The organism is Streptomyces sp. NBC_01537 (assembly GCF_045040445.1).
Lineage (GTDB): Bacteria > Actinomycetota > Actinomycetes > Streptomycetales > Streptomycetaceae > Actinacidiphila.
Genome location: NZ_CP109392.1, coordinates 2,098,468 through 2,211,885, shown reverse-complemented (window position 1 = coordinate 2,211,885; position 113,418 = coordinate 2,098,468). Strand labels below are relative to the sequence as shown.

Genomic DNA, 113,418 nt, shown 5'->3' with positions numbered 1-113,418 from the left:
TCCTTGTAGCAGAGGAAGGTACGGCTGCCGGGTGCCATGGGCGCGCCGTGTGCGGAGGCGGTGCCACCGGTGATCAGGACGAGGCAGAAGGCGGGCAGGGCGGCGAGGAGGGCGAGCAGCACGAGGCCGTGGGAACCCCGTAGGCGTAATCGTCTGGTCATGTGCGCTGTGTCCCTTCGACGAGAGTGGGGAAGTCCGTCGGGTGAGGGTGATGGGAGCGCTCCCATTCGGAAGCTAGCGCGAAGCGGAATCCCTGTAAATGGCTGATGTCACGCGGGTTTCGGCCGTCTCACAGGGTGAGCAGCGCCACCGGGCCGTGGTCGAGCAGCTCCGCCACCCCGACCTTGCCCGAGTACGTACGCCGGGTCAGCAGATCCGTCCAGCCGCCGTCGGGCAGCGCCAGCTCGGTACCGCGCCAGCCGCCGGCCCCGGCCAGCCGGTGGGAGAGCCGGGTGACCACGGTCAGGGCCCGGCCGCCGCGCAGGAAGGCCACGCAGTGCGGGGCCGCCGGGCCGGACGCGTACAGCGGCTCGTACGTGGCGTGCTCGCCGAACCAGTCCGGGTGCTCGCGGCGCAGCCGGAGCGCGGCGGCGGTGAGCCGGCCCTTCTCGGACGGCTCGGGCGCGGGGGCGTACGGGGCGCGGTTGGCCGGGTCGACGAGGAGGAGCTGGTGGTCCTCGTCGCCCTGGTACACGTCGGGGACGCCCGGCATGGTGAGGTGGACCAGCGCCGCGCCCAGGCTGTTGGCGCGGGCCGGTGCTTCGAGCCGCGGGGCGATCCGGCCGACGGCGTACTTGGCCGGGCCGGCGACCAGCTCGCGCACGAAGGCCTCCAGCTGCTCCTCGTACGCCGGATCCTGCTCGGTCCAGCTGGTGCGCAGGCCCGCCTCGCGCTCCGACTTGAGCATGACGGAGGCGATGAGGCCGGCTGCCGAGGGGTTGTGGAAGACCGCGGCGTACTGCCATACGGCGTACTCCACATGGCGGTCCGGCAGCTGGACGCCGTGGCTGTCCGCGTACAGGCGGAAGTGGGCCGAGGACTCCCGCAGCCAGTCCTCCCAGTCCCCGGGCAGCTCGGAGATCGCCGCCAGCCGGGCGCGTACGTCGGCGCTGCGCTTGGTGTCGTGGGTGGTGAGGACGGTGCCGGTGGCCGGCCAGTCGCGCTGGAGGCGGGCGCAGAAGGCGTGGAAGTCCTCGGGGGCGGTCGCGGGACGGGCGGGGTCGCGGCCGACCTCGTTGAGGGAGAGGAGGGGATACCAGCGGTAGAAGGCGGTGTCCTCGACGGACTTCGCGCGCAGCGCGGACGACACCTGCGCGAAGCGCGTCGCGAAGTCGTCCTGGTCCGCGCCCCGGCCGAGCCTGCCGAGCGCGAGGCCGGCGACGGTGCCCGCCTCGGGCACGGCGGCCTCGCTCGCCGCGTTTTCCAGCATGCGCACGGCGGATTCGGGAGCCGGCTCGCCCGGCACGACGTACGGCCGGTAGAGCGGCATGCGCACCAGCACCTCGCGGATCGCGGTGCGCAGGGCGCTCTCGTCGGCGCCTGTGGCCCGCCGGGCGGCACGCGCAAGGCGGTCGACCTCGGCGGCGAGGTCGTGCGTGACGATGCGGTACGCGGCGTGCCGGGCGGTGGGCGCCCATGCACCGCCCCGGTCGGCGGGGGCGGCGGTGAAGTCCGCGTAGAAGCCGGTGAGGACCCGGACCCCTTCCGGGTCGGTGAACAGGCCGTCGACGCGGTCCAGCGCGTCGTAGCCGGTGGTGCCGGCGCAGGCCCAGTCGGCGGGCAGCGGCTCGTCGCCGGTGAGGATCTTCTCGACGACCGTCCAGGGGCCCCTGGCCGCCTTGCGCAGGCGGCGCAGATAGCCGGACGGGTCGACGAGGCCGTCCGGGTGGTCGATGCGGAGGCCGTCGGCGACGCCGTCGCGCAGGAGGCGCAGCAGGGTGGCATGGGTGGCCTCGAAGACCTCTTCGTCCTCGACCCGGAGCCCGATCAGCTCGGAGATGGTGAAGAAGCGGCGGTAGTTGATCTCGGTGCGGGCCTGCCGCCACCAGGCGAGCCGGTAGTGCTGGGCGTCGAGCAGTTGGCGCAGCGGCAGCTGCTCGGTGCCTGCGCGGAGCGGGAAGGCGTGCTCGTAGTAGCGCAGGGTGCCCTTCGTCACCCTCAGCTCGTCCAGCACCTCTTCCACCGGGCCGCCGAGCACGGGAAGCAGCAGCCGGCCGCCCTGTGCGTCCCAGTCGATGTCGAACCAGCGGGCGTACGGGGAGGCCGGGCCCTCGCGCAGCACCTCCCACAGCGGGTGGGCCAGATGCTCGGGCGCGGGCACGGCCATGTGGTTCGGCACGATGTCGAGGATCAGACCGAGGCCGTGCGCCCGGGCGGTGTCCGCCAGTGCGCGCAGGCCCTGCTCGCCGCCCAGCTCGTCGCGGACCCGGGTGTGGTCCACGACGTCGTAGCCGTGCGTCGATCCGGGGACCGCCTGCAGCACGGGGGAGAGGTGCAGGTGGGACACGCCGAGGCCGGCCAGGCGGGGGACGACGGCTTCGGCGGCGGCGAAGGGGAAGTCCGGCTGGAGCTGGAGGCGGTACGTGGCCGTTGGCACGGCGGGCGGGGTCATAGGGGACTGCCTACCCCGTTGTGCGGTGTGCTCATCGCACCGGGTGCGGGCGGTTGGGCCAGCCCGCTCCGCCTCAGGCGGACGGCCTACCCCCAGCCGGGTGGGGAGGGGGGAGGGGGAGAGGGAGGGGCGTAGGACGGGCTGACGTCACGCCGGGCGCTGCAGTACCACCATGCTTCGGTCGGCCAGGGTCAGGTGGTCGCCCTGCTTGACCTTGCGGCCGCTGCCGGGGGTCACGCCCTCCGGGCGTTCCGTGTCGACGACGACCTGCCATTCCTTGCCGTGGTTGACGGGGACGACGAATTCGATGGGGTCGGGGGAGGCGTTGAACATGAGGAGGAAGGAGTCGTCGGAGATCCGTTCGCCGCGGTCGCCGGGCTCGGAGATGGCGCTGCCGTTGAGGAAGACGACGAGGGACTTGGCGCGGGAGTCGCGCCAGTCCTGCTGGGTCATCTCGTCACCCTCGGGGGTGAACCAGGCGATGTCGGAGAGCTCGTCGTGGGTGCCTTCCATGGGGCGGCCGTGGAAGAAGCGGCGGCGGCGGAAGACGGGGTGGTCGCGGCGGAGCCAGACCATCTGGCGGGTGAAGTCGTGGAGGCGCTCGGCCTCGGCGTCGCCTTCCTTGGGCCAGGGGACCCAGGCGAGCTCGCTGTCCTGGCAGTAGGCGTTGTTGTTGCCGTGCTGGGTGCGGCCGAACTCGTCGCCGTGGGCGAGCATGGGGACGCCTTGGGAGAGCATCAGTGTGGCGACGAAGTTGCGCATCTGGCGGCCGCGCAGCGCGAGCACGCCCTCGTCGGCGGTCTCGCCCTCCGCGCCGCAGTTCCAGGAGCGGTTGTGGCTCTCGCCGTCGCGGTTGTTCTCGCCGTTGGCCTCGTTGTGCTTGTCGTTGTACGAGACGAGGTCGTTGAGGGTGAAGCCGTCGTGGCAGGTCACGAAGTTGATGCTGGCCAGCGGCCGCCGGCCGTCGTCCTGGTAGAGGTCGGAGGAGCCGGTGAGCCGGGAGCCGAATTCGGCCAGCGTCGCGTTCTCGCCGCGCCACAGGTCGCGTACGGTGTCGCGGAACTTGCCGTTCCACTCGGTCCACAGGGGCGGGAAGTTGCCGACCTGGTAGCCGCCCTCGCCGACGTCCCAGGGCTCGGCGATCAGCTTGACCTGGCTGACCACCGGGTCCTGCTGGACGAGGTCGAAGAAGGAGGACAGCCGGTCGACCTCGTGGAACTGCCGGGCGAGGGTGGCGGCGAGGTCGAAGCGGAAGCCGTCGACGTGCATCTCGGTCACCCAGTAGCGCAGCGAGTCCATGATCATCTGGAGCACGTGCGGGCTGCGCATGAGGAGCGAGTTGCCGGTGCCGGTCGTGTCCATGTAGTAGCGCGGGTCGTCGGCAAGCCGGTAGTAGGAGGCGTTGTCGATGCCCCGGAAGGACAGGGTGGGCCCGAGGTGGCTGCCCTCGGCGGTGTGGTTGTAGACGACGTCCAGGATGACCTCGATGCCGGCCCGGTGCAGGGCGCGTACCGCCGTCTTGAACTCCAGCACCTGCTGACCCCGGTCGCCCATCGAGGCGTAGGCGTTGTGCGGGGCGAAGAAGCCGATGGTGTTGTAGCCCCAGTAGTTGTTGAGGCCGGCGTCCACCAGGCGGTGGTCGTTGACGAACTGATGGACCGGCATCAGCTCCAGCGTGGTGACGCCCAGCTCGGTGAGGTGCGAGATGACCGACGGGTGCGCGAGGGCGGCGTAGGTGCCGCGGATCTCCTCGGGGAGGTCGGGGTGGAGCATGGTGAGGCCCTTGACGTGGGCCTCGTAGAGCACGGTGCGGTGGTAGTCGATGCGCGGGGAGCGGTCCTCGGACCAGTCGAAGTAGGGGTTGACCACCACCGAGGTCATCGTGTGCGGCGCGGAGTCCATGTCGTTGCGGCTCTCCGGCTCGCCGAAGCGGTAGCCGTACACCGCCTCGTCCCAGTCGATCGAGCCGCTTATGGCCTTCGCGTACGGGTCGAGCAGCAGCTTCGCCGAGTTGCAGCGGTGCCCCCGGGTCGGCTCGTGGGGGCCGTGGATCCGGAAGCCGTAGCGCTGGCCGGGCATGATGCCGGGCAGATAGGCGTGGCGTACGAACGCGTCCGCCTCGCGCAGCTCCACGGCGGTCTCCGAGCCGTCGTCGTGCAGAAGGCACAGCTCGATCCGCTCCGCGACTTCGGAGAAAACGGCGAAGTTCGTTCCCGCACCGTCGTATGTGGCGCCAAGGGGGTACGCCTGACCCGGCCAGACCTGCATGATGTCGACTCTTCCACTTCCCGGTCGGGCGCCGGTAGGCCGCACCCCCGGCCGCAACCTTGCCGAAGGTGCATCTTCACGTACAAACAGGCACTGTGACACGGAATCGCCAAGATCTTCCTCAGTACGGGTGTCCCAATTCCCCTGGCTGAACCAAGAATCCGGAATCTGTGAGCAACCTGTGTAGTGCTGACGCCCTCTTTATGGGTGACAGTACGACACACGGGAGACCTAAGTGACAGATCAGGGGGAAAGCCGTCCACCGGGATCAACCGGAAAAACCTGGACGGCCGGGCGCGGCGTCAGGCGCGCTCTCATCGGCGGCGGCATAGCCGTCGTCGCCACGGTGGCGATGATCGCGATCACGCTGCCGCTCAGCGCCTCGGGCGACGACCACTCCGGCAGCGACGGCGTCAACGCCGCGGCCTCCGGAGCGCCCGGCGGCGCCGCCACACCGACCACGGCGGCCAGTGAGAACGCGGCGCCGACGGGCGAGGAACAGACCGGACGGGGGCCTCTGACCAAGGCCGAGGTCGACCGGGCCAAGTCCATCGCCCTCGCACGGGGCGCGCTGCGCAGCGCCGAATCCGTCGACGGGGACCGGGGTCCGGAGTATGTGGACACCGACCTCGCCGACTCGGCCGAACCGTCGGGCGACGACGCCCGCCGCGTCGAGGTGCTCTTCTACGACTACGGGCACGACCAGCTCGTCAAGAAGACCGTCAACCTCACCACCGGCAAGGTCGAGCAGACCGACACCGCGACCGGCATGCAGCCGCCGCCGTCGGCCGAGGAGACCGCCGAGGCCGCCGATCTGCTCATAGCCGACCCGCTCGGCCAGGGCCTGCGGACCGACTTCAAGGCCGCCACCAAGGGCACCGAACTGACCGGGGCATCCCAGCTCACGCTGCGCGGGATCGCCTTCAACACCGCCGAGCAGTCCGCCCCCGCCGATCTGGCCAAGTGCGGCCAGCACCGGTGCGTACGGATGTTCACGCAGGTGAAGAACGGGCCCTGGATCGATACGACCGATCTGGTCGTAGACCTCAGCGACCGCACCGTAGCCCGGATCCAGTAGAGCAGGAGACCTCAGCAATCATGCGCACCTCAACCGTGCGCCGGGCCCTCGGTACGGCCTCGGCGCTCCTGCTCATACCCGCTTTCCTCGGCAGTGCGGTGTCCTCGCAGGCGCAGGCCGCGCCCACGGCCACCGCCGCGGCAGCCGCCGCCACCGACTGCGGCACGGCCACCGCCATCAAGAAGAAGCTGCCCAACGGCACCACCTGGACCATGTGCTGGCGCATGAGCGGCACAAAGGGCCTGGTCCTGGAGAAGATCGCCTACCAGCCGAGGAAGGAGTCCCAGCCGATCAAGGTGCTGGCCTCGGCCTCGCTCGCCCAGGTCAATGTGCCCTACGACTCGGGCGCGGTCGAGTACAACGACCTGTCCGACATCGGCTTCGGCAACACCGCGATCGACATCGGCGCCCCCGAGTGCCCCGGCGGCACGATCAGCTCCGCGTACATCACGCAGCAGGAACGCAACGTGAAGGCGCTGTGCACCAGCGTCCTGCCGCACGGCTACGCCTACCGCAGCGACATCTACGACAACACGGGGCACCAGAAGAAGTACACCAAGCAGGGCAGCGACCTGGTGGTCTTCTCCCTGTCCCAGCTCGGCTGGTACGAGTACATCACCCAGTGGAACTTCTCCGACGACGGCACCATCACCGCCAAGGTCGGCGCCACCGGCGACCTCTCGCCCGGCGACTACAGCGGCGCCGGCACCGGCTGGCCGATCGGCAAGGGCAACCGCGACTACTCCACCGCCCACTACCACTCGGTCTTCTGGCGGCTGAACTTCGGCCTGGACGGCTCGGCCCGGGCCAAGGTCCAGCAGTTCGACACCAAGAAGGCCGGCCGGGGCACCGGGGCCGAGATCCTCAAGACCACCAAGACCGACGTCACCAAGGAGCTCGCCGGCACCTCGGCGCTGCGCCGCTGGTGGCGGGTGGTCAGCACGGCCGGCAAGAACGCCGACCAGCACCCCAGGTCATGGGAGCTCGTCCAGCAGCACTCCGACCACTACGACGCCCACGCCTACACCTCGAAGGACGTGTACTTCACCCAGTACCGCGCCTGCGAGCAGTTCGCCAGCGGCAACAGCGACCCCGCCTGCCCCGTCGCAAGGGGAACATCGGTCGACAAGTGGGTGAACGGCGAGAATCTCACCCACCCCGTGATGTGGGTCAACGTCGGCTTCCACCACATCCCGCGCGACGAGGACCAGACCCCCATGCCGGTCCACTGGCAGGGCTTCCAGCTGGCGCCCCGCGACGTCACGGCCATGAGCCCGCTCACCCCGGACGAACTGTCCGGTGGCAATGGACAGGGGCACTGACGGCACGGGAACAGGACGGAATACGCCACTGCGTGCCGTAAGCATGTAGTGAAGTAGCGTCGTTACGGCTGCACCGCCTCCCGCCCCGCAGTACCCTTCCTTGATCGTGGACGGGGGCGGGAAGGCGGGTGCAGTCGTGATGTCGGGAGGTCTGGTACTCCCCGGTGGCGGCGAACAGGGGGACCAGGGCAGCGGCATCAACGACGGGACGACCACCTCGGTCTCCCTGGCGCTGCCACTGGAGATCGGAGCCGAACTGGACTGGGGCTCCGAGGCCTGGGCCGAGGTGCGTACGCGCGCCCGGCGCGCCGCGCGGGCCTACGTCTGGCTCAATCTTGTCGAACAGCGGCTCCGCGCCGTCGTGAACGCGATCCTGCGCCCCATCTACGAACCCGTCCACGGCGAGGAATGGGTGGTCGCCGCGGCCGGCCCCACCGGGCACGAATGGGTCCAGCGGGCCGCCGCCGTACGCGAGGTCAGCCGCCGCAAGGGCTTCCTCCTCGACCCCGCCGACGACAACATCCTCAGCTTCCTCACCCTCCCGCAGCTGCGCGAACTCGTCGTCCAGCACTGGCCCTGCTTCGAGCCCTACCTCGACGAGCGCCGGGAAATGGAACTGGCGCTGGACGAGCTCGAGGTCGCCCGCCACGTCGTCTCCCGCAACCGCGCCCTGTCCCGGACCGTCCTGGACCAGGCCGAGAGGGCCGCCGCCCGCCTCCTCGACATCCTCGGCTCCGGCCCCGGCTACCCCTCCGCCGACCGGCTCCCGGTCGACGCCGTCGAAGAGTTGGTCGCCGACCGCTACGCCGACGTCATCGGCGTCTATCCGGACCGCGTACGGCTCCAGCGCCAGCTCCCGGCCGAGAACCTGTTCGGCGGAGCCCGGCGGCTCGACGCCGTGGGCATAGGCCTCAACCTCCTCGTACAGAACTACTCCGGGCGCAGGCTGGTCCGGCTCGCCGAATCCGGCTGCCGGGTGCGGCTGCTCTTCCTCAACCCCGCGAGCAGCGCCGTGCGCAGGCGCGAGCGCGAACTCGGCCTCGGGCGGGGCGAGCTGAGCCGCAGTGTCGAGATGAACATCATGCACATGCGGCGGGTCCGGGCCCGGCTGCGCGACCCCGCCGCCTTCGAGATCCGGGTCTTCGACGAGACCCCTCGCTTCACGGCCTATCTGGTGGACGGGGACGGCCCGGACGGGCTGGCCGTCGTGCAGTCATATCTGCGCAAGGCGCGGGGCATGGAGGCGCCGGTGATGATCCTGCGCGGCGGGTCGCGCGACCTCGTCCAGGGCAAGGAGGACGACTCCGACGGGCAGCACGGCCTCTTCGAGGTCTACCGCGAGGAGTTCGAAGGCGTCTGGGCCGACTCCCGGCCGGTGTCCTGACTGTCAGTGCCTCACGAGAGGATGGCAGAGCACACGGGGGAACCGCAGGAAGGACGCTCGCCATGGGATGGCACCGGGATCTGCTGGTCGGCTTCGACCTCGAAACGACGGGTACGGACCCACTGACGGCACGCATCGTCACCGCCGCCGTCACGGAAGTCCGGGACGGCGAGCCGGTACGGCACCGGGAATGGCTCGTCGATCCCGGCGTCCCGATTCCCGAGGAGGCCACGGCCGTTCACGGCATCAGCACCGACCGCGCAGCCGCGGACGGCCGCTCCGCCGTCGAGGCCGTCGCCGAGATCGCCGACGCGCTGGCCGCGCACTGGGCCGCCGGAGTGCCCGTCGTCGTCTACAATGCACCCTTCGATCTCACCCTCCTGGCCGCCGAGTTGCGCCGCCACGGCCTTCCCTCCCTCGACGAACGCCTCGGCAGCGACATCGGCCCCGTCGTCGACCCCCTGGTCATCGACCGCTCCCTGGACCGCTACCGCCGCGGCAAGCGCACGCTCGAAGCGGCCTGCCAGTTCTACGGAGTCGTCCTCGACGACGCCCACGAAGCGGCCGCCGACGCGCTCGCCGCGGTCCGGGTGGCCATCGCCCTGGCCGAGCGCTTCCCCGAGGCCGGTGCGGGCGAGCTCTGGGAGCTCCACCGCTCCCAGGTCGGCTGGTACGCGGACTGGGCCGCCGGCTTCCAGAAGTTCCTGGCCCGTCAGGGCGGCGCCCCCGCGGCCGAGATAGACACGGCGTGGCCGTTGCGGGCGCCGGCGTAGCGCCGCCTGCCCAGGGCCTGTCCGGCCGGCGGTCAGAAGGTGTGCCAGCGCACCGTCGGGTCACCGTCGCGCAACGACGCGACGCGGCGGCGGAATTCGGCGAGTGCCGCCGGATTCGCGGGGGCCTGCTGTGCGACCCAGGCGCAGCTGGCGGTCTCGCGCGCGCCGCGCAGGACGGCGCAGCCGTCCCAGTCCCGTACGTCCCAGCCGTAGGCGTCCGTGAAGGCGTCGTAGGCGTCCGGGCCGAGGCCGTAGCGGTCCCGGCTCAGGGCCATGACGACGAGGTCGTGCTCGCGCAGGTCGTCGGAGAAGGTCTCCAGGTCGACGAGGACCGGCCCGTCCGGCCCGATGTGGACGTTGCGGGGCAGGGCGTCGCCGTGGATGGGCCCGGAGGGCAGCCGGGGGGTCAGGGCCGCCGCGGCGGTGGCGAAGCCGTCGCGGCGGGCGCGGAGGTAGTCCGCGTCCGCCGGGTCGATGGCGTCGCCGGCAAGGCGGAGCCAGCGCTCGACGCCGCCCAGGAGATCGCGCCGGGGGAGCGGGAAGCCGGGCCGCGGAAGGGCGTGGACGACCCGGAGCAGCCCGGCGAGGTCGGCGGGCCCGGCGGAGCGCACGGGCTCGGGCAGCCGGTGCCAGTACGTCACCGGGTGCCCGTCCACGAGCCGGGCGCCGGGCTCGGCGGCCCGGACCGCCGGCACGCCCAGTCCGGCCAGCCAGACGGCGGTACGCGCCTCCCGCTCGGCCCGCGCCAGCAGCTCCGCGTCGCGGCCGACCTTGACCACGATGCCGCCGTCCAGCTCGAAGACCGCGTTCTCGCCGAGCGCGATGAGCTTCGCGGTGCCGCTGGGGTGCCCTTCGGCGCCGAGCACATCCCGGGCCAGCTCTTCGGTGAACGCCATGACCCGATGATCCCAGAAGGGCCCTGGGCGAACGCCTCAGAAGAGCAGCGTGCGGCTGACCGCTTCCCGTACGACCGCCGCCGGCCCCCGCTCCCCGTACACCGCCCGCTGCCACCGTGCGCCCGTGCCGGTGGCGAGCAGCCGGTCGATGCCGGCCCGTACGGTGTCGAGGTCGCCGGATTCCTTCAGCGCGGCCTCGGTGTGCTCCACGAGCGCCTCGACCACCTCGCGGGCGGTCGTGGGCCGCTGGGTGCGCGGGTGCAGGAGCGGGCCGTCCAGGCCGGAGCGGCAGGCGCGCCAGGCGGCGAGCTGGAGGAGGGGGACGCCGATGTCGGGGGCGGGGCGGCCGGCCGTCCAGTCGCGGGAGGCGGTGACGACGAGGGCGCGGACGAGGGCGGCGAGGAGGAGGGCGTCCTCGATGTCGGGGCAGACGTCGCAGACCCGGACCTCGACGGTCGGGTAGGCGGCCGAGAGCCGGGCGTCGAAGTACATCATCGCCTCGTCGAGCATCACGCCCGAGGCCAGCAGCTCGGAGACGGTCCGCCGGTAGCCCTCGGCGGACCCGAAGGCCTGCGGCGGCCCGGCGGTGGGCCACCGCCCGAAGACCTGGTAGCGGTAACCGGCGAAGCCGGTGTCCTGGCCCTGCCAGAATGGCGAATTCGCGCTCAGGGCGAGCAGCGGGGCCAGCCACGGCTGGATCCGGTCGATGACGGCGACGCCCTCCTCGTCCGAGCCGACCTCGACGTGGATGTGGCAACCGCAGGTCAGATGCTCACGCGCGGTGATCCCGAAGGCCTCCGCCATCCAGCGGTAGCGCTCGTCCGAGGTCAGCCGCGGCGACACCGCGACCGGCGAGGTGGCCAGCGCGGCGACCTCCACGCCCTGCGTTCTGGCCAGCGCCGATGCCCGTCCCCGCCAGCCGCGCAGCTCGTCGCGCAGCCCGTCGAGGCTCTCGCAGGGGGAGGTGTTGGTCTCCAGCTGTTCCTGCTGCAGTTCGGCCACCAGTTCGCCACCCGGGCCGTCCTTGACGACCGGGCCGAGGCCGTCCAGAACGGCTCCGGCGACCGCGCGGGGCTCACAGCTGCCCGCGTCCACCAGCAGAAGTTCTTCTTCCACCCCCAGGCTTCGCACCACAGCTAACGGATACCCCTTCCCGGCCGGGGATACCCGTTCGGGGGTCACCGGGTGGGATCCGCGAAGGTGGCGGTGGCCATGATTGAGCCGTCGTCGGCGAGGAGACGGGCGTGGGTGACGGGCGAGGAGCCCCCGGAGTAGGGGCCGCCCCACTGGGCGTAACCGTCGGTGAGGGCGAAGGAACCGACCGTGGCGGTGGAGCCGTCGGCGCGCTGGATCTGGCAGCGGACGGTGCCGTCGACCGTCAGGCCCTCGGCGTCCACGGACATGTAGACCCAGGGGGAGGGGCCGGTGAAGGCGAAGGCCTGGCCGATGTACTGCCCCGAGGAGGTGAGGTCGGCGGCGAGCAGGGTGTTGGCCGGATCCGGGACCGGCGCCGGAACCGTCGGGGCGGTGGGGGCGCGGTCGGCGCTGAGGTCACCGAGGGCCCAGCCGCCCAGCCCCACGGCGAAGGCGGCAGCGGCGGCGGCCGTGGCGAGCACCAGCCGCCGCCACCGTGGCCACTGGGGCCACCTCGGCGGCCGCTCGCCGGTCCGGGTGGCCCGGGTGGCCCGGGGCCGCACCCCCATCCGCTCCAGCACGCGGCCCTCGAACCCCACGGGCGGCTCGGCGCCCGGGATGAGGTCCGTCAGCCCGTCGGCCGCATGGGCCAGCTCGCGGACGTGGCCGCGGCACGCGGGGCAGTGCTGAAGGTGCGCCACCGCGGCGGCGCGCTCCCGGGCGGGGAGGATGCCGAGCGCGAGTTCCGCGCCCGTCTCCCGGAGCCGCGCACAGGCGAGCCGGCCGTCGTCAGTCATGGCCCGTCCTGCCGTCCTGCGCTGCGGTGGCGGCCATCAGCTCGCGGAGCTTTCCCATGGCCGTCCTGATCCGGGTCTTCGCGGTGCCCAGCGGTATGTGCTCGAAGTCCGCCACCTGCTGGGCGGTCATGGCGTAGATCCCGGCCATGACCAGGGCCCGTGCCTGCTCGCGCGGCAGTTCCGCGAGGGCGTCGCGGAGCTCGGCGGAGGTCTCCTCCGCGATGGCCTGCCGTTCCGGGGTCCGGGTGATGGTGTCGAGCAGCATCGCCAGCTCGCCGGGGTCGACCGGGACGGCCCTGCGGGTACGGATGGCGTCGATCGCCAGATTGTGGGCGATGGCCGTCAGCCAGCCGCGGACCGAGCCACGGCGGGAGTCGTAGACCTGGGCATGCCGCCAGGCCCGCTCGAAGGTCTGCTGGGCGATGTCCTCGGCGAGCTGGGCATCGCCGGTCACCGTGATGGCCACGCCGAAGATCCGGTGCTGGAATCTCCGCACGAACGCCACGGCGATCTCGGGATCCCCGGTGCTCAGACCCGCCAGCAGTGCGTCGTCGGGCATGCGCTCCAGGGGAAGGCCCATCTGGTGCATATCTCTACTACGTAACACCTCGGCGGAGGGATTGCGCTGTCCGTGCGGCAGCAGCCCGTCCAGGATCCCGGCGAGCTCGTCCACCGTCGGCCGCGCACCCGGGTCCGGCTCCAGGCAGCGGTCGATCGCGTCGGCGAGCGGGTGCGGCAGGCGTCTGCGGCGGGTCCTGACGGACGGTGCACGCCCCTCCAGCTGCGGATACCAGCCGCCCCCGCCGGACGTGTACGACGTGTACGACGACCCGGAGGCCGTCTCGCCGCAGTCGAAGGGCACCTCGCCCGTGGCGGCCTCGTACAGCGTCACCCCCACCCCCCACACGTCGGCCGCCGCCGTGAGCGTTCCACCGCGCGCCTGCTCGGGAGCGAGATAGCCGAATGTGCCCATGCCCGCCGGGGCGGGCCCGGGGGCGCGGGCCACACTGAGGTCGAGGACCTTCGCACGGCGGCTCTCCACCACGATGTTGGACGGCTTGATGTCCAGGTGCAGCAGGCCCCGCCCGTGCAGGAAGTGCAGCGCGGAGCACACGTGCAGTCCGAGGAAGGCCAGGTCGTTGGCTGCCGGCCGGTGCCGGAGGCGGCGGATCAGATACGACAGGGTCTCGCCGGTGAGCGTCTCCAGGACGACGACCGGCTCCGGCGCCTCGATCGTCTCGTACGCGCGGACCAGGTTGGGGTGGGTGAGGTCCTGCAGCCAGCGGCCCTCCCGCAGCAGCCGGTCCCGCAGCCGCTCCTCGTCGCGCCGGTCCGGGCGAAGCAGCTTCACGACGCAGCGGCACTCCCGTTCCCGGCTCCAGGCGTCGTAGACGTCCAGCCAGCCGGTGCGGGACAGGTGGGCCAGGATCTCGTACCCGGGGGCGGGCGCCGGTCCGGGCTCCAGGGGCGGCGGGGCGGGCCTCGCGTCGGCGCGGCTCATGAGACCACCCGCACGGCGGAGCCGCTCTGCGGGAGCGGCCGGAGCGGCCGGTGGAGCCGGTGCAGCCGGGCGTACGCCGCGCCGCGCAGGAGCAGGTCCTCGTGGGTGCCGTACTCCACGACCCGGCCGTGGTCCAGCACCAGGATCCGGGTGGCATCGCGGACGGTGAGCAGGTTGTGCGAGATGACGATCGTGGCGCGTCCGGCCATCAGCGTGCGCAGCGGCTCCAGGATCCGCTCTCCCGATTCGGCGTCCAGGCCGGTGGTCGGCTCGTCGAGGATCAGCACGGGTGCGTCCCGGATCATCGCGCGGGCGATCGCGATGCGCTGCCGCTGCCCGCCGGAGAGCAGCCGGCCGCGCTGGCCCACCAGGGTGTCGTAGCCATCCGGGAGCAGCGTGATGAACTCATGCGCGTCGGCGGCGCGCGCGGCCGCCACGATCTCCTCCTCTGCCGCCTCAGGGCGGCCGTAGGCGATGTTCTCGGCCACCGTGCCGTGCAGGACCAGGGTCTCCTGGAGGACCACCGCGATGCTGTCCCGCAGGTCGGACAGGCTCAGCTCCCGCAGGTCGGTGCCGTCGAGCCGGACGGCTCCCCGGCCGGGGTCGTAGAAGCGCAGCAGCAGTTTGGCGGCGGTCGACTTCCCGGCGCCGCTCGCCCCGACCAGCGCCAGGGTCTCGCCCGGCGAGACCTGGAAGGAGACCTCCGAGAGCGCGGGCCGGGAGGTCTGCGGATAGCTGAAGCAAACCCCGTCGAACTCCACATCGCCGCGTGCCGGCCGCAGCGGCCGGGGACGGGCGGCCTCGGTGACCTGCGGGCGCTGGTCGAGGAGCTCGATGATGCGCTCGGCGGAGGCGGACGCCGAGTAGAAGGTGTTGCTGAGCCGGGAAAGATCGCGGATCGGGCTGTACAGCTGGCTCAGCAGCGCCAGGAAGACCAGCAGCCCGCCCAGCGTGAGCTGCCCCCGCGCCAGCTCCCATGTGCCCAGGCCCATGACGGCCAGCGCGCCGGCCAGCTCGATCAGATCGATCAGCGGGCCGAACAGGGCGCGGATCCGCGTCGAGGTCATGGCCGCGTGGAACCTGCCGACGTTCTCCCGCTCGAACCGGCCGTGCTCCCACTCCTGCCGGTTGTAGGCCTGTACGAGGGCGATGTTGCCGAGCACCTCCTCGGTGATCGCGCTGATCGATCCGCTGCGCCGCCTGCGCTCCCGCGACGCGGCCTTGATCAGCCCGGAGAAGCGGCGCGCCGCGAACCAGAACAGCGGCCCGATGACGAGCGCCAGCAGCGTCAGATCCCACCGCAGGTAGAACAGCAGGCCGAGGAAGACGCCCAGCCGCATCACGTACCAGACGGCGTTCGCCACCCCCGAGAGCAGAAAGGTCTCGACGGCGTCGACGTCACCGGTCACGCGGGACAGCACGTCGCCGAGCCGCCGCCGCTCGAAGAAGCCGAGCGAGAGGCCCTGGACATGCCGGAAGACATCCGACCGCAGGGACAGCAGAAACCGCTCGCTGACCCACGTCGATGTCACGTCATCGGTGAAGGCGAGGACGCCCGAGACGGTGAACAGCCCCCCGTACGCGAGGGCGATCGGGGGGAAGGCGCTCAGGTCGCGGGGCACGAGCACGTCGTCCACGACGAGCTTGAACAACCAGATCTCGGCAGCGTCGACGACCGGCCCGGCCATGCTGAAGACGAGGATCAGCACGAGCCAGCGCCGGCCGCCGTGGGTATAGGGCCAGAAGCGCCGGAACACCTCCCGCAGCGGGACGGGCGGTGCGGCGGCGACGACGGCGTCGGGGTCCTGAGCCACCGACAGCAGTCGTCGCAGCGCGCTCCACCGGCCCGGTCGGACCGGCATGCGGGGTCAGTGGTTCCTGTGGTGACTGGTACGACGGTGACGACGGTGGCGGCGACGGCCGGTGCTGTCGTTGGACGTCGCGGTGGTCTTGCCCTTCTTGCCGTCGTGCCGGTGTTTGGCGGGAATCATGTGGCTGAAGATCGCCATGGTCTTCCCCTTCCTCGGGTGTGACTACCTGGGATACGAACGAGGAAGGGGATGGGATTGCGCTCAGGCCTGGTACTCGGTGAGGTCGATGGCGTGGACGCGCAGCGGATGGCCGTACACCGGGTGCTTCGTGACCCGGTCCGGGACCATGCCGAGCTTGCGCATGACGTTCTCGGAGGCGTCATTGCCGATCCGGGCGATGCTGATGACGCGGTCGAGGCCGCGGTCCGTGAGCGCGAACTCCAGCACGGCCTGGGCGGCCTCGGAGGCGTATCCCTGGCCCCAGAACGGTGTGCCGAGCCGCCAGCCGATCTCGACGGCGGGCAGCACCTCCGGGAGGAAGTCGGGCACGGACAGTCCCACGAAGCCGGCCAGCTCGCCGGAGGCCAGGAGCTCGACGGCGAAGAGGCCGAAGCCCTCGTCGTCCCACTCCTCCTCCCAGCGCTCGATGTTCTCGGCGGTCTGCTCCAGGTCGCGGACCGAGCCGTCGCCGATCCAGCGCATGACCTCCGGGTCCGCGTTGATTTCCGCCATGGGGACGAGGTCGTCGTCCTCGTCCCAGCGGCGCAGGAGCAGTCGGGGGGTGTGGATCTCGGTCATGGCCCCATCCTGTCACCCGACAGGATGGGGCCGGTGCCGCAGGACAGGCCCTAGCCGCGTACGGCCGCTTCCGGGCGGGTCGGCTCCGGGGCCGGCGGGGCGGTGAGCGCCTCGTCGTGTGTCATGTCCGGCAGCCAGCCGAGCCACTTCGGCAGGTACCAGTTGCGCTCGCCGAGCAGGGCCATGACGGCCGGCAGGAGTACGCCGCGGATCACGGTGGCGTCGATGAGGACGGCGGCGGCCAGGCCGACGCCCATCTGCTTCATGCTCTGCATGGACAGCGTCCCGAAGATCGCGAAGACCGCGACCATGATCACGGCGGCGCTGGTGACGACCCCCGCCGTGGTCACGATGCCGTGCTCGATCGCGCCGCGCGTGGTGAGCCCGCGCATGCGCGCCTCACGGATCCGTGACACCACGAACACGTGGTAGTCCATGCTCAGCCCGAAGAGGATCACGAACAGGAACAGCGGCAGCCAGGACTCCACCGCGCCCACGCCCGTCGCGCCGACCAGCCCGGCGCCCCAGCCGTGCTGGAAGACGACGGTGAGGATCCCGTACGCGGCGCCCACCGACAGCAGGTTCAGCGCGATGGACGTCAGCGCGATCGTCAGCGAGCGGAACGACATCAGCATCAGCAGGAAGGCGAACACGACCACGAAGGCGAAGACCGGGGGCACACTGCTGCTGATCTTCTCGTTGAAGTCCATGGACGCTGCCGTGTCACCGCCGATCGGCGCGCTGAACCCGGCCACCGTCACCTTGCCCAGGGTGTCCGGCCGTACGGTGTCGCGCAGCAGTCGCAGCGACTTCTCCGCCCTGTCCTGGTCAGAGCCTCCGACCAGCGGGATGCCGACCTCCGCCACGTTCTCCTTGTTGTGCCAGGTCACCTCGACCGGGCCCTTGGTGGCGCCCTTGGCGAGGGCCTCGGCGCGGAAGGCGTCGACCGCCTTGTGCACGGCGGGCGAGGTGATGTCGTCGGCCTTCACGACCATCCGCGCGGGCGCCGGACCACCCGGGAAGGCCTCGTTGATGTGGTCGTACGCCCTTACGATCGGGAAACTGTCGCCGAGATCCTGATCGAGCGACAGGTTCGCGGTGTGCAGCCCGGCGGCCGGGATCGTGATGGCGATCAGCACGCCGCCCGCGAGCGCCGCCGACAGACCCGGCCTGCGCAGGACGCGTCCGAGCACGGCCCGCCAGAAGCGGCTCTCGACCTGCGCATGCTGCGTACGCTGCGCGTGCGGCGTGCGCTTGCGGCGGTTGAGGAACGGGATGCGGCCCTTCTCGACCCGGTCGCCCAGCAGCGACAGCACCGCGGGCAGCACGGTCACGGAGCCGAACATCGCGACGGCCACCACCATCATCGTGGCCAGGCCCATCGCCTGGAAGTCGGCGAGCCCGGTGAACAGCATGCCCGCCATCGCCACGATCACCGTCACCCCGGAGACCAGGATGGCCCGCCCGGAGGTCGCGGCCGCGATGCGCAGCGCGGTCTGCGGATCACGCCCGGCGGCGCGCTCCTCGCGCTCGCGGCGCACGTAGAACAGGCAGTAGTCGACGCCGACGGCCAGACCCACCAGCAGCATCACGGAGTTGGCGGTGTCGTTCATCGGCATCAGGTGGCTGACCACGGCCACCAGCCCGGTCGTCGCAAGGAACGCAGTCATCGCCAGTGCCACCGGCAGCAGCGCGGCGACCAGCGCGCCGAAGGCGATCAGCAGGATGCCCAACGCGACCGGCACCGCCGAGTACTCGGCCCGCTTGAAGTCGCTGCCGAAGGCGTCGTCGAAGACCTTCTGCGAGCTCGCGTCGCCGAACTGCTCGACCCGCAGGTCCTTGTGCTGCTCCTGCACGCCCCGCACCGCGGCGAGGACCGGCTCGACCCGGTCCGACGCGGTGTCCGGGTGGCCGAGCATGTCGAACCTGACGAGGGCGGACCTGCCGTCCGCCGAGATCGTGTCGATGTCGTACGGCGACTGGACGTTGGTGACCTTGCCGGTGTCCTTCACCGCGGTGATCAACCCGCCGACCGCCGTGCGGAACGCCGGGTCGGTCGCCTTGACCGTCCCGCCCGTCGACTGGACCAGCACGATCTCCCCGGCCGGGCCGTCGTTCAGCCCCGCCTCGTCCAGGATCTTCACCGCCTGCCCGAACTCGCCCGGCACCTCCTGGCTGTCCGTCGTGTCCACCCGCCCGGCCACCGACCCGATGGCCAGCGCCAGGACCACGAACAGCAGCCAGCCGCCGACCGCCAGCCAGCGGTGCCGGGCGCTCCACCCGCCCATCGCGGCGGCGATGCCCGCCCTTTCGTGTGTGCGTGCAGTGCGTGCCACGTCGTCCCCCTCATACCGGCTCGTACCGGCTCATGCCCGGCGACGGTCTCTTACCGCCGCCTTACGCACTCGACGCTATGGCCGTCGGCGCGGCCAATGAATCGGGCTGCCCGGTGAGTTGGGGGTGGGCTTCTCCTCCCCGGGGAGTGGGGGTAACCCCACCCCCGGGAGGCCGATGTCCCTTACAGGTTCCCCGCCGCGTGAGCGGGGCCCCATGGCAGGCTGAGACGACGGACCGGGCTCAGCGGAAGCGGGAAGCAACAGAAAAGGGGACGAGGATGGCAGACCAGCCGGCGGCGCTCGAAGGCGTGCTGCGGATTCTGCAGATCAACGAGGCTCACATCTGCGGGCACATGCTCCAGTTATCCGCCGAACTCGGCATCGCCGACCTCCTGGCCGCCGGCCCGCGCGACGCCGCCGGCCTGGCCACCGACACCGGCACCGACCCCGACGCCCTCCACCGGCTGCTGCGCTTCCTCGCCGGCCAGGGCATCTTCACCGAGGACGAGGCGGGCCGCTTCTCCCTCACCCCCACCGGGGACTGCCTGCGCTCCGACCACCCCCAGTCGCTGCTGGACCTGCTGAGGTGGTCCACGGTGGTCTCCCGCACCTTCCAGGACGCCAGACACAGCCTGCGCACCGGCCTGCCCGCCTTCCCCGAGGCCTTCGGGCAGCCCCTGTTCGAGTACCTCCGCGACCACCCGGAGGTGGGCGGCCACTTCAACGGCGCCATGGCCGGGTTCAGCCGGCTGGAGAGCGCGGCCGTGACCGGCGCGTACGACTTCTCCGGCGCCCGCGTCGTGGTCGACGTCGCGGGCGGGGACGGCACCCTGCTCGCCGACCTGCTGAAGGCCCACCCCGCGGCGGAGGGCGTGCTGCTGGAGCAGCCGCACGTCGTGGAGGACGCGGCCAGACGCTTCGAGGCCGAGGGGCTGGCCGCGCGCTGCCGGGTGACCAGCGGCGACTTCTTCGAGGAGATACCCGCCTCAGGCGACCTCTACATCCTCAAGTCGATCATCCATGACTGGGCCGACGACGACGCCCTGCGCATCCTCACCGCCTGCCGCCGCGCCATGGCCCCCGGCAGCCGCCTCCTCCTCATCGAGGCCGTCGTCCCGCCCGGCAACACCCCCGGCGAGGCCAAGCTCCGCGACGTCGTGATGCTCACCCTCCTCGGCGGCCGCGAGCGCACCCAGGAGGAGTACGCGCAGCTGCTCGGCAAGGCCGGACTGCGGCTCGCCCGGGTCATCGGCACCCGCTCGCCCCTGCAGATCCTGGAGGCGGTGCCGGCGGCCTAGTGCGGTGACCGGAATGATTTGCCGGGTCCGTCCGGCTTCCGGTTCCGTCCTCAATCGCCGGACGGGCTGAATTCAGCCCGTCCGGCGATTGAGGACAAAGCGCAGCCGGCGGGCTGCGCAACCCGGCGATCGTTCCCGGCCACAGCACTAGGCCCTAGGCGGACTAGGCGGACTGTCCGGGTTCAGGCCAGGACGGCCGGCTTGAGCACCTCTTCGCACCACTGGCGGAAGCCGGTCGGGGTGGTGGACTGCGGGGTGCGCGGCTCGGCGTTGTCGAGACCGTTGTCCTTGGCGGTCATCATGTCGACCATGCCCTGGGCCATGGCCTCGGACATCCCGCGTTCCCTCAGCGTGGCCCGGAAGGCCTCGGTGGGGATCTGCTGGAAGCGCACCGGTTTCCCCAGCACCTCGGACATGATCCGCGCCATGTCGTTGTGGGAGAGGTCCTCGGGCCCGAGCACCGGGACGTCGGCCCGTCCGCTCCAGGACCGGTCGAGCAGCAACCCGGCGGCGACGGCCGCGATGTCGCGGGTGGCGCAGGCCGGAGCCTTGAGGTCCCCGGAGACCGGCGAGAAGAACATGCCCGTGTCCCTGATCGGGGCCACTTGGCGGAGCATGTTGTCCATGAACGAGGGCATCGTCAGCGCCCGGTAGCTCACGCCCGTGCTCGCGATCAGGTCGTCCATCGCCAGCGCCGCCGAGACGTGCCCGGCATTGCCGGTCACCCCGCGGCCCAGGGCGGAGATCCCGACGACGCGACTGACCTCCTGGCTCTTGAAGGCCTCGCACGCCGCCCGGCTGAAGTCCAGATAGGCGTCCATGACGCTCTCGGCGTGATGGATCGGCGGCACCAGCCAGAAGACGCAGTCGGCGCCTGCGAACGCCTCGTCGACGACGCCGAAGTCGTCGTGCGATCCGGCAACGACCTCGACACGCTCACGTATTCGTGGGGAGAGCCGGGACGGATCGCGTGCGATCACCCGGATCTGCTCACCGCTGCCGAGCACGTTCTCGATGACCTGGCGGCCGATCTGGCCGGTGGGGGTGGTGATGACGATCATGGAAAGGAAACCTCCGGACAAGCGGCGAGCGGACTCCCCGGACGCCGTGTCAGGTAACCCTCCGCTCGGGCGGCGTTGCTCGTCCAATACCTCTTCGCGCACATTGATACCCTGTGGGTATGGATCTGGACCTTCGCAAACTGCGGTATTTCACGGCCGTCGCGGAGCACGGGCACTTCGGCCGGGCCGCCGAGCAACTGCACATCGCGCAGCCCGTCCTCAGCCGGCAGATCCGCGCACTGGAGCAGGAGCTCGGCTGCGCGCTGCTGGAGCGCACGACCCGCACGGTCCGGCTGACCCCGGCCGGCGAGCAGTTGCACAAGGACGCGCCCGGCGTGCTCGCCGCGGCGCTCACCGCCACGCTGCGCGTGCACGGCGCCGCACGCGGCCCGCACCGCCTGGCCGTCGGTTTCGCACCCGGGCTGAGCGTCTCGGCCGCGGTCCGTGCGTTCGCGCAGGCCCACCCAGGAGTCGAGGTCGAACTGCTCCGCCTGAACTGGTACGAGCAGGCCGAGGCGCTGCGGAACGGCCGGGCCGACATCGGCTACCTCCGCCGGCCGTTCGACGGCGCAGGGATCCGCACCATCCCCACCGGCAGCGAGCCGAAGGTCGCCTGCCTGCCCGCCACCCACCCCCTCGCCTCCCGGCGCCGGCTCGTCCTGGCCGACCTCGACGGCGAGACGGTCCTGGACGCCGCCGCGCGCCGCACCGCGACCATCGAGGAGAAGTTCGAACTCGTCGCGGTCGGGTGCGGCATCGCCCTCGTGCCGCGCAGCGTCGCCCGCTATTACTCGCGCCCCGACCTCGTGCACCGGCCGGTGAGCGACGCCGAACCGTTCGAGATCTGCCTCGCCGTGGCCGAGGACCGTCACCGGCAGCAGCACCTGCGGGACTTCCTGACCGTCGCGGCGCCGGTCCTGACCGACCGGCGCCCGTAGGGTCCTACCCACCCACCCGCAGGAGCAGTTTGCCGGTGCTGCCGCCCGACTCCAGGGCCATGTGCGCCCGGGCGGCGTCGTCGAGCGGGAGGACGCCGGTGATGCCGAGGCGGATCTCGCCCTTCGCCAGCAGCCTCAGCGCCTCGCGGGTGTACTGGGCGAGCAACTCCGGTGCGCGGCGCGCGAGGTCGCCGATGTTGAAGCCGGTGACGGACCGGTTGTGCTTCCACAGATCCCAGACCGAGGTGTCCCAGTCGTCGTGCCGCCCGGCGTCGCCGTAGACCGCGACGCGGCCGAAGGGGGCAAGGACCCTGAGGCTCGCCTCGCGTACCGGGCCGCCGACGGGGTCGAGGACGAGGTCGACGCCGCTCACCGCGTCGGCGAACTCCTCGCGCAGCAGTACGCGGTCGTAGCCGAGCCCGGACGCGTACTCGGCCTTGTCCGGCGAGCCCACGGTGCCGATGACGGTGCGGGCACCCAGAGCGCGGGCGAGCTGCGCGGCGGCGGTGCCGACTCCGCCGGCGGCGGCGTGGATGAGGACGGTCTCGCCCGCGCGGAGCCGCCCGGCGCCGGCCAGAAGCCCGTAGGCGGTCGGCAGTACGCAGGAGACGCCGCCGGCGACGTCCAGGCCGATGTCGCCGGCGTGCGTGCGCAGGGGCTGGACGAACACGGCCGGGGCGAGGGCGTACTCGGCGTAGCCGCCGAAGGCGGGGAGGTACGCGGCGACGGCCTCGCCGTCGGTGAGGCCGCTCACGCCCTCGCCGACGGCGGCGATGTGGCCGGAGACCTCCAGACCGGGTATGTCGAGCCCACCGGGCCCGTCCGGCTCGCCGAACTCCCCGCGGCGGTGCTGGACCTCGGCGAAGTTGACCCCCGCGTAGGCCACCCGGACCAGCACCTGGCCGGGGCCCGGCACAGGCACGGGGATCTCCAGGGCCCTGAGTACTTCCGGCCCGCCGTTGACGTCGAATCCGATCGCGCGCATGCGTTTGTCTCCCCGGTGCAAGATCCTCTGGACGCAGACGGCAACCGGTCGCGCGCGGGCGGTATTTCCTGCCGGGGGCAGGCTTCACACGGCGTTAATGGCGTGGCGGACCGTGACGGGTCCCGGCTATGTTGAGGACGCGGGGGCGGCTCCGCGGCGTGCTTCCTTCTCATTGCCTTTCCTGCAAAGAAACCGTAGTGCGCCCACTCTCCGCCCCCGCTTCTCGTACCGCCGGGGGGACCGATCCGATGACTGCCGAAGATCTCGCGAGCCTGCTGCTGCGCCGCCGCCAGACCATCTGCGTGACCGGGCGGCGGGAGCCCGGGGCGCCGTCGGCGGTCACCGCCGCCGGAGTCGTCGTCCTGGAGGCCGAACTGGCCGACCGGGGGCATGTGCTGACGGCCGAGCTGCGCAAGGCGCTGTGCGGGCTGCGCCCCGAGGCGCTGGCCGAGGCGGGGAAGCGGCTGCTGGCGGATGTGGACGCCCTGATGGGTTCCGACCGCTCGCTCACGCCGCTGTTCGGCCGGTTCCCGGATGCGGTGCCGTACGAGGACGCGCACAGCCTGTACACGACCATTGTGCTGGCCCGCCTGGAGGCCCAGCCGCACCAGCCCTGCATGGCCTGCGGGCTGCCCGGCCCGCGCCCCGGCACGGTCAGGGCGGTCCGCTCGTGCGGCCACCTGGTGTGCGAGCGGTGCCGCCGCGCCTCCGGGGACCGGTGGTGCTGCGAGGACTGCTGCCAGTGGTACGACTGCCCGGTCTGCGAGCGGCGTTACGAGACGGGGGAGCCGACCACGCCCTGGCTGGAGCCGGTGCGGGGCAAGGCCTCGCGCGGTGGCGAGGTGCTGCGCGTGCTGCGTCCGGGCGCGGACCTCGCGCAGGACGCGGCCGCCGAGCTGAGCGCGCTGCTGGCCCGGCGTACGCCGCTGCCGCCGCAGGACCACGACGACCTTTTCCTTCTGCTCGCGCACACGGACGCGGCGGGGGCGCCCGGCTGGCTGCCCGACGACATCCCGCTGCGCGAGAGCAAGGCCCTGGTGCTGGGCACGCTGCTGCGCGATCCGGACGGCCTGGCGGCCCTGCGGCCGTTGCTCGCGCGGTATCTGACGACGGCCACCGATGTGCTCCGCCTGCTCGCGGTGTGGTCCGGCGGCGACCCGGACCTGCTCAAGCCGCCGCCCCGCATGCGCAACCTGCCGCGCCCTCTTCGGCGGGAGCTGCTGGGAGTCCTGGACGGCCTGCCGTTCGCCTACCTGGCCGAGGACCTGACCCGGCACCGCGCCGCCTGGAAGCGCGCCGGTGAGATCCTGCACCCCTTCGAGCCCGCCCACGCCCGGCGGCATCCCCGGACCGCGCTCGCGTTCGCGGCCCTGCGCGGGAGCGCGGTCACCGAAACGCTGCTTGCGCAGGCCGCCCTTCACGAGGACCACGTGCGCCTGGTAGGTGACCGGCTGCGGCTGACCACCTGGGCCGGACAGGTCGAGGCGGCCTTTCGTGCGCATGACGCGGCCCGGGCGGCCGTACTGCTTCGCGCGCGCCCCGGGGAACTGCTGCGGCGCCTGGACCAGTTGCTGACCGCGACCGGGGCCAGCGCCCTGGAGGACGTGGTCGCCGACGCCCTGCGCGAGACCCTGCCGCGCACCGGACCCGGTCCGCTGCTCGGCGCGCTCGGCCGCATGCGCGTGCGCACCGCGCCGGGCGTCCGCCGGGTCTTCTTCCCGCGCGGCCGCATCGCCAAGGCCTACGCCGTCCCGGACGACCGCGCGCCGCTGCCCGCGCGCACCGCCCGCCGCGCGGCCGAGCTGCTCGAGGCCGAGGCGGTCCGCCGGCTGGCCGCGGACCCCGGCGAGCGGTACGGGACGGCCGTGCTGGACGCGGGGCTGCGCGATCTGCCGGTGCCGTTCGCCGAGCGGGCGTCGGCCGCCTCGCTGGTGGCGGTGCCGCGCGGGAGCCTGCTGCCGATGCCGGAGGAGGCGGGGGAGACCGTACGGCTGTTCCTGCACTGGATGCAGCCGCCGAAGGTGCGGGTGGACCTGGACCTGTCGGTCGCGATGTACGACGAGCACTGGCGGTTCGTCGGGCTGTGCGACTACACCCGCCTCGAGTACGGCGGCGGTGCCGCGCTGCACTCCGGTGACCTGACCTCGGCGCCCGCACCGGGCGGCGCGACGGAGTACGTCGACCTGGATCTGCCGCGCCTGGCCAAGGCCGGAGTGCGGCATGTCGCGGCGGTGGTGCTGTCGTACAACGATGTGCCGTTCGACGAACTGCCCGACGCGTTCGCCGGTTTCATGGCGGTCAAGGACGAGGGCCGGCGCGAGGGCGGCGGTGCGAAGCGCCGGACCCGTGGCCGGACCCCGTACGACCCGCGTGCCGTCCGGCAGCGGTTCGACCTGGCCGGGGCCGCCAGAATCTGCGTGCCGATGGTCGTGGACCTGGTGGCCCGCCGGGCGCTGTGGACGGATGTCACGCTCGGCACGACCGGCACCAGCCACAATGTGTGGCGCTACCGTGCCGGCATCGCCCGGGCCGGGCGGGACCTGACCGACGTGTTCGTGCCGCCCGATGAGTACACCCCGGCGGGGCGCGCCACGATCTGGGATCTCGCCTGCTGGACCGCCGCCGCGCGCACCGACGGCGAGGTGTGCGTACGTGGCCGGGCCGACGGTGAGCTGTGGGCGTACCGCCGGGCCGAGGGCGAGCCGGCCCCCGACTTCGCGATCCGGGTACGGGACGGCTGGCGGCCGGACTCCGTACGGAAGGATGCCCCGCTCGACGGCGGCCGGGCCTTTCTGGCGCTGCTGCACGCCGACCTGCCGGGCATCCCGGAGGCGGCCACCGGCACGATGTACCGCCTCTACCCGGGACCGTCCGACGCGGCTGCGGGCTTCACGCGCGTGACGGCGGGCGACCTGGTCGCCGGGCTCGCCGCCGGGTCCACTGCCGGGCTCACTGCCGGTAGCCCGCCAGGAAGCGGCCGATCCGGCTGATCGCGGCGTCCAGATCGTCGGCGCGGGGGAGGGTGAGGATGCGGAAGTGGTCGGGGCGGGGCCAGCTGAAGCCGGTGCCCTGGACGACCTGGATCTTCTCGCGGAGGAGAAGGTCCAGGACGAACTTCTCGTCGTCGTGGATGGGATGGACCTTGGGGTCCAGGCGCGGGAAGGCGTAGAGCGCGCCCTTGGGCTTGACGCAGGAGACGCCGGGGATCTCGTTGAGCTTCTCCCAGACCACGTCGCGCTGCTCGTGGAGGCGGCCGCCCGGCAGGACGAGGTCCTTGATGCTCTGGCGGCCGCTCAGCGCCGCCTGGATGGCGTGCTGGGCGGGGACGTTGGGGCACAGCCGCATCGAGGCGAGGGTGACCAGGCCCTCCAGGTAGCTCTTGGCGTGCTGCCTGGGGCCGGTGACGACCAGCCAGCCGGAGCGGAAGCCGGCGACGCGGTAGGCCTTGGACAGGCCGCTGAAGGTGAGGCAGAGGACGTCCGGGGCGAGGGCGGCGGCGTGGTGGTGGACGGCGTCGTCGTAGAGGATCTTGTCGTAGACCTCGTCGGCGAAGACCATCAGGCCGTGGCGGCGGGCGAGATCGAGCATGCCGTCGAGCAGCTCGCGCGGATAGACGGCGCCCGTGGGGTTGTTGGGGTTGATGATCACCATGGCCTTGGTGCGGTCGGTGATCTTCGCGGCGATGTCGTCGAGGTCCGGGTACCAGTCGGCGTTCTCGTCGCAGATGTAGTGCACCGCCTTGCCGCCCGCGAGGTTGGTGACGGCGGTCCACAGCGGGAAGTCCGGCGCCGGGATGAGCACCTCGTCCCCGTCGTCGATGAGCGCCTGGACGGCCATCTGGACCAGCTCGGAGACGCCGTTGCCCAGGAAGACGTCGTCCACGCCGACATCCGGTACGCCGCGCTCCTGGTAGTGGGCGGCCACCGCGCGCCGGGCGGGCAGGATGCCGCGCGAGTCGCTGTAGCCGTGGGCCTGGGGGAGCATGCGGATGATGTCCTGAAGGATCTCCTCGGGTGCCTCGAAGCCGAAGAGCGCGGGATTTCCCGTGTTCAGGCGCAGCACACTGTGGCCGGCCTCCTCGAGCGCGTTCGCGTGCTCGATCACCGGTCCCCGGATCTCGTACAGGACGTTGGCCAGCTTGCCCGACTGCTTGAACTCCATGCTTGGTTTTACCAAGTACTCGCTTGGAAAGTCCAACCTTTTCGCTAGGGTGATCTCATGCCGCGCCGAAGTTACGACCAGTACTGCCCCATCGCCCGGGCCCTCGACACCGTCGGCGAGCGCTGGGCCCTCCTGATCGTCCGCGAACTCCTCGAAGGCCCCCGCCGCTACACCGACCTCCACGCCGACCTCCCCGGGGTCAGCACGGATGTCCTGGCCGGACGGCTGAAGGACATGGAACGCGACGGCCTGGTGACCCGGCGCCGGCTCCCGCCGCCGGGGGCCGCGTACGTCTACGAACTCACCGCCCGCGGGCGCGAGTTGCGGCCCGTGCTCGACGCCCTCGGGATGTGGGGAGCCCCGCTGCTCGGCGAGCCCCGGCCGACCGATGCCATCCGGGAGCACTGGGGCGCGTCCGCGCCGGCGTCATAGCCCGTACAGCCCGTCCGGCTCCGGGAAGACCCGGGCGACGGCCGCGAGCCGGCTGGAGACCCCGAGCCGATGGAAGATGTTCTCCAGGTGCTTGCGCACGTGCTCGGCGACACGACCAGCTGCTCGGCGATCTGTCGGGTGCCCAGCCCCTGCGCCACACAGCGCATGACATCCAGTTCACGGACCGTCAGCCGGACCGGAGTCCGGCGCCGGGCGGACGCCTCCCGGTAGATGGCGTACAGATGCGGGGCCAGCAGCCGCAACGTGGTGATGTCCTGGTCGGAGAAGGGCTTCGCGTCCTCACGGAACAGCTGGAAGACGCGGGTGCGATCGGGCGCCGTCGGAAGCGCGACGGCCAGAATGCTCCTGAACGGCCGGAGGAAGTCGGAGTAGATGGGCAGCCGGAGCAGCTCACGGTCGGACATGAAGTCCCCGAGCTGTGTGACCTCGGGAGCGCTGTGCGTCTGCGACACCCGCAGGGGCACCGCAGATGCTGATGGCGCCACAGCCAGTAGCCCGCCATCCGCTCCTCGCAGGAGACCGCTGGTCGTGCTGCGGCACTGGCCCCGGCGCGAGTCCACGGCAGGGGCGGCGCCGGTCGAAAGCGGCTATCCGGTCGACACGGCGGGCTGGCTGCGGGCCGAGCTGGACGGGCACCCGCTGGAGTGGGTCCGCAGCGGCACCGTGCGTGTCGACGCGACATACGGCAAGGTCGGGCACACCACCCGGCTCACCCTCCACACCCGGGGCAGGCCCCGGCCGGGCGGCGGGGCGACGTGCACGCCCGATCCGCACAGGCCCCGGAGGATCGTGCTGCCCCACATCGCGGCCGGTGCTCCGGTGGCGGAGGTGGCGCGGCGGCTGCGGGCGAAGTGCCTCGACGTGCAGTACGCGTCCCGCTCCGCGGATGCCCCGCCGGGCACGGTGAGCAGTGTCGTGATCCCCACGACCGCCCGGGCGGGCGATGTGGCCATTCTGCCGTCGGACGGCAGCCCGGCGCGCCGTACGGTGTGGGTGCATCCGCTGAGTCCGGCCACGATGATCGTCGCCAGGTGACGGCGTAGATCCTGCTCCATTCGGCCCAACTCCGGCCAGGCGGAATGGATATCCGGGGTGTATCGGGCACAACTGGCGGGGTGAACCTCATCAAGCGAACCGGTGCGACGACCAGGTGGCTGGCTGCGGCGATGCTGCTGGCCGCCGTCGGCACCGGCTGTTCCAGCTCCAGTGACAACACCCCGTCCCCGTCCGGAACCACGCCGGACTACGGCGCCAGCACACCGGCCTCGGCACCGGCCTCAGCCGAGGCGTCCGCCTCCGCCTCAGCGGGAGTGGCCTCGGTGTCGGTGGCCGACAGCGCCCTCGGGAAGATCCTGGTCGGCGCCGGCGGCCGGACGCTGTATCTCTTCGAGGCCGACAAGTCGTCCACGTCCACCTGCTCCGGCAGCTGTGCGGCGGCCTGGCCGCCGCTGGTCACCACGAAGGCACCCGTGGCGGGGGAGGGGGCCAAGGCGGCCCTGGTCGGCACGTCCAAGCGCGCGGACGGCACGACGATGGTCACGTACAACGGCCACCCGCTCTACTACTACGTGGGCGACAGCAAGGCCGGTGACACGACGGGCCAGGAGCTGAACCAGTTCGGGGCCGAGTGGTACGTGCTCAACGCCTCGGGCAACAAGGTCGAGGGCGGCTGACCCAGGGCCTGTCCGGCCCGGACGCGGGCTCTCAGGCCGACAGGGACATCCGGCTGGGGACGAGCGCCGCGTCGTAGCGCCGCAGGAGCAGCGAGGCCAGCTCGGGGGCGTCGCCCAGGACGTCCGCGAGGAGGTCGGCACCGGCGGCGCCGCGTGCGATGCGGTCCGGGAGGAAGCCGGGGGCGACGACGTACGGGGCGACGGCGATCCGGGCGCAGCCCTCGGCGCGCAACTGCCGTACGGCGTCCTCGGTACGGGGGAACCCTGCGGGAATCGCGGCGGAGGCGAACGCGGGTCGCACGGCGCGCCAGCCGGTGTGCCGCCACTCCCGCGCGATGCCGTCGATCACCGCGATCGCCTCCGGGTCGGTGGAGCCCGCCGAGGCGAGGACGATGCCGGTGGACCGGCGGTCGCCGGGGCGCAGACCGGCCTCGCGGAGCCGCCGCTCCAGGGCGGACACCAGGAGCGGGGAGGGGCCGAGGACATCGGCCTGGTGGACGGTCAGGCGCGGGACGGTCAGGCGCCGGTGGCCGGGGCCGGCAAGGCGGGGCAGCCGGGCGGTCGCCTCGCGCAGGACGGCCGGGATGTCGGCCTTGGCGTGGAAGGCGCGGGTGAGCAGAAGGGGGAGGGCGACCACGTCGCGCACTCCCTCCGCCGCCAGGCGGCCGATCACCTGGGGGACGGAGGGGGCGCAGTGGTCGAGGTAGCCGGTGACGACGCGCAGGCCCGGACGGGCGGCCCGGACGCGCTGGGTGAGCGCGTGGACCGTCGCGGCGTGCCGCGGGTCGCGGCTGCCGTGGGCGATGACGAGGAGCACCGGCTGGGACAAGGTCGGATCAGCTCCGGACGAGCAGGCCGCGGCTGCGCAGGATGCGCCGCTCCAGGGGAGCGAAGACCAGCAGTTCGATGCCGATGCCGACGATCAGGATGAGCGTGATCGCGGCGAGGACCCAGGCCATGTCGGACTGCTCGCGGCCCTGCTCCAGGAACTGGCCGAGGCCGGTGCCCAGGTCGGGGGAGTTCACGATCAGTTCGGCGGCCATCAGCGAGCGCCAGGAGAAGGCCCAGCCCTGCTTCAGGCCGGCCAGGTAGCCGGGCAGCGCGGCGGGCAGCAGCACATGGCGCACGCTGTGCAGCCCGGTCGCGCCGATCACGCGGCCCGCGCGCAGATAGAGCGGCGGGATCTGGTCGACGCCCGCCACCAGGCCGTTGGCGATCGACGGAACGGCGCCCAGCAGCACGACCGCGTAGATCGTGGCGTCGGAGAGCCCGAACCAGATGATCGCGGCCGGCACCCAGGCCACCGACGGCAGCGACTGCAGCCCGGACAGGATCGGGCCGATGGCCGCGCGCACCGGCTTGACCCGGGCGACGATCAGCCCGAGCGGGGTGCCGATGGCGACCGAGGCGAGGAAGCCGAGGACGCCGCGCGAGACGCTGGTCCAGACGAGTTCGAGCAGGGTGCCCTTCAGCCACTGGTCCTTCAGCGACTGCGCCACGTCGGCCGGGCTCGGCAGGACGTAGTGCGGCTTGACCTGGAAGTGGTAGGCCAACTGCCACCCGATCAGGACGAGCGCGATCGCGACGACCGGCGGCAGCGCCTTCTCGCGCAGCTTGGCGGCCAGCGGTGCCCGGTGGGCGACCGTGGTCTCCAGTGCGTCGAGCCCGGCTTCCAGCCCGGCCAGTTCCGTCTTGCCGGTGGCCTTGTCGGCAACGGCGGTCTTCGTGCCGCTCTCGGTCTCGGTGCCGGCGGTCGTGGTTTCGGTGTCAGTGCTGGCCATGGCGTCGGATCTCCCCCCGAAGCTGTTCGGTGATCTCTACGGACAGTTCGGCGACCGCGGCGTCCTCGATACGGCGGGGCTGAGGTATGTCCACCGTCCACTCGCGGGCGATCCGGCCCGGACGCGACGACAGCAGAATCACGCGCTGCGCGAGACGCACGGCCTCGCGCACGTTGTGCGTCACGAAGAGCACCGACAGGTCGGTCTGCGACCAGATGCGGGTCAGCTCCTCGTGCAGCACGTCGCGCGTGATGGCGTCCAGGGCCGCGAACGGCTCGTCCATCAGCAGCAGTTGGCTGTCCTGGGCGAGCGCGCGGGCCAGCGCCACACGCTGCCGCATGCCGCCGGACAGCTCGTGCACCCGCTTGCCGTAGGCGCCGCGCAGCCGGACGAGTTCGAGCAGCCGCTCGGCCTCGTCGCGGCGCTCGGCGCCGGGGACGCCCCGCATGCGCAGGGCGAGTTCGATGTTCTTGCCCGCGGTGAGCCACGGGAAGAGGGCGTGCTCCTGGAACATCAGGGCCGGGCGGCCGCCGGGGGTCTCGATGCCCCCGGCGGACGGCCGGTCGAGCCCGGCGACCAGGTTGAGCAGGGTGGACTTTCCGCAGCCCGAGGCCCCCAGGAGGCAGACGAATTCGCCGGGGGCGACATCGATGGTGATGTCGTCCAGCACGTGCTGCTGCGCGCCGGGGCGGCCGAAGGACTTCGAGACGTGCTCGATGCGGGCGGCATAGGGGACCGCGTCGCTGCCGGGCTCGGCGTCGGCGGGCTGTTTGCTGAGTGCGGTGGCCATGGGTGTCACCTCCTGGGGATCGGGCGTGCGGGGACGGGCTAGCTGCCGAGACCGGCGTCGGAGATCGCCGTCTTGCCGTCCGCCTTCAGGACCGAGTTGAGGATCGACAGGTCGTAGATGCCGCTGAGGTCGGGCTTCTTCAGCAGGCCGGCCTTGACCGCGTGGTCGGCCTCGGTCTGCAGGGTGGAGGCCAGCGGGTCGTCGGTGAAGCTGATGCTCTTCCAGGCCGGGTCGATGACCTCGTCCTTCAGGGCCTTGCCGGAGAGCGTGGCCAGCTCCTGGTTGGCGATGGCCTTGGCCTTGTCGGAGTTGGCGTTGATCCAGACGTTGGTGTTCACCGAGCCCTGGAGCACGGCCTTGACGACGTCGGGGTGCGCCTTGAGGAAGGACTGCGAGACGATCACGTTGGTGATGACGAACTTGCCGCCGTCCCACAGGCTGCTCTCGTCGAGCAGGACCTTCGCACCCTCGGCCACCAGCTTGGAGGCCGTGGGCTCGGGCACCCAGGCGCCGTCGATGGAGCCGGCCTTGTAGGCGTCCGGGGTGATCTTGTTGTCCGTACGGACGACGGAGACATCGCCCTTGCCGGTCGTGGCGTCGACCTTCCAGCCCTGGTCGGCGATCCAGTTGAGGAAGGCCACGTCCTGGGTGTTGCCCAGCTGCGGGGTGGCGATCTTCTTGCCCTTGACGTCCGCGAGGGTCTTGATCTTCTTCGGGTTGACGACGAGCTTGACGCCGCCGGAGGCCGAACCGGAGATGATCTTCAGGCTCTTGCCGCCGGACTTCACAAAGCCGTTGATGGAGGGCGAGGGGCCGATCCAGCCGATGTCGATGGAACCGGCGTTCAGCGCCTCGATCTCGGCCGGACCGGCGTTGAAGACCGAGGTCTTCACGGTGGTGCTGCCCAGCGCCTGCCGGATCGGGCCGTTCTTGGCCAGGCCGACCAGGGCGGTGCCGTGCGTGAGGTTGGCGAAGTAGCCGATCTTCACCTCGCTGGCCGACAGCTTCTTGCTGCTGGTGCTGCCGGTCGCGGCCGTGTCGGTGGTGGTGTCCTTCTTGTCCGAGCCGTAGCCGCAGGCGGCGAGGGCCAGGAGGGGCAGAAGGGCAGCGCCGGCGATCAGACGGCGGCGGGTCGTGGTTCTCGGGGTGATGGAGCGATCGGCAGTCACGGGGGTTCCTCTCAGGGGCCCCGGCGCACGCACGCTGTTGGTTATGGCGCGGCCGGGAGGTGGCTGTCAAACATTTCGGTGATGCGGCTGGACATGCACGGGACGATGCGGTGCTCGCGCGCTAGCGCACACATCGGCCCACGCCGCCCTGGCCGCTGCCGAGACAGCCACTGCCGATACGGCCGCCTTCTTTGGCGAAGGTGGCGAAGACGTCGATGCTCATCAGAAGTCCCACCCTTCGTCGTCGGCCTCGTTCCGGACGGGCTCCGGAGAGGCGAACGATTCGCCGACCATGCCCGCGGTGAGCGTGGTGCCGTCGTTCGGGTCGATGAGGATGAACGAGCCGGTGCGCCGGGAGTCGGCGTACGAGTCGACCGGGAGCGGCTCGGCGGTACGGATCTTCACACGGCCGATGTCGTTGGCGACGAGCTGTCCCGGGTGCGGGTGCAGCGACAGGTCGTCGAGCGTGAGACGGGACGGGATGTCCTTGACGAGCGCCTTCACCGTCCGGGTGCCGTGCTTGAGCAGCACGCGGTGGCCGATGGTGAGCGGCTGGTCTGCCACGTGGCACACGGTGGCCTCGATGTCCTGCGTGGTGGCCGGCGCGTCCTGGGTCGGCACGATCAGGTCGCCCCGGGAGATGTCGATGTCGTCCTCCAGCAGGAGGGTCACCGACTGCGTGGTCCAGGCGGCGTCGACCGGCGTGCCCAGCAGATCGATGCCGGAGATCTTCGATGTGCGGCCCGACGGCAGCACGGTGATCTCCTCGCCGACGTGGAACGTCCCGGCCGCGATCTGGCCCGCGTACCCCCGGTAGTCCGGGAGCTCGGCGGTCTGCGGCCGGATGACGTACTGCACGGGCAGACGGGCGTGGCAGTGCGCCAGGTCATGGCTGACCGGCACTGTCTCCAGGTGCTCCAGCACCGTGGGGCCGCCGTACCAGTCCATGTTCGCGCTCGGCTCCACGACGTTGTCGCCGGCCAGGGCCGAGATCGGGATCGCCGTCACCTCCGGCACGCCCAGCTCGATGGCGTACGCCGTGAACTCCTCGGCGATCGCGGCGAAGACCGGCTCCGCGTACTCGACCAGGTCCATCTTGTTGACGGCCAGCACGACATGCGGGACGCGCAGCAGCGCGGCGACGGCGGCGTGCCGGCGGGTCTGCTCGACGACGCCGTTGCGGGCGTCGACCAGGACCACGGCCAGCTCGGCGGTGGAGGCGCCGGTGACCATGTTGCGGGTGTACTGCACATGCCCCGGGGTGTCGGCGAGGATGAACCGGCGCCGGGCGGTGGCGAAGTAGCGGTACGCCACGTCGATGGTGATGCCCTGCTCGCGCTCGGCCCGCAGGCCGTCGGTGAGCAGTGCCAGGTCGGGGGCCTCCTGGCCGCGCCGGGCCGAGGCCAGCTCGACGGCTTCCAGTTGGTCGGTGAGGACCGACTTGGAGTCGTGCAGCAGCCGGCCGACGAGGGTGGACTTGCCGTCGTCCACGGATCCGGCGGTGGCGAAACGGAGCAGCGAGGCCGCGGGGGCGGCGGTTGCGGTGCTGGTCATGCGTCGTCCCTTCGCGTACTCGGGGTGCGGCCGCCGAGGCGGCTGATGGCGGTTGTGCTGGTCGTGCTGGCTGTGCCGGCGATGGTGCTCACGGCTAGAAGTACCCCTCGCGCTTGCGGTCTTCCATCGCGGCCTCGGACATCTTGTCGTCGGCCCGCGTGGCCCCGCGCTCGGTCAGCCGGGACGCGGCGATCTCGGCGATGACCTGCTCGATCGTCGCGGCGTCGGAGTCCACGGCGCCGGTGCAGGACATGTCGCCCACCGTGCGGTAGCGGATCAGCCGGGTCTCGACGGTCTCGCCGTCCTTGGGGCCGCCCCAGTTGCCCGCGGTGAGCCACATGCCGTCGCGGGCGAAGACCTCGCGCTCGTGGGCGTAGTAGATCTCCGGAAGCTCGATGCCCTCGCGGGCGATGTACTGCCACACGTCCAGCTCGGTCCAGTTGGAGAGCGGGAAGACCCGGACGTGCTCGCCGGCGGCGTGCCGGCCGTTGTAGAGCGACCACAGCTCGGGGCGCTGGCGGCGCGGGTCCCAGGCGCCGAACTCGTCGCGCAGGGAGAACACGCGCTCCTTGGCGCGGGCCTTCTCCTCGTCGCGGCGGCCGCCGCCGAAGACGGCGTCGTACTTGCCCTCGGCGATGCCGTCGAGCAGCGGGACGGTCTGCAGCGGGTTGCGGGTGCCGTCGGGGCGCTCGCGGAGCCGGCCGTCGTCGATGTAGTCCTGCACGTTCGCGACGTGCAGGCGCAGGGAGTGCCGGGCGGCGGCGCGGTCGCGGTAGTCGATGACCTCGGGGAAGTTGTGGCCGGTGTCGACATGCAGCAGGGCGAAGGGCACCGGCGCCGGGGCGAAGGCCTTCAGCGCCAGGTGCAGCATGACGATGGAGTCCTTGCCGCCGGAGAAGAGGATCACCGGCCGCTCGAACTCGCCCGCGACCTCGCGGAAGATGTGCACGGCCTCGGACTCCAGGGCGTCCAGGTGGCTGAGCGCGTAGGGATTCTCGGTGGCTCCGGCCGGTGCTGCGACGGTGGTCGTCATGCCAGTCCCCTCTCGACGAGCAGTGCGGTGAGCACCGCGGCGGAGTCCTCGACGGTGTGGTCCTGGGTCTGCAGGCGCAGGTCGGGGGTCTCGGGTGCCTCGTACGGGTCGTCGACACCGGTCAGCCCGGATATCTCGCCGGCCGCCTGCTTGGCGTACAGGCCCTTGACGTCCCGTACGGAGCAGACCTCGACCGGCGTGGCGACGTGGACCTCCAGGAAGACCGTGCCCTCGGCCTGGTGGCGCTTGCGGACGGCCTCGCGGCTGTCGGCGTACGGCGCGATGACCGGGACCAGGACCTTGACGCCGTTGCTGGCCAGCAGCTCGGCGACGAAGCCGATCCGCTGGACGTTGGTGTGGCGGTCCTCACGGGTGAAGCCGAGGCCCGAGGACAGGAACTCGCGGATCTCGTCGCCGTCCAGCACCTCGACCCGGTGGCCGTCGGCGCGCAGCCGGTCCGCCAGCGCGTAGGCGATCGTGGTCTTGCCCGCGCTCGGCAGACCCGTGAGCCAGATCGTGGCTCCGGTGCCTGTCACGCTCATCTGCTTCTCCTGTGAGGTCTGTTCCGTACGTTCCGGGTACACATCAGCCGTGCAGTCCGCACTCGGTCTTCGCCCGGCCCGCCCAGCGGCCCGCGCGGGCGTCCTCGCCCTCCAGCACCCGTCGGGTGCACGGGGCGCAGCCGACGGAGGCATAGCCGTCCATCAGCAATGGATTCGTAAGGACTCCGTGCGTGGCAACGTAGGCTGCCACGTCTTCCTGTGACCACCGTGCGATAGGTGAGATTTTCACCTTTTGTCGCTTTTCGTCCCAGCTGACGACCGGAGTGTTGGCGCGGGTCGGGGACTCGTCGCGGCGCAGCCCCGTCGCCCACGCGTCGTACCTGGTCAGGCCCTCTTCCAGCGGCTTCACCTTGCGCAGGGCGCAGCACAGGTCCGGATCGCGGTCGTGCAGCTTCGGCCCGTACTGGGCGTCCTGCTCGGCCACGCTCTGGCGCGGGGTGAGTGTGATGACGTTCACGTCCATGACGGCGGCGACCGCGTCCCGGGTGCCGATGGTCTCCGGGAAGTGATAGCCGGTGTCGAGGAACACCACGTCGACGCCCGGGGCGACCCGGGAGGCGAGGTGTGCCACGACGGCGTCCTCCATGGAGGAGGTCACGCAGAAGCGCGGCCCGAAGTTCTCCACGGCCCAGCGCAGGATGGCCTCGGCGGACGCGTCCTCCAGGTCGCGGCCCGCCTGCTCGGCGAGGGTCTTGAGGTCTTCGTGCTTGAGGTCTTCGGCCTGTGCGGTGCTCACGTGGTGTCGCCTCCGTCGAGGGGAGCGGTGCTGAGTCCCCTGGCCAGGAGGCCGAGGAACTTCAACTGGAAGGCGCGGTTGCACGCCCTGCATTCCCACGCCCCGTGGGCTTCCCCGGGGTGCAGGTCCTCGTCGCCGCAGTACGGGCAGTAGAAAGGCGCCGCTCGCTCACTCACGACAGGGCCTCCTCGCTCGCGCGCGCCGCCCATGTCGCGAAGCGCTCGCCGTCCTCGCGCTCCGCCTGGAAGCGCTTGAGCACCCGCTCCACGTACTCCGGCAGTTCCTCCGAGGTGACCTTCAGACCTCGCACCTTGCGGCCGAAGCCGGCCTCCAGGCCCAGGGCGCCGCCCAGGTGCACCTGGAAGCCCTCGACCTGGTTGCCGTCCTTGTCCAGGACCAGCTGGCCCTTGAGACCGATGTCCGCCACCTGGATACGGGCGCAGGCGTTCGGGCAGCCGTTGACGTTGATGGTGATCGGCTCGTCGAACTCCGGCAGGCGGCGCTCCAGTTCGTCGATGAGCGAGACGCTGCGCGCCTTGGTCTCGACGATCGCGAGCTTGCAGAACTCGATACCGGTACAGGCCATCGTCCCGCGCCGGAAGGGGGAGGGGGTGACCTTCAGGCCCAGCGCCTCCAGGCCCGCGACCAGCGACTCGATGCGGGGCTCCTCGACATCGAGCACGATCATCTTCTGCTCGGCGGTGGTGCGGAGCCGGCCAGAGCCGTGCTCCTCCGCCAGCTCGGCGATCTTGCTGAGCGTCGCGCCGTCGACCCGGCCCACGTACGGGGCGAAGCCCACGTAGAAGCGGCCGTCCTTCTGGCGGTGGACGCCGACGTGGTCGCGCCACTGCTCGACCGGCTGGGCCGGGGCCGGGCCGTCGACCAGCTTGCGCTTGAGGTAGTCGTCCTCCAGGACCTGGCGGAACTTCGCCGGGCCCCAGTCGGCGACCAGGAACTTCAGGCGGGCACGGGTGCGCAGCCGGCGGTAGCCGAAGTCGCGGAAGATCGAGATGACGCCCTCGTAGACATCCGCGACCTCCTCCAGCGGCACCCAGGCGCCGAGCCGGACGCCGATCTTGGGGTTGGTGGACAGCCCGCCGCCGACCCACAGGTCGAAGCCGGGGCCCCGGTCGGGGTGCTCCACACCGACGAACGCGATGTCGTTGATCTCGTGCGCGACATCGAGCAACGGCGAGCCGGAGACAGCCGACTTGAACTTGCGGGGGAGGTTGGAGAAGTCCTTGTTGCCCACAATGCGGGCATGGATCTCATCAACGGCCGGTGTGCCGTCGATGATCTCGTCCTCCGCGATCCCCGCCACCGGTGAGCCGAGGATCACACGAGGTGTGTCGCCGCAGGCCTCGGTGGTCGACAGCCCGACGGCCTCCAGGCGGCGCCAGATCTCCGGCACGTCCTCGATCCGGATCCAGTGCAGCTGGATGTTCTGCCGGTCGGTGATGTCCGCGGTGCCCCGGGCGAACTCCTGCGAGATCTCGCCGATGACGCGCAGCTGCTCGGTGCTCAGCCGGCCGCCGTCGATCCGGACCCGCAGCATGAAGTACTTGTCGTCCAGCTCCTCCGGCTCCAGGATCGCGGTCTTGCCACCGTCGATCCCGGGCTTGCGCTGGGTGTACAGGCCCCACCAGCGCATACGTCCGCGCAGGTCGGCGCCGTCGATCGAGTCGAATCCGCGGTGCGCGTAGATGTTCTCGATGCGCGCCCGGACATTGAGACCGTCGTCGTCCTTCTTGAACTGCTCATTGGCGTTGAGAGGCGTGAGGTGCCCAACGCCCCACTGGCCCTCACCGCGGTGACGGCTCGCCTTGCGGCGGGCAGCGGTGGCTGCGGGCTTCTCAGGGGTGGTGGCCATGGCGATGCAGTCCTTACGGGCGGGCTGGGATAGGTCGGTACAGCGCTGAGCACCCTACGGCCCGCAAAACCTGCATGGCCTGCGAAGAACACCGTGGGCACGCACGCATCCGCGGCGCCGCTCAACGGGCGAGCCGGTGCGGTCAGATCGCCGGACAGATGGAACTGGACATGCGGCCGAGGTCGACGTGCAGTCGACCTACCAAGGCGATTCCAGTGCGAGACATGACGAAAGCGTGTCATGGGGATCTCGGGGCAGTCCACCGCCTTCCAGAATGTGGACGCTGAGATCCCACATTGTGGGACGGTGTGGTTCTCGTCACTTCATGGCGTGCCCGGAGGGCTTCTGCTCCTCCTCCGTCTTCACGTCGAAGACCCGGAAACCGCGCTTCTCGTAGTTCGCCAGCGCGTGCGGCCCGTCCAGGCTGCACGTATGCACCCACACCCGTTTCGTCCCCGCCAGCTCCCACGCCCGCCCGATCCCGTACGACAGCAGATGTCCCCCGATCCGCCGCCCCCGGAACGCCGGCAGCAGCCCGAAATACGCGATCTCGACCTGCCCCTCGCTCTGCGCCTCCAGCTCGATGTACCCGGCCGGCGTCCCCCGGTCGTACGCGACCCAGGTCTCGACCGCCCCCGGCCGTGAGAGGTACGTCACCCACTGCTCGCGCGTCCACGTCAGCCGGTCCGTCCACGCGCAGTCCGCGCCCACGGACGCGTAGAGGAATCTGCTGAACTCCGGCGACGGCACCTCCGACCGCACGATCCGGATGTCCGGCCCCGGCGGGTTCGCCGACGGCACGAGATCGCTCGGCGAGGTCTGCTCCAGCGACCAGGTGGTCACGGTCACGGTGTCACTCATTCCTCCAGCCAATCACGAGCCCGGCGGCAGACCGCACCCGGACCGCACCCGGACCGCTCCGGGCGTTCTAGCCGCGCGCGCGGCGGACGGCCGGCGCGCTGGAGTGCGGCAGCAGGTCGGCAGGGCGGTCGGGACGGAGCAGCTCGACGGTGACGGAGTCGGCGAAGCGGTACGGCCGGTGGGCGAGGATGCCGGCGAGGTTGCGCCGCAGGCGCGAGAGTTCGGCGCGGACGGTGACCGTGCGGCTGGCGTCGCCGAACAGGTCGCGGGCCAGATCGGCCGCGCTGCGCCCGCCGCGGTGGACCGCGAGGACGAAGAGCAGCTCGGCATGGCGCGGGCTGAGTTCGTGCTCCCAGCTGCCCGCCTCGCCCGAGACGGTGACCGACCAGGCGTGCGGCCGGCTGACGTCCAGCACCACGCGTCCCGGCGGCGCGTCCTGCTGACCCGTCGCGCCGATCCGTACCAGCCAGCCGCCCGGCAGCGGCTCCAGCGTGCACAGCCCGAGCGAGGGCAGCCACGCCGTCCCGGCCACCGGCGCCGAGGGCAGGGCCACGCGGTCCAGCGGCGGCATACCGGTGACGGCGGCCGTCCAGCCATTGGGGTCGGCCACGAGCGCCCGCCCGGGAACGCGGGCCAGCAGCGGCGCCGCGAGCGACCGCAGCCCTTCGATCGCCGCCCAGTGCCGCGACCGCAGCTCGCCCTCGGCGACCCTGGTCACGGCGGTGACCAGGGACAGCGTCACGGGGTGCACGGTGGCCGCCGGCCCGCTGATGTCGACCGTCCCGAGCAGCCGCCCGTCGCGCGGGTCGTGCAGCGGGGCCGCCGCGCAGGTCCACCGGTGGTGGGCGCGTACGTAGTGCTCGGCGGAGTGCACCTGCACGGGGCGCCGGGTCACCAGCGCGGTGCCGATGGCGTTCGTGCCGACGATGTCCTCCGCCCAGGACGCGCCCTCCGCGAAGCCCAGCCGGTCCGCGCTGCGCCGCACCGCCATACTGCCGTCGCGCCACAGCACCCGGCCCTCGGCGTCCGAGACGACCATGATGTGCCAGGCCACGTCCGCCACCGACACCAGCCCGTCGCGAAGCGCCGGCAGCACATCCACCAGCGGTGAGGACTGCCGCCGGTGCTCCAGCTCGTCCACCGACAGCAGCCCGGAGTGGCTGCCGGTGTCCGGGTTCACGCCGTGGCCGATGACCCGGCTCCAGGAGTCGCTGATCACCGGGCGCGGCGACTCCGGCGGCGACGCCCCGCTCAGCGCGGCGTGCCGGACACTGGTCAGCAGTTGCGCGTCGATCTCTGGCTGGCTCATGGAAGCGCTCCCGCGTACGTACTGACTGCTGCGTACTGCTCTGCCCATGGTGCCGCGCCCGGCACACCACGGTTGGACATCGGCCACATTCAGTTGCAACGGTCTGCAACGGTTGCGTATACCGGTGCGCCCGACGGACAGTGACGCTGCGTCACGCTACTCGTACGGCATCCGCACCGCACCTCGGAGGAGGCAGATCCGCTGTGTCGCCCCTCCCCCCGCGCGTCGTCGTGGTCGGCTGTTCGGCCGACGAGCGCGTGAGCCGCGCCACCCGGCTGGCCCGGGCCTTCCGGGTCCCGCGCGTGCGGTTCGAGGACGCCGCCGGGGTGAGCGAGCGCCAGGGATACGTCATCGACGGCGGGCCGGAATCCGAGGACGGGCTGGCGGCGCTGCTGGCCCTCCCCGCCGATCTCGTCATCCACCTGCGGCCCTCCGGCGGGCGTGACGACAGCGGCATGTGCCGTGTCCTCGACTACCACGAGGCCCGGGGCGTGGTCCACGCCTTCCCGCTGGACGCGGAGGACGAGGACATCATCGTCGCCATAGAGGCGGCGGTGCGGGGCCGGGCCGGCACCCCGGCACATCTGCCCCTGTGACAGGGGGTATCCAGATCAGGGCGGTGCCGAGTCGGCGCGGCACCGCCCCTCTTTTTCTTTGAGGCGATTTCGCCTCCGCTGCGCTCAGCCACTGTCGACAGTCGACGTGCTCGGCCGCTCGTGCCTCGCTCCCTGCGCGCGTCTCCTTTTCGACAGCGGCCGCTCCGCTTCGGCTCAATCGCCTGGGTCGGCCGCAGATCCTGGGTTGGCGCGGTCCACAATCGCACCGAGGTCGAGCGTGTGCGGGAGCGTGCCGAAGGACGCACCCCAGTCACCGCCCAAGCGCGAAGCGCAGAACGCGTCGGCGACCGGGGAAGGGGCGAACCGCACGAGCAGGGAGCCCTGGAGGACCAGGGCCATGCGCTCGACGACGCGGCGGGCGCGGGCCTCGATGCCGTCCAGGTCGGCGAGTTCGGTGAGAAGGGACTTGATGGCGCCGTCGAGCCGGTGGTCGGCGCCGCGGGCGAGGCCGATCTCGGTGAGGAAGGCGCCCAGGGCGAGGGGCTCGCGCTGCAGGACGCGGAGGACGTCGAGAGCCTGGACGTTGCCGGAGCCCTCCCAGACGGAGTTGAGGGGTGACTCACGGAAGAGGCGGGGGAGACCGGACTCCTCGACGTAGCCGTTGCCGCCGAGGCATTCGAGCGCTTCGGCGGTGAGCGGCGGGCAGCGCTTGGTGATCCAGTACTTGGAGACGGCGACGGCGAGCCGCCGGAAGTGCCGCTCCTGCTCCGAGCCGGCGGCGTCGTACGCGGCGGCCAGGCGCAGCACGGTGGTCGTCGCGGCCTCCGACTCCACGGCCAGGTCGGCCAGTACGTTGCGCATCAGCGGCTTGTCGATCAGCGGCCCGCCGAACGCCGAGCGGTGCGCGGCGTGGTGGACGGCCTGGGCGACGGCCTGGCGCATGATGGCGGCCGAACCGAGGGCGCAGTCCAGGCGGGTGACGGCGACCATCTCGATGATGGTGGCGACCCCGCGCCCCTCCTCGCCGACCCGGCGGGCCCAGGTGCCGTCGAACTCCACCTCGGAGGAGGCGTTGGAGCGGTTGCCGAGCTTGTCCTTGAGGCGCTGGATGCGGAAGACGTTGCGGGTGCCGTCGGGCAGGACGCGGGGGAGGAGGAAGCAGGTGAGTCCGCCGGGGGCCTGGGCCAGGACGAGGAAGCCGTCGGACATCGGGGCGGAGCAGAACCACTTGTGGCCGGTGAGGAGATACGTCCCCTCCTCGGCCAGGGGTTCGGCGCGGGTGGTGTTGGCGCGGACGTCGGAGCCGCCCTGCTTCTCGGTCATGCCCATCCCGAACAGCGCCCCGGGCTTGGCTCCCGGCGGCAGCAGTTCGGCGGCGTACGCCCGTGAGGTGAGCCGGGGTTCCCACTCGGCGGCCAGCACGGGGTCGGTCCGCAGGGCGGGCACGGCGGCGTGGGTCATCGACACCGGGCAGCCATGGCCCTGTTCGGCCTGGGTCCACACGACGAAGCCGGCGGCGCGGCGCAGATGCCCGGACGGGCGGGACCAGGCGTCGGTGAGGCCGGCCGAGACGGCGTGGCCGAGGAGGCGGTGATAGGCGGGGTGGAAGTCGACCTCGTCGATGCGGTTGCCGTAGCGGTCGTGGGTGCGCAGCACCGGGGAGTGCGCGTTCGCCTCCTCGCCCCAGCGCTGCGCCTGGGCGGAACCGGCCGCGCGGCCCAGCTCACCCAGCTCCTCCTGGACCTCGGCGAGCACGTCGGGTGCCGTGTGCCGGGCGACCCCCTCGGTGAGGGCCGGGTCGGCCGCGTAGACGTCGTACCCGACCAGGGGCGGAGCCTGGTTGATCACGGTGTGGGTGCGGGTGCTCATGCCCTATACCGTAAGGATGTGAGCGCAGCCGAAGAAACACCTGAGCGGCCACGGGGCCGTCTCCACCGGGCCCGGGCCCTGTACCGGAACGTGTCCAAGCGCAGGACGGTCTGGCTGCTGCTCAAGGACACCGTCAACTCCTGCATCGAGTACCGGATCCTGGGGCTGGCCGCCGAGGCGGCCTTCTTCGTGCTGCTGTCGCTGCCGCCGCTGCTGCTCAGCATGGTCGGCGCGCTCGGCTATCTCGACGAGATCATCGGCACCGACACGGTGGAGAGCATCCGGCGCAACATCCTGTCCGCCGCCGCCACGGTGATGTCCGACCACGGTATGACCCAGGTGGTCCGGCCGCTGGTCGACCATGTCTTCAGCGGCGGCCGGCCGGACCTGATCTCGATCGGCTTCATCATCGCCCTGTGGTCGGGGTCGCGGGCGGTCAACGTCTTCGTCGAGACCATCACCGTCATGTACGGGCTCGACGGCAAGCGCGGCATCGTCAGCACCCGGCTGCTGGCCTTCCTGCTGTACGTCGTCGCGCTGCTCATCGGCGCGGTGGTGATGCCGCTGCTGGTGGTCGGGCCGGATGTGGTGGTCAACCTGCTGCCGTGGAGCGAGGCGGTGATCCGGGTCCTCTACTGGCCGGTCGTCCTGGTGCTGTCGATCGCCCTGCTGACGACGCTCTACCACGTGTCGGTCCCGGTCCGCTCACCCTGGCTGGAGGACCTCCCGGGCGCGCTGATCGCGCTGCCGATCTGGATCCTGTGCAGCCTCGTGCTGCGGGTGTACCTCTCGCGGGCGGTCGAGGGGCCCTCGATCTACGGATCCCTGGCCGCCCCGATCGCCATTCTGCTGTGGATCTTCGTCTCCGCCTTCGCCGTCCTCGTCGGCGCCGCCGCCAACGCCGCCGTCGACCGCGTCTGGCCCTCCGTCGCCACCGCCGCCGCCCGCGAGGAGAACAACCGCGCCCGCGAGCACGCCGCCGCCGCCGTCCTCGCCGCGGCCGCCGCCCGCCGCGCCGCCGAGGCCTCCGCCTCCGAGGACGGCCCCGACGACGAGGTCGGCCCCGACGAACCCCCCGCCGAATTCCCCGAGCGCTGGGCCGGCTTCCTCCCCCACGAGGACCTCCGCTCCCGGCTGCGGGGGCGGCGCGCCGCCAAGCCCCGCGAGCGGCCCTAGGGCCTGTCCGGCAGCTGCGCGAACAGATCCACCGGGCTGCCGTCGGGGTCGTGCAGTGTCGCGTACCGCATGCCCCAGAAGGCGTCCCACGGCTTCAAGTGCCCTTCGTACCCGGCGTCCACCAGCTCGGCGTACAGCGAGTCGACCTCCGAGGGGCTGTCGACTTCGAACGCGAGCGCCGCGCGGTGCCCGCCGGAGGGCGGGGCCCAGGCGGGGTCGAACGAGCGGATCGTGTCGACGGTGTCCCAGGCGAGCTTGAGCCCGCCCGGCAGTTCCGCCTCCACATGGGGCTCGGTGTCGGCTCCGGCCGGGATGTCGAGCCCGAGGCGCCGGTAGAAGGCGAGCGAGGCGGCCATGTCGGCGACGACCAGCTCGATGACAGCGATGCGAGGAGTCATACGGGCAAGGCTAGGGCCTGTCCGGTGGATCTCCGTGGCGTCGCGTGCCCTGGCACCAGCGCTCGCGTTGCCGACTGCGACATCAGCCGCTGGCGCGGCGGGCCCACAGGAAACCACCCTGTGGGCGCTCCGGCGCCTTGCGATCACAGGCACCAGACCCCGCTCCTTCACCCACGGAGATCCACCGGACAGGCCCTGGACACAACCGCCGGGCGGGCAGGGCTTTTGCCCTGCCCGCCCGGCGGCGGATGGTGCGGTCGGTCAGCCGGTCAGCACCGCTGGCCGGTGTTGATGCAGTTCGCGACCTTCTTCTGGAGGCCGACGCTCATGACCTCGATGAAGTCGTCGTGGTCGGTGCTCGCCTTGTGCTGCTGCTCCACGAAGCCGTCAACCGCGTAGTTCGGGCCGGCCGGCACCTTGTAGGTGAGGCGCATCGTCAGCTTCGGGATGGCCACGAAACCGGTGGGGCAGACGTCCGAGGCCTTGTCGGGGAAGGCGACGTGGCTGCGGTGGTTGGCGCTGTCGGTGTTCTTGCCGTCCCAGCAGCTCTGGAACTCGAAGGTGCGGACGACCTTGCTGCCGCTGGGGCAGAGCGGGTACTGCTCGGTGAGCTGGACCTTGTTCTCGAAGCCGGTGCAGCTCCAGTGGGCGTTGGCGTTGCCGAGGCCGTTCGTGAGCGTCTTGGCGTCACCGGTGATGATCCGCAGGAACTGCGGCATCGCGGTCACCTTGGAGGCCGCGTTGCCCTTGTAGGTGATGGTGGCGCTGGTCGGCACGAGGATCGCACCGATGTTGCCCTCGCCGCCGCCGCCCTGAGCCAGATTCGCGTCGGCGCCGACCTTGGTGAGGTCACGGACGACGGGCCAGTAGTAGGCGGACTGGTCGCCGTTGGTGCACGAGGTGCCCTGGGCGATCAGCGACTCGTTGGTGGAGGCGCCGCTGACGTCCTTGTTGCCGACGTAGTCGTGGATGTGGTGGGCGCCGTTGACGACACCCGGGGCCACGATCACGTTGTCGGAGTTGTGCTGGCCCTGCTTGTTCACACCACAGCGTGAGGTGAAGGTGCCCTTGGAGCCGGCGGCCTGGGTGCGGGGCTTCTGCAGCACGTTCGGTGCGACCTTGGTGATGTCGACGAAGTCGGCCACCTGCGGGCCGTTCGTGCGGTTCACGCCGTCGGCCTGGTTCTGGCCCTGGCCCGCCGCGTTGGTCGCGGAGGCGGACGCGGACGCGGCCCCCGACGCGGCCGGGGACGAGGCGACGGCCGACGGATTCGCCGAGGCGCCGGCCGTGGACAGGCTGCACGGGGCGAGGGCGTCCAGCCCGGCCGGCTTGGCCGAGGTGCGCCCGATCGCGATGGCGATCCGGTCGATGGTGGAGATCCGCTTGTCCTTCAGCGGGCCGAGAATGGCGTTGTTGACGAAGTTCGGGCCGCCTTGGCCCTGAGTGCTGATGAGCCTTTGGTTGGCCTCGGCGATCTGCGTGTCCAACAGCGCGAGATTGCGGTCCACCTCGGCCTTGGCCGAGGCCGGGATCGCCGGCAGCGAGGGAGCGACGGCCGGGCAGACAATCTGCTGGCCGGCCGCGTTCGTAGCCGCCTTTGTGGTCGCGTTGGTGGTCGAGCTCTGGCCCGCCATGGCGTTGCCCACTATCGCGACGGCGCACACTGCGCCACCGACTGCGCTGGCAATGATGATCCGCCGGCGATACAGGCCCGGAACGGCGTGCGACATCTGGACTCCTCGTTACTGACCTAGTACCAGTGGCCCCTACTTCCCGTTCAATACGGCTGTGGTGGCAGGTGTGTTCAACGAGACTGTGAATCACTTATGGGATCTTGTTTGACCCTCGACAGTCTGGGAAGCGGCGGGTACCAACTCGCCTGGTCCTGGGCAGGGGCGGCAGGATTCGAACCTGCGACGCGCGGGTTTGGAGTCCGCTGCTCTGGCCTGCTGAGCTACGCCCCTCGGTGCGCTCACCTTCCCACTGGCGGCGTGCGCGGCGCCACGGGGTTTCAGGGTCCGTCCGGGCGGCAACGCGCCAGGCTACGGCACCGGCCGCTCCCGCACGGTGGTTTACGGCTCGTGCCGTACAGCCGGGCCGCAGGCGGAGAAGACTGCTCACATGGGGGAGATTCTCAGCAGCGGCCCGGACCGGCCGAGGTGGAAGCCGCGGCGCTGGATGATCGCGGTCGGGGTGACCGCGGGCGCTGCCGCGGTCCTCACGGGCGCCATCGTGAAGGTGAGCAGTCCGGGCGAGCCGCGTCGGGCGGCCCAGGCGCGGGCCTCGTCGACGTCGTCCCTGTCCGTCATCGTCTTCCCGGAGGGCCCGGACGCCGACGTCGCGCCGGAGCAGACACCCGGCCTGGTGATCAAGTGGGCGGCCCTGCAACGGGGTTCGGCCTGGGACCAGCGTGACCGCGCGTCGGGTTCGGGCCCGTGGACGGTGACCGTACGGCGGCACGACGGTTCGCTGGGCAGGCACAGTGCGGTGGTGACGTTCCCGGTGGCCGCGCCTGACTCGGGGCGTACGGTCAAGGCCGGTCAGATCACCTGGCGGATCGGTGGCAGGTACGCGCGGGTCCGGGGTGATCTGCCGGAGGCCGAACTGGTCAGGATCGCCGCAGCGACGACCGTCACGGCCGGCCGGGCCGAGGTCGAACCGCCGCCCGGGTTCTCGGTGACGGCGGCCGGTACGGCACGGGCCCGCGACATGCGCGAGGTCCGCTACGGCACGGACAGCGTAGGGGAGGCAGCGGCGCTCTCCTCCGGGGTGACGTTCACCGGCGTCGTCCGTTGCGGCGGATTCGAGGACCAGCTGTACGTCGCGGGGGTCCGGGCGGCCGGCACGGTGCACGGCAAGCCCGCCGTCGTCACCTCCGCACTGATCGGCGACGGCCTGCTGGCCTGGGAACCGGCGCCCGGCGTGGTGGCCTACGTCGGATACAGCGGTGCGGCCCTCACCGACGCCACGATCGCCGCCCTGCACCGGATCGCCGAACGGACCCGTCTGCTGAACCCCCAGCAGTGGCAGACCGCCGAGCCGCAGACGAACGACGGGGTCAACGCCTTCGGCTGACCCGTTGTGGGAGGACGGGAGATTCAGACGTTCGTTCGGGACTGCCGAAGCTTCGCTGATATCTTCGGCGCACTGTCGCTCCTGGCCAGGTGTCCGGCTCGTGACGCGACACAAAGGAAGAGAGAGACAGGACAGGATGCCCAGCTGGTTACCGAAGCGGAAGCCGGAACAGGGGCAGGGGCCGGGGCCGGCAGGCGCTGCGGCCGCTTCGCAAGGGGAGCTTCGCTCCGCACCGCCCCCACTGCCCAAGCGGCTGCCGAAGCGTAAGCCGGAGTCGGCGTCGGCCGGGGCCACGGCCGCTCCGCAAGGGGAAGCCCGCTCCGTACCGCCACCGCTGCCGAGCCGTGTGACGAGGCGGGCCCCGGGGTCGGCGGGGGCGTCGCCCGCTCCGCGCTCTTCCTCCGAGCCTTCCCCGCCCGCCGATTGGGCATGGCGTCGACGTGAGCCCGTGGCCCCGTCCGATCCGGTGCCGGTCGCCGAGGAGGCATCGGCGCCGCGCCGGCCCGGGCGGCGCGGACTGGCGCTCGCCGCCGGAGCAACGAGCCTCCTGCTGGTCGCGGGCGCCCTCGTCGTAGGAGTGCTCCTGCGAGACGGCGGCAAAGCCGGTGACACCGCGAGTGGGGACAGGTCCGGCGGGAGCGTCACCGACTCTCCCCAGCCGCCTGCCGGAGCCGGCGTGGCCCCCACCTCCGCGTCGCCGACCCCGTCGGTGTCCACAACGGCAACGGGCAAGGCAGGGACACACCCGTCGGCTCACACGTCTGCCACGGGGTCCTCCACCGCCACGAAGTCGGGCCAGACCGCAGCCGCCGCTGCCGATTCGGCGGAGAAGGACTCGTCCGACGAAGCCGGCACGACCGGGTCGGGCAGCGATGACGGTACGACCTGCGCCCGCACCACAGGCTCGGGCGCCATCACCGGCTACTCCGCCTGCGCATCCTCCGGAACCGTCACCCTCAAGGCGTCCTTCAACACCTCGGAGAGCTTCTACCACGCCTTCTTCAACACCGACGGCAACACCGCGACCGGCTACCAGCTCCCCTATCCGTCGCCCTCAGCCCTCGGCGCCGACTACATGATCGAAAACGGCGTTCTTTACCGGAGCCGGTCAACCAGCTGGAAATGGACCGCGGTCACACCCAATCCCACCAACACGGTCAGCGGCTCCAAATACACCTGGACGCTGCCGCTGAGCAAGATCGGCTCACCGACCCGAACCCAGCAGGTGGAATTCAACGCCGGAACCGACTACACCCCGGTGATCACCTTCAGCCCGAACTAAAGCCGCACGCGCCCGATAATCGGTGGCGCCGAGGTCGGGCAAGGGCTACGGTTTGTGGGCTTGATCCGCTTTGATGGACATCCTCCCGGGGCAGAACCCCTGATCTCAGATGTCCGTCAAAGCGGATCAAGCCCAGTTCCGGGGCCTGTACGGAATCCGGACAGGCCCCGCACGACACGACAGGCCGACCCCAGATCACCGACACCGTCAGGGCGGACTTCTTGCCGCCGAGCGTGCCGTGCACTCCCTTTCGACGCGTATCACTGCCGCATGCTCCTGAAACCGCGAGTCGGGGGTCAGATTGACGACCTGGTCGAGGCCGAGCCCCAAGCCACAGGCCAGCCCGAAGCCCTTCAGCACCGGCCCGTGCTCAACGGCGGCCGGCCTGGCGTAGCGCTGAGACCGTCGGCCAAGGTCACCGACTGCGCCCAGACCTGCCCGAAGATCTGTGAGCCGAGACCCAGTCGCGGACGGGCTCTGGGAGCGGACGCATTTATGGTCAGAACAGGAACCGAGCTGATGCGGCTAGCGTCCCTCGCGCCATGACTTCTGACGAGCAGCAAGGGCACGCGAGCCACGCCGGGCGCACCTCGCCGTCCGCTTTGACTGGGCATCCGCCGAAGGTCAACGACTACACCAGCTTCGCCGAGGCGTACACGAGCGAAAACGAAACCAACCTCATCAATGCCTACTACGAACGTCCCGCGATGCTGGCCCTCGCCGGGGACGTAGCCGGCCGACGGATCCTCGACGCCGGCTGCGGCTCCGGGCCCCTGTTCGCGGCGCTGCGTGACCGTGGCGCCCTCGTGAGCGGCTTCGATGCGAGTGTCGGGATGCTGGAACTGGCCCGGCGACGGCTCGGCGCGGGTGCGGACCTGCAGGTGGCCGATCTGGGCAGCCCCCTTCCCTACGCTGACGACACGTTCGACGATGTCGTCGCGTCCCTGGTGCTGCACTACCTGGAGGACTGGGGGCCGGCGCTGGCCGAGCTGCGACGCGTACTCAAGCCCGGCGGTCGGCTGATCGCGTCCGTCGACCATCCCTTCGCAATCGTCACCATGCACCACCAGGCCGGGCGCGAGGCCGAGTATTTAGACACCACCAACTGGACCGACGAGTGGACGATAGGCGGCCAGACCGCCCTGATGAGTATCTGGCACAGGCCGCTGCACGCGATGACCGACGCCTTCACCGCGGCAGGCTTCCGGATAACGGTCATCAGCGAGCCAGATCCTGACCCCGCCGCCCGTGAGCTGTTCCCCGAGGCCATCGCGGCCAAGCCCCGCTTTTTGTGCTTCCTGTTCTTCGTCCTGCAAGCGGATTAGGGCGTGTTGTGAAAGTGGATCAAGGTCGTGGATGATCACTGGTCGTGGGGCGTGGTGATCTGTCGAACAGCCAGTGGGCCCGGCTGAAGCCGTTGCTGCCGAATGGCAAGAAGCCGGGCCGGCCACCGACGCGGACGCGTAGGCAGTTGATCGACGGCATAAGGTGGCGGACCCGGACCAGTGCGCCCTGGCGGGACGTGCCCGAGCGGTACGGGCCCTGGGACCGGGTCTACGACTTGTTCCGACGCCGGCAACGGGACGGTAGCTGGAAGCGGATCTTCGTGCAGCTGCAGGCCGAGGCCGACGCGAAGGGCTTGATCACGTGGGACGTGAGCGTGGACTCCACGGTCGCCCGGGCTCACCAGCACGCCGCTGGCGCGCGTAAAAAAGGGGCACTGCAGAAGGAGCCTCCCGGCGGTGTCTTCACCGAGCCCGACGACCACGGCCTCGGGCGGTCGCGCGGCGGGCTGACCACCAAGCTGCACCTGGCCGTGGAGCAGGGCCAAAAGCCTCTGTCGCTGCTGATCGCCGCCGGGCAGCGGCACGACAGCCCGCAGTTCCGGCCGGTCCTGGAGGGCATCCGGGTGCCCCGCATCGGCCTGGGCCGGCCACGGACCAAGCCGGACAGGGTCCGCGCGGACAGGACGTACGGCTCCCGCGCGAACCGGCCTACCTCCGCAGACGCGGGATCGGCTGCACGATCCCGGAGAAGGCCGACCAGGTCCGCAACCGCAAGAAGCTCGGGACGCGCGGCGGCCGCCCGCCCAAGTTCGACAAGGACGACTACAAGGAGCGCCACGCGGTGGAATGCGGCATGAACCGGCTCAAGCGCTACCGGGCCGTGGCCACGAGATACGAAAAGCTCGCGGTCCGCCACGAAGGGACGGTGCTGGTCGCGGCCATCAACGAATGGCTGTGACCAGCACGCCTACGACTGGCACGACGGTGTCGAATCGGTCAGCGACTTGAACAGGTGCACGTCCGCGTGCCCTCCAGGGATACCCAGGGTCCGACCGGTCTCGGCATAGCCGTGGCGCTGGTAGAAGCCAGGAGCCTGGAAGGTGAAAGAGGAGACGGCGACGCGATCGCAACCGCGTCGCCGTGCCTCCCTCTCAGCTGCCTGCAGGATCCTGCTACCCCACCCGTCCTTGCGGCTGTCCTCGCGAACCCACAGCAGCTCGATGCCGCAGAGGCCGCCCCAAGTCCATGCGGCCAGCCCGCCGACCAGTTCACCTGCTTCATCGGTGACCTTGACCGAGAACGTTCCGCGGTCAGCCGCACCTGTGGCGGCTGTGTTGAAGGCGACCAATTCCTCGGTCAATCGGTCGTTGAGGTCGGTGTCGCGCTCGCCGGTGGTCAGAGTCGGGCCGGAGCTGTTGTCAGTCGTCACGGCGCGGAGTATGTCAGTCCGTCCGAGTCCACAGCATGCGATTACTCAAGACCTTGATCCACTTTCACAACAGACCCTAGTTCCGCGGATCCTGCGACGAACGTGATGCGGCTTCGCGTATTAGCGATGGCTGAGGCGAGATCCCCGTCAGCGAAGGCGTCTGAAGCAGCAGGCCGGCGTGCAGTCACCAGGTCCCGAAAGACCTCCTCGGCGGTGAATCCCTCTGCCAGGTACTGCAACACTTCGAATTGGTCCTCGGGAAGCAAGGGCCCGAATGCCTCCAGCTGGGCTCTGTCCGTGACCGCGCGTACGGCTTCCAGGGTCTGATCGTCGATGCCCAGCTCGTACAGGGTCCGGTCGGAGAACCGGGCGAACAGCCGAGATGGAAGAGTCGTCGCAGCCTGTGCGGACTTCAGCTGTTCGATGGCCGCCACATCGCGCACTTCGAGCCTGTGGGTCGCGGCATTGACACTGAAGATCCGCCTCGCAGCCCACACGGCTGCCGCATCATGCGGCAGCACCTTCAAGAGAAGGTAGGTCTCGCTACCGTCGTCCGGTGCGCGGGTCACGCGCCTGGGACACAACCGTGAGTTGGAGTCCCTTGTCCGATCTCAGTTCCACCGTGGTCAGCGTCTGGAACTTGGCCATCGCCTTGCGGACGCCAGCCCGCACCGGCTTGTCCAACTGCTCGTACTCGGCCCAGAGGGTGTTCGCGACGGCGAGCTGCGGCAAGAGTAACTCCCCTGGGGGCAGAGGTCCGATGGCAGGTAGGCCAGGATATCGCTGCTGTACGGAGGGGGTGCTGAGGGCTGAGCGGGACGAGGCGGGAGACCTCTGCCGGACTGAGAAGGAGTGGTGACGTCGCGGCGGAGCGGGTTAGCGGCGGCCCTGCCCACCACCAGGAGCGTTTTCCGTCCACCTCCGTGGCCACCGGCTGATCAATGTCCTTCAGCGTCCGAGCGCGCGATGTCCGGGGCAGGGCTGATCCAAAGGCCCTGGTGATCAAGCTCGTTGGCCGGTCAGAGGGCATCCAGGTGGTCCAGCCCGGGTGAAGGGCCGGCTCACGATGGGCTGGAGACCGAGCAGCGACTTTGCGGGGACATGTGCTTGGGGGCTGCCCCGTGATCCCTCGGTCGTGGTGCCCTGGTGCTCGTGGCCGGAGTCGAAATAGTGGTCCAGATACGCTTCCTCGTCGAGGGGACTGTCGCGCAATAGAGAGAAGACCTCGTCTCCGTCGTCCGGCCGTCCTGCGGTGGCCAAGCGGTAGCACTGGGCCAGCTCCAGGTAGCGATGGCCGTTTTCCCTTGCATAGGTCCGTGCCTCGCCCTCGGCCCTCGCGATGGCCTGGTCCATCGAGATGGCCTGCCACAGCGTCAGGCGCTCCTCGTAAGGTGTGCCCGCCCAGGCATCCCACTGGAACACGCAGCGAACCGCGTACCAGGACTTCTCGTCTGCCATGTCCGCGGCTGCCATGGTGATCTCCTTGAATGACACACCCGCTGGGCATGGTCGACCGGGTGCCCAGGACCTGGACAACCGCTGATTCTCACCGCCGCGAATCGTCCCTGCGACCGAATACTTGCTGCTCAGGTGCTGTCTGCAAGGTCGTGGGGTGGCAGGGCTTGTTCATAGTTCGGGTGATCATGTGAGGTTGCAGGCAAGTGGCGGTATGGCCAATTGCTGCTGGGCCGCCACGAAACCCCGCGACAGCGAGAGTGTCACTCCCGGGAGAATTCGTGGGTGGCGCGGCGATAGGTCTGGGAGACTGCTGCCAGCCGGCGCGGGGGCCACAGGTCGTCCCGCTCGTTGAGGCTCAGCTCGGGACCGCGACGCAGGAGCCAGATCGTCTCGAACTGGAAGTGCAGTACGGTGTCGCCGGGGACCTGATTCAGCAGGCCGGACACCAGCTGGATCATGTCGTCCTGCTGGTAGTGGTGCTCGCTCGAACTGGCGAGTTGGAACCGTACCCAGACGGTCGGGGTGAACCCGAGATCGGTGATCACGGGGTGCCACGGCTGCGGCTTCTCCTCACCCACGCGAATCCACATGCCCCTCCAGGTCACCGCGCCCTTGTCGGTCACCAGCTCGGGGGTGACCGATGCGTCGAACAGGCCGGCGGACTGGGCGAGGTCGCACAGGTGCCAGGCGACCTGCGCTGCGGGCGTCGCTGTCCCGATGTCGAGGCTGTAGGAAATAGACATGTAGATCGTCCTTCGGGAGGTGCTAGGGATAGAGGTGCAGCAGGTTGCCGTCCTTGTCGATGGCGATGACCTCCTTGAGCCCCGGGTTCGGCCAGTCGTGCAACTGGGCGTTCATCTTGGCCACGTCGACGGAGCTGTCGCTCAGATTCAGCACGATGCGGTCGGCCTGATCCTTGTCGATCTTCCCCTGGATCTCGGAGGCGATGTTACGGGCGTTGCCTCCGCTGGGTGAGTAGCAGTCGAATATCTTCCCGTTGATCTTGTAGTCGGGGTTCCTGCTGCCCGGCACGTCGGGCGCATGCTCGACGTCGTATCCGTGCTGGGCCAGCGTGTCCGCCGCCTCGTTCTGACGGGTTAGCGCCCGAACGGTCTCGGGATCGGCCTTCTTTGGGATGGTCTCCGGATTGCCCTGTGCCGTGGCGGTCGGGTCGGGGTCGCGCTCCGGAAGCGTATGGCCAGGACCGTTGGGGGCCTCGTCACTCCCGCCGCTGCCTCCGCCCCCGTCGGAGGTCATGTTCACCCGGTCCGGGCCGGCCGCGTCCTGGATGATGTTGTTCAGCCCCAGACCGGCCATGCCGAGGCCTCCGGTGATCGCGGTGGCTGACACGGCGGCGGCCGGCACGCCCAGCACGAGTCCGATCCCCGTGGCGTCCAGAACCGCCCCGCCCACTTCCCCGCCGGCGCCGAGCGTTGCCAAGCCCAGGCCCCCGGCCACCTCCAGAACTGAACCCGGGTCCTGCACCATGGCATTGCCCACCGAGGCGAGGTCGGTCAGTACGGTTTCCCCGACCTCCTTGGCCACGTGTCCCGCGCCTGAGAAGAAAGAGCCGAGGTCGTCGCCGAGATCGGACCAGAAACCCGGCTTCGCAGGCGCGAGGTCGCGCGCCTTTCCCACCGCGGCAGCGGCCGTCTTGCCGGCGCTGTCCAGTTGGCCCCGGGCACTGTCCAGCGTGTCCTGCGCGGCCTCGTGCTGCGCCTTCCCCGAGTTCCACTGGTTGATCGCGTCGGCTGCCTGGCCCTGCGCCCATGTCAGCGTGGTCATGTAGGAGTCCAGGGCGCCGGCTGCCTGGTGGAAGGCGTCGCCGGCCCGTAGCCACTTGCTCGGCTGGCCGTGAAAGACCTTGCGGAATGCCTCAGCGGCATCGCCGCTCCAGCCGTCGCCGGTGTCGATGCGGTTCAGCCCCTCACCGGCGAGGTGGAGGAGGTCGCCGTAGGCCTGAAGCGCCGCCAGGGTGTGGCTGATCGACGCGACATCGCCGGGTATGAGCGCCGTCGCGTCGTTGGTCTGGCCGAGCGCCGCCACCGTCACCTCACCCCCGGATCGGTGCCGGTTCCGTGCAGCATGCCGTGGAAGTGCTGGTGGGTGTGCTCCTCGACGGCGCGGTAGGCGTTCACGTTCGCCGTCAGCCGGGTGGCGATCTCCTGGCCGTCCTTGGATAGGTTGTCCACGCCGCGCTGCCAGCGGCTGAGGAAGTCGGACAGCGTGCTCGCCAACTCCCCGTGGCCCATCGCCGACGTGTCGTGGGGGATGTCGCTCACCTTCTGCACGCTGATCTCGTCGAGCGTGCCGTTCACCCCGGAGGCGGCTTTCTCCAACGCGTCGAGATCGACGCTGTACTGCTCACCCATCATTGACCTCCCCGTTCAGGTCGCCGCTGGTCAGCCGTCAACCGAAGGGAGTCTGCCAAATGGAGGGATCCGATTTAGTTGCTGTGTGACGTTATGTCGGTCTGTGTGTCAAGTCGTTGAGGTGACCATGGATCACAAATGGATAGTCCTTTACCCAGTTGAACACGGATGTGTCGGTGGGCCGTTGTCCTGTGACGGCGGACCTTGAGCGATGGCCATCGATTTTTGACGGACACCTGTTCGTGCCGTCGAGTTTCAGCTAAAGGCAAAGAGTCTGGTCACGGAGACGGTCGCCCCAGTCGCGACAGCGTGTATCCGAAAGTTAACCGGTCGGGCCAAACCGCGGGTTCTCCGGATCCTCGATGCCTCTGCTCGTCGCTTCGCCGGAGGAAAGCATGCCAATCCGCTCGAACCATGGCGCCAATGACACTCGGCTCCGCGCGGGGGCGTTGCATCCGCCGGTCGAGTTCGTCCTCGACCGAGCAGGGCGATTCCGCCTGGTGCGGCAGTGGGCTGGGAAGCCGGTGGCGTTGTCCGCGTGGCGAACTACGACAGGGTAGGGGCGACTCTGACCCGGCCTTCAGCGCGTCGGGGGTGGCCGGGCGATAATCGCTGGCGCTGAGCCTCGGTAAGGGTTACGGTTCCATCGTTCCGGGTCGTAGCTGTGTAGCTGCTCGCCGGGGGAGTGTCCGTTGGTTCGTTGAGGAGCGGGAGGTGAGGATCTGATGACTGTCTCGGTGATGGGCTTTGCCCGCATTCAGGAGTTCGTCATGTCTTTCATTCCTGTGGCCTCCGGCTGACACCACACGACTTCCGCGCATGACGCGCGCTTTGCCGGGGCCACCCTCCGAAGGGTTTCCCCTTGTTCAACATTTCTTCCGATTCCGCTCCTCAGCATGACCTCGCCGCCTACGGCTGGGACGAAGGCTGGGATGCGGAGTTCACTCCTTACGCGGGGCAGGGTCTGCTGCCCGGCCGTGTCGTGCGGGTCGACCGTGGCCTGTGCGATGTGGCCATGGCGGACGGGACCGTTCGGGCCGACACCGAGGATGTGTTCAGCCGCGACCCGATGAAGGTCGCCTGCACGGGCGACTGGGCGGCGGTCGACACAACCCCCTCGGATGGCCCGGTCGTACGGGCGCTGCTGTCCCGGCGCACGGCGTTCGTCCGCTCGACCTCGTCCAAAAGGTCGGAGGGGCAGGTGCTGGCGGCCAATGTCGATCATGCCGCGATCGCGATGTCGCTCTCGGCCGAGCTGGACCTGGGCCGGCTGGAGCGGTTCGTGTCCCTCGCCTGGACCAGCGGGGCCCAGCCGCTGGTCGTCCTGACGAAGGCGGACCTCGTCCAGGACACGGCCTACCTCCTGGCGGACGCGGAGGGCGCCGCGCCCGGTGTCCAGGTGTTCGTCGTGAGCTCCGCGACCGGCGAGGGGCTGGAGGTGCTGGCGGCGGTGCTCGCCGGTACGACGTCCGTACTGCTCGGGTCGTCGGGGGCGGGCAAGTCGACGCTCACGAACGCGCTGACCGGCAAGGACTTCCAGGAGGTGCAGGCGACCCGGGACAGCGACGGGAAGGGCCGGCACACCACGACCACCCGGGACCTGCTTCCCCTGCCGGGGCCCGGGGGAGGGGTGCTGATCGACACGCCGGGGCTGCGCGGGGTGGGGCTGTGGGACGCCGACACCGGTCTCACCCAGGCCTTCTCGGACATCGAGGGCCTGGCCGCCGAGTGCCGCTTCCAGGACTGCTCGCACTCCGCCGAGCCGGGCTGCGCGGTGCTGGCCGCCCTGGAGGACGGCAGTCTGACGCATCGCCGGCTGGACAGCTACCGCAAGCTGCTGCGCGAGAACGCGTGGATCGCCTCGCGCACGGACCACCGGCTGCGGTCGGAGATGCGCCGCGAGTGGAAGCAGCGCTCGGCGGCGGGCCGGGAGATGTACGAGCGCAAGCGCGGCGGTGGCGGCGGGCACCGCAAGGTCTACTGAACGGGAGCGGTGCCGGGTGACGCAGTGTCACCCGGCACCGTCGTGCCGTTGCCGCTTGCGCAGGGGCAGCGGGCTTCCCTCGTGCCAGAAGGTGTAGACGACGCTGCCGACGCCGAGCGCGACGATGACGATGCCGAGAACCACCGAGTAGACCATGAGCGCTCCTCCGAGCCGCTGTTCACCACGCCTTCACCTTTGATGTACGAATGTGACCTTCCCGGGGGTACCCCCTCCCAACCTTCGCGGGGCGACATCAGCAGTTAACAACTGCCGCAAGGGTTACCCCGCTTATGGCCGGGGGGCCCGCTACCTAGCGTTGATCCCGTTCCCACCAGAGGTTCCCCCCACCACTCTTCGGAGGACGCCTTGACGTCTCGTATGACGCCACTCGCAGGTCTGCTGGCTCTTTCCCTCCCCGTCGTCGCCGCCCTCGCCGCGAGCCCCGCGTTCGCTGCGCAGGCGGACACCAGAGTCGCGCTCCACGGCGATGTCATATCCGCTGTGAGCAACTCCGCGAAGACCGGCGAGGTCGCGTCGGACAAGAAGGTCCAGGTCTCGGTCAGCCTCACCCCGCGCGACACCAAGGGACTTGACGCCTTCATCGCGAAGGTGGGCGACAAGAAGTCCCCGCAGTACAAGCACTACCTGACGGTCAAGCAGTACGCGGCCCGCTACGGCGCGACCTCGGCCACGATCGCCAAGGTCTCCAAGTACCTGAAGTCGCAGGGCCTGAAGACCGGCGCGGTCTCGGCCAACCACCTCACCATCGGCGCCTCCGGCACCGCCTCCCAGGTCGAGAAGGCCTTCGGCACCACGCTCGCGAAGTTCAAGGAGAAGGGCAGCAACCACTCCTACTTCGCCAACACCACCGCGCCCAAGCTCCCGGCCGGCATCGCCTCCGCCGTCTCCGACGTCGCGGGCCTGAACGACTACGCGAAGTACCACCACAACGCCCAGGCGGCCCCCCACGCCACCGCCAAGGCAGCCGCCGGTCTGACCCCGACCACGGCGAAGAAGGCGTACAACCTGACCTCGACCGTCAGCGCGGGCTACGACGGCACGGGCTCGACCGTCGCCCTGCTGGAGTTCTCGGCCTTCAAGCAGTCGGACGTCACCAAGTACGACACCAACTACTCGCTGAGCGTCGCGACCCCGACCGTCGTGGCCGCCGGCGGCGGCACCACCGACACCTCGGGCCAGGACGAGGTGGACCTGGACATCGAGGTCGTGCAGGCGCTCGCGCCCGGCTCGACGATCAAGGTGTACGAGGCCCCGAACAGCGACGCCGGCGAGACCGCCGTCTACTCCAAGCTGGTCAGCGACGACGTCCCGATCATCTCCATCAGCTGGGGCATCTACGAGTCCGGTGAGACCGCGTCCAACCGGACCGCGCTGAACACCGACTTCCAGGAGGCCGCCGCCCAGGGCCAGTCCGTCTTCGCTGCCTCCGGCGACAGCGGCTCCGACGACGCCGGCGACGGCGGCACCTCGGTGGACTTCCCCGCCTCCGACCCGTACGTCACGGGCACCGGCGGCACCACGCTGACCACCTCCTCCGGCACCTGGAGCAAGGAGACCGCCTGGTCCGGCTCCGGCGGCGGCGTCTCCTCGATCTACAGCCGTCCGAGCTTCCAGACCTCCTCGGAGAACAGCAGCAGCTACCGCGGTGTCCCGGACGTCGCGGCCGACGCCAACCCCAGCTCCGGCTGGTCCATCTACACCGAGGGCGCCTGGTACGAGTTCGGCGGCACCAGCGCCGCGGCCCCCAACTGGGCGGCCTTCACGGCCATCCTCGATGACGAGGCCGACGAGACCGGCGGCTACGAGCTCGGCTACGCCAACTCGACCATCTACGCCCTCGCCACCTCGTCCAGCTCGACCTACGCCTCCGCCTTCCACGACGTGACCAGCGGCAGCAACGGCGACTACAGCGCCGGCACCGGCTACGACAAGGTCACCGGCTGGGGCTCCTACAACGGCGCGAACTTCATCTCCGCCGAGCTGTAAGCACCACCCGTACCACCAGCTGCACCGACGACAACCCCGGCTGCCTCACCAGCCGGGGTTGTCCGCGTGCGTCAGCGTCTCCCACGCCACGAACAGGTCGTTCGTCCCCTCCGGCCGCTGCCGTGCCGTGTACAGCAGCGTCTGCGGCATCTCCATCCCCAGCCGGTACCGCAGATGGTTCACCGCGACCTCCGTCACCGGCCCCAGCCCCAGTTCCACGTGCCCGCCGCACAGCCACCCCGGCACGTGCTCGCCCAGCTCGTACCGCGTGTGGAACTCCAGCGCCGCCCGCACCCGGTCATGGATCTCCGACCAGAGGTCCAGCCCCTGGTGGAACGCGGTCTCCGCGATATGCGCCGTGGCCGCCAGCGAGTACCCCACATGCTTGAAATTGCGGCAGGTCTCCTGCGCGATCCCGTCCGGATACTCCCGCTGCCCGTACCAGTACGCCGCGATCTGATCCGGCGTCCGGATCGAGCTCCCCGGCGGGGCGGGCGGCACCGGCCCGTCCGACGCCAGGTGGAAGTAGGCCCGCACCCGCTCCCGGAAGCGGCCGATCGCCTCGTCGAAGGCGTGCCGGTCGTCCAGGAAGACGGCGATGCCCGTCTCCGCGTCCTCCATCGTCAGATCCCAGTTGCCGTTGTAGTCCGGGGCCCCGCCCGCCACCTCCGGCAGATACACGTCCCGCAGCATGTCCGAGAAGCGCTCCACCCCCCACTGCGGCCACTCGTGGTACGTCCACCGGATGATCTCCGCCGCCCGCGCCCACGACGCCCCGGCCCAGGCCGCCTGCAGCCCCGCGTCGCCCTCGGTGTGGTCCCTGACCGTCCCCGACCAGGCGTCCATGATGCGGATCGCCGCCTCGGCATGCGTACGGTCCTGGGTCACGGACCACAGCAGCGCCTGCGTGTACGCCGCCAGCGCGTCCTCGCGCTCGTCGGCGCAGCCGTTGCTCGGCCCGTTGTCCCACGGGCACACGACCACATCCCGGGGGTGCGGCGTATAGCCGGTCTGTCCGTAGCGGCTCGCCTTCATCGCCTCGAACGCCGACGCCCACGGCTCCTGCCCGGCGTGCACCCGGCGCCGGATGATGTCCAGCTGCCCCTGGCCCAGCAGCACCCCGGGATGCCGGAACCCCTGCGGGACGACGGCGTGTGCGGCGGCGGGACCGGCGCCGAGCAGGGGGACGAGCAGCGGTATGAGGAGCACAGCGCAGACAAGACGTATGGCGCGCAATCCGCGCATGGCCACCTCCGAGGGCGAGTTCGCCGGGTTTCGCATTCGCAGCGTCGCCCGGCGGCCGCCCCGGCGCAGAATCTGATACGCCGTTCAGGCCAGCCCGCCCCTCGCGATCACCTCCGCGTACCAGCGGGCGCTGTCCTTGGGCGTACGCCGCTGGCTCGCGAAGTCCACGTGCACCATCCCGAAGCGCTTGCTGTACCCGAACGCCCACTCGAAATTGTCCAGCAGGGACCACAGGAAATACCCCCGCACGTCCACGCCTTCGCCCATCGCCCCGTGCACCGCGCTCAGATGCGAACGCAGATACGCCACCCGCTCCGGATCGTGGACCTCGCCCCCCGGGTCGGCGTAGTCCTCGTACGCCGCGCCGTTCTCCGTGATCACCAGCGGTACGTCCGGGATCTCGTCCCGCAGTCTCGTCAGCACCTCGTACAGTCCGCTCGCGTCCACCGGCCACCCCATGGCGGTCACCGGGCCCGGCGCCGGCACGAAACGCACATGCCGCCCGGCGCCCGGCCAGGGCGACGGCCCGTCATGCTCCCCGGCCGCCACGACGGTGGGCGTGTAGTAGTTCAGCCCCAGCCAGTCGATCGGCCGTGAGATCTCGGCGAGATCGCCGGCCCGTACGAACGACCAGTCCGTCAGCTCTGCCGTATCGGCCACCAGATCCTCCGGATAGCTGCCCCTGAACACCGGATCCAGGAAAATCCGGTTCGCCAGGGCGTCGATCCGCCGCGCCGCGTCCGCATCCCCCGGCGCCTCCGTCAGCGGCCGCACCGCCGCCGGATTCAGCGTCAGCGACACCTCCGCCTCCTGCGGGAGCCGCTCCCTCAGCGCCGCCGTCCCCAGCCCGTGCGCCAGGTTCAGATGATGCGCCGCCCTCAGCGCCCCCGCCGGATCCGTACGCCCCGGCGCGTGCACGCCCTCCGCGTAGCCCAGGAACGCCGCACACCACGGCTCGTTCAGCGTCGTCCACGCCGGCACGCGGTCCGCCAGCGCGGCCGCGACCAATCCCGCGTAGTCCGCGAACCGGTACGCCGTCTCCCTGGCCGGCCAGCCGCCCGCGTCCTCCAGCTCCTGCGGCAGGTCCCAGTGGTACAGCGTCAGCACCGGCCGTATGCCTTTCGCGAGGAGCTCGTCCACCAGCCGCCGATAAAAATCCAGCCCCTTCTGCACGGCCGGGCCCCGCCCCGTCGGCTGCACCCGAGGCCACGACACGCTGAACCGATAGTCCGTCAGCCCCAGCTCCGCCATGAGCGCGACATCCTCGCCCATCCGGTGGTAGTGGTCCGCCGCGGTGTCGCCCGTATCCCCGTTCCTCACCCTGCCGGGCGTATGGCTGAACGTGTCCCATATCGACGGCGTCCGGCCGTCCTCCGCCGCCGCGCCCTCTATCTGGTACGCGGCGGTGGCTGCGCCCCACCGGAACCCTGGCGGGAACGGGGCCGATGCGGTCGGGTGTGCGGCGTGGGTTTGGCGGGTCGTGGTCATGGGGGCTCCTTAGGTTGCCGTTGGGCCTATCTTTTTTGCGCGGTTCTCGCGGGCGCTTCGCTGCGCCGGCCTCTGGCCGTCGGGCCGTGGGCACCGCCCACGCCTCGGCCGGGTGGGTGGTTGCGGGTGCGTTGGCGGCCGTCGGTCCGTGGGTGAGGGGGTTTCCCCCACCCCGCCCCTTCCTGCTGCATCCGATCAGCGGCTGGCGCCGCGTGGCGGGCTCCGCCCGGACCCGCCGGGGGCAAGCCCCCGGACCCCCAGACGCCCTGCGGGCGTGTCCTCAAACGCCGGACGGGCTGAATGTGACCGCACTCCGCTGACGGACCGGCAATCCGGACGGGCTGAAGTGAACGCTCCCGGCCGGGAGGGGGTGGTGGAGGGGTTCTCCCGCAGGCGACGAGCGAGGATCCCGGGCGCGAACAAGGCCGACCAGAGTCGCGAGCGCCGAGGAGAGAGACCCCGGCAGGCGCCCCCGACCCCACGGCCAACCCAGCCCGTCCGGCGTTTGAGGACGGACCGCCAGCCATGGCAAACGGCACCGCAACGACACCGGGCAAGGGCGTCAGCCCTTGAGCGCTCCCGTCATGATCCCGCCGACAATCTGTCGGCCCAGCACCCCGAAGACCAAAAGCACCGGCACCGTCCCCAGCAACGTGCCCGCCATGATCACCGACTGGTCGTGCACATAGCCGCCGCCGAGCTGCCGCAGGGCGACCTGGACTGTCGGCTCCTGCGAGGTCAGGGCGATGATCGGCCAGAAGAAGTCGTTCCAGGAGGCCATGAACGTGAGCATGCCGAGCACGGCCATGCCGGGACGGGCGATCGGGACGACGATGCTCCAGAAGATCCGCCGGGTGGAGGCGCCGTCGACCCGGGCGGCCTCGATGAGCTCGTCGGGCAGGGCCTGGACAAGATATTGGCGCATGAAGAAGACGCCGAAGGCCGAGACGAGCCCGGGGAGGATGACGGCCTGGAGCTGGTTCACCCAGTGCAGCCTGGCGATGAGCATGAAGAGCGGGATGACGCCGAGCTGCGGCGGAATCATCATCGTGCCGACGGTGAGCGCGAGCAGCGCCCCGCGCCCGCGGAAGCGGAGCTTGGCGAAGGCGAAGCCGGCCAGCGTGGAGCAGAGGACCGTGCCGATGGTCACCGTGCCGGAGACCACGAGCGAGTTCAGCAGAGCCTTGCCGATGTCGGCCTGCTGCAGCACCTGCTGGAAGTTGTGCAGAAGATTGCCGCCGGGCAGAAGCGAGGGCGGGGACTGCGCGAGCTCCGCGTTGGACCGGGTGGCGGCGACGACGGTCCAGTAGAAGGGGAAGGCCGAGAAGAGAGCGGCCACGACGAGGAAGGCGTAGGCGAGCCGCCCGGCGTGCTGCTGGCGGCCGGCCGCGCGGCTCGTGCCGAGGCTGAGCAGGGCGCGGCGTCGCGCCTGACGCGCCTGACGCGCCTGCGCGCTGAGCGCTGTCATCGGGCGGAGGCCTCCTTACGGATCCGGCGACGGACGACCGCGCTGTTCACGACGACCAGCAGGACGATGAGGACGAACATCACCCAGGCGATCGCGGCGGCCCGGCCGAGGTGGAAGTAGCCCCAGCCCTGCTCGTACATGTAGAGGCCGAGGGTCTGGTACTGGTGCGAGATGCCGCCGGAGACGCTGCCCTCGAAGAGCAGCGGCTCGCCGAAGAGCTGGGTCGCGCCGATGGTGGAGACGACGACGGTGAAGAGGATGGTCGGCCGCAGCCCGGGGAGGGTGACGTGCAGGAACTGCTTCCAGCGGGAGGCGCCGTCGAGCTCGGCGGCCTCGTAGAGGTCGGCGGGGATGGACTGCATGCCGGCGAGGTAGATGAGGGCGTTGTAGCCCGTCCAGCGCCAGACGACGATCGTGGAGACGGCGATCTGGGAGGTCCAGGTGCCGGACTGCCAGTCGACGGGGCTGACGCCGACCAGGCTCAGCAGCCAGTTGATCAGGCCGAAGTCGCGGCCGAAGAGCTGGGCGAAGACCAGTGTCGCGGCGGCGACGGAGGTGGCGTAGGGGAGGAGCATCGCGACGCGGAAGAAGGTGCGGCCGCGCAGCTTGTAGTTCAGGAGATGGGCCAGGCCGAGGGCCATGAGGAGCTGGGGGACGGTGGAGATGACGCCGATGGTGAAGGTGTTGCGCAGCGCCGTCCAGAAGTAGTCGTCGGCGAAGAGGGCGGTGTAGTTGCCGAAGCCGCGCCATTCCATCGCGTTCGGGGTCTGGAGTTCCACGCGGTAGAGGGAGACGTACGCCGTGTAGATCAGCGGGAAGAGCCCGAAGGCGGCGAACAGGGCGAAGAAGGGGGCGACGTACGAGTACGGGGAGATGGTCTGCGCGATGCCGCGGCGCGGGCGGGTGACGGCGAGGGTCGTCATGGGCGGGCCTTCGGTCGGAGGCGGTGGGCGCGGTGGGCGCCGGGCGCCGGGCATCGCGGCCCGGCGCCCGGAACGGGCAGAAGGGCCCTGGGTCAGCCGAGGGCGTTCTTGACGCCGGCTTCGGCGTGCGACCAGGCCGTGGCCGAGGAGACGCCCTTGCGTTCGACCTCGCCGAGGGCGTTGGTGATCTGGGTGTTGACGTCGTTGTCGTGGACGCCCAGGACCTGGACGGGGGACTGCTCGGCGGCGGTGCCGAAGATCTGGCCGATGGGGGCGTCGCTGAAGTACGGGTCCGTCACGTCCTTGACGGCGTCGATCGCGCCGAGGTTGGAGGGGAAGCTGCCCTGCTTCTTGAAGAGCTTGGCCTGCTGCTCCTTGGCCGTGAGCCACTTGATCAGGGCGAAGGCCTCCTTCGCGTGTGCCGAGCCCTTGGGGATGGACAGGTACGACCCGCCCCAGTTGCCGGCGCCGCCGGGCAGCGTCGCGACGTCCCACTTGCCCTTGCCGGTGGTGCCGGCCTGGCCCTTGATGTAGCCGAGCATCCAGGCGGGGCAGGCGATCGTGGCGAAGGAGCCGGAGCTGAAGGCCTGGTTCCAGGCGGGGGTCCACTCGGCGAGCTTGGCGCTCAGGCCGTCCTGAGCGGCCTGGACGGAGGTGTCCCAGGCGGTCTTGACGGCGGGGTTGGAAGAGAAGATGAGCTCGCCCGAAGCGTTGTAGTAGCGCTCCTTCTGCTGGCCGTTCATGACGGAGTAGAGGCTGGCGACGCTGTCCGTCCAGTAGCTCTTGGCCGGGGCCTTGGCCTGGTACTGCTTGCCGAGGGCGAGGTAACCGTCCCAGGTGGACCAGGACTTGGCGAGGGTGGCGCGGTCGGTGGGGAGGCCGGCCTGCTTGAGCAGGTCGGAGCGGAAGCACATCGCCTCGGGGCCGATGTCGGTGCCCAGGCCCAGGGTGCGGCCGTCGGCGGTGGTGGCGGCCGACCATTTCGCGGCGGAGAAGTCCGGCTTGAGGCTGCTCGCGCCGAGGGAGTTGAGGTCCTCGAACTTGTCCGCCTGCTGCTGGGTGACCGAGGCGATCCGGCCGACCTCGATGCCCTGGACGTCGGCGAGGCCGCCGCCTCCGGCGAGGCGGGTCTGGAGGGCCTTCCAGTAGTCGGCCTCGTTCTCGGTGCTGCTCTCCTTGACGGTGATGTTCGGGTGGAGCTTCTCGTACTCCTTGTAGAGCCCGGCCTCCTTGTAGCCGAAGGTGCCGAACAGGTCGACGGTGAGCGTGACCTTGCCCCCGTCGGTGCCGCTCGCGGAATTCCCGGACGATCCGGATCCGCAGGCGGCGAGAAGCGCCCCGGCGAGTGCCACCGCCCCGAGTCGGGTGACGGCACGTCTGGCGGCGGCTCGGGCGATCGGCATGGAAAGCCTCCTGTGGCATCGCGCCCTCGTTCTTGAGAGCGCTCTCAAGCGATGCCCAGGAGATTGCCCTCAGGCGTCCCGGGCGTCAAGAGTCGAACACATAACGGTCTGCCTGGCGCCCCAACTATCCGCTTTTCTCCAAGTATTGATGCGACGATGGAGTCTGAGAGCGCTCTCCGGCGTAGCGGGATTCCGGGCCCGCCGATGAGTTTTGGGCGTCCGAGCCGTCGGTACGGGGGAACACGTTCGCGCGCCCCGCAAGCCCAGGAGGTACCGATGACCACCGACGGATTCACCACATGCCTGTGGTTCGACGGCCAGGCCGAGGAGGCGGCCCACCACTACCTGTCGATCTTCAAGAACTCCAGCCTCGGCAGGATCGGCCACTACAACGACGCAGGTCCGGGCCCCTCCGGCAGCGTCATGGCCGTCGAGTTCGTGGCCAACGGCCAGAAGTTCGTCGCCCTGAACGGCGGCCCGCAGTTCACCTTCAACGAGGCCGTCTCCTTCCAGATCCGCTGCGAGGACCAGGACGAGGTGGACTACTACTGGAGCAAGCTCACCGAGGGCGGCGAGGAAGGCCCCTGCGGCTGGCTCAAGGACAGGTTCGGCGTCTCCTGGCAGGTCTTCCCCGAGTCGCTCCTCGACATGATCGGCGACCCCGACCCGGAGAAGGCCGCCCGGACCGCCCAGGCCATGTACAAGATGAAGAAGCTGGACCTGGCCGCACTCCGGAAGGCCTACGAGGGCGCCTAGGCCCTGTCCGCGATCGGGACGAAGCGCTCCACGTCCGCCTCCCGGTAGTCCGGGCCCTTCAGCAGCTTGCCGTCCTCCCGGCGGACGGGCTTGCCGTCGGCGCCCAGCTTGCTCATGTTCGAGCGGTGCACCGCCTCGAACGCGCCCTGGAGGTCGATCCCGAGGACGTCCGCCGCCCCGTACGTCACGTAGAGCACATCGGCGAGCTCCTTGGCCAGGGCGACGCGGGCGTCCCGCCCGTGCTCGCCCTGCCCGAGGGACCGGCCCAGGCGGACCAGCTCGTCGGCGGCCTCCTGGCACTCCTCCTCGATCAGGTGGCGGCGCAGCGTGATCAGGCGGTCCTTGTCGCCGTCCGCGACATCCCGCTCGCGCTCGATGCCGAAGTAGTCATGGAACTCGGCGAGCATCTTCATCGGTTCGTACGGCATGGACGATGACCCTACACAGCCCGAACTCGACCGCCAGACCGACTACTGGGACGCCGCCGCGGCCACCAAGACCTTCACCCACCCCCTCCATTCGCCCTGGCTGGACGGCGTGAGCCGGCACGCGGCGGTCCTGGACTACGGCTGCGGGTACGGCAGGACCCTAGGGTCTGTCCGGCAACGCCACGGCTTCGACAACCTCACCGGCGCCGACACGTCCCCCGGCATGATCGCCCGGGCCCGTCGCGAGCACCCCGGGACGCGGTTCACCGTGCTGGAGGCGCCGCCTGCGGTGCCCGTACCCGACGGTGGGGTCGATCTGGTTCTGCTCTTCGCCGTGCTGACCTGCGTCCCACGGGACGAGGCGCAGCGCGCGCTGGTCGGCGAGCTGGCCCGGGTGCTCAGGCCCGGGGGGCTGCTGTACGTCAGCGACCTGCTCCTGCAGGAGGACGAGCGCAATGTCGAACGCTACCGGCGCTTCGCCGGGCGCTACGGCACGTACGGCGTCTTCGAGACCGGGGACGGTGCGGTCTGCCGGCATCATCCGGAGGACTGGTTCCCGTCGTTGCTGGACGGTTTCGAGCTCACCGCCACCCGGCACATCACGGTGGCGACGATGAACGGGCACGAGTCGGCGGGGATCCAGATCCTGGCCCGCAAGGTCTAGGGCCTGTCCGGGCGATCAGGGTCGGATAGGCCGCGGCGTCGCAGTGACATCAGCCGCTGGCGCGGCGGGCGGTGCATCGCAAGGCGCCGGAATGCCCGCAGACTGGTTTGTCTGTGGGCGTTCCGGCAACGCCGCGAGGTGCCGTGTCAGACGTCGCGGACCCGGCCATGATCGCCCGGACAGGCCCTAGCGTGCCAGCGCGGCCAGGCGGCGGTCGTGGAGGCGGCTGAGCAGGAGGAGCGACAGGACGGCGCCGATCAGGGCGCAGAACATGTCCCACTGGGTGTCCCAGATGTCGCCCTGGGTGGCGAGAAAGGCGTCGGCGGAGTGGCCGCCGATGAGGGAGGCCCACCACTCCAGGAGCTCGAAGAAGGCGCTGAAGGCGAGGCACGCGCAGACCGTGAGCGGGGCGAGCCAGCGGCTGCCGCGCAGCGGGGACGTACGGACGAGCAGCTCGCGGACGAGGATGGCGGGGACGAAGCCCTGCATGAGGTGGCCGATGCGGTCGTACGGGTTGCGGGAGAGGTGGAAGGCGTCCCTGAGCCAGTCGCCGAGGGGGACCTGGGCGTACGTGTAGTGGCCGCCGGTGGCCAGGACGAGGGCGTGGACGGCGAGCAGGCAGACCAGGAGGTCGGTGAGCGGGAAGCGGCGCCACACGGCGACGATCAGGGGGAGCCCGAGGACGATCCAGAAGGTCTCCAGGGCCCAGGTGGGCCGGTCGCGCGGCTGGAGTCCGGAGACGAGGAGGACCGCGAGGACGAAGGCGGCCGCGAGCGCCGGAACGGTCCGCCGGGCGGGGAGGGTTGTCATGTCCGCCAGAGTGGCGGCCAGGGCCGGGCTGTGGCATGAGTACGCCTACTCATTCATGCCGACGCGCGCCTCACCAGCCGGGTAGGGGTGACCACGGAGGACAGCGGGCGGCCGCCCGCCGCCGCGTCGTCCGTCCACTCCAGGCCGCGCAGCAGCAGGCGGACCATGAGCCGGCCCATGCCCTCGATGTCCTGGCGGACGGTGGTGAGCGGCGGGTCGGCGGCCTCGGCGACGGTGGCCATGTCGTCGAAGCCGACCACGGCCACGTCCTCCGGGACGCGCCGGCCGCGCTCGCGCAGCACGCGCAGGGCGCCCGATGCCATGAGGTCGGAGGCGACGAAGACGGCGTCCAGGTCCGGGGCCCGGTCGAGGAGCCGGGCCATGGCGCGCTCGCCGCCGGGGGCGGAGAAGTCGCCCTCGGCGACGAGGCGGGGGTCGGCGTCCAGGAGGATGTCGTGGTAGCCGTCGAGGCGGTCGACGGAGGCGGTCTGGTCCAACGGGCCGGTGATCGTGGCGATGCGGGTCCGGCCGAGGGCGGCCAGGTGGCGTACGGCGTCGCGGGCGCCGCCCCGGTTGTCGGAGTCGACGTAGAGGATGCTGCGGTCGCCCTCCGAGCCGGGCCAGCCGGGGCGGCCGCCGAAGACCGTGGGCAGGCCTATGCGGCGGATGATGCCGGGCAGCGGGTCGTCGGCGTGCAGGGAGAAGACCAGCGCCCCGTCGACGTGGCCGCCGGCGAGGTAGCGGCCGACGCGGTCGTAGTCCTCGGGGCCCTCGACCAGGAGCAGGACCAGCTGTGAGTCGTGCGCGGTGAGCTCGCGGCTGATGCCGAGCAGCTGCTCCGCGAAGAACGGGTCCGTGAAGACCCGGGTCTCCGGCTCCGCCACGATCACCGCCACCGCGTCGTTGCGCCGGGTGACAAGCGTGCGGGCTGCCTGGTTCGGTACGTAGCCGAGCTCCGCGACCGCCTCGCGTACGCGCTCCACGAGCGGGGCGCGCACCCCCGCACCGCCGTTGACCACGCGGGACGCGGTGGCCCGTGACACACCGGCCCGCTCGGCGACGGCTTCCAGGGTCGGACGGGGCGCGGCGGGGCCGGCGGCTGCGCGGTCGGTCAAAGGAGGGCTCCTCGTCGGGATCCGTGACGAGGACAGCCTAACCGGTGCGCCGGTGCACTGAGAGCGCTCTCACTCACCGTACCGGGAAGCCGAAGGCGTACCCCTGCTCCTTCAGCCAGGGCAGCAGCTGGCGCAGTGCGGCCACCGTCTGGCTGCGGTCGCCGCCGCCGTCGTGGAAGAGGATCGTCGGGCCGTTGGGGAGCTCGTTCCTGACGGTGGCGACCATGGCCGCCGTCCCGGGCCGGTCGAAGTCCTTGGAGTCCACGTTCCAGCCGAGCGGCCGCATCGCCCGGGCGGCGGCGATCTGCCGGCTGTACGGGGTGAAGGCGCCGCCGGGAGCGCGGTAGTAGAGCGGCTTCACCCCGCCCGAGGCATGCTCGATCATCTGCTCGGCGTCCAGGATCTCCTTGGACTGGTAGGCGCGGGACTTCGTGGCCATGGTGGTGTCGTGCGAGACCGTGTGGTCGCACAGCCGGTGCCCGGCCGCCACGACCTGCCGCACGATCTCCGGGTGGGCGGCGGCCTGCGGGCCGATCATGCAGAAGACGGCCTTCACGCCGTTCTCCTTGAGGACCTGCAGGATCCTGGGCGTCCACACCGGGTCCGGCCCGTCGTCGATCGTGATGTTGACGGCGTGCGCGCCCTTGTCGGAGGCGTGCGCGATGTCCATGCTCACGCGTGGCGCGGGCAACGACGCGTCAGGGACCGACGTCTGCCCCGGGATCGGCCTCGCGGGAACCGGCTTCTTCCCGTTCCCCGGCGACTTGGCCTTCGACGCCGACGTGTGTGGGGCGGCCGCCGCCGTGCCCGGTGCTCCCTGATGCGCCTCCGCGGTCCAGACGGACGCGAGCGCGGCCAGCCCGGCCACGGCGGTGACCGCTGTCACCATCACTATTCGCTCGCGGGTCCCCCGTGTGACGGTCCGTCGTGCCATGTCGCTTCGCTCCCAGGTGTGCGGTGTCGCCGGACGGGCTGAATTCAGCCCGTCCGCAAGGGAGGACGGATGGCAGGGCAGGGAGGATCCCTCTGTTACGGATCTCGGACATACGGCAGGTGAAGGCTGTAGGGTGCCCCATCGCAAGGGCCCCGAGGCGTCAGCCGGCGAGGACCGCGCCCAGCCAGGCGCCGGCGACCAGCAGGCAGGCGAAGAGCTCGATGAGCATGCCGAGCCCGATCGCCCGCATCGCGGTCCGCGTGGAGGACCACGCGCCGCCGTGGCTGCCGAGGCGGACGCGCTCGAAAGCGTAGAGCCCGCCCACGAAGCCGATGGGCGCGCCGATGACCGGCACCAGGAAGAAGCCGGCGATGGCGACGGCGCCGGCGGTGAAGAGCGCGCGCCAGGACACCCCGGCGGTGCGCATGGAGCGGGCGGGGAGGAGCCATTTCAGCACCAGGTTGAGCAGCAGCACACCCGTCGCGGCGGCGAGGACGCCCCACGACAGGGGCGTGTGCTCCTCGCCGGCCCACCAAAGGACGGCGGACCAGCACACCAGCGGCCCGGGGATGCCCGGCACGAGCACGCCCAGCAGGCCGAGCAGCATCACTGCGCCGACCAGGCACACCAGTGCGGTCCCCATGTGCCCACTGTGCCGGACGCGCGGCCGCCCCGCCCCCCGGTTTATCGGGCGACCCAGCCCCTTTCGTACGCGTGCCAGCCGAGCTGGAGGCGGGTGGTGACCTCGGTGATCTCCATGAGCCGCTTGACGCGTCGCTGGACGGTCCGCAGGCCCAGGTCGAGCTGCTTGGCGACGCTGGCGTCGGTGAGGCCGGCGAGGAGGAGAGAGAGGATCTGCAGGTCGACGCCGTCCGGCCCGGCGGGCCCGGCCTCCTGGGGCAGGCCGTCCGGGTCGAGCCGCAGGGGCAGGGACTCGCGCCAGACGGACTCGAAGAGACCCATCAGGGATTCGAGGAGGCCGCTGGCGTGGACGATGAGGGCGGCCGGCCCGGCCGGGCCCGCGGTGGCCGCGTCGCGGGCCAGCGGCACCATGGCGAGGGCGCGGTCGGCGACCACGAGCTTGGTGGGTACGCGGTCGGTGACCCGTACCTCCTCGTTCCGCCCGAGGGCCGCGCTGAGCTCGGTGAGCCCGCTCGCGGCGTTGATGACATCGCGCTCGACGACCACCCGGTAGGAGACGCCGCGCTCGGCGGCCTGCTCCTCGGCGCTGTTGTCCATGCCGGTCACGACCGTCGGATTGCCGGTGACCAGCGCGCAGACCTCTTTCTCCGCGCCGAGCTGCAGCTGCATGAAGCGGCTGGCCACGGCGCTCGCGCCGGTCACCACCTCCACCAGGTCGTGCACCTTCAGCTCCTCCGCCTCCGCCCGGAACTCCTGGGCGAGCAGGGCGGCCGCGAGCTCGGCCTGTTCGAGGCCGTGCCGCTGCTGGGTGAGCAGCGCGCCCAGCGCGACCGCCGGGGGAGCGGCCACCCAGCGACCAGGGCGGGCGGAGGATCTGGCCACCAGGCCCTGGCGTTCGAGCTGCCGCAGAGCGCGCGTGGTGACGTCCTCCGGCAGTCCGAGCCGGTGCGACAGATCGGTGACCTCGGCGGCCCCGAGTCCCACCAGGGCGCGGTACGCCGATTCCTGGTCCTCGTCGAGTCCAATGGCACCGAGCACGGGTACCCCTTCCGGAGCTTGTCCCCATATGGGATGGCGGAAATGAGCCATGGCGGAATTCCGCCGCGGACATCATCTCTGCTCGAACCCGTGTCCTGGCAATGTTTCCCACGGGATCGTCCGACGGAGCGGCCTGCGGAGGGGGCCGGCCGCCCGTCGGGCCATTGGTGTGCGCGTTCGCTGTTTCCCGGCGCGTGTCGCGGTGGACAATAAGGGCATGAGCCAGCAGGGGGATACGACCCGTCATCAAAGCCAGGAAGACGAGTGGTGGCGGCAGTTGTACGGAGGGCCGGCCGATCCGCCGGCATCGGCGGCGGAAGATCCGGGCGACACGGTCGACGACCGCTACGCCTCCGCACTCGGAGCCCTCGGCGAAGCCCCGCCCCAAGTGCCGTCCCAGGCCCCGCCACAGGCCCCACCCCAGGTGCCGCCTCAAGCCCCGCCCCGCATCCCGTCCCAAGTCCCGTTCCAGGAGCCGCCCGACACGCTGCACCTGCGGCGCGACCCCGCCGAGCCCACCACCTCCGGCGAGGGTGAGGTGAACTGGCCCGCGCCGCCCGGCCTTCCGCCGGGGTGGGCCGCCGCCGATCCGCCGTTCCAGGAGCCCGAGCCGGAGCCCGAGCCCGTCCATGTGGGCGACCGGCCGCCGACCTACGACGCCGAGCCGACCGCCTGGCCGCCGGCGGACCCGGAGGATCTCGGCGACCTCGTGCCGGACACCGTCCTCGACGGCGCGCGGTACGGCTCGCTGACCGTACGCACCGCCTCCGTGCGCGGCGACTCCGCCCGCTATCGCGGCGAGCCCAGGCGCGACTCGCTGCTGGCGGCCCGTTTCGGCACCGGCGACGACGCGCTGCTGCTGCTCGCCATGGCCAGTGGGCCACGGGCCGCCGAGGCCGCGCACCGGGCGGCGGCCGACGCGTGCCACTGGATCGCGGGAGCGGTCGGGCGCAGCCACGCCCGGCTGGCCGAGGACCTCCGGGCCTCGCGGCGCGGTTCCCTCAAGTCCGGCCTCCACCGCCTCACCGACCGCTGCTACGGCCGCCTGCGGGCCCGCGGGGCGGACCTCGGCCTCGACCCGGCCGAGTACAGTGCCGCCCTGCGCTGCCTGCTGCTGCCCGTCGACCCGGCCTGCCGCACCCGGCTGTTCTTCGGCGCCGGCGACGGCGGCCTCTTCCGCATCCGCGACGGTGAATGGCAGGACCTCGACCCCACCCCCGGAGAAGACGAACCGGCCGACGCCGTGGAGCCGGAACCGCAGGACCGGATCCCCGGGATCCCCGGCGAGCCCGCCATACGGTTCCGCTTCCGCGCGTCCGTCGCCCGGCCCGGCGACACCCTGCTGCTGTGCAGCGGCGGCCTCGCGGAGCCGTTGCGGGGCGAGCCCGCGCTGGCCGCGCACCTCGTCCGGCGCTGGGGTTCCGCGGAGCCGCCGGGGCTGGCTGCGTTCCTCGGCGACACGCAGACCCGGGTGAAGGGGTACGCGGACGACCGCACGGCGGTCGCCGTCTGGGACGCGCCCCTCTTGTAAGAGGCGAGTTCGCCTCCGCTGCGCTCAGCCACTGTCGACGGTCGATCGTGCTCGCCCGCTCGTTCCTCGCGGACTGCGCGCGTTCTCCCTTTCGACAGCGGCCGCTTCGCTTTGGCTCACTCGCCTACCGTCGGCCGTGGATGCCGGGTGGGCGTCGGCCGCAGGATGAGGTGGCCCGTAACGCCCCGCAGGGGAACGCGGTTCACACGGCATGACGAATCACGCGCGCCCCGGCGGACTCACCCGGCGCAGGATGATCGGCGGGCTGGCCGCGATCACGCCTGCCGTGGCCTTGGCAGGGACGGCCGCAGGCACGGCTTCGGCGGCTGCCCCGGATCCGTATCCGGCTCTCGGGGCGGATGTGGTGAAGGAGTTCCGTACGGCGTGGGACTCCTACCGGCGGCTGGCGTGGGGGCGGGACGAGCTGCTGCCGGTGAGCGGGAGCGGGTCGGACTTCTTCATTCCGGGCGGGACGCTGGGGCTGACGATCATCGAGGCCCTGGACACGCTGTATCTGATGGAGCTGGACAGCGAGCTGAACGCGGGCGTGGAGTGGGTCAGGAACGACCTGCGGCTCGACCAGAACGCCCCGGTGCAGGTCTTCGAGGCGATCATCCGGCTGGTCGGCGGCCTGCTCTCCGGTTACGCCGCCACCAAGGACCAGATGCTCCTGGACCGGGCCCGCGAGCTCGCGGACCGGCTGCTGCCGGCCTTCCAGCGCTCGCCGACGGGGGCTCCTTATCGATATGTCAATCTGTCCACGGGCGAGGTGCGGGGCGCGGATGCCCCGCTGGCCGAAATCGGGACGTGCATCGCGGAGTTCGGCGAGCTGTCGCGGATCACGGGGGACCGGAAGTACTTCGACGCGGCCAAGAAGGCGCTGAAGGCCGTATACGACCGGCGTTCGAGTATCGACCTGGTCGGCACGACGCTGAACGTCGAGACGGGGGCCTGGGTCGGGCGGACGGCCACGCTCGACCCGCCGGTGGACTCGTTCTACGAGTATCTGTGGGACGGCTGGACGCTGTTCGGCGACCGCGATCTGAAGGCCTGGTACGACAAGCTGACGGCCGCCGTGTTCAAGCGGCTGGCGGAGCGGCGGGCCGGCCGCCTGTGGTTCCGCCAGGCCGACATGACGACCGGGAAGGCGACCGGCCACAACCAGTCGGAGCTGACCGCCTTCTACGCCGGGCTGCTCGCGCAGAGCGGGCACCTCGCCGACGGGGAGCGGTATCACGACGCGTGGACGGCGGTGCTGGGGAAGTTCCGGCTGCCGCCGGAGTATCTGGACTACCACACGATGAAGGCGGTAAATCCGGCCTATCCACTGCGTCCGGAGTACGCCGACTCGTGTCTTTTCCTGTGGCTGGCCACCGGCAAGGACCGCTACCGCTCGCGGGCGCGGGACCTGTACGGCAGGCAGAAGCGGCACTGCAAGGTCGCGAACGGCTACACGGTCGTCGATGACGTGACGGCCGGTCCGGTGCGGCTCGGCGACCTGACACCGGGGTACTGGTACAGCGAGAACATGAAGTACTACTACCTGCTCTTCGCGAAGGCCGCGCGCTTCGACTACACGGACAACTACCTCAGCACGGAGGGCAATGTGCTCAAGGGGCTTCGGTAGGGGCTTCGCTGGTCACCACCGGCTCGTGCCGCACCGGGAAGTTGACGGAGTTGGCGATGAAGCAGATCCGGTGGGCCTTCTCGTGGAGCTCTGCGGCGGGGGCGGCCATCTCCGGGGCGGCGACCCGGACCTGGGGGCGCAGGACGACCTCGGTGAAGTGGCCGCCGCCGTCGGGGGTCTGGGCCATCGTGCCGTGGGCGTGGTCGGTGTAGGCGGTGACGACGATGCCGGCCAGGGAGCAGGCGGCGAGGTAGGACAGCATGTGGCACTGCGAGAGCGAGGCCAGGAGGAGCTGCTCGGGGTTCCAGCGAGAGGGGTCGCCGCGGAAGTGCGGGTCGGCGCTGCCGGACAGGGGCGGCGGCCCCTCCGCGGTGACCTCGTGGGCGCGGTCGTAGGTGCGGTAGGAGTCCGTGCCGCCGCCGGCGGCGCCGGTCCAGGTGACGGTGAGGTCGTACTCGTGGACCCTGGCCATGTCTGTGCTCCTTGTCGTGGATCGAGTGGACCGCGTGGACCCCATGGGCATCGTAGGCGTCCGCAGATGTCTGGACCGCACGGACCGTGGGCATGCATATCGCGAGGATGTTCGAGGTACGACGACAGCGGCCGGAGCGGAGCCGATGGAACGTCAGCCTGCGGAGACGGGTGGCCAGGGGGTCGAAGCGGCCGGTGAGTGGCGCCAGTTACGGCGGCTGCTCCAGCACGCCGACCTCCCGGCGGTGGCAGAGGTACGCCAGGTGTTGCGGGAGGCGCTGCGCGGTTGGGGCGTACCGGGTCTCGCCGACACGGCCGAGCTGCTGGCCAGTGAGCTGGTCACCAATGCGCTTCAGCACACCGATCGCGGCGCCGTACTGACGGCGACGCTCTCCCCGGAACGGCGCAGCCGCCGGCTCCGGGTCGAGGTACGCGACTTCGTCTCGCGCCACCCCCGATTACGGGCCCCCGGCGACCAGGTCACGTCGGGGCGCGGGCTGCTGCTCGTCCAGGCGCTGGCCGACGCGTGGGGGGTGCGCCCGGAGGGGACGGGGAAGGTCGTGTGGTTCGAGCTGAGCGTCGATACGGCATGAGCGGCACGGCATGAGCGATACGGCATGAGTGAGCCCCGACGACCTGAGGTCACCGGGGCTCACACTCACTCACCGTTGAACGGATCGCGCCGCATCACGCCAAGGCGGCGGCTCCGTCGGCTCGTCAGCCGTACTGGCGCTCCAGGTCGGCCAGCTTGCGCTCCAGGGAGTCCAGCTTCGGCAGGGTCATCGTGTCGTCCTCGGCCGTGAGGTCGATGGCGCTGCTGGAGTAGGACGGGGTCTCACCGCGGACCGGCGACAGGGCCGGGCGGGAGCGGACCGGGAGTTCGGCTGCCTCCAGGGACTCTATGGCAGGCTCCGTGGCGGTCTGGCCGCCGGCGGGGGTGGACCCGCTGGGCAGTTCGATCTGACGGCCGCCGCCGCCACGCGGCCAGCTGCGGTGCGAGCGGTTTATCGCCTTGACGCGGGCGCGCTCCAGACGGTCGTGCTCGCGGCGGCGTATGCCGTCGATCTCCTTCTGGCGCTTGTCCTCGCGGACCTCTTCGACCGCCTCGTCCAGGGTGCGCACGTTCTCCAGGAGCATCAGCGACCAGGCGCCGTACGTCTCGCGGGGCGCCCGCAGCCAGCGGACCATGCGGATCTGCGGCAGCGGCCGCGGGACGAGGCCCTGCTCGCGCAGGGCGGCCACGCGGGTCTGCTTCAGGGCACGGTCGAAGAGGACGGCCGCGGACAGGGACATGCCCGCGAAGAACTCCGGCGCGCCGGCGTGGCCGCCGCCGCGCGGCGCGTGCACCCAGTTGAACCAGGCGGCGGCGCCGGCGAAGGTCCACACCAGCAGACGGGAACCGAGCGCGGCGTCACCGTGGCTGGCCTCGCGGACCGCGAGTACCGAGCAGAACATGGCGGCGCCGTCCAGGCCGAACGGGACCAGGTACTCCCAGCCGCCGGTCAGGCCCAGGTTCTCCTGGCCGAAGCCGACCAGGCCGTGGAAGGAGAGCGCCGCGGCGACCGAGGCGCAGGCGAAGAGCAGGATGTAGGAGGCACTGCCGTATACGGCTTCCTTCTTGCGCCGCCGTTCCTCTGAACGCTCCCATGAGTCACCGGCCGCGGCCGCTGCCTGCGCCTTGCGGTTGCGGACGAAGAAGACGGCCACGGCGCCGGCGACCGCCAGGCCCACGGCGCCCGAGAGCATCCAGTCCAGCGGTATGTCTGTAAGTCTCATCGTGCGAATCCAAACCTAGCGTCGCGTACCGTCGCGCTCGGGCCGCGAGACGGCGTTCGCGCGACATCTTGGCGAAGGACTGAGCCGCGTGAAGCAGTTTCGGGACAAGAGGACGCCAACGGAGGGGTGGCGTGGTGCGAGGCAGACAGAATACTCGAACTGAGGCGCTTGTTTAGAACAGTTGCGTTAGCTGTGTGTGAGATTTGTGGTCAGACGTTTCACCCGGTCGCTCTCACAGGTCCTCGGACACGTCACGCAAGTATCCGCGGACGGCAGTGTGTAGACGAGGCAACAGGAAATCCGGTCCCGCGTGCGCAGTGCCGCGCCGCCCGGTCCGGCGAGTTCGCGGAAGGCCGCGCCGCCCGGAAAAGGCTCCGTTCCGCCCGGTAGCAGCGCGGCGAGTTCGGCCACCGCGCGGTCCTCCTCGCCGAGCAAGTGGCCCACGTACCAGAGCCCTTCGGTGATGTCGTCGGTCACCGTGCCCCACAATGCGCGCGAGCCGCGCCGGGTGCGGCTGCGGAATCCGTCCAGAACGGGGGCGAGATGGGCGGCGACGGCCGCGCGCAGCTCGGCCCGCAGGGCGTCGCGCGACGGGACGGCGTACGCGTCCCGCGCATGCGCGGCCGGGTCGTCCGGCAGGCAGGCGAAGCCGCGGGGGCGGACCGTCATGCGCGTGACGCGTCCGTCGGTGCGGTGGAACGACACGTCGTCGGGGGTGAGGAGGGGGACCCGCCGGTGCAGGAAGAAGGGGACGGAGAAGAGCAGGCAGGCGGGCCAGGCGTAGCGGTGCAGTCCGAAGCTCGCGGTGACATCCGGGCGGGCCGGGCGTCCGTAGTCCCGGGTGATCTGTGCGTCGTCCCCGGCCAGGAAGGCGTCCAGGGCCGCGCCGCCGTCGGCCAGTTCGCGGGCGGTGCCCCAGCCCGCGCCGGTGCGGGGGGCCTCTTCGGTGATGCGCAGGCCGGGGAAAACCGCGGTCAGGCGGGCGTAGGCGCCGGCCAGGGGCGAGGTCATGGGCGAGGCCACGGGTGGGGCGGGGGCGGCGAGGTGCATGGGGACCGTCCACGGGGGCTCGGGAGGACTTCCAGAAGGAGGTAAGGCTTACCTTATCCGCTAAGATCGAGGTTTACCTTTCCCGAGCTGCTCCAAAAGAGTGTTGCAATAGAGACAGCGCCCCGCCGCGCGCCCCCGTCCGCCCTGAGGAGCCCCCGTGGAGTACGGCCCCACCGCCGCACGGGGCTCCGCCCTGCCGCCGGGCCGCGCCGAGCAGGTCCGGGGCGAGCACCCGCACGCGCAGGCCCACGCCGAGGCCGAGGCCGTCGTACCGCGCCCGCGCCGGATGCCCGAGCGGCATTCGGTACGCGACCAGATCCTGGCCGCCCTGCGCAGCGCGCTCGTCACCGGCGAGCTGGAACCCGGCGCGGTCTACTCCGCGCCCGCCCTCGCCGAGCGCTTCGGGGTGTCCGCGACCCCCGTACGCGAGGCCATGCAGCTCCTCGCCCGCGAGGGCGCCGTCGAGGCCATGCCCAACCGGGGCTTCCGCGTCGCCGAGCGCAGCGCCCGCGAACAGGCCGAACTCGCCGAGGTCCGCGCGCTCATCGAGGTCCCCGTCGTCCTCCGGCTCGCCCGCACCCTCCCCGCCGACCGCTGGGAGGCGCTGCGCTGCTACGCCGAGGCCACCGCCGCGGTCGCCGCCCGGGGCGACCGCGCCGCCTACGCCGAGGCCGACCGCGCCTTCCACCGGGCCATGCTGGAGCTCTCCGGCAACCGCCAGCTCGTCGCCGTGGCCGACGAACTCCACCGCCGCGCGCAACGGCCCCGGCGTACGGCCGCGCATCTGGTCGCCGACGCGAGCGAGCACTCCGTACTCCTCGAGGCGCTGGTAGCCGGCGATCTGCCCACCGTCGAATCCCTGGTCCGCGCGCACTTCTGCAACGACTGAGACTCGATCGCCCAGCCGCTCAGCCCAACTCGTCGGCCAGCCACACCGGGACCCCGTCCAGCAGCCGGAACAGCCGGGCCGCCTCGGCGTGCAGGCGGCCCGCCTCCGGCTCCGGCTCGATCCCGGCGAGCGAGAGCAGTGCCGGGGCCGCCCCGATGACGTATCCCAGCTCGGTGCGGATCCGCAGCGACTCGGTGAACCCCCGGCGGGCCTCCGCGAGGTCGCCCTCCCGGGCCGCCAGCACGGCCAGATGCCGCCAGGTGAACGAGGTCAGCAGCGCGTCGCCCCGCGCCACGGCTCCCGCGTGGGCCCTGCGGTACGCCGCCCTCGCCGCTGCCGGGTCGTCCGCCAGCTTCTCCGCCACCAGTCCCCTGCGGAAGTCCAGCAACGGCCGCCCGGCCGCCCCCGGCGTCAACAGCGCGGCGCTCCGCCCCAGTGCCGCGCTCGCCTCGTCCGCCCGGTCCCGTACCCCGAACTGCGTTGCCAGATACGCCAGATGCCCGCGCTCGCAGGCCGCTTCCCCGCGCTCGTCATCCGTACGGGCCAGCGCCTCCGCCGCGCGCAGCGCGTCCTCGGCCTCCGGCCAGCCGCCGAGTGTGAACAGGCACTGCTCGCTCAGCAGCGCGGCCCGCGTCAGCGCCGGGCCGAACCGGGTCGTGCCGTGCGTCGCGAGCAGCGTCGCGGCCTCCGTCCAGCAGCCGCGCGCCCTCAGCCGCCAGATGTCGGGCGGTGGCATGGAGGTTTCGCTTGCGTTTGCTGCCATGGCGGTGTCCGCCACATGCCCTCCTGAGCGCGTCATCGAGCCGGAGCCGGTGCGGGAAGTTCAACACGGCGCGGTGGCCGAAGCCAAGGGGGCGGGCTGAGACTTCAGCTCATTCTCAGGGCCAGGAAGAAGTCGAGCTTGTCCTCCAGCCGCGACAGGTCGCGCCCGGTGAGCTGCTCGATCCGTCCGATCCGGTACCGGAGGGTGTTGACGTGCAGGTGCAGCCGCGTGGCGCAGCGCGTCCACGATCCGTCGCACTCCAGGAACGCCTCAAGCGTGGGGATGAGCTCGGCCCGGTGGCGTTTGTCGTAGACGCGCAGCGGATCCAGCAGCCGGGCGGTGAAAGCCCGGCGGACGTCGTCCGGGACGAAGGGCAGCAGGAGCACATGGGAGGCCAGCTCCTCGTGGCCGGCGACGCAGACGCGGCCGGCGCGGGCGGCGGCGACCCGTCTGGCGTGCCGGGCTTCCTCAAGGGCGCCGCGCAGGGCTTCGGCGGAGTGGACGGAGGCGCTGACGCCGAGGGTGAGGCGGCCGTCGCCGTCGAGACCGCGGGTCAGGGGGCCGCGCAGGGCGCCGAGCAGACCCTCGGCGTCGAGTTCGGCGGCGTGCAGGGACTCGGTGTCGCCGATGGCGGAGAGCGGGACCAGCGCCATGGCCTCGTCGCCGTTGTGGGCGACGGCGATGCGGTCGCCGAGCTCGGCGCCGATGGCGGCGGGGTCGACGAGGGCCTCTTCGAGCAGGGCCTGGGAGACGGGACCGCCGGGCAGGTCGGTGCCGGACCATTCGACGCGGGCGACGACGACCTGCCAGTGCGGGGCGGTGCCGAGCCCGGGCAGGAGCACGGGCGCGGCGACCCGGAGCCGGGCGGCGACCTCGGCGGGCGGGGCGCCCGCCTGGACCAGTTCCAGGACCTCCTGGGCGAGCCGGCGCCGGACCGTGCGCGCCGCGTCCCGCCGGTCGCGCTCGACGGCGATGAGCTGGGTGACGCCCTGAAGCAGGTCGAGCCGCTCGTCGGGCCAGTCCCCGGCGTCGGCCTCGACGGCCAGGAACCAGTCGGAGAGCAGCGTGGTGCGCGGATCCGCGCCGTCCGCGCCGCTGCGGATCGGGAAGAGCGAGTACGTACGGCCGCCGGTGAAGGTGCGGTGCGGGGACGGCCTGGCCGTCCGCGCGGCGGCGAGATGCTCACCGGCCAGTTCGGCGCGCAGCTCGGCGGGGAGCGGGTGCGAGGACACGGCGATCTGGCGTCCGGTGGTGGACAGGACCCAGGCCTTGAGGTCGAGGTCGCTGCCGAGCAGGTCCAGGACGGCGTCCGGACCGCCGCCGGCCGGGCCGGAGGACATCAGCCGCCGGTGCCGGTCGACGACGGCGGCCAGATCCCCGGCGCGCTCGGTCGAGACCTGCCGTACGACGTGCTCGGTGATCGACGCGAAGGCGACATCCTCCGACACCGAGAACAGCGGCAGCCGGTGCCGGGCGCAGGCCAGCACCAGATCCTCCGGAACGGAGCCGAGCTCGGCCTCGCCCGCCGCGAGCCCGGCGACCCCCGCGGATGCGAGAATACGTACAAAGCGTTCCGAATCGTCCGGAGCGCGACGCCAGGCGAGACCGGTGAGCACCAGCTCCCCGCCCGCCAGGTAGCGGCTCGGGTCGCGCAGGTCCGTGGTCATCACCCCGCGTACCGTGCGGTCCAGCTCTTCCTCGCCGCCCAGCAGCCGGAGGCCCAGTGCATCGGTGTCCAGCAGTGTGCGCAGCCGCATCGTGTGTCGCCCTGTCTCGAACGTGTCCCCGGTCCCTGCAATGAGCGGTACCAGGGTCGCGCCCGGTTCGTTCCATCGGTATTGCCGGGCGAATGCCGGGATGTTTCGGACCTTGTCCTTTCGGATGAATCTACAAGACATCGGTCCCGACCAGCCAAGTGCTTCATGCAATCCGTGACTGCGTCCGGACGGCCGCACGGCGGTGTACTTGACTCATCGCGCGTGAATGCAGGACATGAGCAAGCCCTGTTCGAGTCCCGAAGCAAGTCCCGAAGCAGAAGAGAGCAACCGTATGGACTTCCTGCGCCCCGCCAGCTGGGAGGAGGCCCTCGCCGCGAAGGCGGAGCACCCCACCGCTGTGCCCATCGCGGGCGGCACCGACGTGATGGTCGAGATCAACTTCGACCACCGCCGCCCCGATGTGCTCCTCGACCTCAACCGCATCGGCGAGCTCCAGGAGTGGGAGACCGACCAGGACACCGTACGGCTGGGCGCCTCGGTGCCGTACACCCGGATCATGGACAACCTGCGCAGCGAGCTCCCCGGCCTGGCGCTGGCCGCGCACACCGTCGGCTCCCCCCAGATCCGCAACCGCGGCAGCGTCGGCGGCAACCTCGGCGCGGCCTCCCCGGCCGGTGACTCGCACCCGGCGCTGCTGGCCGCCGGTGCGCAGGTCGAGGCGGCGTCCGTACGCGGCACGCGCATGATCCCCGTCGAGGAGTTCTACACCGGTGTGAAGCGCAACGCGCTCGCGCCCGACGAGCTGATCCGGGCCGTGCACATCGAGAAGGCCGACGGGCCGCAGCAGTTCTCCAAGGTCGGCACGCGCAACGCGATGGTCATCGCCGTCTGCGCGTTCGGCCTCGCCCTGCACCCCGCGAGCCGCACGGTGAAGACCGGCATCGGCTCCGCCGCCCCGACCCCGATCCGGGCCCGCGTCGCCGAGGACTTCCTCAACGCCGCGCTGGAGGAGGGCGGCTTCTGGGACAACGGCAGGATCATCCCGCCGGCGGTCGTCCGGCAGTTCGCGGAGCTGGTGTCCGGCTCCGCCAGCCCCATCGACGACGTGCGCGGCAGCGCCTCGTACCGCCGCCACGCGCTGGGCGTCATGGCCCGCCGGACGCTGGGCTGGACATGGGACGAGTACCGCGGCAACGAGAGGAACATCCGATGCGCGTGACCTTCACCGTCAACGGCCGCCCGCAGGAGGCCGACGACGTCTGGGAGGGCGAGAGCCTGCTGTACGTGCTGCGCGAGCGCATGGGTCTGCCGGGCTCGAAGAACGCCTGTGAGCAGGGCGAATGCGGCTCCTGTACGGTCCGCCTGGACGGTGTCCCGGTCTGCGCGTGCCTGGTTGCCGCCGGCCAGTGCCAGGACCGCGAGATCGTCACCGTGGAGGGCCTGGCCGACTACGCCAAGGAGCGCACCGCGGGCGCGTGCGGCGCCGGCACCTGCGGCACCGGTGCCGCCACTGCCATCGGCACCGGCCTCGACGAGGCCAGGCAATGGCAGGCCCGCCCCACCGACGAGTCCGTGGACCTCTCCCCGATCCAGCAGGCCTTCATCGACGCGGGCGCCGTCCAGTGCGGCTTCTGCACCCCCGGCCTCCTGGTCGCCGCCGACGAGCTGCTGGAACGCAACGCCGACCCGGCCGACGCGGACATCCGCGAGGCGCTGTCGGGCAACCTGTGCCGCTGCACGGGCTACGAGAAGATCCTCGACGCCGTCCGCCTCGCCGCCGCGCGACAGGAGGCCTGAGCATGGGCACCGCCAACACCCCCACCAAGATCACCCAGGCCACCCGCACCAAGGGCGGCATCGGCGAGTCCACGCTGCGCCCCGACGGCACCCTGAAGGTCACCGGCGAGTTCGCCTACGCCTCCGACCTGTGGCACGAGGACATGCTGTGGGGCTTCACGCTCCGCAGCCCGCACGCGCATGCGCGGATCGTCTCCATCGACATCTCCGAGGCGCTCGCCCAGGCCGGCGTCCACACCGTCATGACGCACGAGGACCTGCCCGCCGCCAAGACCTACGGCCTGGAGATCCAGGACCAGCCGGTGCTGGCCGACGGGGTCGTCCGCTTCCACGGCGAACCGGTCGCCCTCGTCGCCGCCGACCACCCGGAGACCGCGCGCCGCGCCGCCGCGAAGATCAAGGTCGTGTACGAGGCGCTGCCGCTGGTCGTGGACGAGGAGACCGCCACCGGCCCCGGCGCCCCGATCCTGCACCCGGACCGCGACGACCACCACGCCCCGCACAGCCCGCACCCCAACATCGTCCACCGCCAGCCGGTCGTCCACGGCGATGTCGCGGCCGCGCAGGCGCTGGCCGAGGTCGTGGTGACCGGCGACTACGAGGTCGGCATGCAGGACCAGGCCTTCCTCGGCCCCGAGTCCGGCCTCGCCGTGCCCGCCGAGGACGGCGGCGTCGACCTGTACATCTCCACCCAGTGGCTGCACGCCGACCTCCGCCAGGTCGCCCCCGTCCTCGGCCTGCCCGAATCCAAGGTGCGCATGACGCTTTCCGGCGTCGGCGGCGCCTTCGGCGGCCGTGAGGACCTGTCCATGCAGGCCCACGCCTGCCTGCTCGCCCTGCGCACCGGCAAGCCCGTCAAGATCGTCTACAACCGCTTCGAGTCCTTCTTCGGCCACGTCCACCGCCACCCCGCCAAGCTCCGCTACGAGCACGGCGCCACCCGTGACGGCAAGCTCGTCTACATGAAGTGCCGCATCGTGCTGGACGGTGGCCCCTACGCCTCCTCCTCCCCGGCCGTCGTCGGCAACGCCGCCTCCCTCGCCGTCGGTCCGTACGAGATCGACAACGTCGACATCGAGGCGATCGCCCTCTACTCCAACAACCCGCCCTGCGGCGCCATGCGCGGCTTCGGCGCGGTCCAGGCCTGCTTCGCCTACGAGGCCCAGATGGACAAGATGGCAGCCGCGCTCGGCATGGACCCGGTGGAGTTCCGGCAGCTCAACGCCATGTCGCAGGGCTCGGTCATGCCCACCGGCCAGATCGTCGACTCCCCGGCGCCCGTCGCCGAGCTGCTGCGCCGCGTCAAGGCCATGCCGATGCCGCCCGAGCAGCAGTGGCTCGCGGCCGGCGAGACCGCGGACGTACGGGCCCTGCCCGGCGGCCTGTCCAACACCACCCATGGCGAAGGCGTGGTGCGCGGGGTCGGTTACGCGGTCGGCATCAAGAACGTCGGCTTCTCCGAGGGCTTCGACGACTACTCCACCGCCCGCGTGCGCATCGAGGTCATCGCCGGCGAGCCCGTCGCCACCGTCCACACCGCGATGGCCGAGGTCGGCCAGGGCGGCGTAACCGTGCATGCGCAGATCGCCCGCACCGAACTGGGCGTCACCCAGGTCACCATCAACCCCGCCGACACCCGGGTCGGCTCGGCGGGCTCCACGTCCGCCTCCCGGCAGACCTACGTCACCGGCGGCGCCGTCAAGCACAGCTGCGAGGCCGTACGGGAGAAGGTCCTGGAGCTGGGCCGCGCCAGGTTCGGCAGCTACCACCCGGCCTGGGCCACCGCCGAGCTGCTCCTGGAGGGCGGCAAGGTCGTCACCGACGGCGGCGAGGTGCTGGCCGACCTGGTGGACGTCCTGGGCGACGAGGCGGTCGACATCGAGCTGGAGTGGCGGCACCGGCCCACCGAGGCCTTCGACCTGCGTACGGGGCAGGGCTTCGGCCACGTCCAGTACTCCTTCGCCGCCCATCGCGCGGTCGTCGAGGTCGACACCGAGCTGGGCCTGGTCAAGGTCATCGAGCTGGCCTGCGCGCAGGACGTCGGCAAGGCCCTCAACCCGCTGTCGGTCGTCGGCCAGATCCAGGGCGGCACCACCCAGGGCCTCGGCCTCGCCGTCATGGAGGAGATCATCGTCGACCCGGCGACCGCGAAGGTGCGCAACCCCTCCTTCACGGACTACCTGATCCCCACCATCCTCGACACCCCGCCGATCCCCGTCGACGTCCTCGAACTCGCCGACGACCACGCCCCCTACGGCCTGCGCGGCGTCGGCGAAGCCCCGACGCTGTCCTCCACCCCCGCCGTCGTCGCCGCGATCCGCGCGGCCACGGGGCTGGCGCTGGCGCGCGTACCGGTACGCCCCGAGCACCTCACCGGTACCTGACCGACTCCCTGCCGGGCGGGCCGCGCAGCCCGCCCGGCAGGGCTGCTTCACAGAGCCGCATCCACCGGGCCGTCCCCCGGGTCGTGATGTCCACGCACCATCCCAAATCCCGTACAGGGACGTACGGGTGCACCTATGAACCTTGGGAGTGGCACCGCATGACCCAGATATCGACGCAGCAGCAAACAGCCGACGACGACCGGAGCGAACCACCGATCCGGCCCGGCGCAGCCGCGTGGCTGGACCGGTACTTCCTGATCAGCGCGCGGGGTTCGACTCTCGCCCGCGAGGTCCGCGGAGGTCTGACGACCTTCATGGCCATGGCGTACATCCTGCTCCTCAACCCGCTCCTGCTCTCCGGCGCCGATGTCGAGGGGCACAGGCTCAGCCAGGCCGGCCTGGTCACCGCCACCGCGCTCGCGGCGGCGGTGAGCACCCTGCTCATGGGCCTGTTCGGCAAGGTGCCGCTCGCGCTCGCCGCCGGGCTCAGCGTCTCCGGGGTGCTGGCCACGCAGGTCGCCCCGCACATGACCTGGCCGCAGGCGATGGGGATGTGCGTGATGTACGGGGCCGTGATCGTGCTCCTGGTGGTGTCCGGGCTGCGCGAGGTCATCATGAACGCGATCCCGCTGCCCCTGAAGCACGGCATCACCATCGGCATCGGCATGTTCATCGCGCTGATCGGCCTGGTCAACGCCGGTTTCGTCGGCAGGGGCGAGGGCAGCCCGGTCACCCTGGGCGTCGACGGCCGGTTGTCCGGCTGGCCGGTGCTGGTCTTCAGCGTCACGCTGCTGCTGATCTTCATGCTCCAGGCCCGGAACATCCCCGGCGCCATCCTCATCGGCATCGTCACCGGCACCGTCATGGCGATCGCCGTCAACGCGGCGGCGGGGCTCGACGCGAAGGCCTGGGGCCTGACCGTCCCCGCCCTGCCCGACAAGGTCGTCTCCGCGCCCGACTTCGGCCTCTTCGGCCAGGTCGAGTTCGGCGGCTGGACGCGGATCGGCGCGATGGGCGTCGGGATGATCGTCTTCACCCTGGTCCTCGCGGGCTTCTTCGACGCGATGGCCACCATCATCGGGGTCGGTACGGAAGCCGGTCTGGCCGACGCCGAGGGCCGCATGCCGGGGCTCAGCAAGGCGCTGTTCATCGACGGCGCGGGCGGCGCGATCGGCGGCATCTCCGGCGCGTCCGGGCAGACCGTCTTCGTCGAGTCCGCCACCGGCGTCGGCGAGGGCGCCCGAACCGGGCTGTCCTCGGTCGTGACCGGTCTGCTCTTCGCCGCAGGGCTGTTCTTCACCCCGCTCGCGCGGATCGTCCCCGGCCAGGTGGCGGCCGCCGCGCTGGTCGTGATCGGCGCGATGATGATGGGCAACGCCCGGCACGTCGACTGGGGCGACCGGTCCGTCGCCATCCCGGTCTTCCTGACGGTGGCCCTGATGCCGTTCACGTACTCCATCACCGCCGGGGTCGGTGCCGGGGTCATCGCGTACACCGCGATCAAGGCCGCGCAGGGCAGGTTCCGCGAGCCCGGCGTCTTCATGTGGATCCTGACGGCCCTGTTCTTCACGTACTTCGCCCTGAACCCGGTCGAGTCCTGGCTCGGCGTCAAGTAAGGAGACCCCACACATGCTGGACATCGCTGACGAGCTGCACCGCTGGTGCGACGAGGGCCGCTCCTTCGCCGTCGCGACCGTCGTCGCGGTCGGCGGCAGCGCGCCCCGCCTGCCCGGCGCGGCCCTCGCGGTCGACGCCGCCGGGACGGCGGTCGGCAGCGTGTCCGGCGGGTGTGTGGAAGGCGCGGTCTACGAGCTGTGCCAGGAGGTCCTGGAGACCGGCGAGCCGCTGCTGCACCGCTTCGGCTACTCCGACGACGACGCCTTCGCCGTGGGTCTGACCTGCGGCGGCGTCATCGACATCTTCATCCAGCGGATCTCCGGACGCCCGGAGTTCACCGCGGCCCTGGCCGCCGCCGTCGCCGGTGAGGCGGCGGCCGTGGCCAGGGTTGTGGCCGGCCCGGCGGACCTGCTCGGCCGCGGGCTCCTGGTCCGCCCGGACGGATCGCACACCGGCACCCTCGGCGAACCCGGGCTGGACCGCACCGCCGCTGCCGAGACGCTCGCGCTGCTCGAATCCGGCCGCACCGGCACCGCCCTCATCGGGTCCGGCGGCAGCCGCTGCGGCGAGCCGCTCACCCTGCTCGTCGAGTCCAGCGTGCCGCCCCCGCGCATGCTGGTTTTCGGCGCCATCGACTTCGCCTCGGCCGTCGTGCGCATCGGCAAATTCCTCGGCTACCACGTCACCCTCTGCGACGCCCGCCCGGTCTTCGCCACCCCCGCCCGCTTCCCCGACGCCGACGAGGTCGTCGTCGACTGGCCGCACCGCTACCTCGAATCCACCCGGACCGACGCCCGCACCGTCATCACCGTCCTCACCCACGACGCCAAGTTCGACATCCCCCTCCTCGAACGCGCCCTGCGCATGCCGGTTTCCTACGTCGGCGCCATGGGCTCCCGCCGCACCCACGAGGACCGCCTCCGGCGCCTGCGCGAAGCCGGCCTCAGCGAGCTGGAAATCAACCGCCTCCGCTCGCCCATCGGCCTCGACCTCGGCGCCCGCACGCCCGAGGAAACGGCCCTGTCCATCGGCGCCGAGATCGTCGCCAACCGCCGCGGCGGCACCGGCGTCCCCCTGACCGGCGCACACACCCCGATCCACCATGACGCCACGCCGATAGCGGGCCGGGTCAGCCCGGCGGCGTAGGCCCGAGCCCGCCCGGCAGGGCCTGCTCCGCCCAGATCACCTTGCCCTCCGCCGTGTACCGCGTGCCCCAGCGCTCGGCGAACTGGGCGACGAGGAAGAGGCCGCGGCCGCCCTCGTCGGTGGTGGCGGCGTAGCGCAGGTGCGGGGAGGTGCTGCTCGCGTCGGTGACCTCGCAGATGAGGGTGCGGTCGCGCAGCAGGCGGAGCCGGATGGGCCCGGCGGCGTAGCGGATGGAGTTGGTGACCAGCTCACTGAGGATCAGCTCGGTGCTGAACGCCAGCTCGTCCAGGCCCCATTCGTCCAGCCGCCGGGCGACCGAGGCCCGCAGTCCGGCCAGGGCGGCCGGGTCGGCCGGGACCTCCCACTCGGCGATGCGATCGGCTCCGAGCCGGTGCGTACGGGCCGCGAGCAGGGCGATGTCGTCGCCGGGGCGGTCCGGGAGCAGGGCGTCGAGCACGGCGGCGCAGGTGTCGTCGGGGGAGCGGCCGGGGTGACCCGCCAGGGTGTCGCGCAGCAGGTCGAGGCCGACGTCGATGTCGCGGGTGCGGGATTCGACGAGCCCGTCGGTGTAGAGGACCAGGAGGCTGCCCTCGGGGATGTCCAGCTCGGCGGTCTCGAAGGGCAGTCCGCCCAGCCCGAGCGGCGGCCCGGCGGGCAGGTCGGGGAACTCGACGGTGCCGTCGGGGCGCAGCAGGGCGGGCGGGGGATGGCCGGCCCGGGCGAGGACGCAGCGTCCGGAGGAGGGGTCGTAGACGGCGTACAGGCAGGTGGCGCCCGCGATGGCGAGCTCGCCCCCGGCGCCGGGCGACTCCTCCTGGTCGATCCGGCCGACGAGCTCGTCCAGGTGGCCCAGCAGCTCGTCCGGCGGCAGGTCCAGGGTCGAGAAGTTGTGCACGGCGGTGCGCAGCCGCCCCATCGTGGCGGCGGCCAGCAGTCCGTGGCCCACGACGTCGCCGACCACCAGGGCGACCCTGGCGCCGGGCAGCGGGATGACGTCGAACCAGTCGCCGCCGACCCCGGCCTGGGCGGGCAGATAGCGGTGGGCGACGTCCAGGGCGCTCTGCTCGGGCAGCCCGCGCGGCAGCAGGCTGCGCTGCAGGGTGACGGCCATGGTGTGCTCGCGGGTGTAGCGGCGGGCGTTGTCGATGCAGACCGCGGCCCGGGCGACCAGCTCCTCGGCCAGCGACAGGTCGCCCTCTTCGAAGGGCCCGGGCCGGTCGCTGCGCCAGAAGTTCACCATGCCCAGCAGCACGCCCCGGGCCTTCAGCGGGACCGTCATCAGCGAGTGGATGCCGTAGTCGAGAACCCTGCGCATCCGCTCCGGGTCCTGCTCCACCCACTCCACCGCGTCGCTGAGGTCCGCTACGAGCACCGGCTCGCCGGTGCCGAAACCGTGGCCCATCGGGGTGTCCGGGCCCCAGCGGACCAGCCGTCCCGGCGGGTAGAGCGGGTGGTCGTCGCGGACGCCGTTGACCGCGACCCGGCGCAGCTCGGCGGCGCCGCCGGGCCGGGGCTCCTCGCCGTGCAGCACGGGCTCCACGAGCCCAACGGTGACGAAGTCGGCGAGCCGGGGCACCGCGACCTGGGCGAGTTCCTCGGCGGTCCGCACGACGTCCAGGGTGGTGCCGATCGCCACACTCGCGTCGTACAGCAGCCGCAGCCGGGTCTGCGCCTGCTCGGCCCGCCCGGACACGGCCCGCAGCTCGGTGGAGTCGCGCAGCGTCGCGACGCTGCCCGGCGGCCCGCCGTCGCGGTCCGTGGGACGGTTGTTCACCGCCAGCAGCCGGTCGCCGGCCGGCAGCACCTCGTCGGTGGCGATGCGTCCGGACGCCAGCAGCTCGGTGGCCTGCGCGTTCAGGCCCAGCTCGGTGACCGGGCGGCCCTCGGCGTCGGGGCGCAGATCGAGAAGCCGCCGGGCCTCGTCGTTGGCGAGCAGCAGCCGCCGTTCGCCGTCCAGGATCAGGACGCCCTCGCGCACGGAGTGCAGCACCGCGTCATGGTGCTCGTACATCCGGGTCATCTCCAGGGGCCCCAGCCCGTGCGTCTGCCGCCGCAGGCGGCTGCTGACCGCCGCCGTCCCGGCCGTGGCCAGCGCCAGCCCGGCCGCGGCCGCGCCCAGCAGGATCGGCAGCTGCCGGTCGACGACGCCGCGCACCTTGCTGAGCGTGATCCCGGCGGACACGATGCCCACGACCCGGCCCTTGCCGTCTCCCTCGCTGAAGACCGGGACGGTCGCCTGCACCAGCCGCCCGATGGTCCCGTTGACCGTCTCCGTGACGACGCCCCCCGCCAGCACCGGCCGCAGATTGCCGACGAACTTCTTGCCGATCCGGTCCGGCTTCGGGTGGGTGTAGCGGATCCCCTCGGTGTCCGTCACCACGATGAAGTCGACCCCGGACCGCGTACGGGCCGCCTCGGCCCGTGGCTGCAGCACGGCGGTGGGGTCCGCCGAGGCCAGTGCCTGGACGATCCCCGGCGAATTCGCGAATGTCTGGGCGACGGCGAGCGAGCGGTTGCGGGCCTCCAGCGTGCTGTCGTGGCCCGCCTGCAGCACAAGGGCCGCCACCGCGCCCACGCCGAGCAGCAGCACGACCACGACCTGCAGAACGAAGACCTGACCGGCCACGCTGCGTACCCGGCCCCACAGCCGGACCATACGCCTATGTCTACACTGCCCCGTCCCAAGAGGCGACCGGTACGCGTGAGGCGCTCCGCGCGGCCTAGGGTGGCCCCATGCCGACCGTGCTGGACCGCCGTGCCCTCAACCGGGTGCTGCTGCAGCGCCAGCTGCTGATCGAGCGCTCCCCGATGGGCGCCTCCGACGCCGTGGAGCACCTGCTCGGGCTGCAGTCGCAGGCCCCCGAGTCCGCGTACATCGGCCTGTGGACCCGGCTCGACGGCTTCGCGCTCGACGACCTGGCCCAGCTGCTGCGGGACCGGAGGGCGGTCCGGCTGGTGCTGATGCGGAGCACGGTGCATCTGGTCAGCGCGCGGGACGCGCTGCTGCTGCGCCCGCTGCTCCAGCCCATGCTCGACAAGGTTTTCGCGGGCAGCAACTGGGCCCGCGGGCTCGCCGGGGCGGACCGGGCCGAGGTCATGGCCTTCGGGCGCGGCCTCGTCGAGGAGCGGCCCCGCGATCCCGCCGAACTGCGGACCCTGCTCGCCGCCCGCTGGCCCGGCGCCGATCCGGCCTCCCTCGTCAACGCCCTGCGCAGCTGGCTGCCGCTGGTCCAGCTGCCGCCCCGCGGCCTGTGGGGCGAGGGCGGCCGCGTGCTCTACACCACCGCCGAGCACTGGCTCGGCGAGCCGCTCGCCGCCCCGGACCCCGCCGGTGTCGTACGCCGCTATCTGGCCGCCTTCGGCCCCGCCTCGGTGGCCGACGCCCAGAAGTGGTCCGGCCTGACCGGGCTGCGGTCCGTCTTCGCCGGGATGGAGCTGCGTACGTACCACGACGAGCGCGGCCGCATCCTGTACGACCTGCCCGACGCCCCGCCCCTCCCGGACCCCGGCACACCGGTCTCCGCGCGCTTCGTCGCCGACTTCGACAACCTGACGCTCTCCCATGCCGACCGCGGCCGCATCCTCGCCGACGAGCACCGGTCGCGCCTGATGACCGTCAACGGCATCATCCGCGCCGCGGTTCTGGTGGACGGCTTCGTCGCCGGGACCTGGCGGGTCGACCGCGCCCACGGCTCCGCGACGCTGACGGTCAGCCCTTTCGGGCCGCTCGCCCGCGCGGACCGTGCGGCGCTCACGCAGGAGGCGGAGCGGCTGCTCGTGGCGACGGACCCGGGTGCGGCGCACGCCGTTGACTTCGGACAGGCCCCGAGCCGCCGAACAACCGCAGACCCCCGCCCTTCGGGCGGAGGTCGCGGCGTTGGTGGATAGGGGGCGCGGGGAACCGCTCGTACCGGCGCACCGCGCCCCCTGGCGCTGCCTGACGGATCGTCAGGAGTTGATCTGCGTCGTCACCAGTGACGAGAAGGTCGTCAGACGGGTGTAGACGCCGGGGTAGCCGGCCTCGGCGCAGCCCTCACCCCAGGAGGTGATGCCGGCGAGGACGCCGCCTATGAGCAGCGGGCCGCCGCTGTCGCCCTGGCAGGTGTCCACGCCGCCGGAGGTGTAGCCGGCGCAGACCATGTCACTGGCGATGAAGTCGGAGCCGTAGGAGCTCGCGCAGCTGGAGTTGGAGACGATCGGAACCGTCGCGGTCCGCAGCTGGTTGGAGGAGCTGCCGTTCTCCGAGGTGGTGCCCCAGCCGATGATGCGAGCGGTGGTGCCGGCCGCGTAGATGCTGGTCTGGCTGGAGGAGACGTACGAGGCCGTGGTGTACGACATCGCGGTGGACAGGGTCAGCACGGCCACGTCGTCGCCGTTGGTGGCGTCGGTGTAGCTGGGGTTGATCCAGATCTTGCTGACCTTGCTGACGGTGCCGTTCGTACCGCTGAGGTACGTACGGCCGCCGACGACACGGACGCTGCTCGTGGTCTCGCCGACCATACAGTGGGCGGCGGTGACGACCTTGGTGGAGGAGACCAGCGTGCCGCCGCAGAACTGATTCTGGGAGGCGTCGGTGATCTGCATCATGAACGGGTAGGCGGTGGTCGTGGTGGTCGAGCCACCGACGATGCTGGCGTGCACATCGGCCTGGGCGGCCGATGCGCCGACCAGGAGGGCGGCGGACGTCGCCGCGGTCGCGAGGACCGCGGCGACGGCCTTGCCCGCACGGGTAAGGCTGAACATGTGGAACTCCTCAAAGAATGCCGGTGGGGGGAGCGCGCGGCCCTGCGGGTGTGGGGGGAAGTGGTGTTGCAACCACGCGCACGGCACGGCAGCCGTCGACGCCATTGCCGTCAACTGCCGTGTTTGAAGAGGTTGTTGTTACTGTGCGATCCTCAAGTTAGGGGTGGCCGAGCCACGCCCCCAATGAGGGAACCCCCTTGCGGGGGCCGGATAGGGATAACCCTCGGTTAGGTTCCGGTCACTGAAGTCGCATCAGGCTGACCCGACATGACGTGACGTCAGCCCGCCGCCCGCCGCTTCGCCGCCAGCCGGACGATGTCCACGCGGGACCGGATCCCCAGCTTCCGGTACACCCTGGTGAGGGTGGCCTCGACCGTCTTCACGCTGATGAAGAGCGTCGCCGCGATCTCGCGGTTCGTGGCCCCCTCCAGGACCAGCGCGGCGACCTGGCGCTCCATCGCGGCGAGCGTACTGAAGTCGGGGATCCCCTGGTCCCCGCGGGCCTCCGCGGGAGCCGGCGCCGACGCCTCCGCCGTCCCGGCCGGTGCGGGGGAAGCCGGACCCGCGCCGACCAGCTCCAGCCAGGGCAGGGCCTTGGCCCGTTTGAAGATGCGCGCGGCATCGTTCAGTGCGGTACGGGCGGCGGCCGGATTGTGCCGTTCCCGCTCGACCCGGGACAGGGCGAGGGAGGCCCGGGCCTCCTCCAGCGCGTAGCCGAGCGCGCCGAGCCTGTCACGGGCGTCCGTGAGCAGCGCCGCGGCACCGTCCAGGTCACCGCGAGCGGCCCTGACCAGCCCTTCGGAGCGGTCGAGGACCGCGAGGATGCTGGCCCGGCCCAGCCGGGTGGCCGGGATGCGGGTGGCGTCGATCACGGCCTGAGCCTCGTCCAGCTCGCCCACGCGCACCAGCGCCTCGGCGAGGTCGCCGTGCCAGCGGTCACGCGAGGGATCGGTGACGCCCATCTCCCGCTCCAGCTCGCGGACCCGGCGCAGGGTGTCGACCGCGCCCCGGTGGTCCGCGCCGACCAGCTGGGCGTGGCCCAGCGCGCACAGGGCGCGGGAGAGGTACGACATGTCCCCGTAGGCCTCGGCCCGCCGTACGCCGTCCTGGGCGAGCGACAGCGCCCGCTGGACACTGCCGCCCGAGGCCTCGGCCAGAGCCGCGTCCCGCAGGGCCGGGACCTCGTACATCCCGGTGTCCTCCACCAGCCGCAGGCCCTCGCGGGCCAGCTCCAGCGCGGTGCCGCAGCGCCCGGACCGCAGCTCGGTCTCGGCGAGCCCGCGGGCGAAGACGATCTCGCCCTCCACCGCGCCGCGCCGCCGGGCCTCGCTCAGCAGCCAGGTGATCGTCGCCCGTGCCTCGTCGAGCTGGTCGCTCATGTGCAGGATCCGGAAGCGGATGTACTGCGGGCCGTTGTGGTGCACGGCCACCTGCGGGTCCTGCGGCTCGGCCGTGGCCAGGGCCAGGGTCGCCTCGGCGTCCGGGTGACCGGACAGTGCCTCGTTGAGTGCCTGGAAGCTCAGGGCGAACAGCTCGGTGCGCCGGTCGCCGGCCTCGGCCGCCAGCCGGGCGGCCCGGCCCGCCTCGGCGGCGGCCTCGGCCATCGCGCCGTCGATCAGGAGGATCCGCCAGGCGAGCTCGTAGCGTACGAGGGCCTGCAGCCCGGGGTCGTCGCCCGCGTCGGCCAGGGCCTGCGGATAGATGTCGTCCACGTCGGAGAGCGAGTGCTCGACCGAGGCGATCACCACGATCCAGGCCCGGACCCGGTCGGCGGGGCTGGTGGCGGTGACCAGCACATCCCGGGCGATGGTGCCGGCCAGATCGGTCTCACCGGCCCGCAGTGCGTGGTCGGCGGCGTCGAGCCGCCGCAGGTTGGCCGTGTCCGCGTCGCCGAACGGCGTGTGGCGGGCGGCGAGCAGCCCGAGCTGGGCCGCGACCCCCGGGGCCCCGCGCTCGGCGGCCACCACCGCGGCCTCGGCGAGTCCGCTGGCGACCAGCTCGTCCCGGCCGGGGGTGGCCAGCGCGAGGTGGCGGGCGCGTTCGATGACATCGGAGGCCGCCTCGGCGAGCGCGGCGTGCGCGGTGCGCCGGTCCTCCTGCAGGGCCTCGGCGTACAGCGCCGCGGATATCAGCGGGTGGGCGAAGCGGACGACGCCGTCATGGTCGGTCTCGACGAGCCCGAGGGCGGACGCCACCGAGATCTCGGCCTCGGCGTTGGTCCGGCCCGCGCTGCGCAGCAGCGACAGGGTGGGACGGGCGCCCGCGCAGGCGATCAGCAGGGTGCGGCGGGTCTCGGCGGACAGCATGCCGAGCCGGTTGAGCACCAGCGTGCGCAGCGAGGTCGGCACCGGCAGCGGCTCACCGGGCCGGGGCGGGGTCTTGCTCTCGGCCAGTGCCCGGCCCAGTTCCAGGGCGAAGAGCGGATTGCCGCCACTGGTGCGGTGGATGTCCCGCTGCACCGCCCGGGGCAGGTCCGCGTGCCCGCGGTCCGCCAGCAGCTCCGACACCTGTGCCCGCGACAGCGCCGGGATCTGCAGCGTCAGCGCCTGCGAGGGGAAGGCGCGCACATACCGGTCGTGGTGATCCTGCGGATCCCCGTCCGTCCGTACGGCCCCGATCATCCGCACCGGCAGCCCGCTGACCCGGCGCGCGGCGAAGGCCAGCAGCTCGGCGCTGGCCGGGTCCATCCACTGCAGGTCGTCCACCACGATCAGCACCGGCCCCCTGGCCGCCAGCGCGCGCAGCACCGACAGCACGGCCAGCCGCAGCGCGAGCCCGTCCCGCTGCTCCGAGGACTCCCCGCGGCCGGTCAGCGCAGACTCCAGCGCCGCCCGCTGCGGTGCGGGCAGCACATCGGCCACCTCGTCCGCGACCAGGCCCAGCAGATCGACCAGGGCGAGGAACGGCAGATGCGATTCCGACTCGGTCGCCGAACACCTCAGAACCGTGGTCCCGTCCCCGGCGAATTCAGCGCCGAGCGTTCGAACGATGACGGACTTGCCGATGCCCGCCGGCCCGTACAGCAGCACGCTGCCGCCCTGGGACAGCTGCCCGCGCGCACGCGAAAGCACATCGCCACGCCCGATCACCTGGTCAGGACGGGGTCTGGCCGGCACGCCGAAGCCTTGCTCCACTGGGTAGCCGCTCCCTCCGGTGTCGTGTTCGGACAATGGTATGCAAAGGAACAGCAGGTGCGGACGACTACGGTATCCCTGGGTAATTACGGAAGCGCCGGGATTTCGTCTCGATTGCGGCGCGGCCGTTGTGGGCGCCTCCCTGTGACGGACATCTCCCCCCACCTCGCCCCATCCCGCCCCGTCCCGGAGCCCCCTGCCGCCGGCATCGCCGCGGCGCTGGTCCGATCGGATGATCTCGAACCCGTACCCCGTGTCGCTCGCCCTCTTTGTGGCCTTATCTGTCAGATCGTCATCACATATGACGGTATGACAAATCCGTCCTGGCTATGAAGGAGTACTCAAGTGAACGCTCGCTCGGGGACTATTGCCCTCGCAGCCCTGGCCTTCGGAGGGGCCGCGCTGCTGACCGCCGCGCCGGCCGTCGCGGCGCCCGGTGACAACGGGACCGTCGACATCCGGGAGGTCGGCAGTACGACAGCGGCGCCGACGCAGGCGGCGGCCGGCGTCTGCAACTTCTACCTCGACGCCACAGGGTTCGAGACTGTGACACAGGCCACGTGGCAGATCGCCGCCGACCCGGCGCAGCCGGGCGGTGAGACCCGGTCGGGCACCGTCTCGCTGACCAACGGGGCCGGTGTCACGGCCGCGGTCACGCCGCAGCTGCCCAACGGCACCTACAAGCTGACCTGGAGCTTCCTGGGTCAGGAGCTGGCCGGCAAGGAGAAGTCCTTCCAGGTCGCCTGCCCCGCGAACGCGGATGAGACGACGACGGACCAGGCGCCGACCGCGGGCCAGCCGCTCGCCGACCAGCCCGCCGCGCTTCAGCCCGCCGCCAACACGCAGGTGGCCGACCAGGCTCTGGCCGCCGACGACCCCGGTGCGTCGGAGCAGTTCGGCGACGACGGGAGCCGCTACGGCGACGACGGCGGCGACAGCGGCCGTGGCGGCGGCGACTGGGGTGACGACAACGGGGGTGGTAACAGCTGGAGCGGTGACAACTGGGGCGATGACGAAAGCGGTTATGGCGGAAGCCACCACAGGAAGCAGCACGGCTCCCACCACTTCTGGCCGAACAGCGGTCCCCACACCGGTCTCGGCGGTTCCATCGCGGCCGCCGGTACGGGTGAGATCGCCGCGGGCGCCTTCCTCGCGGCCGGCGCCCTCGCCGGTGGCGGGCTGCTCGTGATCCGTACGGCGCGCCGTCGCCGCAACCGCGTGGCCTGACCGGCGACCGGTTGTAGCTACCCCCCGTCGCATGCGGCGGGGGGTAGCGCGACTCGTGTCGCGGGAACGAGGATGCTGCGAGACGGTCCGCGACGAAGAGGACGGCACCCATGGCGGCAGGCAGCGCGACGACCGACGGGTTCCGGGCCGCCCGGGACTTCCTGCTCGCCCACCGTGAGGACTACGCCACGGCGTACGCGGGCTTCAGCTGGCCCCGGCCCGCGCACTTCAACTGGGCACTGGACTGGTTCGACATGATCGCCCGGGCCGACGGGACCGCTGACCGGCCCGCCCTGTGGATCGTCGAGGAGGACGGCGCCGAGACGCAGCTGACCTTCGCCGAGCTCTCCGCCGGCTCGAACCGGGTCGCCAACTGGCTGCGCGCGCAGGGCGTACGCCCCGGCGACCGGATCGTCGTCATGCTCGGCAACCAGGCCGAGCTCTGGGAGACCGCGCTCGCCGCGATGAAGCTGCGAGCCGTCGTCATCCCCGCGACCCCCCTGCTCGGCCCGGCCGACCTCGCCGACCGCATCAGGCGCGGCGGGGCGCGGCATGTGATCGTGCGGTCCGCCGACACCGCGAAGTTCGACCGCGTGCCCGGCGACTACACCCGCATCGCGGTCGGCGGCGCCCCGCAGGGCTGGACGGCGTACGAGAACGCCTACTGCAGCCCGCACACGTACGAGCCCGAAGGACCCACGGCGGCGGGAGAGCCGCTGATGCTCTACTTCACCTCGGGCACGACGGCGAAGCCGAAGCTGGTCGAGCACACCCATGTGTCGTACCCGGTGGGCCACTTGGCGACCATGTACTGGATCGGGCTGAAGCCTGGCGACGTCCATCTCAACATCTCCTCGCCGGGCTGGGCCAAGCACGCCTGGAGCAATCTCTTCGCGCCCTGGAACGCCGAGGCGACCGTGTTCATCCACAACTACACGCGCTTCGACGCGGGACGGCTGATGGCCGAGATGGACCGGGCCGGCGTCACCAGCTTCTGCGCCCCGCCCACCGTGTGGCGGATGCTCATCCAGGCCGACCTGAGCGCCCTGCGCACCCCGCCGCGCGAGGCCGTGGCGGCCGGTGAGCCGCTCAATCCCGAGGTCATCGAGCATGTGCGCCGCTCCTGGGGGCTGACCATCCGCGACGGCTTCGGCCAGACCGAGACCGCCGTCCAGGTCGCCAACACCCCCGGCCAGCCGCTCAAGACCGGCTCCATGGGCCGGCCGACCCCCGGGTTCGAGATCGCGCTGCTCGACCCGAGGACCGGCGAGCCCGCCGACGAGGGCGAGATCAGCGTGTCGCTGGCCGCCGCCCCCGTCGGCGTGATGACCGGCTACGCGGGCGACCCCGAGCGCACCGCCGAGGCCATGGCCGGCGGCTACTACCGCACCGGCGACATCGGTTCGCGCGACGCCGACGGCTACATCACCTATGTCGGGCGCAGCGACGACGTGTTCAAGGCATCCGACTACAAGATCTCGCCCTTCGAGCTGGAGAGCGCCCTCCTCGAACACGAGGCCGTCGCCGAGGCCGCGGTCGTCCCGGCCCCCGATCCGGTCCGCCTCGCCGTCCCGAAGGCGTATGTCGTCCTCGCCGAGGGCTGGAAACCGGACGAGCGGACGGCGAGGGCCCTCTTCGAGCACTCGCGGGCCGTGCTGGCGCCCTTCAAGCGCGTGCGCAGGCTGGAATTCGCCGACCTGCCCAAGACCGTCTCCGGCAAGATCCGCCGCGTCGAGCTGCGCGAGCGCACAGCCGCGGGGGACACGGGCACCGAGTATCGCGAGGAGGACCTCAGGCCCTAGGGGCTCTGCCTCCTAGTTCTGGTTCCTGGCCGCGAGGCAGAGGACGTACTTCGTGTGGCCCTGCTCCGCGCGGTACGCGGCCGCGGTGGCGGCGTACTGGTCGCAGCCGGAGGTGTCAGTGGTGTCGTCGAGCCTGGCGATGACCTCGTAGTCGGCGTTGGCCGAGCCGCAGTCGACGATCGCGACGTCGGGGAAGAACTCGCTGCCGCTGTTGTGCACGCAGTCGCCCGCATCGGCGAACCCGGGGTCGTCGTGCAGGAAGAAGACGAGCCCCCCGACGATCGCGACGGGCAGGAGCAGGCCCAGGATCACGGGGCGCGCGAAGAGGGACCTGCCCGGGTCGGCGGGGGTGCCCGGGGCGCCGGGGAGGGGCTCGGCGAGGCGGTTGACCTTGGCGCGCTGGAAGAGGTTCGCCACCATCGTGATCGGGTTGATGATCAGTGAGGCGATGCCCCACCAGCCTTGCCAGAGGCTGTCGCCGGTCATCTTGCGGTGAGCCGCTATGCCGCAGCGGCGGCAGAACGGGCCCTTGAGCTTCAGGAACCGCATCACGATCAGCATGCCCTGATGGCCGCGCATGGTCGCGTTCACGGCAGGTATGGAACCGCAGAAGCGACAGACCGGGGCCTGGCCCTGATCGGTCTGAACGGGCGGTGTGGTCACGGAAGTTCCCCGTTTGGTGTGAGTGGTCTGTGTGATTTCCGTCAATCCGGAGCACGCACCCTAGCGCCTCCTGCTTGACGCTGTGTGCGGGGCGGCCTATGTTCGAAACAGTTCCATATAGCAGAAGTTAGTTTCCGCAATACGGAAAGATGGTGACCGAATGCCTCGTATGACCGCCGCCCGCGCCGCAGTGGAGATCCTGAAGCGCGAGGGCGTTGACACCGCGTTCGGTGTGCCCGGCGCCGCCATCAACCCCTTCTACGCCGCGCTGCGGGCATCCGGCGGGATCAGCCACACGCTCGCCCGGCACGTCGAGGGCGCCGCGCACATGGCCGAGGGCTACACGCGGACCGCGCCCGGCAACATCGGCGTCTGCGTCGGCACCTCGGGCCCAGCCGGCACCGACATGATCACCGGGCTCTACTCGGCGATCGCCGACTCGGTCCCGATCCTGTGCGTCACCGGCCAGGCCCCGACCGCGGTGATCCACAAGGAGGACTTCCAGGCCGTCGACATCGCCTCGATCGCCCGGCCGGTCACCAAGGCCGCGACCACGGTCCTGGAGGCCGCCCAGGTCCCCGGGGTCTTCCAGCAGGCCTTCCACCTGATGCGCTCCGGCCGCCCCGGACCGGTCCTCATCGACCTGCCGATCGACGTCCAGCTGACCGAGATCGACTTCGACCCCGGGACGTACGAGCCGCTGCCGGTCTGGAAACCGGCCGCCACCCGCGCCCAGGCCGAGAAGGCGATGCGGTTCCTGCTGGAGTCCGAGCGCCCCCTGATCGTCGCGGGCGGCGGCATCATCAACGCCGACGCCGCCGGGCTGCTGGTCGAGTTCGCCGAGCTCACCGGCACCCCCGTCATCCCCACCCTCATGGGCTGGGGCGCCATCCCCGACGACCACGAGCTCAACGCCGGCATGGCCGGCCTGCAGACCTCGCACCGCTACGGCAACGCCACCCTGCTCGCGTCGGACTTCGTCCTCGGCATCGGCAACCGCTGGGCCAACCGCCACACCGGCAGCCTGGACGTCTACCGGCAGGGACGGAAGTTCGTCCACGTCGACATCGAGCCCACCCAGATCGGCCGGATCTTCCCCCCGGACTACGGCATCGCCTCCGACGCCGGGGCCGCGCTGGAGCTCTTCGTCCGGATCGCCAGGGAGCTCAGGGCCGAGGGCCGGCTCCCCGACCGCACCGCGTGGGCCGCCGCCGCGCAGGAGCGCAAGGCCACGCTCCAGCGGCGTACGCACTTCGACGACGTGCCGATCAAGCCGCAGCGCGTGTACGAGGAGATGAACCGCGCCTTCGGCCCGGAGACCCGGTACGTCACCACCATCGGGCTGAGCCAGATCGCCGGCGCGCAGCTGCTGCACGTCTACCGGCCGCGCCACTGGATCAACTGCGGCCAGGCCGGTCCGCTCGGCTGGACCGTCCCCGCCGCGCTCGGCGTCGCCACCGCCGACCCCGGGGCACAGGTCGTCGCGCTGTCGGGGGACTACGACTTCCAGTTCATGCTCGAAGAGCTGGCGGTCGGCGCGCAGCACCACATCCCGTATGTGCACGTCCTGGTGAACAACTCCTATCTGGGCCTGATCCGTCAGGCCCAGCGCGGCTTCGGCATGGACTTCCAGGTCAACCTGGAGTTCGAGAACATCAACTCCCCGGAGCTGGGCGTCTACGGCGTCGACCACGTCAAGGTCGTCGAGGGCCTGGGCTGCAAGGCGATCCGGGTCACCGAGCCGGATCAGCTGCTGCCGGCCTTCGAGGAGGCCAGGAAGCTCGCCGCCGAGTACCGGGTGCCGGTGGTCGTCGAGGCGATCCTGGAGCGGGTCACCGACATCTCGATGAGCGGCACCGACATCGCGAGCGTGCGGGAGTGGGAGGAGATCGCCACGGAGCCGGGGCACGCCCCGACTGCGGTCCTACCGCTGGTCCAGCCGGTCTAGAGGGGTCCGAACAGCCAGTTGCCCGGCGCCTCCGGGTCCGTACCGATGTAGTAGGCGCGGATGGCGGCGACCAGCTCCTGCGTGCTCAGCGTGCCGTCGCCGTCGGTGTCGATCCGGTTGAAGGCGGCCGAGATGTCCGAGACCGGCGTGTTGAAGGCGCGCTGCAGAACCGCGAACTCCTCCCGCCGCACCTGGCCGTCGCCGTCCGTGTCGCACAGCTCGGCGACAGCCTCGGCGCACGGATGGAAGACCGGATCGAAGCCCGGGCCCTCGATGAAGGCCTTGGTCATGCCGTGCTCGTACTCCGCGGAGGAGATCCGGCCGTCGCGGTCGGTGTCGGCGTACGCCGCCAGCTCCGCCCAGACGGCCTCTAGCCGTACCGCGACCGCTTTGCCCTTGGGCGAGGTGGGGGACTGCCCGAAACCGCGGATCAGCCGTGCGCCGACGTCCTGGAAGTCGGCGCGCTCGGCATATCCGGTGCCGGCCGTGTCCAGGCGGGCGAAGGACTTGTCGAGCTTGCGCTTCAGCAGTGCCGTAGACATCGCTGCGTCCGTCCTCAGCTGAGTAGGGGATCGTGTCCGATCCTCTCCCGGGTACGGCGGACGCGCGACCGGAGGTGCTACGCACCGTGACGCCTAGGCCCTGTCCGGGCGATCATGGCCGGGCCTGCGACGCCACAGCGACATGGGCCGCTGGCGCGGCGGGCGGCACCGCGCCGGACGCCGCGGCCTGTCCGAACCTGATCGCCCGGACAGGGCCTAGGACCGCGGTCGCGGGTGGGTCCTGATCAGGGAATCCGCGGCGTCATTGACCGGCTGCGGGGTGCCGGTGAGGTCCATGACGAACAGCGGTACACCCAGTTGGTCGGCGCGCATCCGGGCGTCGTGCGCGTAGCCCGCCAGGGAGAAGAAGGCTCCCGTGGAGTCCTCGTTGAGGCAGTTCAGCCACAGGCACTCGATGTCCCGCAGCCGGGTGGGCTGCGTCGTCGGGTCGATCTGGGCCACCATCCCGTCCCCGCGCAGGTCGATTCCGTTGGCCGCCCGCTCGGACGCGATCCGTACGCCCGCGTAGCCGAGCCACTTCAGATACTGCGCGGCGGCGGTGAGCGCGTCCCGCGCGGTACGGATCGTCACCGGGTTGAAGGGCGGCCGCACAGCCGCCGGTGACTCCTCCGGGTCTCCTTCGGCCGCGGTGGCCGGCAGCGGCGCCGCCGTGCCCGCCGCCTCGGGCAGCGCCCGGGTGTCGACCGGCAGCCGGATCACCGCCCCGCACTCGCAGCCGTATTCCGGCTGCGGCCACTGGTCGTTGCGCCCGCAGTCCGGGCACCGCATTCCCACCCATGAGTCGTCCCACGACCGGTGCCGGACCTGAACCGGCACGCCCCCGCGCAACAGCGGCAGTGCGAGCGGCGTGCCGCACGCACAGGGAAAGACGGGGGCCGTGTACGTGTGCGGCCGGCGACAGGCCGGACACCGTACGGGCACGCTCTCTGCCATGTTTCGGGCTCCCGGGCGGGGCTGGGGCTGGCATACGCATCCATGCTCTCGCATCCGCACCCGAAACGCCCGCGCTGCGGGCGAGTTGGGGCACCCCGAGCCCCGAGCTCTGGGTTACGCGCCCGACAGGCGTTCCACGCCGCGCAGCAGCGCGCTGTGGTCCAGCCCGCCGTCGCCCTGGGCGCGCAGCGAGGCGACCAGACCGGCGACGACCGCCCCGACCGGGAGGGCCGCGCCGACGTTGCGGGCGGCGTCCGTGACGATGCCCATGTCCTTGTGGTGGAGGTCGACACGGAAGCCGGGGGTGAAGTCGCGGGAGAGGAAGTTCTGCTTCTTGCGGGCCAGTACGGTCGAGCCGGCGAGGCCGCCGCCGAGGACCTCCAGGGCGGCGTGGAGGTCCACGCCCGACTTCTCCAGGAAGACCACGGCCTCCGCACAGGCCTGGATGTTGACGGCCACGATCAGCTGGTTGGCCGCCTTCACGGTCTGGCCGGAGCCGTGCGGGCCGCACAGGACGACCGTCCTGCCCAGCGCGTCGAAGATCGGCCGTGCCTCGTCGAAGTCGGCCTGCTCGCCGCCCACCATGATCGACAGCACCGCCTCGATCGCCCCGGCCTCCCCGCCGGAGACGGGAGCGTCCAGCACACGGATGCCGTGCCCGGCGGCGGCCCCGGCCAGGTCGACCGAGGTCTGCGGGGTGATCGACGACATGTCGATCAGGAGCGCGCCGCTCCTGGCGTTGGCCAGAATCCCGGCGTCGCCGTACGCCACGGCCTCGACGTGCGGGGACGCCGGGACCATCGTGATCACGACGTCCGCGTCTTTGACGGCCTCGGCGACTGAGGCGGCTGTCGTTCCGCCGTTCGTGGTGAGCCGGTCGAGTTTGTCCTGCTCAAGGGTGTAGCCGGTGACGGCGTAGCCGGCCTTGATGAGGTTCTCGGCCATGGGGGAGCCCATGATGCCGAGGCCGATCCAGGCGACGCGGGGGAGTGCGGTGCTCATGCTGTTCCTCCTTGGCGCCAGCCGAAGCCGGCGGAACTGCCGTCGGGGCCCGGCTTGTACTCCAGGCCGACCCAGCCGTCGTAACCGGACTTGCGCAGGCGGCCGATGAGATCGGCCAGTGGCAGGGCGCCGGTGCCGGGCGCGCCGCGGCCGGGGTTGTCGGCGATCTGGACGTGGCCGGTCCTGTCGGCGAAGCGGTCGATGACGTCGGCGAGGTCCTCGCCGTTCATGGACAGGTGATAGAGGTCCAGGAGGAAGCGCGCGTTGCCGAGGCCGGAGAGGGCGTTGACCCTGTCGACGACCTCTATCGCGGCGGGGGCGCTGACCAGCGGATAGCGGGGGGACTCGGGCCGGTTGAGGGCCTCGACGAGCAGCACGGCCCCGATCCGGTCGGCGGCGCGGGCCGCGAGGATCAGATTCTCCAGGGCGAGCCGGTCCTGCTCCTCCTCGGAGACGCCCTCGACCCGGTTGCCGTAGAGCGCGTTGAGCGCACGGCAGCCCACGGACTCCGCGAAGTCCGCCGCGACCTCGATGTTGGCGCGGAAGCGCTCGGATTCCTCGCCGGGGACGGAGAGCGCTCCCCGGTCGGGGCCGGGGAGCTGTCCGGCGTAGAAGTTCAGGCCGACGAGCTGTGTACCGGCATCGGTCAAGGCCGCGCGCAGGGCGTCGAGTTCGGACCGGGCCGGAACGGGGGCGTCCGGCCAGGGCCACCAGAGCTCGACCGCGTCGAAACCGGCCGCCGCGGCGGCTGCGGGGCGCTTCAGGAGCGGGAGTTCCGTGAAGAGGATCGAGAGGTTCACATCGAAGCGCGTGTCGTTGAAGCCCACTCGATGCTCCTTCCGTATTGCGGAAAGTGAATTCTGCTTAATGGAAGGCTGAATCAGCCGGGCGGCGATTGTCAAGAGCCGTGCCGCCACGCCACCCGCTGGCAAGTCCGCCTTTTCGGACGTGAGTGCGAATGACTGCGTCGCTGATGGTGGCCCCGCTCGCGGCTGACGCGCTGGCCCGGCGGCCGGCCAAGCTGGCCGAGTCCCGACGCAAGGCCATCTACCGCCCGCTCCTCGGCTGTCCTTACGCTTTCAACCAGAGGGGCCAGAGTGCTGTCTGGGGCTGGCGATACAGCTGTGCCCACTGTGACCGACGGCCGTTTCTTCCGTTCCGCGTTCGTTCCACCCACCCCACATGGAGGAACACGACGTGCTGCATCAGGAGTTGGCATCAGCGCTGCGCTTTGAGCGCGGACCGGCGCAGCCGGTCCCGTACGCGCGTATCCACCAGGCCTTCGAGCACCACGCCGCCGCCGACCCGCACGCGGTCGCGGCCGAGCACCAGGGCACGGCCATCACCTACGGCGAGCTCAACCGGCGGGCCAACCGGCTCGCCGCCCGGCTGGCCGCGACCGGCGTGCGCCCGGGCGACAACGTCGGGCTGTTCGTCCGGCGCTCGATCCCGATGCTGGTCGGCCTGCTGGCCACGCTCAAGGCGGGCGCCGCGTACGTACCGCAGGACATCGGCGTCACCCCCGAGGAACAGCTGCGCCACATCATCCGTACGGCCCGGACGAAGGTCATCCTGACCCTCGCCGAGCTGGCCGACCGCATCCCCGTACCCGAGGGCCACCGCCTCATCGCGGTGGACCGGGAGACCGGCTCCCACCACCGCCCGGCGCCCGACTTCGTGCCCGCGCGGGCGGTCGCGCCCGACGACGGCTGCTACGTGCTGTTCACCTCGGGCACGACGGGCCGGCCGAACGGTGTGACCGTCACCCACCGCAACGTGTGCAACATCCTGCTCACCGAACCCGGCAGCCTGGGCATGGGCCCCGGCACCCGGGTCAGCCAGATCCTCAACATCGCCTTCGACATGGCCGCCTGGGAGATCCTGGGCGCCCTCGGTCACGGCTCCACGCTCGTCATCCGCGGCAAGGACATCGCCGAGGCCGTCCGTACCGCGGACGTGGTCATCGCGACGCCGAGCGTGCTCAGCCGCGTCGATCCCGCAGGCTGCACCCGGGTGAAGGCGGTGGCCGTGGCCGGAGAGCCGTGCCCGCGGCCACTGGCCGACCGGTGGGCGGGCATCTGCGCGTTCTACAACTCCTGCGGGCCGACCGAGACCACGATCGTCAACACGATGGAGCGGCACCATCCCGGCAAGCCGCTGCTGACGATCGGGCGGCCCACCCCCAACAACACCGTGTACGTCCTCGACGGGCGCGGGCGGCTCTGCGGCCCCGGCGAGACCGGCGAGATGTGGGCGGGCGGTGACTGCGTGTCGGCCGGGTACCTGGACAACCCGGCACTCAACGCGGAGCGCTACGCCCCCGACCCCTTCCTCGGCGGCGGCCGGATGATGTTCCGGACCCGCGACCTCGGCCGCTGGACGGCCGACGGCGAGCTGGAACACCTCGGCCGGACCGACGACCAGGTCAAGATCCGCGGTTTCCGGGTCGAGCTCGACGCGGTGTCGGCGGTCCTGGAGTCGGTGCCCGGGTGCGTGCGCGCGGCGACGCTGAAGCTGGACGACCGCACGCTGGTGTCGTTCGTGTCGGGGGCGGGCCTGTCGGGGGCGGGCGTGGACCCGGAGGCCGCGCGGGCGGCGGTGGCACGTGCCCTGCCGTACTACTGCGTACCCGATGCCGTGCACTCTCTGGGAGCGCTCCCGCTCACCGGACGCGGCAAGATCGACAAGGCCGCCCTGCTGAGCCTGGCCCTCGCGGGGGCCGTGGGAGCCGTGGGGGTCGTGGGGGCCGCCTCATGACCACGGCCGAAGAGCTCTCCGCCCCCGCGAGCACCGGCGCCGGGTTACCGCCGCTGACCGCGCTCCCGCGCCGGATCCTCAAACACCCGCGCCTGATGCACTACAACCGCCTCATCGCCCTCGTCCTCGCGGCGAACCTCGCGCTGCTGGCCCACGCCCTGCCCGGCGGCATCGCCACCGCGTCCCTGTCCAGGGCCGCGCTCGCGAACTTCGCCCTCGCGATCGTGATCCGCCAGCAGTACGTCGTCAATCTCCTCTTCCGCCTTGCCACTTCGGCCCCCGTCCACTGGCCGCTGCGGATCCGCTGGACGCTGGCGAAGGTCTACCACTTCGGCGGTCTGCACGTCGGCGGAGCGCTCGCGGGCACCGCCTGGTTCCTCGGCTTCGTCGCGGCCCTGACGGTACGCGGCGGCTCCGCCGGCGCGCTGACCCTCTCGTACGCGATCGTCGCCCTGCTCACCGGCATGATCGCCACCGCCCTCCCCCCGCTGCGTGCCCGCCGCCACGACCGCTTCGAGCGCACCCACCGCTTCGGCGGCTGGGCCGCCCTCGCCCTGCTCTGGCTCCTGCTCGCCCTCACCGCCGGCCCGGCGGAGCTGGCCGTGCTGGCCGTCCTCACCTTGAGCGTCGCCCTGCCCTGGCTGCGGCTGCGCCGGGTGCCGGTCGACATCGAACGGCCCTCGTCCCACGTGGTGCTGGCCCGCTTCGACTACGGCGAGACCCCCTTCGCCGGGTCCTCCACCGCCGTCAGCCGCCACCCCCTCCTCGAATGGCACTCCTTCGCCAACGTCCCCGCCCCCGGCAGCACCGGCTTCCGCCTCACCATCTCCCGGGCCGGCGACTGGACCGGCGCCCTCATCGACGACACCCCCTCCCACCTCTGGGTCAAGGGCATCACCACCGCCGGCGTCGCCAACATCGAGACCCTGTTCAGCAAGGTCGTCTACGTCGCCACCGGCAGCGGCATCGGCCCCGTCCTGCCCCACCTCCTCGCCCGCGAGGTCCCCGCCCACCTCGTCTGGGCCACCCGCAGCCCCCGTACGACCTACGGGGACGGACTCGTCGACGAGATCCTCGCCGTCCAGCCGCAGGCCCTCATCTGGGACACCTCCGAGCACGGCAAGCCCGACATGGTGCGGCTCGCGCTCGCCGCGTACGCCGAGACCGGGGCCGAGGCCGTCATCTGCATCTCGAACAAGAAGCTCACCTGGCAGGTCGTGCACGGCCTGGAGCGCCGCGGCATCCCCGCGTACGGCGCGATCTGGGACTCGTGAACCTCGTGGAGGAGGTCTGATGAACACCCTGAAGATCGAACGGCACGACCGGGTCGTCACCGTCACCCTGCACCGCCCCGAAGTGCTCAACGCGCTGAGCGCCGAGCTCATGACCGAACTCACGGACGCGCTGCGGCCGTTGGACCGCGATCCCGGCGTCGGCTGCTTCGTCCTCACCGGCTCCGAGCGGGCCTTCGCGGCCGGCGCCGACATCAAGGAGATGGCCGACCGCACCTTCCCCGAGATGTACGCGGAGGACTACTTCGCCGGCTGGGACGCCTTCGCCGCCCTCCGTACGCCCAAGATCGCCGCCGTGGCCGGCTACGCACTCGGCGGCGGCTGCGAGCTCGCAATGCTCTGCGACTTCGTCATCGCCGCCGACACCGCCCGCTTCGGCCAGCCCGAGATCAAGCTCGGCGTCATCCCCGGCATCGGCGGCACCCAACGGCTCACCCGCCTCGTCGGCAAGGCCAAAGCCATGGACCTCATCCTCACCGGCCGCCTCATGGACGCCACCGAAGCCGAGCGCTCCGGCCTCGTCGCCCGCGTCGTCCCCGCCGCCCGCCTCGCCGACGAGGCCGCCACCGCCGCTGCCGCCATCGCCTCCCACGGCAAACCCGCCGCAATGGCCGCCCGCGAGGCGGTCGACCGAGCCCTCGAGGTCGGCCTGCGCGAAGGCGTCCTCTTCGAGCGGCGGCTCTTCCACGCCCTGTTCGCCACCGACGACCAGAAGGAGGGCATGCGGGCCTTCCTGGAGAAACGCCCCGCCCACTTCACAGGCCGGTAGCCCGGTCCTCGCACCATGCGCCCACGGCTACCGTGGACCCATGGTGCGACTCAGACTGGAATTCACGACCGAGCCCTTCGACCTCGACGAGGCTCCCCAGCACGCCCTCGTCGCGCGCGAGGTCGTGCAGACCGCCGAACTGGACGCGGTCGACGTCGGCCCCTTCGGCAACACCGCCGAAGGCACCGTCGACCAGGTCGTGGCAGCCGTCGGCGACGTGCTGCGACGCACCCTGGACGCAGGCGCGACGCGCGTCTCCCTGCAGGTCAACGTCATCGGGGAGAGCGACAAGTGACCGGGGCTGGGGCTGGGGCCGGGGATCACCCGTTCAGCGCGGCGATCAAGCCGCTGGCCGACGCGATGGGCGCGGAGCTCATCGCGCCCGCCGATGCCGGCGGCGATGACGTCGTCCTGAGCTGGGAGGGCCACGAGGTCATCGCCGTACGGCTGCCCCACCTCGCCGACTCCCTCGACCACATACTCGCCGACCTCCAGCGCCGGCACGGCAAGGCCCTGTCCGAGCTCGACCGCAAGGAGAAGCAGACCGTCGTCCGGATCCTGGAGGAGCGCGGCGCCTTCTCGGTCCGGCACGGCGTGGAGACGGTCGCCTCGGCGCTGGGCGTCAGCCGGTTCACCGTCTACAACTACATCAATTACACCAACGAGCAGCGGGCTAAGGCGCGTGGGGGCGACGAGCAGTCGCGGCAGGGTGACTGACGTAACGCAGCGCGACTCAGCTGCAGCCCGACACCTGGGTGTGGAGCTACGAGACGGAAGCTCTCTTCCAGGAGCTTCTGGACAGCGATGCCCCGCCCCCATGCACGTCCACGAATTCGACATCGGCTACCTGGTCTACGCGTGGCTGCCGTCCGGCAGCCGGGGATGGGCGTAGCGGCTGCGGACCTTGCGTGGTGGGGGCGGGGGCTACGTGGCGAACTCGCCGACCCAGTCGCCGTTGACGAGGTGCTGGGGCATGTAGTCGGATTCGACGTCGATGGTGAAGCCGGTGAGGAGGGCGAGGCCGGTGACGCCCATGGGGGCGAGGGCGATGAGGCCGTCGGAGTGGAGTGCGCGTTCTTCGGTGCGGGTCCAGTAGTCCTTGTGCCATTCCAGGGCCTGGGCGAGTTCGGTGTTGAACCTGTCCTGGTTGCCGCGGACCAGCTGGGTGAGCAGGTTCATGGGCGGATACATGAGCTGGAGCACGGCCGGGGGTGCCGTGTGACGGAGGGCGTCGGGGTCGGTGCCTTCGACTGCGGCCACGAGCTTGTTGCCGAGTTCAGGGCGTTTGAGCCAGTACGCCTGGAGTGCTTCCACCCAGTGGTAGATATAGTCGTCGAAGACGGCTCCGGACTGCCGCATGAGCGAGACCGGCACCTGGCACAGCTCGGTCATCCGCCGCTCCTCGCGGCCTGTGCAGGCAAGCCAGAATGCTGTGAGCCAGTTGCCCGCGTGGGCCCAGGGGCGGGCGCCTGATCGGATGGTGCGCTTCTGGTGGTTGATCAGGCACTCGACGGTGTCGGTGGTCGCGAGCGCCGACGTGAAGAGGGCGGAGCCCACCTGCATGGCGGTGACGAAGGATTCCCAGGTTTCGAGCTTGTCAGCCGTCGCATCCTCGGAACACCGTCTGTTGAAGACGGTGAGCGCGGAACCCAGAGCCATGGTGAACCATTCCGGGCTGTCCTCCAGGTCATTGATCTCGCCCTGCAGATTTTTTTCCAGTGCTCGCAGGATCCTCTCCAGATACCCGGTCGGGTAGTCATGGCGTGGAACTTGGATCATTTTCCTTCTCTTCTTCCGTCCTGACGTCGAATTCCTTCATCAGGTATCCATTGTGCTGCTCACCGTCGGGGCTTCCCTTGACGAGAACGTACTTCACCCGACCGTTCTTCAGTGCTTCGCGCAACTCTCTTGCCAACTCGATTTCGGCTTCGGCTCTCTCCATGGCTGCTTCGGCCTTCGCCGGATCGGTTTCTGAAGCCGCGGCAGCGAGATCTCTGTTTCCGCGGGTCGTCATTTCATGCAAGATTACCTTGAAGTACTCGCGAGTGCCCTGCTTGACCTGCGGGACGGCGGGACTCGGAGAGGCCTCCCCGCCTGTCTCATCTGTCTCACCTGTCTGATCCGGCTGTTCCGGATCGGGCTGTTCCGGATCCGGCTGCTGCGGATCGGGGTCTCCTGACGGTGTGAGTCCCTTGCGTTCGCCGAGATCCGCTTCCAGCGATCCCTTGGCCTCGACGACAATGAAGTCGAAGTCCTCGTCCGGACTTCGCCATACCTGGTCGAATCTGTTGTTTCCGGAGCCCCGGTTGTCGATTCGCGTGGCATCCGGAAAATTCTCGGGGATGGCGTGAAACTCGGCTACCTCGTCGCCGTAGCTCTCGCTTGCCCTGGTCATTTCTCCGTGCAGTGGGCTGTGTCTTTCGTCGGCCTCCGTAAAGGCTTGTTCGTTTTCGGGAGATTGGTCGTCCTTAAGGGCGTCCTGCGCGGCCTTCCTTTCTCGGTGCGGTTCCCGGTCGGCCTCGATTGCCTGATGGCGCCTCTCCGCGGCCTCGTCGAGCCGGTTGAGATTCTCCTCGGTTACGCCCTTCCCGCGTTCCCCTTCCCTGGTCTCGGATTCTTTGTAGGTCTCCGTTTCGGCCGGCGGGACATCGCTCGCCGCCATCCACGGGTTCTGCGGATCCCCGGTGGCCCGCAGTATCGGCAGCAGATGCCCGTTCTCGTCCCGTTGCTCTGTGCTATGGCGATGCCCGTCCGCGGCCCGGTAGTACTTCCCGAACCAATTGGGATCGGAGTTTGCCTTGGCGACCTGCCTTTTGACCCTTTCCCTGACGTCCTCGGGGTCACTCGGGCCGACGCCGGCGGGTTCGGCGGGAGCGCGGCGCTCGTCATGCGTGCCGGACGGTTGGAGCGCGTCGGTGTTCACGGGGCGGCGGTCGGGGTCGAGGGGGATGGCGAAGACGCCGTGCGTGCCGTCGTAGAGGGGTTTGTTGCTACGGGCGCCGGTCAGGGGATCGACGTAGGTGATCCGGCCGTTGTGGTTGACGACGTTCCATGCGTGGGAGCGG

The 113,418-nt window shown here is 71.2% G+C and carries 101 protein-coding genes, 1 tRNA gene and 2 pseudogenes (2 of these 104 cut by a window edge); 38 read left to right on the top strand and 66 right to left on the bottom strand.

Features of this window, described 5'->3' with window-relative positions:
- The 3 genes from OG607_RS10250 to glgX form a co-directional block, all read right to left on the bottom strand.
- On the bottom strand, window positions 1–161 hold the beginning of the coding sequence (locus OG607_RS10250) for a lytic polysaccharide monooxygenase (RefSeq protein ID WP_405721557.1). It extends 904 nt beyond the left edge of the window; the window shows 161 of its 1,065 coding nt (coding positions 1–161); the start codon lies at window positions 159–161; the stop codon falls past the left edge of the window.
- 128 nt (window positions 162–289) lie between these two features.
- Window positions 290–2,611 carry a malto-oligosyltrehalose synthase gene (gene treY, locus OG607_RS10245; protein ID WP_405721554.1) on the bottom strand — a complete coding sequence of 774 codons (2,322 nt, stop codon included), beginning with the start codon at window positions 2,609–2,611 and terminating at the stop codon, window positions 290–292.
- Between the two features lie 147 nt (window positions 2,612–2,758).
- Window positions 2,759–4,879: a glycogen debranching protein GlgX gene (gene glgX / locus OG607_RS10240; RefSeq protein WP_405721551.1), complete on the bottom strand. Its 2,121-nt coding sequence runs from the start codon at window positions 4,877–4,879 to the stop codon at window positions 2,759–2,761.
- A gap of 235 nt (window positions 4,880–5,114) precedes the next feature.
- On the opposite strand from glgX, the gene OG607_RS10235 reads away from it, so the two are divergent.
- The 4 genes from OG607_RS10235 to OG607_RS10220 all read left to right on the top strand — a co-directional run bounded on the left by OG607_RS10235 (window position 5,115) and on the right by OG607_RS10220 (window position 9,436).
- Window positions 5,115–5,957: a Tat pathway signal sequence domain protein gene (locus OG607_RS10235; protein ID WP_405721548.1), complete on the top strand. Its 843-nt coding sequence runs from the start codon at window positions 5,115–5,117 to the stop codon at window positions 5,955–5,957.
- Between the two features lie 20 nt (window positions 5,958–5,977).
- Window positions 5,978–7,279 (top strand): copper amine oxidase, encoded by a 1,302-nt coding sequence (locus tag OG607_RS10230; protein WP_405721545.1) that lies wholly within the window; start codon window positions 5,978–5,980, stop codon window positions 7,277–7,279.
- Between the two features lie 139 nt (window positions 7,280–7,418).
- Entirely contained in the window at window positions 7,419–8,663 is a 1,245-nt protein-coding gene (locus tag OG607_RS10225) for an SAV2148 family HEPN domain-containing protein (protein WP_405721542.1), read from the top strand.
- Window positions 8,664–8,725: 62 nt separating this feature from the next.
- Window positions 8,726–9,436 (top strand): exonuclease domain-containing protein, encoded by a 711-nt coding sequence (locus OG607_RS10220; protein ID WP_405721539.1) that lies wholly within the window; start codon window positions 8,726–8,728, stop codon window positions 9,434–9,436.
- Window positions 9,437–9,468: 32 nt separating this feature from the next.
- Here OG607_RS10220 and OG607_RS10215 read toward each other — a convergent pair whose 3' ends face one another.
- From OG607_RS10215 to OG607_RS10175, 9 genes and pseudogenes are all read right to left on the bottom strand, one after another.
- The gene (locus tag OG607_RS10215) at window positions 9,469–10,332 is read right to left on the bottom strand and encodes an aminoglycoside phosphotransferase family protein (protein ID WP_405721536.1); all 864 of its coding nucleotides are present in this window, start codon (window positions 10,330–10,332) and stop codon (window positions 9,469–9,471) included.
- A gap of 36 nt (window positions 10,333–10,368) precedes the next feature.
- Entirely contained in the window at window positions 10,369–11,463 is a 1,095-nt protein-coding gene (locus tag OG607_RS10210; protein ID WP_405736673.1) for a glutamate--cysteine ligase, read from the bottom strand.
- Between the two features lie 47 nt (window positions 11,464–11,510).
- A complete protein-coding gene (locus OG607_RS10205) occupies window positions 11,511–12,263 on the bottom strand; it encodes a hypothetical protein (RefSeq protein ID WP_405721533.1) in 753 nt (250 codons plus the stop codon).
- The gene (locus tag OG607_RS10200) at window positions 12,256–12,852 is read right to left on the bottom strand and encodes an RNA polymerase sigma factor (protein WP_405736671.1); all 597 of its coding nucleotides are present in this window, start codon (window positions 12,850–12,852) and stop codon (window positions 12,256–12,258) included. Before OG607_RS10200 ends, OG607_RS10205 begins: the two co-directional genes overlap by 8 nt.
- Before the next feature lie 81 nt (window positions 12,853–12,933).
- Window positions 12,934–13,764: pseudogene (locus OG607_RS10195) on the bottom strand (serine/threonine-protein kinase); the annotation flags it as partial.
- Complete coding sequence (locus OG607_RS10190) at window positions 13,761–15,626, bottom strand: ABC transporter ATP-binding protein (protein ID WP_405721530.1); 1,866 nt, start codon at window positions 15,624–15,626, stop codon at window positions 13,761–13,763. The gene OG607_RS10190 and the pseudogene OG607_RS10195, both read right to left, overlap by 4 nt.
- A gap of 6 nt (window positions 15,627–15,632) precedes the next feature.
- Entirely contained in the window at window positions 15,633–15,773 is a 141-nt protein-coding gene (locus OG607_RS10185) for a hypothetical protein (RefSeq protein ID WP_405721527.1), read from the bottom strand.
- Between the two features lie 63 nt (window positions 15,774–15,836).
- On the bottom strand, window positions 15,837–16,373 hold the full coding sequence (locus OG607_RS10180; protein ID WP_405721524.1) for a GNAT family N-acetyltransferase: 537 nt from the start codon (window positions 16,371–16,373) through the stop codon (window positions 15,837–15,839).
- Between the two features lie 50 nt (window positions 16,374–16,423).
- Window positions 16,424–18,661: an MMPL family transporter gene (locus OG607_RS10175; protein ID WP_405736669.1), complete on the bottom strand. Its 2,238-nt coding sequence runs from the start codon at window positions 18,659–18,661 to the stop codon at window positions 16,424–16,426.
- 326 nt (window positions 18,662–18,987) lie between these two features.
- On the opposite strand from OG607_RS10175, the gene OG607_RS10170 reads away from it, so the two are divergent.
- Entirely contained in the window at window positions 18,988–20,007 is a 1,020-nt protein-coding gene (locus tag OG607_RS10170) for a methyltransferase (protein ID WP_405721522.1), read from the top strand.
- 182 nt (window positions 20,008–20,189) lie between these two features.
- Here OG607_RS10170 and OG607_RS10165 read toward each other — a convergent pair whose 3' ends face one another.
- A complete protein-coding gene (locus OG607_RS10165) occupies window positions 20,190–21,068 on the bottom strand; it encodes an NAD(P)H-binding protein (protein ID WP_405721519.1) in 879 nt (292 codons plus the stop codon).
- A 119-nt stretch (window positions 21,069–21,187) separates the two neighbouring features.
- Between OG607_RS10165 and OG607_RS10160 the strand changes: the two genes are divergently transcribed.
- On the top strand, window positions 21,188–22,006 hold the full coding sequence (locus tag OG607_RS10160) for a LysR family transcriptional regulator (protein ID WP_405721517.1): 819 nt from the start codon (window positions 21,188–21,190) through the stop codon (window positions 22,004–22,006).
- A gap of 4 nt (window positions 22,007–22,010) precedes the next feature.
- On the opposite strand, the gene OG607_RS10155 is transcribed toward OG607_RS10160, so the two are convergent.
- Entirely contained in the window at window positions 22,011–22,991 is a 981-nt protein-coding gene (locus OG607_RS10155) for a zinc-binding alcohol dehydrogenase family protein (RefSeq protein ID WP_405721514.1), read from the bottom strand.
- Window positions 22,992–23,239: 248 nt separating this feature from the next.
- Between OG607_RS10155 and OG607_RS10150 the strand changes: the two genes are divergently transcribed.
- Window positions 23,240–25,981, top strand: coding sequence for an MXAN_6230/SCO0854 family RING domain-containing protein (locus OG607_RS10150; protein ID WP_405721511.1), 2,742 nt, complete (start codon window positions 23,240–23,242; stop codon window positions 25,979–25,981).
- Here the strand turns inward: OG607_RS10150 and OG607_RS10145 are convergent.
- Window positions 25,941–27,152 carry a pyridoxal phosphate-dependent aminotransferase gene (locus OG607_RS10145; RefSeq protein WP_405721508.1) on the bottom strand — a complete coding sequence of 404 codons (1,212 nt, stop codon included), beginning with the start codon at window positions 27,150–27,152 and terminating at the stop codon, window positions 25,941–25,943. The genes OG607_RS10150 and OG607_RS10145 overlap by 41 nt on opposite strands.
- 57 nt (window positions 27,153–27,209) lie before the next feature.
- Here OG607_RS10145 and OG607_RS10140 point away from each other — a divergent pair.
- From OG607_RS10140 to OG607_RS10130, 3 genes and pseudogenes are all read left to right on the top strand, one after another.
- Window positions 27,210–27,566, top strand: a pseudogene (locus OG607_RS10140) (winged helix-turn-helix transcriptional regulator); the annotation flags it as partial.
- A 567-nt stretch (window positions 27,567–28,133) separates the two neighbouring features.
- Window positions 28,134–28,640, top strand: a complete 507-nt coding sequence (locus OG607_RS10135; RefSeq protein ID WP_405721506.1) for a hypothetical protein — start codon at window positions 28,134–28,136, stop codon at window positions 28,638–28,640.
- A gap of 80 nt (window positions 28,641–28,720) precedes the next feature.
- Window positions 28,721–29,278: a hypothetical protein gene (locus OG607_RS10130; RefSeq protein ID WP_405721503.1), complete on the top strand. Its 558-nt coding sequence runs from the start codon at window positions 28,721–28,723 to the stop codon at window positions 29,276–29,278.
- A gap of 31 nt (window positions 29,279–29,309) precedes the next feature.
- Here the strand turns inward: OG607_RS10130 and OG607_RS10125 are convergent, their stop codons facing one another.
- From OG607_RS10125 to OG607_RS10065, 13 genes are all read right to left on the bottom strand, one after another.
- Window positions 29,310–30,107, bottom strand: a complete 798-nt coding sequence (locus tag OG607_RS10125) for a sirohydrochlorin chelatase (RefSeq protein WP_405721500.1) — start codon at window positions 30,105–30,107, stop codon at window positions 29,310–29,312.
- A 7-nt stretch (window positions 30,108–30,114) separates the two neighbouring features.
- Window positions 30,115–31,059, bottom strand: coding sequence for an ABC transporter permease (locus OG607_RS10120; protein ID WP_405721498.1), 945 nt, complete (start codon window positions 31,057–31,059; stop codon window positions 30,115–30,117).
- The gene (locus OG607_RS10115) at window positions 31,046–31,849 is read right to left on the bottom strand and encodes an ABC transporter ATP-binding protein (RefSeq protein WP_405721495.1); all 804 of its coding nucleotides are present in this window, start codon (window positions 31,847–31,849) and stop codon (window positions 31,046–31,048) included. Before OG607_RS10115 ends, OG607_RS10120 begins: the two co-directional genes overlap by 14 nt.
- Before the next feature lie 38 nt (window positions 31,850–31,887).
- On the bottom strand, window positions 31,888–33,018 hold the full coding sequence (locus tag OG607_RS10110) for an aliphatic sulfonate ABC transporter substrate-binding protein (protein ID WP_405721493.1): 1,131 nt from the start codon (window positions 33,016–33,018) through the stop codon (window positions 31,888–31,890).
- A 222-nt stretch (window positions 33,019–33,240) separates the two neighbouring features.
- The gene (locus OG607_RS10105) at window positions 33,241–34,572 is read right to left on the bottom strand and encodes a sulfate adenylyltransferase subunit 1 (RefSeq protein WP_405721490.1); all 1,332 of its coding nucleotides are present in this window, start codon (window positions 34,570–34,572) and stop codon (window positions 33,241–33,243) included.
- A gap of 94 nt (window positions 34,573–34,666) precedes the next feature.
- Window positions 34,667–35,605: a sulfate adenylyltransferase subunit CysD gene (cysD, locus tag OG607_RS10100; RefSeq protein WP_405721487.1), complete on the bottom strand. Its 939-nt coding sequence runs from the start codon at window positions 35,603–35,605 to the stop codon at window positions 34,667–34,669.
- Window positions 35,602–36,189, bottom strand: a complete 588-nt coding sequence (cysC, locus tag OG607_RS10095) for an adenylyl-sulfate kinase (RefSeq protein ID WP_405721484.1) — start codon at window positions 36,187–36,189, stop codon at window positions 35,602–35,604. Before cysC ends, cysD begins: the two co-directional genes overlap by 4 nt.
- A 1-nt stretch (window position 36,190) precedes the next feature.
- Complete coding sequence (locus OG607_RS10090; RefSeq protein WP_405721481.1) at window positions 36,191–36,904, bottom strand: phosphoadenylyl-sulfate reductase; 714 nt, start codon at window positions 36,902–36,904, stop codon at window positions 36,191–36,193.
- Window positions 36,901–37,080, bottom strand: a complete 180-nt coding sequence (locus OG607_RS10085; protein ID WP_329311363.1) for a hypothetical protein — start codon at window positions 37,078–37,080, stop codon at window positions 36,901–36,903. The genes OG607_RS10090 and OG607_RS10085 overlap by 4 nt, the downstream gene beginning before the upstream one ends.
- Window positions 37,077–38,774, bottom strand: a complete 1,698-nt coding sequence (locus OG607_RS10080) for a nitrite/sulfite reductase (RefSeq protein WP_405721478.1) — start codon at window positions 38,772–38,774, stop codon at window positions 37,077–37,079. The genes OG607_RS10085 and OG607_RS10080 overlap by 4 nt, the downstream gene beginning before the upstream one ends.
- Window positions 38,775–38,916: 142 nt before the next feature.
- Window positions 38,917–39,000, bottom strand: coding sequence for a putative leader peptide (locus tag OG607_RS10075; protein WP_329321859.1), 84 nt, complete (start codon window positions 38,998–39,000; stop codon window positions 38,917–38,919).
- Window positions 39,001–39,092: 92 nt separating this feature from the next.
- A complete protein-coding gene (locus OG607_RS10070) occupies window positions 39,093–39,635 on the bottom strand; it encodes a GNAT family N-acetyltransferase (RefSeq protein ID WP_405721475.1) in 543 nt (180 codons plus the stop codon).
- Between the two features lie 67 nt (window positions 39,636–39,702).
- On the bottom strand, window positions 39,703–40,944 hold the full coding sequence (locus OG607_RS10065; protein WP_405721472.1) for a GAF domain-containing protein: 1,242 nt from the start codon (window positions 40,942–40,944) through the stop codon (window positions 39,703–39,705).
- Window positions 40,945–41,147: 203 nt separating this feature from the next.
- Between OG607_RS10065 and OG607_RS10060 the strand changes: the two genes are divergently transcribed.
- Window positions 41,148–41,540 (top strand): hypothetical protein, encoded by a 393-nt coding sequence (locus tag OG607_RS10060; protein ID WP_405721469.1) that lies wholly within the window; start codon window positions 41,148–41,150, stop codon window positions 41,538–41,540.
- A 174-nt stretch (window positions 41,541–41,714) separates the two neighbouring features.
- Here the strand turns inward: OG607_RS10060 and OG607_RS10055 are convergent, their stop codons facing one another.
- Window positions 41,715–43,370, bottom strand: coding sequence for an acyl-CoA dehydrogenase family protein (locus OG607_RS10055; RefSeq protein WP_405721466.1), 1,656 nt, complete (start codon window positions 43,368–43,370; stop codon window positions 41,715–41,717).
- A gap of 18 nt (window positions 43,371–43,388) precedes the next feature.
- Between OG607_RS10055 and OG607_RS10050 the strand changes: the two genes are divergently transcribed.
- Window positions 43,389–44,546, top strand: a complete 1,158-nt coding sequence (locus tag OG607_RS10050) for a YihY/virulence factor BrkB family protein (RefSeq protein ID WP_405721463.1) — start codon at window positions 43,389–43,391, stop codon at window positions 44,544–44,546.
- On the opposite strand, the gene OG607_RS10045 is transcribed toward OG607_RS10050, so the two are convergent.
- The 3 genes from OG607_RS10045 to OG607_RS10035 all read right to left on the bottom strand — a co-directional run bounded on the left by OG607_RS10045 (window position 44,543) and on the right by OG607_RS10035 (window position 46,908).
- A complete protein-coding gene (locus OG607_RS10045) occupies window positions 44,543–44,944 on the bottom strand; it encodes a VOC family protein (RefSeq protein WP_405721460.1) in 402 nt (133 codons plus the stop codon). The two genes, OG607_RS10050 and OG607_RS10045, sit on opposite strands and share 4 nt — an antisense overlap.
- Window positions 44,945–45,213: 269 nt before the next feature.
- Window positions 45,214–46,674, bottom strand: a complete 1,461-nt coding sequence (locus OG607_RS10040) for a DUF1996 domain-containing protein (RefSeq protein WP_405721457.1) — start codon at window positions 46,672–46,674, stop codon at window positions 45,214–45,216.
- 160 nt (window positions 46,675–46,834) lie between these two features.
- Window positions 46,835–46,908, bottom strand: a tRNA-Trp gene (locus OG607_RS10035).
- A gap of 157 nt (window positions 46,909–47,065) precedes the next feature.
- Between OG607_RS10035 and OG607_RS10030 the strand changes: the two genes are divergently transcribed.
- The 4 genes from OG607_RS10030 to OG607_RS10015 all read left to right on the top strand — a co-directional run bounded on the left by OG607_RS10030 (window position 47,066) and on the right by OG607_RS10015 (window position 51,545).
- Window positions 47,066–48,019, top strand: coding sequence for a hypothetical protein (locus tag OG607_RS10030; RefSeq protein ID WP_405721455.1), 954 nt, complete (start codon window positions 47,066–47,068; stop codon window positions 48,017–48,019).
- A 448-nt stretch (window positions 48,020–48,467) separates the two neighbouring features.
- Window positions 48,468–49,301, top strand: coding sequence for a hypothetical protein (locus OG607_RS10025; RefSeq protein WP_405721452.1), 834 nt, complete (start codon window positions 48,468–48,470; stop codon window positions 49,299–49,301).
- Window positions 49,302–49,843: 542 nt separating this feature from the next.
- Complete coding sequence (locus tag OG607_RS10020; protein ID WP_405721449.1) at window positions 49,844–50,626, top strand: class I SAM-dependent methyltransferase; 783 nt, start codon at window positions 49,844–49,846, stop codon at window positions 50,624–50,626.
- 44 nt (window positions 50,627–50,670) lie between these two features.
- A protein-coding gene (locus OG607_RS10015; protein ID WP_405721447.1) for an IS5 family transposase occupies window positions 50,671–51,545 on the top strand; the annotation gives its coding sequence in 2 pieces (ribosomal slippage) (window positions 50,671–51,295 and window positions 51,295–51,545; 876 coding nt in all).
- A gap of 9 nt (window positions 51,546–51,554) precedes the next feature.
- Here OG607_RS10015 and OG607_RS10010 read toward each other — a convergent pair.
- The 7 genes from OG607_RS10010 to OG607_RS09980 form a co-directional block, all read right to left on the bottom strand.
- A complete protein-coding gene (locus OG607_RS10010; RefSeq protein ID WP_405721444.1) occupies window positions 51,555–52,016 on the bottom strand; it encodes a GNAT family N-acetyltransferase in 462 nt (153 codons plus the stop codon).
- A 41-nt stretch (window positions 52,017–52,057) separates the two neighbouring features.
- Window positions 52,058–52,585, bottom strand: coding sequence for a hypothetical protein (locus OG607_RS10005; protein ID WP_405721441.1), 528 nt, complete (start codon window positions 52,583–52,585; stop codon window positions 52,058–52,060).
- Window positions 52,560–52,748 carry a hypothetical protein gene (locus tag OG607_RS10000; protein ID WP_405721438.1) on the bottom strand — a complete coding sequence of 63 codons (189 nt, stop codon included), beginning with the start codon at window positions 52,746–52,748 and terminating at the stop codon, window positions 52,560–52,562. Before OG607_RS10000 ends, OG607_RS10005 begins: the two co-directional genes overlap by 26 nt.
- A gap of 270 nt (window positions 52,749–53,018) precedes the next feature.
- Window positions 53,019–53,489: a hypothetical protein gene (locus OG607_RS09995; protein ID WP_405721436.1), complete on the bottom strand. Its 471-nt coding sequence runs from the start codon at window positions 53,487–53,489 to the stop codon at window positions 53,019–53,021.
- Window positions 53,490–53,734: 245 nt separating this feature from the next.
- The gene (locus tag OG607_RS09990; RefSeq protein WP_405721433.1) at window positions 53,735–54,217 is read right to left on the bottom strand and encodes a SitI3 family protein; all 483 of its coding nucleotides are present in this window, start codon (window positions 54,215–54,217) and stop codon (window positions 53,735–53,737) included.
- Between the two features lie 22 nt (window positions 54,218–54,239).
- On the bottom strand, window positions 54,240–55,520 hold the full coding sequence (locus OG607_RS09985) for a putative T7SS-secreted protein (protein ID WP_405721430.1): 1,281 nt from the start codon (window positions 55,518–55,520) through the stop codon (window positions 54,240–54,242).
- 2 nt (window positions 55,521–55,522) lie between these two features.
- Window positions 55,523–55,849: a hypothetical protein gene (locus tag OG607_RS09980; RefSeq protein WP_405721427.1), complete on the bottom strand. Its 327-nt coding sequence runs from the start codon at window positions 55,847–55,849 to the stop codon at window positions 55,523–55,525.
- Window positions 55,850–56,708: 859 nt separating this feature from the next.
- On the opposite strand from OG607_RS09980, the gene rsgA reads away from it, so the two are divergent.
- Window positions 56,709–57,830 carry a ribosome small subunit-dependent GTPase A gene (gene rsgA, locus OG607_RS09975; RefSeq protein WP_405721424.1) on the top strand — a complete coding sequence of 374 codons (1,122 nt, stop codon included), beginning with the start codon at window positions 56,709–56,711 and terminating at the stop codon, window positions 57,828–57,830.
- 27 nt (window positions 57,831–57,857) lie between these two features.
- Here the strand turns inward: rsgA and OG607_RS09970 are convergent, their stop codons facing one another.
- A complete protein-coding gene (locus OG607_RS09970; protein WP_405721421.1) occupies window positions 57,858–57,986 on the bottom strand; it encodes a hypothetical protein in 129 nt (42 codons plus the stop codon).
- Between the two features lie 222 nt (window positions 57,987–58,208).
- On the opposite strand from OG607_RS09970, the gene OG607_RS09965 reads away from it, so the two are divergent.
- Window positions 58,209–59,837 (top strand): protease pro-enzyme activation domain-containing protein, encoded by a 1,629-nt coding sequence (locus OG607_RS09965; RefSeq protein WP_405721420.1) that lies wholly within the window; start codon window positions 58,209–58,211, stop codon window positions 59,835–59,837.
- A gap of 45 nt (window positions 59,838–59,882) precedes the next feature.
- On the opposite strand, the gene OG607_RS09960 is transcribed toward OG607_RS09965, so the two are convergent.
- From OG607_RS09960 to OG607_RS09940, 5 genes are all read right to left on the bottom strand, one after another.
- A complete protein-coding gene (locus OG607_RS09960; RefSeq protein WP_405721417.1) occupies window positions 59,883–61,082 on the bottom strand; it encodes an alginate lyase family protein in 1,200 nt (399 codons plus the stop codon).
- 84 nt (window positions 61,083–61,166) lie between these two features.
- Entirely contained in the window at window positions 61,167–62,570 is a 1,404-nt protein-coding gene (locus tag OG607_RS09955; protein ID WP_405721414.1) for a GH1 family beta-glucosidase, read from the bottom strand.
- A gap of 562 nt (window positions 62,571–63,132) precedes the next feature.
- Entirely contained in the window at window positions 63,133–64,038 is a 906-nt protein-coding gene (locus OG607_RS09950; RefSeq protein WP_405721411.1) for a carbohydrate ABC transporter permease, read from the bottom strand.
- Complete coding sequence (locus tag OG607_RS09945; protein ID WP_405721408.1) at window positions 64,035–64,961, bottom strand: carbohydrate ABC transporter permease; 927 nt, start codon at window positions 64,959–64,961, stop codon at window positions 64,035–64,037. Before OG607_RS09945 ends, OG607_RS09950 begins: the two co-directional genes overlap by 4 nt.
- Window positions 64,962–65,053: 92 nt before the next feature.
- A complete protein-coding gene (locus OG607_RS09940; protein WP_405721405.1) occupies window positions 65,054–66,364 on the bottom strand; it encodes an extracellular solute-binding protein in 1,311 nt (436 codons plus the stop codon).
- Between the two features lie 276 nt (window positions 66,365–66,640).
- Between OG607_RS09940 and OG607_RS09935 the strand changes: the two genes are divergently transcribed.
- Window positions 66,641–67,120: a VOC family protein gene (locus tag OG607_RS09935; protein ID WP_405721402.1), complete on the top strand. Its 480-nt coding sequence runs from the start codon at window positions 66,641–66,643 to the stop codon at window positions 67,118–67,120.
- Here the strand turns inward: OG607_RS09935 and OG607_RS09930 are convergent.
- Window positions 67,117–67,548: a MazG nucleotide pyrophosphohydrolase domain-containing protein gene (locus tag OG607_RS09930; protein ID WP_405721399.1), complete on the bottom strand. Its 432-nt coding sequence runs from the start codon at window positions 67,546–67,548 to the stop codon at window positions 67,117–67,119. The two genes, OG607_RS09935 and OG607_RS09930, sit on opposite strands and share 4 nt — an antisense overlap.
- Between OG607_RS09930 and OG607_RS09925 the strand changes: the two genes are divergently transcribed.
- Entirely contained in the window at window positions 67,547–68,212 is a 666-nt protein-coding gene (locus OG607_RS09925) for a class I SAM-dependent methyltransferase (protein WP_405721396.1), read from the top strand. The genes OG607_RS09930 and OG607_RS09925 overlap by 2 nt on opposite strands.
- Window positions 68,213–68,398: 186 nt before the next feature.
- Here the strand turns inward: OG607_RS09925 and OG607_RS09920 are convergent, their stop codons facing one another.
- The 5 genes from OG607_RS09920 to OG607_RS09900 all read right to left on the bottom strand — a co-directional run bounded on the left by OG607_RS09920 (window position 68,399) and on the right by OG607_RS09900 (window position 72,751).
- A complete protein-coding gene (locus OG607_RS09920) occupies window positions 68,399–69,022 on the bottom strand; it encodes a DUF2238 domain-containing protein (protein WP_405721393.1) in 624 nt (207 codons plus the stop codon).
- A 53-nt stretch (window positions 69,023–69,075) separates the two neighbouring features.
- Complete coding sequence (locus OG607_RS09915) at window positions 69,076–70,137, bottom strand: LacI family DNA-binding transcriptional regulator (protein WP_405721391.1); 1,062 nt, start codon at window positions 70,135–70,137, stop codon at window positions 69,076–69,078.
- A gap of 73 nt (window positions 70,138–70,210) precedes the next feature.
- A complete protein-coding gene (locus OG607_RS09910; protein ID WP_405721388.1) occupies window positions 70,211–71,071 on the bottom strand; it encodes a polysaccharide deacetylase family protein in 861 nt (286 codons plus the stop codon).
- A gap of 160 nt (window positions 71,072–71,231) precedes the next feature.
- On the bottom strand, window positions 71,232–71,714 hold the full coding sequence (locus OG607_RS09905) for a DUF456 domain-containing protein (RefSeq protein WP_405721385.1): 483 nt from the start codon (window positions 71,712–71,714) through the stop codon (window positions 71,232–71,234).
- A 41-nt stretch (window positions 71,715–71,755) separates the two neighbouring features.
- Window positions 71,756–72,751 carry a helix-turn-helix domain-containing protein gene (locus OG607_RS09900; RefSeq protein WP_405721383.1) on the bottom strand — a complete coding sequence of 332 codons (996 nt, stop codon included), beginning with the start codon at window positions 72,749–72,751 and terminating at the stop codon, window positions 71,756–71,758.
- A gap of 217 nt (window positions 72,752–72,968) precedes the next feature.
- Here OG607_RS09900 and OG607_RS09895 point away from each other — a divergent pair, with 217 nt between their 5' ends.
- Together OG607_RS09895 and OG607_RS09890 are read left to right on the top strand one after the other, a co-directional pair.
- Window positions 72,969–74,282, top strand: coding sequence for a protein phosphatase 2C domain-containing protein (locus tag OG607_RS09895; RefSeq protein WP_405721380.1), 1,314 nt, complete (start codon window positions 72,969–72,971; stop codon window positions 74,280–74,282).
- 211 nt (window positions 74,283–74,493) lie between these two features.
- Window positions 74,494–75,909, top strand: coding sequence for a glycoside hydrolase family 47 protein (locus OG607_RS09890; protein ID WP_405721377.1), 1,416 nt, complete (start codon window positions 74,494–74,496; stop codon window positions 75,907–75,909).
- Here OG607_RS09890 and OG607_RS09885 read toward each other — a convergent pair.
- Window positions 75,893–76,381 (bottom strand): OsmC family protein, encoded by a 489-nt coding sequence (locus OG607_RS09885; protein WP_405721374.1) that lies wholly within the window; start codon window positions 76,379–76,381, stop codon window positions 75,893–75,895. The genes OG607_RS09890 and OG607_RS09885 overlap by 17 nt on opposite strands.
- Window positions 76,382–76,526: 145 nt before the next feature.
- Between OG607_RS09885 and OG607_RS09880 the strand changes: the two genes are divergently transcribed.
- On the top strand, window positions 76,527–76,973 hold the full coding sequence (locus tag OG607_RS09880) for an ATP-binding protein (RefSeq protein WP_405721371.1): 447 nt from the start codon (window positions 76,527–76,529) through the stop codon (window positions 76,971–76,973).
- A 124-nt stretch (window positions 76,974–77,097) separates the two neighbouring features.
- Here OG607_RS09880 and OG607_RS09875 read toward each other — a convergent pair whose 3' ends face one another.
- Both OG607_RS09875 and OG607_RS09870 read right to left on the bottom strand, forming a co-directional pair.
- Window positions 77,098–78,156, bottom strand: coding sequence for a DUF2637 domain-containing protein (locus tag OG607_RS09875; RefSeq protein WP_405721368.1), 1,059 nt, complete (start codon window positions 78,154–78,156; stop codon window positions 77,098–77,100).
- 186 nt (window positions 78,157–78,342) lie between these two features.
- The gene (locus OG607_RS09870) at window positions 78,343–79,206 is read right to left on the bottom strand and encodes a (2Fe-2S)-binding protein (protein WP_405721365.1); all 864 of its coding nucleotides are present in this window, start codon (window positions 79,204–79,206) and stop codon (window positions 78,343–78,345) included.
- Between the two features lie 193 nt (window positions 79,207–79,399).
- Here OG607_RS09870 and OG607_RS09865 point away from each other — a divergent pair, with 193 nt between their 5' ends.
- Window positions 79,400–80,095, top strand: coding sequence for a GntR family transcriptional regulator (locus OG607_RS09865; protein WP_405736667.1), 696 nt, complete (start codon window positions 79,400–79,402; stop codon window positions 80,093–80,095).
- A gap of 19 nt (window positions 80,096–80,114) precedes the next feature.
- Here OG607_RS09865 and OG607_RS09860 read toward each other — a convergent pair whose 3' ends face one another.
- Together OG607_RS09860 and OG607_RS09855 are read right to left on the bottom strand one after the other, a co-directional pair.
- Window positions 80,115–80,858 carry a hypothetical protein gene (locus OG607_RS09860; RefSeq protein WP_405721363.1) on the bottom strand — a complete coding sequence of 248 codons (744 nt, stop codon included), beginning with the start codon at window positions 80,856–80,858 and terminating at the stop codon, window positions 80,115–80,117.
- Window positions 80,859–80,962: 104 nt separating this feature from the next.
- Entirely contained in the window at window positions 80,963–82,615 is a 1,653-nt protein-coding gene (locus OG607_RS09855; RefSeq protein ID WP_405721360.1) for a PucR family transcriptional regulator, read from the bottom strand.
- Between the two features lie 292 nt (window positions 82,616–82,907).
- On the opposite strand from OG607_RS09855, the gene OG607_RS09850 reads away from it, so the two are divergent.
- The 5 genes from OG607_RS09850 to OG607_RS09830 all read left to right on the top strand — a co-directional run bounded on the left by OG607_RS09850 (window position 82,908) and on the right by OG607_RS09830 (window position 89,520).
- The gene (locus OG607_RS09850; RefSeq protein ID WP_405721357.1) at window positions 82,908–83,795 is read left to right on the top strand and encodes an FAD binding domain-containing protein; all 888 of its coding nucleotides are present in this window, start codon (window positions 82,908–82,910) and stop codon (window positions 83,793–83,795) included.
- The gene (locus tag OG607_RS09845; protein ID WP_405721354.1) at window positions 83,786–84,373 is read left to right on the top strand and encodes a (2Fe-2S)-binding protein; all 588 of its coding nucleotides are present in this window, start codon (window positions 83,786–83,788) and stop codon (window positions 84,371–84,373) included. The genes OG607_RS09850 and OG607_RS09845 overlap by 10 nt, the downstream gene beginning before the upstream one ends.
- A 2-nt stretch (window positions 84,374–84,375) precedes the next feature.
- Window positions 84,376–86,757, top strand: coding sequence for a xanthine dehydrogenase family protein molybdopterin-binding subunit (locus OG607_RS09840; RefSeq protein ID WP_405721351.1), 2,382 nt, complete (start codon window positions 84,376–84,378; stop codon window positions 86,755–86,757).
- A 158-nt stretch (window positions 86,758–86,915) separates the two neighbouring features.
- Window positions 86,916–88,373 (top strand): NCS2 family permease, encoded by a 1,458-nt coding sequence (locus OG607_RS09835; protein ID WP_405721348.1) that lies wholly within the window; start codon window positions 86,916–86,918, stop codon window positions 88,371–88,373.
- 13 nt (window positions 88,374–88,386) lie between these two features.
- Window positions 88,387–89,520, top strand: coding sequence for an XdhC family protein (locus tag OG607_RS09830; RefSeq protein ID WP_405721345.1), 1,134 nt, complete (start codon window positions 88,387–88,389; stop codon window positions 89,518–89,520).
- Here the strand turns inward: OG607_RS09830 and OG607_RS09825 are convergent.
- A complete protein-coding gene (locus tag OG607_RS09825) occupies window positions 89,504–92,176 on the bottom strand; it encodes a SpoIIE family protein phosphatase (RefSeq protein ID WP_405721342.1) in 2,673 nt (890 codons plus the stop codon). The genes OG607_RS09830 and OG607_RS09825 overlap by 17 nt on opposite strands.
- 77 nt (window positions 92,177–92,253) lie before the next feature.
- Between OG607_RS09825 and OG607_RS09820 the strand changes: the two genes are divergently transcribed.
- On the top strand, window positions 92,254–93,408 hold the full coding sequence (locus tag OG607_RS09820; protein ID WP_405721339.1) for a winged helix DNA-binding domain-containing protein: 1,155 nt from the start codon (window positions 92,254–92,256) through the stop codon (window positions 93,406–93,408).
- 60 nt (window positions 93,409–93,468) lie between these two features.
- Here OG607_RS09820 and OG607_RS09815 read toward each other — a convergent pair whose 3' ends face one another.
- A complete protein-coding gene (locus OG607_RS09815) occupies window positions 93,469–94,263 on the bottom strand; it encodes a S1 family peptidase (protein ID WP_405721337.1) in 795 nt (264 codons plus the stop codon).
- A 278-nt stretch (window positions 94,264–94,541) separates the two neighbouring features.
- On the bottom strand, window positions 94,542–97,397 hold the full coding sequence (locus OG607_RS09810; protein ID WP_405721334.1) for an AAA family ATPase: 2,856 nt from the start codon (window positions 97,395–97,397) through the stop codon (window positions 94,542–94,544).
- 345 nt (window positions 97,398–97,742) lie between these two features.
- On the opposite strand from OG607_RS09810, the gene OG607_RS09805 reads away from it, so the two are divergent.
- On the top strand, window positions 97,743–98,624 hold the full coding sequence (locus tag OG607_RS09805; protein WP_405721331.1) for a hypothetical protein: 882 nt from the start codon (window positions 97,743–97,745) through the stop codon (window positions 98,622–98,624).
- A gap of 110 nt (window positions 98,625–98,734) precedes the next feature.
- Window positions 98,735–100,426 (top strand): AMP-binding protein, encoded by a 1,692-nt coding sequence (locus OG607_RS09800; RefSeq protein WP_405721328.1) that lies wholly within the window; start codon window positions 98,735–98,737, stop codon window positions 100,424–100,426.
- Window positions 100,427–100,438: 12 nt separating this feature from the next.
- Here OG607_RS09800 and OG607_RS09795 read toward each other — a convergent pair whose 3' ends face one another.
- On the bottom strand, window positions 100,439–101,017 hold the full coding sequence (locus OG607_RS09795) for a hypothetical protein (protein ID WP_405721325.1): 579 nt from the start codon (window positions 101,015–101,017) through the stop codon (window positions 100,439–100,441).
- A 232-nt stretch (window positions 101,018–101,249) separates the two neighbouring features.
- On the opposite strand from OG607_RS09795, the gene gcl reads away from it, so the two are divergent.
- Complete coding sequence (gcl, locus tag OG607_RS09790) at window positions 101,250–103,037, top strand: glyoxylate carboligase (protein ID WP_405721322.1); 1,788 nt, start codon at window positions 101,250–101,252, stop codon at window positions 103,035–103,037.
- Here the strand turns inward: gcl and OG607_RS09785 are convergent.
- The 4 genes from OG607_RS09785 to OG607_RS09770 form a co-directional block, all read right to left on the bottom strand.
- A complete protein-coding gene (locus OG607_RS09785) occupies window positions 103,034–103,579 on the bottom strand; it encodes an EF-hand domain-containing protein (RefSeq protein WP_405721320.1) in 546 nt (181 codons plus the stop codon). The two genes, gcl and OG607_RS09785, sit on opposite strands and share 4 nt — an antisense overlap.
- A 216-nt stretch (window positions 103,580–103,795) precedes the next feature.
- Window positions 103,796–104,533 (bottom strand): hypothetical protein, encoded by a 738-nt coding sequence (locus tag OG607_RS09780; protein ID WP_405721317.1) that lies wholly within the window; start codon window positions 104,531–104,533, stop codon window positions 103,796–103,798.
- 114 nt (window positions 104,534–104,647) lie between these two features.
- Window positions 104,648–105,535, bottom strand: a complete 888-nt coding sequence (locus OG607_RS09775; protein ID WP_405721314.1) for a 2-hydroxy-3-oxopropionate reductase — start codon at window positions 105,533–105,535, stop codon at window positions 104,648–104,650.
- On the bottom strand, window positions 105,532–106,362 hold the full coding sequence (locus tag OG607_RS09770; protein WP_405721311.1) for a TIM barrel protein: 831 nt from the start codon (window positions 106,360–106,362) through the stop codon (window positions 105,532–105,534). The genes OG607_RS09775 and OG607_RS09770 overlap by 4 nt, the downstream gene beginning before the upstream one ends.
- A gap of 355 nt (window positions 106,363–106,717) precedes the next feature.
- Here OG607_RS09770 and OG607_RS09765 point away from each other — a divergent pair, with 355 nt between their 5' ends.
- From OG607_RS09765 to OG607_RS09745, 5 genes are all read left to right on the top strand, one after another.
- Window positions 106,718–108,292, top strand: a complete 1,575-nt coding sequence (locus OG607_RS09765) for an amino acid adenylation domain-containing protein (protein WP_405721309.1) — start codon at window positions 106,718–106,720, stop codon at window positions 108,290–108,292.
- A complete protein-coding gene (locus OG607_RS09760) occupies window positions 108,289–109,566 on the top strand; it encodes a hypothetical protein (RefSeq protein WP_405721307.1) in 1,278 nt (425 codons plus the stop codon). The genes OG607_RS09765 and OG607_RS09760 overlap by 4 nt, the downstream gene beginning before the upstream one ends.
- A gap of 19 nt (window positions 109,567–109,585) precedes the next feature.
- Complete coding sequence (locus OG607_RS09755) at window positions 109,586–110,353, top strand: enoyl-CoA hydratase (RefSeq protein ID WP_405721304.1); 768 nt, start codon at window positions 109,586–109,588, stop codon at window positions 110,351–110,353.
- Window positions 110,354–110,396: 43 nt separating this feature from the next.
- Window positions 110,397–110,648, top strand: a complete 252-nt coding sequence (locus OG607_RS09750; RefSeq protein WP_405736665.1) for a hypothetical protein — start codon at window positions 110,397–110,399, stop codon at window positions 110,646–110,648.
- A gap of 65 nt (window positions 110,649–110,713) precedes the next feature.
- The gene (locus OG607_RS09745; RefSeq protein WP_405736662.1) at window positions 110,714–111,070 is read left to right on the top strand and encodes a helix-turn-helix domain-containing protein; all 357 of its coding nucleotides are present in this window, start codon (window positions 110,714–110,716) and stop codon (window positions 111,068–111,070) included.
- A gap of 207 nt (window positions 111,071–111,277) precedes the next feature.
- Here the strand turns inward: OG607_RS09745 and OG607_RS09740 are convergent, their stop codons facing one another.
- Both OG607_RS09740 and OG607_RS09735 read right to left on the bottom strand, forming a co-directional pair.
- A complete protein-coding gene (locus OG607_RS09740; RefSeq protein ID WP_405721301.1) occupies window positions 111,278–112,132 on the bottom strand; it encodes an immunity 49 family protein in 855 nt (284 codons plus the stop codon).
- Window positions 112,110–113,418 carry the 3' end of a toxin glutamine deamidase domain-containing protein gene (locus OG607_RS09735; RefSeq protein ID WP_405736660.1) on the bottom strand. It continues 3,161 nt past the right edge of the window, so 1,309 of the gene's 4,470 nt are visible here — the last part of the coding sequence; its start codon lies beyond the right edge, outside the window — the gene reads right to left on this strand; its stop codon occupies window positions 112,110–112,112. Before OG607_RS09735 ends, OG607_RS09740 begins: the two co-directional genes overlap by 23 nt.

What these genes read in the sequence shown, in the direction of transcription:
- treY (WP_405721554.1), bottom strand. Translation starts at nt 2,611, where the DNA reads ATGACCCCGCCCGCCGTGCCAACGGCCACGTACCGCCTCCAGCTCCAG.
- glgX (WP_405721551.1), bottom strand. Translation starts at nt 4,879, where the DNA reads ATGCAGGTCTGGCCGGGTCAGGCGTACCCCCTTGGCGCCACATACGAC.
- OG607_RS10230 (WP_405721545.1), top strand. Translation starts at nt 5,978, where the DNA reads ATGCGCACCTCAACCGTGCGCCGGGCCCTCGGTACGGCCTCGGCGCTC.
- OG607_RS10225 (WP_405721542.1), top strand. Translation starts at nt 7,419, where the DNA reads ATGTCGGGAGGTCTGGTACTCCCCGGTGGCGGCGAACAGGGGGACCAG.
- OG607_RS10220 (WP_405721539.1), top strand. Translation starts at nt 8,726, where the DNA reads ATGGGATGGCACCGGGATCTGCTGGTCGGCTTCGACCTCGAAACGACG.
- OG607_RS10215 (WP_405721536.1), bottom strand. Translation starts at nt 10,332, where the DNA reads ATGGCGTTCACCGAAGAGCTGGCCCGGGATGTGCTCGGCGCCGAAGGG.
- OG607_RS10205 (WP_405721533.1), bottom strand. Translation starts at nt 12,263, where the DNA reads ATGACTGACGACGGCCGGCTCGCCTGTGCGCGGCTCCGGGAGACGGGC.
- OG607_RS10200 (WP_405736671.1), bottom strand. Translation starts at nt 12,852, where the DNA reads ATGCACCAGATGGGCCTTCCCCTGGAGCGCATGCCCGACGACGCACTG.
- OG607_RS10190 (WP_405721530.1), bottom strand. Translation starts at nt 15,626, where the DNA reads ATGCCGGTCCGACCGGGCCGGTGGAGCGCGCTGCGACGACTGCTGTCG.
- OG607_RS10185 (WP_405721527.1), bottom strand. Translation starts at nt 15,773, where the DNA reads ATGGCGATCTTCAGCCACATGATTCCCGCCAAACACCGGCACGACGGC.
- OG607_RS10180 (WP_405721524.1), bottom strand. Translation starts at nt 16,373, where the DNA reads ATGACCGAGATCCACACCCCCCGACTGCTCCTGCGCCGCTGGGACGAG.
- OG607_RS10175 (WP_405736669.1), bottom strand. Translation starts at nt 18,661, where the DNA reads ATGGGCGGGTGGAGCGCCCGGCACCGCTGGCTGGCGGTCGGCGGCTGG.
- OG607_RS10170 (WP_405721522.1), top strand. Translation starts at nt 18,988, where the DNA reads ATGGCAGACCAGCCGGCGGCGCTCGAAGGCGTGCTGCGGATTCTGCAG.
- OG607_RS10165 (WP_405721519.1), bottom strand. Translation starts at nt 21,068, where the DNA reads ATGATCGTCATCACCACCCCCACCGGCCAGATCGGCCGCCAGGTCATC.
- OG607_RS10160 (WP_405721517.1), top strand. Translation starts at nt 21,188, where the DNA reads ATGGATCTGGACCTTCGCAAACTGCGGTATTTCACGGCCGTCGCGGAG.
- OG607_RS10155 (WP_405721514.1), bottom strand. Translation starts at nt 22,991, where the DNA reads ATGCGCGCGATCGGATTCGACGTCAACGGCGGGCCGGAAGTACTCAGG.
- OG607_RS10150 (WP_405721511.1), top strand. Translation starts at nt 23,240, where the DNA reads ATGACTGCCGAAGATCTCGCGAGCCTGCTGCTGCGCCGCCGCCAGACC.
- OG607_RS10145 (WP_405721508.1), bottom strand. Translation starts at nt 27,152, where the DNA reads ATGGAGTTCAAGCAGTCGGGCAAGCTGGCCAACGTCCTGTACGAGATC.
- OG607_RS10120 (WP_405721498.1), bottom strand. Translation starts at nt 31,059, where the DNA reads ATGGCCAGCACTGACACCGAAACCACGACCGCCGGCACCGAGACCGAG.
- OG607_RS10115 (WP_405721495.1), bottom strand. Translation starts at nt 31,849, where the DNA reads ATGGCCACCGCACTCAGCAAACAGCCCGCCGACGCCGAGCCCGGCAGC.
- OG607_RS10105 (WP_405721490.1), bottom strand. Translation starts at nt 34,572, where the DNA reads ATGACCAGCACCGCAACCGCCGCCCCCGCGGCCTCGCTGCTCCGTTTC.
- cysD (WP_405721487.1), bottom strand. Translation starts at nt 35,605, where the DNA reads ATGACGACCACCGTCGCAGCACCGGCCGGAGCCACCGAGAATCCCTAC.
- OG607_RS10080 (WP_405721478.1), bottom strand. Translation starts at nt 38,774, where the DNA reads ATGGCCACCACCCCTGAGAAGCCCGCAGCCACCGCTGCCCGCCGCAAG.
- OG607_RS10075 (WP_329321859.1), bottom strand. Translation starts at nt 39,000, where the DNA reads ATGTCTCGCACTGGAATCGCCTTGGTAGGTCGACTGCACGTCGACCTC.
- OG607_RS10070 (WP_405721475.1), bottom strand. Translation starts at nt 39,635, where the DNA reads ATGAGTGACACCGTGACCGTGACCACCTGGTCGCTGGAGCAGACCTCG.
- OG607_RS10065 (WP_405721472.1), bottom strand. Translation starts at nt 40,944, where the DNA reads ATGAGCCAGCCAGAGATCGACGCGCAACTGCTGACCAGTGTCCGGCAC.
- OG607_RS10055 (WP_405721466.1), bottom strand. Translation starts at nt 43,370, where the DNA reads ATGAGCACCCGCACCCACACCGTGATCAACCAGGCTCCGCCCCTGGTC.
- OG607_RS10045 (WP_405721460.1), bottom strand. Translation starts at nt 44,944, where the DNA reads ATGACTCCTCGCATCGCTGTCATCGAGCTGGTCGTCGCCGACATGGCC.
- OG607_RS10040 (WP_405721457.1), bottom strand. Translation starts at nt 46,674, where the DNA reads ATGTCGCACGCCGTTCCGGGCCTGTATCGCCGGCGGATCATCATTGCC.
- OG607_RS10030 (WP_405721455.1), top strand. Translation starts at nt 47,066, where the DNA reads ATGGGGGAGATTCTCAGCAGCGGCCCGGACCGGCCGAGGTGGAAGCCG.
- OG607_RS10020 (WP_405721449.1), top strand. Translation starts at nt 49,844, where the DNA reads ATGACTTCTGACGAGCAGCAAGGGCACGCGAGCCACGCCGGGCGCACC.
- OG607_RS09995 (WP_405721436.1), bottom strand. Translation starts at nt 53,489, where the DNA reads ATGGCAGCCGCGGACATGGCAGACGAGAAGTCCTGGTACGCGGTTCGC.
- OG607_RS09990 (WP_405721433.1), bottom strand. Translation starts at nt 54,217, where the DNA reads ATGTCTATTTCCTACAGCCTCGACATCGGGACAGCGACGCCCGCAGCG.
- OG607_RS09980 (WP_405721427.1), bottom strand. Translation starts at nt 55,849, where the DNA reads ATGATGGGTGAGCAGTACAGCGTCGATCTCGACGCGTTGGAGAAAGCC.
- OG607_RS09970 (WP_405721421.1), bottom strand. Translation starts at nt 57,986, where the DNA reads ATGGTCTACTCGGTGGTTCTCGGCATCGTCATCGTCGCGCTCGGCGTC.
- OG607_RS09965 (WP_405721420.1), top strand. Translation starts at nt 58,209, where the DNA reads ATGACGCCACTCGCAGGTCTGCTGGCTCTTTCCCTCCCCGTCGTCGCC.
- OG607_RS09960 (WP_405721417.1), bottom strand. Translation starts at nt 61,082, where the DNA reads ATGCGCGGATTGCGCGCCATACGTCTTGTCTGCGCTGTGCTCCTCATA.
- OG607_RS09955 (WP_405721414.1), bottom strand. Translation starts at nt 62,570, where the DNA reads ATGACCACGACCCGCCAAACCCACGCCGCACACCCGACCGCATCGGCC.
- OG607_RS09950 (WP_405721411.1), bottom strand. Translation starts at nt 64,038, where the DNA reads ATGACAGCGCTCAGCGCGCAGGCGCGTCAGGCGCGTCAGGCGCGACGC.
- OG607_RS09945 (WP_405721408.1), bottom strand. Translation starts at nt 64,961, where the DNA reads ATGACGACCCTCGCCGTCACCCGCCCGCGCCGCGGCATCGCGCAGACC.
- OG607_RS09940 (WP_405721405.1), bottom strand. Translation starts at nt 66,364, where the DNA reads ATGCCGATCGCCCGAGCCGCCGCCAGACGTGCCGTCACCCGACTCGGG.
- OG607_RS09935 (WP_405721402.1), top strand. Translation starts at nt 66,641, where the DNA reads ATGACCACCGACGGATTCACCACATGCCTGTGGTTCGACGGCCAGGCC.
- OG607_RS09925 (WP_405721396.1), top strand. Translation starts at nt 67,547, where the DNA reads ATGGACGATGACCCTACACAGCCCGAACTCGACCGCCAGACCGACTAC.
- OG607_RS09930 (WP_405721399.1), bottom strand. Translation starts at nt 67,548, where the DNA reads ATGCCGTACGAACCGATGAAGATGCTCGCCGAGTTCCATGACTACTTC.
- OG607_RS09920 (WP_405721393.1), bottom strand. Translation starts at nt 69,022, where the DNA reads ATGACAACCCTCCCCGCCCGGCGGACCGTTCCGGCGCTCGCGGCCGCC.
- OG607_RS09910 (WP_405721388.1), bottom strand. Translation starts at nt 71,071, where the DNA reads ATGGCACGACGGACCGTCACACGGGGGACCCGCGAGCGAATAGTGATG.
- OG607_RS09905 (WP_405721385.1), bottom strand. Translation starts at nt 71,714, where the DNA reads ATGGGGACCGCACTGGTGTGCCTGGTCGGCGCAGTGATGCTGCTCGGC.
- OG607_RS09895 (WP_405721380.1), top strand. Translation starts at nt 72,969, where the DNA reads ATGAGCCAGCAGGGGGATACGACCCGTCATCAAAGCCAGGAAGACGAG.
- OG607_RS09890 (WP_405721377.1), top strand. Translation starts at nt 74,494, where the DNA reads ATGACGAATCACGCGCGCCCCGGCGGACTCACCCGGCGCAGGATGATC.
- OG607_RS09885 (WP_405721374.1), bottom strand. Translation starts at nt 76,381, where the DNA reads ATGGCCAGGGTCCACGAGTACGACCTCACCGTCACCTGGACCGGCGCC.
- OG607_RS09880 (WP_405721371.1), top strand. Translation starts at nt 76,527, where the DNA reads ATGGAACGTCAGCCTGCGGAGACGGGTGGCCAGGGGGTCGAAGCGGCC.
- OG607_RS09875 (WP_405721368.1), bottom strand. Translation starts at nt 78,156, where the DNA reads ATGAGACTTACAGACATACCGCTGGACTGGATGCTCTCGGGCGCCGTG.
- OG607_RS09870 (WP_405721365.1), bottom strand. Translation starts at nt 79,206, where the DNA reads ATGCACCTCGCCGCCCCCGCCCCACCCGTGGCCTCGCCCATGACCTCG.
- OG607_RS09860 (WP_405721363.1), bottom strand. Translation starts at nt 80,858, where the DNA reads ATGGCAGCAAACGCAAGCGAAACCTCCATGCCACCGCCCGACATCTGG.
- OG607_RS09855 (WP_405721360.1), bottom strand. Translation starts at nt 82,615, where the DNA reads ATGCGGCTGCGCACACTGCTGGACACCGATGCACTGGGCCTCCGGCTG.
- OG607_RS09850 (WP_405721357.1), top strand. Translation starts at nt 82,908, where the DNA reads ATGGACTTCCTGCGCCCCGCCAGCTGGGAGGAGGCCCTCGCCGCGAAG.
- OG607_RS09845 (WP_405721354.1), top strand. Translation starts at nt 83,786, where the DNA reads ATGCGCGTGACCTTCACCGTCAACGGCCGCCCGCAGGAGGCCGACGAC.
- OG607_RS09840 (WP_405721351.1), top strand. Translation starts at nt 84,376, where the DNA reads ATGGGCACCGCCAACACCCCCACCAAGATCACCCAGGCCACCCGCACC.
- OG607_RS09835 (WP_405721348.1), top strand. Translation starts at nt 86,916, where the DNA reads ATGACCCAGATATCGACGCAGCAGCAAACAGCCGACGACGACCGGAGC.
- OG607_RS09830 (WP_405721345.1), top strand. Translation starts at nt 88,387, where the DNA reads ATGCTGGACATCGCTGACGAGCTGCACCGCTGGTGCGACGAGGGCCGC.
- OG607_RS09825 (WP_405721342.1), bottom strand. Translation starts at nt 92,176, where the DNA reads ATGGTCCGGCTGTGGGGCCGGGTACGCAGCGTGGCCGGTCAGGTCTTC.
- OG607_RS09820 (WP_405721339.1), top strand. Translation starts at nt 92,254, where the DNA reads ATGCCGACCGTGCTGGACCGCCGTGCCCTCAACCGGGTGCTGCTGCAG.
- OG607_RS09815 (WP_405721337.1), bottom strand. Translation starts at nt 94,263, where the DNA reads ATGTTCAGCCTTACCCGTGCGGGCAAGGCCGTCGCCGCGGTCCTCGCG.
- OG607_RS09800 (WP_405721328.1), top strand. Translation starts at nt 98,735, where the DNA reads ATGGCGGCAGGCAGCGCGACGACCGACGGGTTCCGGGCCGCCCGGGAC.
- gcl (WP_405721322.1), top strand. Translation starts at nt 101,250, where the DNA reads ATGCCTCGTATGACCGCCGCCCGCGCCGCAGTGGAGATCCTGAAGCGC.
- OG607_RS09785 (WP_405721320.1), bottom strand. Translation starts at nt 103,579, where the DNA reads ATGTCTACGGCACTGCTGAAGCGCAAGCTCGACAAGTCCTTCGCCCGC.
- OG607_RS09780 (WP_405721317.1), bottom strand. Translation starts at nt 104,533, where the DNA reads ATGGCAGAGAGCGTGCCCGTACGGTGTCCGGCCTGTCGCCGGCCGCAC.
- OG607_RS09775 (WP_405721314.1), bottom strand. Translation starts at nt 105,535, where the DNA reads ATGAGCACCGCACTCCCCCGCGTCGCCTGGATCGGCCTCGGCATCATG.
- OG607_RS09765 (WP_405721309.1), top strand. Translation starts at nt 106,718, where the DNA reads ATGGAGGAACACGACGTGCTGCATCAGGAGTTGGCATCAGCGCTGCGC.
- OG607_RS09760 (WP_405721307.1), top strand. Translation starts at nt 108,289, where the DNA reads ATGACCACGGCCGAAGAGCTCTCCGCCCCCGCGAGCACCGGCGCCGGG.
- OG607_RS09755 (WP_405721304.1), top strand. Translation starts at nt 109,586, where the DNA reads ATGAACACCCTGAAGATCGAACGGCACGACCGGGTCGTCACCGTCACC.
- OG607_RS09745 (WP_405736662.1), top strand. Translation starts at nt 110,714, where the DNA reads ATGGGCGCGGAGCTCATCGCGCCCGCCGATGCCGGCGGCGATGACGTC.
- OG607_RS09740 (WP_405721301.1), bottom strand. Translation starts at nt 112,132, where the DNA reads ATGATCCAAGTTCCACGCCATGACTACCCGACCGGGTATCTGGAGAGG.